At 55.2% G+C, this 115,343-nt stretch carries 105 protein-coding genes, 4 tRNA genes, 1 other RNA gene and 2 pseudogenes (2 of these 112 only partly in view); 37 read left to right on the top strand and 75 right to left on the bottom strand.

The window, feature by feature from the left end:
- The 3 genes from iolG to DWZ82_RS04270 all read left to right on the top strand — a co-directional run.
- On the top strand, positions 1-728 hold the 3' portion of the coding sequence (gene iolG / locus DWZ82_RS04280; protein ID WP_118479024.1) for an inositol 2-dehydrogenase. Its footprint begins 292 nt before the window's first position; the window shows 728 of its 1,020 coding nt (coding positions 293-1,020); its start codon lies off the left edge, out of view; it ends in the stop codon at positions 726-728.
- Between the two features lie 108 nt (positions 729-836).
- Positions 837-2,222 carry an MFS transporter gene (locus DWZ82_RS04275; protein ID WP_118479022.1) on the top strand — a complete coding sequence of 462 codons (1,386 nt, stop codon included), beginning with the start codon at positions 837-839 and terminating at the stop codon, positions 2,220-2,222.
- A gap of 13 nt (positions 2,223-2,235) precedes the next feature.
- A complete protein-coding gene (locus DWZ82_RS04270) occupies positions 2,236-3,069 on the top strand; it encodes a sugar phosphate isomerase/epimerase family protein (protein WP_243022881.1) in 834 nt (277 codons plus the stop codon).
- A 239-nt stretch (positions 3,070-3,308) separates the two neighbouring features.
- Here the strand turns inward: DWZ82_RS04270 and DWZ82_RS04265 are convergent, their stop codons facing one another.
- The 7 genes from DWZ82_RS04265 to DWZ82_RS04235 form a co-directional block, all read right to left on the bottom strand.
- Positions 3,309-3,716 (bottom strand): TRASH domain-containing protein, encoded by a 408-nt coding sequence (locus DWZ82_RS04265; protein WP_118479020.1) that lies wholly within the window; start codon positions 3,714-3,716, stop codon positions 3,309-3,311.
- 21 nt (positions 3,717-3,737) lie between these two features.
- Positions 3,738-4,382, bottom strand: coding sequence for an L-fuculose-phosphate aldolase (locus tag DWZ82_RS04260; RefSeq protein ID WP_118479018.1), 645 nt, complete (start codon positions 4,380-4,382; stop codon positions 3,738-3,740).
- A 12-nt stretch (positions 4,383-4,394) separates the two neighbouring features.
- A complete protein-coding gene (locus tag DWZ82_RS04255) occupies positions 4,395-5,480 on the bottom strand; it encodes a 2-hydroxyacid dehydrogenase (protein ID WP_118479264.1) in 1,086 nt (361 codons plus the stop codon).
- Positions 5,481-5,570: 90 nt separating this feature from the next.
- Complete coding sequence (locus DWZ82_RS04250) at positions 5,571-6,983, bottom strand: PTS galactitol transporter subunit IIC (protein WP_118479016.1); 1,413 nt, start codon at positions 6,981-6,983, stop codon at positions 5,571-5,573.
- A 79-nt stretch (positions 6,984-7,062) separates the two neighbouring features.
- Entirely contained in the window at positions 7,063-7,362 is a 300-nt protein-coding gene (locus DWZ82_RS04245; protein ID WP_199667385.1) for a PTS sugar transporter subunit IIB, read from the bottom strand.
- Positions 7,363-7,419: 57 nt separating this feature from the next.
- A complete protein-coding gene (locus DWZ82_RS04240; RefSeq protein WP_118479014.1) occupies positions 7,420-7,878 on the bottom strand; it encodes a PTS sugar transporter subunit IIA in 459 nt (152 codons plus the stop codon).
- A 31-nt stretch (positions 7,879-7,909) separates the two neighbouring features.
- Positions 7,910-8,170, bottom strand: a complete 261-nt coding sequence (locus tag DWZ82_RS04235) for an HPr family phosphocarrier protein (protein ID WP_118479012.1) — start codon at positions 8,168-8,170, stop codon at positions 7,910-7,912.
- Between the two features lie 179 nt (positions 8,171-8,349).
- Here DWZ82_RS04235 and DWZ82_RS04230 point away from each other — a divergent pair, with 179 nt between their 5' ends.
- Complete coding sequence (locus DWZ82_RS04230) at positions 8,350-9,315, top strand: sugar-binding transcriptional regulator (RefSeq protein WP_118479010.1); 966 nt, start codon at positions 8,350-8,352, stop codon at positions 9,313-9,315.
- 106 nt (positions 9,316-9,421) lie between these two features.
- Here DWZ82_RS04230 and DWZ82_RS04225 read toward each other — a convergent pair whose 3' ends face one another.
- Complete coding sequence (locus tag DWZ82_RS04225; RefSeq protein ID WP_118479008.1) at positions 9,422-10,468, bottom strand: zinc-binding dehydrogenase; 1,047 nt, start codon at positions 10,466-10,468, stop codon at positions 9,422-9,424.
- 308 nt (positions 10,469-10,776) lie between these two features.
- Between DWZ82_RS04225 and DWZ82_RS04220 the strand changes: the two genes are divergently transcribed.
- The 4 genes from DWZ82_RS04220 to DWZ82_RS04205 are packed head-to-tail and all read left to right on the top strand — an operon-like array spanning position 10,777 to position 14,049.
- Complete coding sequence (locus DWZ82_RS04220) at positions 10,777-11,679, top strand: 1-deoxy-D-xylulose-5-phosphate synthase N-terminal domain-containing protein (RefSeq protein WP_118479006.1); 903 nt, start codon at positions 10,777-10,779, stop codon at positions 11,677-11,679.
- Positions 11,680-11,696: 17 nt separating this feature from the next.
- A complete protein-coding gene (locus DWZ82_RS04215; protein WP_118479004.1) occupies positions 11,697-12,683 on the top strand; it encodes a transketolase family protein in 987 nt (328 codons plus the stop codon).
- Positions 12,684-13,415: an HAD family hydrolase gene (locus DWZ82_RS04210; RefSeq protein WP_118479002.1), complete on the top strand. Its 732-nt coding sequence runs from the start codon at positions 12,684-12,686 to the stop codon at positions 13,413-13,415.
- Positions 13,357-14,049, top strand: coding sequence for a class II aldolase/adducin family protein (locus DWZ82_RS04205; protein WP_110436230.1), 693 nt, complete (start codon positions 13,357-13,359; stop codon positions 14,047-14,049). Before DWZ82_RS04210 ends, DWZ82_RS04205 begins: the two co-directional genes overlap by 59 nt.
- A 136-nt stretch (positions 14,050-14,185) precedes the next feature.
- Here DWZ82_RS04205 and DWZ82_RS04200 read toward each other — a convergent pair whose 3' ends face one another.
- Genes DWZ82_RS04200 through DWZ82_RS04190 form a run of 3 tightly spaced genes read right to left on the bottom strand, consistent with a single transcriptional unit; the run spans position 14,186 to position 17,785 of the window.
- Positions 14,186-15,598 (bottom strand): YARHG domain-containing protein, encoded by a 1,413-nt coding sequence (locus tag DWZ82_RS04200; protein WP_118479000.1) that lies wholly within the window; start codon positions 15,596-15,598, stop codon positions 14,186-14,188.
- Between the two features lie 18 nt (positions 15,599-15,616).
- Positions 15,617-16,939: a hypothetical protein gene (locus DWZ82_RS04195; protein ID WP_118478998.1), complete on the bottom strand. Its 1,323-nt coding sequence runs from the start codon at positions 16,937-16,939 to the stop codon at positions 15,617-15,619.
- 21 nt (positions 16,940-16,960) lie between these two features.
- A complete protein-coding gene (locus tag DWZ82_RS04190; RefSeq protein ID WP_118753419.1) occupies positions 16,961-17,785 on the bottom strand; it encodes a hypothetical protein in 825 nt (274 codons plus the stop codon).
- Positions 17,786-17,930: 145 nt separating this feature from the next.
- On the opposite strand from DWZ82_RS04190, the gene DWZ82_RS04185 reads away from it, so the two are divergent.
- The gene (locus DWZ82_RS04185; RefSeq protein WP_118478994.1) at positions 17,931-18,272 is read left to right on the top strand and encodes a helix-turn-helix domain-containing protein; all 342 of its coding nucleotides are present in this window, start codon (positions 17,931-17,933) and stop codon (positions 18,270-18,272) included.
- Positions 18,273-18,415: 143 nt separating this feature from the next.
- On the opposite strand, the gene DWZ82_RS04180 is transcribed toward DWZ82_RS04185, so the two are convergent.
- From DWZ82_RS04180 to DWZ82_RS04160, 5 genes are all read right to left on the bottom strand, one after another.
- Positions 18,416-18,598, bottom strand: coding sequence for a helix-turn-helix domain-containing protein (locus DWZ82_RS04180; protein WP_119194729.1), 183 nt, complete (start codon positions 18,596-18,598; stop codon positions 18,416-18,418).
- A gap of 173 nt (positions 18,599-18,771) precedes the next feature.
- A complete protein-coding gene (locus DWZ82_RS04175; RefSeq protein WP_118478990.1) occupies positions 18,772-19,710 on the bottom strand; it encodes a class II glutamine amidotransferase in 939 nt (312 codons plus the stop codon).
- A gap of 1 nt (position 19,711) precedes the next feature.
- Positions 19,712-20,806 carry an amidoligase family protein gene (locus tag DWZ82_RS04170; protein ID WP_118478988.1) on the bottom strand — a complete coding sequence of 365 codons (1,095 nt, stop codon included), beginning with the start codon at positions 20,804-20,806 and terminating at the stop codon, positions 19,712-19,714.
- A 30-nt stretch (positions 20,807-20,836) separates the two neighbouring features.
- On the bottom strand, positions 20,837-21,124 hold the full coding sequence (locus tag DWZ82_RS04165; protein ID WP_158575078.1) for a DUF960 family protein: 288 nt from the start codon (positions 21,122-21,124) through the stop codon (positions 20,837-20,839).
- A 334-nt stretch (positions 21,125-21,458) separates the two neighbouring features.
- Positions 21,459-22,313, bottom strand: coding sequence for a helix-turn-helix domain-containing protein (locus tag DWZ82_RS04160; protein ID WP_158575077.1), 855 nt, complete (start codon positions 22,311-22,313; stop codon positions 21,459-21,461).
- A 224-nt stretch (positions 22,314-22,537) separates the two neighbouring features.
- Here DWZ82_RS04160 and DWZ82_RS04155 point away from each other — a divergent pair, with 224 nt between their 5' ends.
- The 4 genes from DWZ82_RS04155 (at position 22,538) to DWZ82_RS04140 (ending at position 27,617) form a co-directional block, all read left to right on the top strand.
- A complete protein-coding gene (locus tag DWZ82_RS04155) occupies positions 22,538-23,470 on the top strand; it encodes a sugar phosphate isomerase/epimerase family protein (protein ID WP_118478982.1) in 933 nt (310 codons plus the stop codon).
- 111 nt (positions 23,471-23,581) lie between these two features.
- Positions 23,582-24,760, top strand: coding sequence for a Gfo/Idh/MocA family protein (locus tag DWZ82_RS04150; RefSeq protein ID WP_118478980.1), 1,179 nt, complete (start codon positions 23,582-23,584; stop codon positions 24,758-24,760).
- A 96-nt stretch (positions 24,761-24,856) separates the two neighbouring features.
- Entirely contained in the window at positions 24,857-25,870 is a 1,014-nt protein-coding gene (locus DWZ82_RS04145) for a sugar ABC transporter substrate-binding protein (protein ID WP_118478978.1), read from the top strand.
- 115 nt (positions 25,871-25,985) lie between these two features.
- On the top strand, positions 25,986-27,617 hold the full coding sequence (locus tag DWZ82_RS04140; protein WP_118478976.1) for a solute:sodium symporter family transporter: 1,632 nt from the start codon (positions 25,986-25,988) through the stop codon (positions 27,615-27,617).
- A 106-nt stretch (positions 27,618-27,723) separates the two neighbouring features.
- Here DWZ82_RS04140 and DWZ82_RS04135 read toward each other — a convergent pair whose 3' ends face one another.
- The 3 genes from DWZ82_RS04135 to DWZ82_RS04125 form a co-directional block, all read right to left on the bottom strand.
- The gene (locus DWZ82_RS04135) at positions 27,724-31,341 is read right to left on the bottom strand and encodes an MBL fold metallo-hydrolase (RefSeq protein WP_270477074.1); all 3,618 of its coding nucleotides are present in this window, start codon (positions 31,339-31,341) and stop codon (positions 27,724-27,726) included.
- A gap of 27 nt (positions 31,342-31,368) precedes the next feature.
- Complete coding sequence (locus DWZ82_RS04130) at positions 31,369-31,602, bottom strand: S-layer homology domain-containing protein (RefSeq protein WP_158575076.1); 234 nt, start codon at positions 31,600-31,602, stop codon at positions 31,369-31,371.
- A gap of 194 nt (positions 31,603-31,796) precedes the next feature.
- Positions 31,797-32,849 carry a hypothetical protein gene (locus DWZ82_RS04125; RefSeq protein ID WP_118478970.1) on the bottom strand — a complete coding sequence of 351 codons (1,053 nt, stop codon included), beginning with the start codon at positions 32,847-32,849 and terminating at the stop codon, positions 31,797-31,799.
- Positions 32,850-33,099: 250 nt separating this feature from the next.
- Between DWZ82_RS04125 and DWZ82_RS04120 the strand changes: the two genes are divergently transcribed.
- The 6 genes from DWZ82_RS04120 to DWZ82_RS04100 all read left to right on the top strand — a co-directional run bounded on the left by DWZ82_RS04120 (position 33,100) and on the right by DWZ82_RS04100 (position 40,785).
- Positions 33,100-33,987 (top strand): hypothetical protein, encoded by an 888-nt coding sequence (locus tag DWZ82_RS04120; RefSeq protein ID WP_118478968.1) that lies wholly within the window; start codon positions 33,100-33,102, stop codon positions 33,985-33,987.
- Positions 33,956-35,716 (top strand): hypothetical protein, encoded by a 1,761-nt coding sequence (locus DWZ82_RS04115; protein WP_118478966.1) that lies wholly within the window; start codon positions 33,956-33,958, stop codon positions 35,714-35,716. The genes DWZ82_RS04120 and DWZ82_RS04115 overlap by 32 nt, the downstream gene beginning before the upstream one ends.
- A gap of 316 nt (positions 35,717-36,032) precedes the next feature.
- On the top strand, positions 36,033-37,637 hold the full coding sequence (locus DWZ82_RS04110; RefSeq protein ID WP_118478964.1) for a hypothetical protein: 1,605 nt from the start codon (positions 36,033-36,035) through the stop codon (positions 37,635-37,637).
- Positions 37,630-38,826 carry a RecQ family ATP-dependent DNA helicase gene (locus tag DWZ82_RS04105; RefSeq protein WP_118478962.1) on the top strand — a complete coding sequence of 399 codons (1,197 nt, stop codon included), beginning with the start codon at positions 37,630-37,632 and terminating at the stop codon, positions 38,824-38,826. The genes DWZ82_RS04110 and DWZ82_RS04105 overlap by 8 nt, the downstream gene beginning before the upstream one ends.
- A gap of 99 nt (positions 38,827-38,925) precedes the next feature.
- Positions 38,926-39,075 (top strand): hypothetical protein, encoded by a 150-nt coding sequence (locus DWZ82_RS15085; protein ID WP_158575075.1) that lies wholly within the window; start codon positions 38,926-38,928, stop codon positions 39,073-39,075.
- Between the two features lie 12 nt (positions 39,076-39,087).
- Positions 39,088-40,785, top strand: a complete 1,698-nt coding sequence (locus DWZ82_RS04100; protein ID WP_118478960.1) for a recombinase family protein — start codon at positions 39,088-39,090, stop codon at positions 40,783-40,785.
- A gap of 52 nt (positions 40,786-40,837) precedes the next feature.
- Here the strand turns inward: DWZ82_RS04100 and ptsP are convergent.
- The 17 genes and pseudogenes from ptsP to DWZ82_RS04015 form a co-directional block, all read right to left on the bottom strand.
- A pseudogene (gene ptsP / locus DWZ82_RS04095) lies at positions 40,838-42,487 on the bottom strand (phosphoenolpyruvate--protein phosphotransferase).
- 12 nt (positions 42,488-42,499) lie between these two features.
- Positions 42,500-42,757, bottom strand: coding sequence for an HPr family phosphocarrier protein (locus DWZ82_RS04090; RefSeq protein ID WP_117489539.1), 258 nt, complete (start codon positions 42,755-42,757; stop codon positions 42,500-42,502).
- Entirely contained in the window at positions 42,744-43,391 is a 648-nt protein-coding gene (locus DWZ82_RS04085) for a PHP domain-containing protein (protein WP_118478958.1), read from the bottom strand. The genes DWZ82_RS04090 and DWZ82_RS04085 overlap by 14 nt, the downstream gene beginning before the upstream one ends.
- A gap of 20 nt (positions 43,392-43,411) precedes the next feature.
- Complete coding sequence (locus DWZ82_RS04080) at positions 43,412-43,579, bottom strand: helix-turn-helix domain-containing protein (RefSeq protein WP_118478956.1); 168 nt, start codon at positions 43,577-43,579, stop codon at positions 43,412-43,414.
- Positions 43,580-43,598: 19 nt separating this feature from the next.
- Positions 43,599-45,218: a Cof-type HAD-IIB family hydrolase gene (locus tag DWZ82_RS04075; RefSeq protein WP_158575074.1), complete on the bottom strand. Its 1,620-nt coding sequence runs from the start codon at positions 45,216-45,218 to the stop codon at positions 43,599-43,601.
- A gap of 13 nt (positions 45,219-45,231) precedes the next feature.
- The gene (locus DWZ82_RS04070) at positions 45,232-45,504 is read right to left on the bottom strand and encodes a hypothetical protein (protein ID WP_118478952.1); all 273 of its coding nucleotides are present in this window, start codon (positions 45,502-45,504) and stop codon (positions 45,232-45,234) included.
- Between the two features lie 92 nt (positions 45,505-45,596).
- Positions 45,597-46,418 (bottom strand): PTS system mannose/fructose/sorbose family transporter subunit IID, encoded by an 822-nt coding sequence (locus tag DWZ82_RS04065; RefSeq protein WP_117489529.1) that lies wholly within the window; start codon positions 46,416-46,418, stop codon positions 45,597-45,599.
- 2 nt (positions 46,419-46,420) lie between these two features.
- Positions 46,421-47,278: a PTS mannose/fructose/sorbose/N-acetylgalactosamine transporter subunit IIC gene (locus tag DWZ82_RS04060; protein ID WP_118478950.1), complete on the bottom strand. Its 858-nt coding sequence runs from the start codon at positions 47,276-47,278 to the stop codon at positions 46,421-46,423.
- Positions 47,279-47,318: 40 nt separating this feature from the next.
- Positions 47,319-47,813 (bottom strand): PTS system mannose/fructose/N-acetylgalactosamine-transporter subunit IIB, encoded by a 495-nt coding sequence (locus tag DWZ82_RS04055; RefSeq protein ID WP_117489526.1) that lies wholly within the window; start codon positions 47,811-47,813, stop codon positions 47,319-47,321.
- A 32-nt stretch (positions 47,814-47,845) separates the two neighbouring features.
- Positions 47,846-48,271, bottom strand: coding sequence for a PTS sugar transporter subunit IIA (locus DWZ82_RS04050; protein WP_118478948.1), 426 nt, complete (start codon positions 48,269-48,271; stop codon positions 47,846-47,848).
- A gap of 201 nt (positions 48,272-48,472) precedes the next feature.
- The gene (locus DWZ82_RS04045) at positions 48,473-49,780 is read right to left on the bottom strand and encodes an extracellular solute-binding protein (RefSeq protein WP_118478946.1); all 1,308 of its coding nucleotides are present in this window, start codon (positions 49,778-49,780) and stop codon (positions 48,473-48,475) included.
- A complete protein-coding gene (locus tag DWZ82_RS04040) occupies positions 49,777-50,454 on the bottom strand; it encodes a response regulator transcription factor (protein WP_118478944.1) in 678 nt (225 codons plus the stop codon). The genes DWZ82_RS04045 and DWZ82_RS04040 overlap by 4 nt, the downstream gene beginning before the upstream one ends.
- The gene (locus DWZ82_RS15535) at positions 50,447-51,739 is read right to left on the bottom strand and encodes a sensor histidine kinase (protein ID WP_243022880.1); all 1,293 of its coding nucleotides are present in this window, start codon (positions 51,737-51,739) and stop codon (positions 50,447-50,449) included. The genes DWZ82_RS04040 and DWZ82_RS15535 overlap by 8 nt, the downstream gene beginning before the upstream one ends.
- A gap of 10 nt (positions 51,740-51,749) precedes the next feature.
- Positions 51,750-52,694, bottom strand: coding sequence for a sugar ABC transporter substrate-binding protein (locus DWZ82_RS04030; protein WP_243022879.1), 945 nt, complete (start codon positions 52,692-52,694; stop codon positions 51,750-51,752).
- 436 nt (positions 52,695-53,130) lie between these two features.
- Positions 53,131-53,808, bottom strand: a pseudogene (locus DWZ82_RS04025) (DNA/RNA non-specific endonuclease); the annotation flags it as partial.
- The gene (locus tag DWZ82_RS04020; protein WP_118478938.1) at positions 53,796-54,212 is read right to left on the bottom strand and encodes a hypothetical protein; all 417 of its coding nucleotides are present in this window, start codon (positions 54,210-54,212) and stop codon (positions 53,796-53,798) included. The pseudogene DWZ82_RS04025 and the gene DWZ82_RS04020, both read right to left, overlap by 13 nt.
- A gap of 12 nt (positions 54,213-54,224) precedes the next feature.
- Positions 54,225-55,421: a hypothetical protein gene (locus DWZ82_RS04015; RefSeq protein ID WP_118478936.1), complete on the bottom strand. Its 1,197-nt coding sequence runs from the start codon at positions 55,419-55,421 to the stop codon at positions 54,225-54,227.
- A gap of 146 nt (positions 55,422-55,567) precedes the next feature.
- Between DWZ82_RS04015 and DWZ82_RS04010 the strand changes: the two genes are divergently transcribed.
- Positions 55,568-56,635 carry a branched-chain amino acid aminotransferase gene (locus tag DWZ82_RS04010; RefSeq protein WP_118478934.1) on the top strand — a complete coding sequence of 356 codons (1,068 nt, stop codon included), beginning with the start codon at positions 55,568-55,570 and terminating at the stop codon, positions 56,633-56,635.
- Between the two features lie 99 nt (positions 56,636-56,734).
- On the opposite strand, the gene yfcE is transcribed toward DWZ82_RS04010, so the two are convergent.
- The 16 genes from yfcE to nifJ all read right to left on the bottom strand — a co-directional run bounded on the left by yfcE (position 56,735) and on the right by nifJ (position 74,328).
- A complete protein-coding gene (gene yfcE / locus DWZ82_RS04005) occupies positions 56,735-57,280 on the bottom strand; it encodes a phosphodiesterase (protein ID WP_118478932.1) in 546 nt (181 codons plus the stop codon).
- 8 nt (positions 57,281-57,288) lie between these two features.
- Positions 57,289-58,398, bottom strand: coding sequence for a tRNA 2-thiouridine(34) synthase MnmA (mnmA, locus tag DWZ82_RS04000; RefSeq protein ID WP_243022878.1), 1,110 nt, complete (start codon positions 58,396-58,398; stop codon positions 57,289-57,291).
- A gap of 95 nt (positions 58,399-58,493) precedes the next feature.
- Positions 58,494-58,570: transfer RNA gene (locus tag DWZ82_RS03995), tRNA-Pro, on the bottom strand.
- A gap of 27 nt (positions 58,571-58,597) precedes the next feature.
- Positions 58,598-58,674, bottom strand: a tRNA-Pro gene (locus DWZ82_RS03990).
- An 86-nt stretch (positions 58,675-58,760) separates the two neighbouring features.
- On the bottom strand, positions 58,761-59,579 hold the full coding sequence (locus DWZ82_RS03985) for a purine-nucleoside phosphorylase (protein WP_118478930.1): 819 nt from the start codon (positions 59,577-59,579) through the stop codon (positions 58,761-58,763).
- 13 nt (positions 59,580-59,592) lie between these two features.
- Positions 59,593-60,879 (bottom strand): amidohydrolase, encoded by a 1,287-nt coding sequence (locus DWZ82_RS03980; protein WP_118478928.1) that lies wholly within the window; start codon positions 60,877-60,879, stop codon positions 59,593-59,595.
- A gap of 18 nt (positions 60,880-60,897) precedes the next feature.
- Complete coding sequence (locus tag DWZ82_RS03975) at positions 60,898-61,389, bottom strand: GNAT family N-acetyltransferase (protein WP_118478926.1); 492 nt, start codon at positions 61,387-61,389, stop codon at positions 60,898-60,900.
- 552 nt (positions 61,390-61,941) lie between these two features.
- The gene (sigE, locus tag DWZ82_RS03970) at positions 61,942-62,646 is read right to left on the bottom strand and encodes an RNA polymerase sporulation sigma factor SigE (protein WP_118478924.1); all 705 of its coding nucleotides are present in this window, start codon (positions 62,644-62,646) and stop codon (positions 61,942-61,944) included.
- A gap of 14 nt (positions 62,647-62,660) precedes the next feature.
- Positions 62,661-63,485 (bottom strand): sigma-E processing peptidase SpoIIGA, encoded by an 825-nt coding sequence (locus DWZ82_RS03965; protein WP_118478922.1) that lies wholly within the window; start codon positions 63,483-63,485, stop codon positions 62,661-62,663.
- 282 nt (positions 63,486-63,767) lie between these two features.
- The gene (locus DWZ82_RS03960) at positions 63,768-64,772 is read right to left on the bottom strand and encodes a M42 family metallopeptidase (protein WP_118478920.1); all 1,005 of its coding nucleotides are present in this window, start codon (positions 64,770-64,772) and stop codon (positions 63,768-63,770) included.
- Positions 64,769-65,791: a M42 family metallopeptidase gene (locus DWZ82_RS03955; protein WP_118478918.1), complete on the bottom strand. Its 1,023-nt coding sequence runs from the start codon at positions 65,789-65,791 to the stop codon at positions 64,769-64,771. The genes DWZ82_RS03960 and DWZ82_RS03955 overlap by 4 nt, the downstream gene beginning before the upstream one ends.
- On the bottom strand, positions 65,788-66,825 hold the full coding sequence (locus tag DWZ82_RS03950; RefSeq protein WP_118478916.1) for a M42 family metallopeptidase: 1,038 nt from the start codon (positions 66,823-66,825) through the stop codon (positions 65,788-65,790). The genes DWZ82_RS03955 and DWZ82_RS03950 overlap by 4 nt, the downstream gene beginning before the upstream one ends.
- Before the next feature lie 116 nt (positions 66,826-66,941).
- Entirely contained in the window at positions 66,942-68,567 is a 1,626-nt protein-coding gene (locus DWZ82_RS03945) for an S-layer homology domain-containing protein (protein WP_118478914.1), read from the bottom strand.
- Between the two features lie 120 nt (positions 68,568-68,687).
- Entirely contained in the window at positions 68,688-69,524 is an 837-nt protein-coding gene (locus DWZ82_RS03940; protein WP_118478912.1) for a hypothetical protein, read from the bottom strand.
- A gap of 12 nt (positions 69,525-69,536) precedes the next feature.
- Positions 69,537-70,370 carry a hypothetical protein gene (locus DWZ82_RS03935; RefSeq protein ID WP_118478910.1) on the bottom strand — a complete coding sequence of 278 codons (834 nt, stop codon included), beginning with the start codon at positions 70,368-70,370 and terminating at the stop codon, positions 69,537-69,539.
- A 397-nt stretch (positions 70,371-70,767) separates the two neighbouring features.
- Positions 70,768-74,328: a pyruvate:ferredoxin (flavodoxin) oxidoreductase gene (gene nifJ, locus DWZ82_RS03930; protein ID WP_118360709.1), complete on the bottom strand. Its 3,561-nt coding sequence runs from the start codon at positions 74,326-74,328 to the stop codon at positions 70,768-70,770.
- A 318-nt stretch (positions 74,329-74,646) separates the two neighbouring features.
- On the opposite strand from nifJ, the gene DWZ82_RS03925 reads away from it, so the two are divergent.
- Together DWZ82_RS03925 and DWZ82_RS03920 are read left to right on the top strand one after the other, a co-directional pair.
- Positions 74,647-76,170, top strand: a complete 1,524-nt coding sequence (locus DWZ82_RS03925) for a YifB family Mg chelatase-like AAA ATPase (RefSeq protein ID WP_118478908.1) — start codon at positions 74,647-74,649, stop codon at positions 76,168-76,170.
- A gap of 304 nt (positions 76,171-76,474) precedes the next feature.
- Positions 76,475-77,707, top strand: coding sequence for an S-layer homology domain-containing protein (locus DWZ82_RS03920; protein ID WP_118478906.1), 1,233 nt, complete (start codon positions 76,475-76,477; stop codon positions 77,705-77,707).
- A 946-nt stretch (positions 77,708-78,653) separates the two neighbouring features.
- Here DWZ82_RS03920 and ssrS read toward each other — a convergent pair.
- A non-coding RNA gene (gene ssrS / locus DWZ82_RS03915) (6S RNA) lies at positions 78,654-78,848 on the bottom strand.
- Between the two features lie 74 nt (positions 78,849-78,922).
- Positions 78,923-79,195, bottom strand: coding sequence for a DUF1292 domain-containing protein (locus tag DWZ82_RS03910; RefSeq protein ID WP_117492244.1), 273 nt, complete (start codon positions 79,193-79,195; stop codon positions 78,923-78,925).
- Positions 79,196-79,590: 395 nt separating this feature from the next.
- On the opposite strand from DWZ82_RS03910, the gene infC reads away from it, so the two are divergent.
- The 4 genes from infC (at position 79,591) to DWZ82_RS03890 (ending at position 82,126) form a co-directional block, all read left to right on the top strand.
- Entirely contained in the window at positions 79,591-80,100 is a 510-nt protein-coding gene (gene infC / locus DWZ82_RS03905) for a translation initiation factor IF-3 (RefSeq protein ID WP_118360706.1), read from the top strand.
- Positions 80,101-80,146: 46 nt separating this feature from the next.
- Complete coding sequence (rpmI, locus tag DWZ82_RS03900; RefSeq protein ID WP_054327617.1) at positions 80,147-80,350, top strand: 50S ribosomal protein L35; 204 nt, start codon at positions 80,147-80,149, stop codon at positions 80,348-80,350.
- A 38-nt stretch (positions 80,351-80,388) separates the two neighbouring features.
- On the top strand, positions 80,389-80,742 hold the full coding sequence (gene rplT, locus DWZ82_RS03895; protein ID WP_110436155.1) for a 50S ribosomal protein L20: 354 nt from the start codon (positions 80,389-80,391) through the stop codon (positions 80,740-80,742).
- A gap of 124 nt (positions 80,743-80,866) precedes the next feature.
- Positions 80,867-82,126, top strand: a complete 1,260-nt coding sequence (locus tag DWZ82_RS03890; protein WP_118478904.1) for a hypothetical protein — start codon at positions 80,867-80,869, stop codon at positions 82,124-82,126.
- Positions 82,127-82,669: 543 nt separating this feature from the next.
- On the opposite strand, the gene DWZ82_RS03885 is transcribed toward DWZ82_RS03890, so the two are convergent.
- The 7 genes from DWZ82_RS03885 to DWZ82_RS03855 form a co-directional block, all read right to left on the bottom strand.
- Positions 82,670-82,745 (bottom strand) — tRNA-Gly (locus DWZ82_RS03885).
- A 24-nt stretch (positions 82,746-82,769) separates the two neighbouring features.
- Positions 82,770-82,845 (bottom strand) — tRNA-Gly (locus DWZ82_RS03880).
- A gap of 170 nt (positions 82,846-83,015) precedes the next feature.
- On the bottom strand, positions 83,016-84,029 hold the full coding sequence (locus tag DWZ82_RS03875) for an NAD(P)H-dependent glycerol-3-phosphate dehydrogenase (RefSeq protein ID WP_117489884.1): 1,014 nt from the start codon (positions 84,027-84,029) through the stop codon (positions 83,016-83,018).
- A gap of 1 nt (position 84,030) precedes the next feature.
- On the bottom strand, positions 84,031-84,666 hold the full coding sequence (gene plsY / locus DWZ82_RS03870; protein WP_118360704.1) for a glycerol-3-phosphate 1-O-acyltransferase PlsY: 636 nt from the start codon (positions 84,664-84,666) through the stop codon (positions 84,031-84,033).
- A gap of 12 nt (positions 84,667-84,678) precedes the next feature.
- Positions 84,679-86,007 carry a ribosome biogenesis GTPase Der gene (gene der / locus DWZ82_RS03865; RefSeq protein WP_118284961.1) on the bottom strand — a complete coding sequence of 443 codons (1,329 nt, stop codon included), beginning with the start codon at positions 86,005-86,007 and terminating at the stop codon, positions 84,679-84,681.
- Positions 86,008-86,325: 318 nt separating this feature from the next.
- Positions 86,326-86,511 (bottom strand): 50S ribosomal protein L32, encoded by a 186-nt coding sequence (gene rpmF, locus DWZ82_RS03860; RefSeq protein ID WP_110436149.1) that lies wholly within the window; start codon positions 86,509-86,511, stop codon positions 86,326-86,328.
- A gap of 45 nt (positions 86,512-86,556) precedes the next feature.
- On the bottom strand, positions 86,557-87,066 hold the full coding sequence (locus DWZ82_RS03855) for a YceD family protein (protein ID WP_118478902.1): 510 nt from the start codon (positions 87,064-87,066) through the stop codon (positions 86,557-86,559).
- Between the two features lie 175 nt (positions 87,067-87,241).
- Between DWZ82_RS03855 and DWZ82_RS03850 the strand changes: the two genes are divergently transcribed.
- On the top strand, positions 87,242-88,210 hold the full coding sequence (locus DWZ82_RS03850) for an RluA family pseudouridine synthase (RefSeq protein ID WP_118478900.1): 969 nt from the start codon (positions 87,242-87,244) through the stop codon (positions 88,208-88,210).
- A gap of 87 nt (positions 88,211-88,297) precedes the next feature.
- Here the strand turns inward: DWZ82_RS03850 and DWZ82_RS15840 are convergent, their stop codons facing one another.
- On the bottom strand, positions 88,298-90,025 hold the full coding sequence (locus DWZ82_RS15840) for an ammonium transporter (RefSeq protein WP_118479260.1): 1,728 nt from the start codon (positions 90,023-90,025) through the stop codon (positions 88,298-88,300).
- A 133-nt stretch (positions 90,026-90,158) separates the two neighbouring features.
- Positions 90,159-92,237 (bottom strand): glutamine synthetase III family protein, encoded by a 2,079-nt coding sequence (locus DWZ82_RS03840; RefSeq protein ID WP_118479258.1) that lies wholly within the window; start codon positions 92,235-92,237, stop codon positions 90,159-90,161.
- A gap of 475 nt (positions 92,238-92,712) precedes the next feature.
- Here DWZ82_RS03840 and DWZ82_RS03830 point away from each other — a divergent pair, with 475 nt between their 5' ends.
- From DWZ82_RS03830 to DWZ82_RS03790, 9 genes are all read left to right on the top strand, one after another.
- On the top strand, positions 92,713-93,810 hold the full coding sequence (locus DWZ82_RS03830; RefSeq protein ID WP_110436145.1) for a class II glutamine amidotransferase: 1,098 nt from the start codon (positions 92,713-92,715) through the stop codon (positions 93,808-93,810).
- Positions 93,810-95,315, top strand: coding sequence for a glutamate synthase-related protein (locus DWZ82_RS03825; protein WP_110436144.1), 1,506 nt, complete (start codon positions 93,810-93,812; stop codon positions 95,313-95,315). Before DWZ82_RS03830 ends, DWZ82_RS03825 begins: the two co-directional genes overlap by 1 nt.
- Before the next feature lie 19 nt (positions 95,316-95,334).
- A complete protein-coding gene (locus tag DWZ82_RS03820; protein WP_118478896.1) occupies positions 95,335-96,063 on the top strand; it encodes a glutamate synthase in 729 nt (242 codons plus the stop codon).
- Positions 96,064-96,496: 433 nt separating this feature from the next.
- Positions 96,497-97,816, top strand: a complete 1,320-nt coding sequence (locus tag DWZ82_RS03815; protein ID WP_118478894.1) for a glutamine synthetase family protein — start codon at positions 96,497-96,499, stop codon at positions 97,814-97,816.
- Between the two features lie 37 nt (positions 97,817-97,853).
- Positions 97,854-98,426, top strand: coding sequence for an ANTAR domain-containing response regulator (locus DWZ82_RS03810; protein WP_117489900.1), 573 nt, complete (start codon positions 97,854-97,856; stop codon positions 98,424-98,426).
- A gap of 175 nt (positions 98,427-98,601) precedes the next feature.
- On the top strand, positions 98,602-99,447 hold the full coding sequence (gene dapF, locus DWZ82_RS03805) for a diaminopimelate epimerase (protein ID WP_318261265.1): 846 nt from the start codon (positions 98,602-98,604) through the stop codon (positions 99,445-99,447).
- A complete protein-coding gene (locus DWZ82_RS03800) occupies positions 99,444-101,060 on the top strand; it encodes a CTP synthase (protein ID WP_117489902.1) in 1,617 nt (538 codons plus the stop codon). Before dapF ends, DWZ82_RS03800 begins: the two co-directional genes overlap by 4 nt.
- Positions 101,050-102,228 carry an LL-diaminopimelate aminotransferase gene (locus DWZ82_RS03795; protein ID WP_118478890.1) on the top strand — a complete coding sequence of 393 codons (1,179 nt, stop codon included), beginning with the start codon at positions 101,050-101,052 and terminating at the stop codon, positions 102,226-102,228. Before DWZ82_RS03800 ends, DWZ82_RS03795 begins: the two co-directional genes overlap by 11 nt.
- 72 nt (positions 102,229-102,300) lie before the next feature.
- Positions 102,301-102,951, top strand: a complete 651-nt coding sequence (locus tag DWZ82_RS03790) for a ComF family protein (protein ID WP_118478888.1) — start codon at positions 102,301-102,303, stop codon at positions 102,949-102,951.
- Positions 102,952-102,980: 29 nt separating this feature from the next.
- Here DWZ82_RS03790 and DWZ82_RS03785 read toward each other — a convergent pair whose 3' ends face one another.
- The 5 genes from DWZ82_RS03785 to DWZ82_RS03765 form a co-directional block, all read right to left on the bottom strand.
- The gene (locus tag DWZ82_RS03785) at positions 102,981-104,039 is read right to left on the bottom strand and encodes a helix-turn-helix domain-containing protein (protein WP_118478886.1); all 1,059 of its coding nucleotides are present in this window, start codon (positions 104,037-104,039) and stop codon (positions 102,981-102,983) included.
- 337 nt (positions 104,040-104,376) lie between these two features.
- The gene (locus DWZ82_RS03780) at positions 104,377-105,585 is read right to left on the bottom strand and encodes an aspartate kinase (protein ID WP_118478884.1); all 1,209 of its coding nucleotides are present in this window, start codon (positions 105,583-105,585) and stop codon (positions 104,377-104,379) included.
- Between the two features lie 54 nt (positions 105,586-105,639).
- Positions 105,640-106,530 (bottom strand): homoserine kinase, encoded by an 891-nt coding sequence (thrB, locus tag DWZ82_RS03775; protein ID WP_117751782.1) that lies wholly within the window; start codon positions 106,528-106,530, stop codon positions 105,640-105,642.
- Positions 106,531-106,545: 15 nt separating this feature from the next.
- A complete protein-coding gene (locus DWZ82_RS03770; RefSeq protein ID WP_118478882.1) occupies positions 106,546-107,757 on the bottom strand; it encodes a homoserine dehydrogenase in 1,212 nt (403 codons plus the stop codon).
- Between the two features lie 52 nt (positions 107,758-107,809).
- The gene (locus tag DWZ82_RS03765; protein ID WP_117489913.1) at positions 107,810-108,250 is read right to left on the bottom strand and encodes an ACT domain-containing protein; all 441 of its coding nucleotides are present in this window, start codon (positions 108,248-108,250) and stop codon (positions 107,810-107,812) included.
- Positions 108,251-108,479: 229 nt separating this feature from the next.
- On the opposite strand from DWZ82_RS03765, the gene DWZ82_RS03760 reads away from it, so the two are divergent.
- Positions 108,480-109,805 (top strand): sodium-dependent transporter, encoded by a 1,326-nt coding sequence (locus DWZ82_RS03760; RefSeq protein WP_118478880.1) that lies wholly within the window; start codon positions 108,480-108,482, stop codon positions 109,803-109,805.
- A gap of 359 nt (positions 109,806-110,164) precedes the next feature.
- Here DWZ82_RS03760 and DWZ82_RS03755 read toward each other — a convergent pair whose 3' ends face one another.
- The 7 genes from DWZ82_RS03755 to tilS form a co-directional block, all read right to left on the bottom strand.
- Positions 110,165-110,365 (bottom strand): helix-turn-helix transcriptional regulator, encoded by a 201-nt coding sequence (locus DWZ82_RS03755; RefSeq protein ID WP_118479256.1) that lies wholly within the window; start codon positions 110,363-110,365, stop codon positions 110,165-110,167.
- A 2-nt stretch (positions 110,366-110,367) separates the two neighbouring features.
- Complete coding sequence (locus DWZ82_RS03750) at positions 110,368-110,820, bottom strand: hypothetical protein (protein ID WP_118478878.1); 453 nt, start codon at positions 110,818-110,820, stop codon at positions 110,368-110,370.
- Positions 110,821-110,832: 12 nt separating this feature from the next.
- Complete coding sequence (locus DWZ82_RS03745; RefSeq protein WP_118478876.1) at positions 110,833-111,288, bottom strand: hypothetical protein; 456 nt, start codon at positions 111,286-111,288, stop codon at positions 110,833-110,835.
- Between the two features lie 11 nt (positions 111,289-111,299).
- Entirely contained in the window at positions 111,300-111,767 is a 468-nt protein-coding gene (locus tag DWZ82_RS03740; protein ID WP_118478874.1) for a hypothetical protein, read from the bottom strand.
- Positions 111,768-111,918: 151 nt separating this feature from the next.
- Entirely contained in the window at positions 111,919-113,877 is a 1,959-nt protein-coding gene (ftsH, locus tag DWZ82_RS03735; RefSeq protein ID WP_118479254.1) for an ATP-dependent zinc metalloprotease FtsH, read from the bottom strand.
- Positions 113,878-113,914: 37 nt separating this feature from the next.
- Positions 113,915-114,469 carry a hypoxanthine phosphoribosyltransferase gene (gene hpt / locus DWZ82_RS03730; RefSeq protein ID WP_243022094.1) on the bottom strand — a complete coding sequence of 185 codons (555 nt, stop codon included), beginning with the start codon at positions 114,467-114,469 and terminating at the stop codon, positions 113,915-113,917.
- Positions 114,459-115,343, bottom strand: partial view of a tRNA lysidine(34) synthetase TilS gene (gene tilS, locus DWZ82_RS03725; protein WP_118478872.1) — the 3' portion only. It continues 468 nt past the right edge of the window; only the last 885 of its 1,353 coding nucleotides appear in the window; its start codon lies off the right edge, out of view — the gene reads right to left on this strand; its stop codon occupies positions 114,459-114,461. The genes hpt and tilS overlap by 11 nt, the downstream gene beginning before the upstream one ends.

Genomic DNA, 115,343 nt, shown 5'->3' with positions numbered 1-115,343 from the left:
AGAAGCCGATCGACACCAAGCTGGCAAAGATCGAGGAAGCACTCGCTGCGGTGAAGAAGGCAGGCGTTAAGCTGCAGGTCGGCTTCGTGCGCCGCTTTGACCACAACCACAAGGCCGTCCGCGATACGGTCGCTTCCGGCAAGCTGGGCAAGCCCAATCTCATCAAGGTCACCTCCCGTGATCCCGATCACCAGCCGATGAGCTATATCAAGGTTTCCGGCGGTATCTTCATGGACATGACCATTCACGATTTCGACATGGTCCGCTATCTGGCAGGCAGCGAGGTTACCGAGGTTACCGCTTACGGTGCAGCGCTCTCCGGCGCCGGCTACGAGGAGTACGGCGACGTGGATACCGCAATCGTCATGCTGAAGTTTGAGAACGGCGCACTCGGCGTGATCGACAACTCCCGTGCCGCACACTACGGCTACGACCAGCGCACCGAGGTGCACTGCGACCAGGGCTGCGTGCAGGTTGCAAACGATCTGAACAACACCGCCATGATCTCCTCCGCCGCAGGCGTCGAGGTTGCAAAGCCGACCTGGTTCTTCCTCGAGCGCTACAACAACGCATTCATCGCAGAGGCAAAGGCGTTCACCGATGCCGTTCTGAACGACACCGACACGCTGGTTACCGGCTTTGACGGTCTGCAGCCGGTCAAGATCGCAATGGCAGCAAACCTGTCCATGAAGGAAGGCCGTCCGGTCAAGCTGAGCGAAATCGAGTAATTTATCCCCGCATATCACACGAAAAGAGAAGAAAAAGAGTTATTCGGCAAGCCGCCGCACTCGGCGGCGGCTTCCGTTTTTTGAGAAAAGAAAGAGGGGTTGCTCCTTATGAGTGAAAAGAACAACACTGCCTCCCTTGGCTGGGGAACCCGTATCTCCTATGGTTTAGGCGATACCGCCTGCAACATTGTGTTCGGTATGATCACCGCGCTGCTCACCCTGTTCTATACGGATTACTGCGGTATTCCGGTCGTTACCGTCGGTCTGGTCATGCTGATCTCGCGTATTTTTGATGGCTCGTCCGACGTTATCATGGGCATCATCGTAAGCAAGACCAAATCCAAATGGGGCAAGGCCCGTCCGTGGATCTTGTGGATGAGCGTACCGTATGTTCTGTGCGCGGTTGCGATGTTCTGTGTGCCGTACAGCAGCAGCACGACCGTTCAATTCTGGTACATTTTTGTTACTTATAACCTGTGCACCACCGTATGCTACACCGCAATCAACGTGCCCTACGGCACCCTGTCCACCATGATGACCCGCTCCTCGCACGAGCGCGACCTGCTGTCCGTTGTGCGTATGGCACTGTCTCCGATTGGCAAGATCATTGCCGTAACCTTCACCATGCCGGTCGTCAAGCTGTTCGGCAACGATCAGGCCGCCTGGATCAAGACCATGAGCATCTGGTGCGCCATCGCACTTGTTCTGCTTGTCATCTGCTTTGTCCGCTGCAAGGAAACCGTCAATTTCGAGGCCGCGCAGCAGGAGCAGCCCAAGGTTCCCGCTTCCCGTGCGCTGAAAGCCCTGCTGGGCAACCCGTATTTCTGGGCAACGCTCGTTCTGTGGACCGTCACCTGCGTACATACCACCATCATCGGCACCGATCTGCCGTATTACTGCAAATATGTTCTCGGCAACGATGAATGGTATTACAGCGTCATTTACACCTCCGAGATCGTCGCACTGATCGTTGGCGCGCTGCTGTGTCCAATACTGCTGCAGAAATTCAACAAGCGCAACCTGTCGCTCGCCGGCTGTATCGTAGTTGTTATCGCCCATGCACTCATTATGGTAAACCCGATGAGCTTCCGGTGGATTCTGGTAATGACCATCATCCGCTCGCTCGGTCAGGCTCCGCTGACCTCTCTGGTATTCGGCATGATGGGCGACGTTGTAGAGTACGGTCAGTGGAAGAGCCATCTGCGTCAGGAAAGCCTGATCTTCGGCGGCGGCTCGCTCGGCTTTAAGATCGGTACCGGCATCACCAGTGCGGTTATGACTGCCATGCTTGAAGGCGCAGGCTTCCTCAGCTCGGTTACCGGCGGTGCTATGCAGCCGACTTCCGCCCAGCAAATGATTTCCTCTATCTTTAAGTTCGGTCCGATTCTGGTCTGGATCGTTGCCATCATCGTCCTGCTGTTCTACAAGCTGGATAAGATTTACCCCACTATTATGAAGGAACTCACCGAGCGTGAAGCACGCGGTGAAATGTAAAGGAGACTGTCTTATGCTGAAACTCGGATATAACGAAGCAACCTGCAAGGAAAATTCCACGGTTGAAAACGACCTGCTGCTGTGTGAAAAGTACGGCTATGACTATATCGAGCTGCGTCTCGATATGCTGCAGGAGTATCTCAAGACCCACACCACAGACGATCTCAAGGCGTTTTTTGCAAAGAGCCATATCAAGCCGTTTGCATTCAACTCCATTGAAAACATCAACTTCTGCACGCCGGAGGAGTGGGAAAAGCTTGTAGAGCTGTTCACCTTCGGCTGCAAGGTGGCTCAGCAGATCGGCAATCCGTACATTATTGTTGTGCCGACTGTTACCAACGAGATCTGCACCAAGAACGAGAAGGAGATCTTCGACGACTCGGTGAAGGTGCTGAACGAACTCGCTGACATTGCTGAACCGTACGGCGTCAAGCTGTCCTTCGAGCCGATCGGTGACAAGAAATGGTGCGTCAACAGCGTTCGTCAGGCGCTTGAGATCGTAAACGCCGTCAACCGCGACAGTGTTGGTCTGACCGTGGACTGCATCAATGTTTACCTGCACGACAAGTGCGCGGATGTTGATTTCATCCGCAAAATTCCCAAGGAGAAGCTGTTCGTGTTCCACATCAACGACTGCGAGGACCTGCCGCTCGGCATCCTCGACCACTGCCACCGTCTGATGCCCGGTCTGGGTGCCATTCCGGTGCAGGAGGTTGCTGATGCGGTACAGGCAGTCGGCTACGACGGCCCTGCGTGCCTTGAGCTGTTCCGTCCGGAATACTGGAGAATGCCTGCTGAGGATGTGATCCGCATGGGCGCGGAAACCACCCGTCCGTTCCTCGGCTAATTTTCCCGAATCGCAGATCAAATTCCACATTCAATTTATTCTCTCTTATTTATATTCAAGTCTCCAAACAGAATACAAATATAATTTTCTCCACAAAAGGACGGAAGGTACTTGGACCCTTCCGTCCTTTTGCTTTCCATCACATCAGACAATCCTGCAAAACCCCAAAGGGCGCTCCTTTGAGCGCCCTTTGGGGTTTTGGAAAGACCTGACTTTCGCCAGACCGATCGCACTTGTCTTTACCGCAGCGTGAGCACCACCAGCACAACTGCCGACACGCTCAGCACAAGGCCGATAATGCGCGTCAGCCGCGTTACGCCGCGGATGCTCATCGCGTGAAAGCTCTCAAACGAGGTGACCGGATACGGAAACGCGATAAACGCCAGTCCCGCAACAAGCTGACCGGCATACGCACCGATCATGCGCAGCGGACTGTCACCGCCGAAAAATGCACTGATAACAAATCCGATGCCGCCCAGAAAGACCAGAAGATACAGCGCGGTCTTGAATCGCTTATCCAGCTTGATATACTGTTCGGTCTTTGCCGCACAATCCGCGCAGCACACCTCAAACGAGCGCGTGCGCACCTTTACCTTAGTCGGCTTTTCCGGCAGATCACCGCCGCAGTATACGCATTTTTCCTCCATAATGGTCCCCTCCTGCAAAATTTATTTCTGTCGGTAGGTCTGGAATGCCTCCAGCACCGAGCTGATCTGCTCGTCATTCAACAGCTTCGGCTCCTGACCGGCTGCCTTACAATTATAATAGAGCTGTGCGCAGAATTCGATCTGCTCGGACACATCCAGCGTGTAGCTGATATTGCCGCCGACGCACAGCAGACCGTGATTTCCGAGAATGCAGGCGTAATTATCGCCCATGCCGTCCAGCGCCGCCTGTGCCAGTTCATAAGTGCCGAACGGCACATACGGAATGCACGGCACCTCTCTGCCCGAATACGCCACCAGATAGTGCAGCGGCGGAATGCTCCAGCCGAGACACGCCAGTGTAGTAGCGTAGCGCGGATGCGTGTGCACGACCGACTTGATGCCCGGGCGCTTCTGGTAGAAAATACGGTGCATGTCCACCTCGGAAGATGGCTTGCGGTCGCCGTCCGCCTTTTCGCCGTCGAGCGTCATAACGACCACATCGCTTGCGTCGGTCTTAAAATAGTCCATGCCGCTCGGACTGATGGCAAACAGGTTCTCCTTTTCGTTGTAAATGCTCAGGTTGCCGAAGGTGCCTGCGGTCAGACCGCGCTTGAGCATTTCCTGTCCGTATACAACGATTTTCTCTCTTTCTTCCTGCAAAAGCATTGCGTTTCCTCCTTACTCCAGTGTGATGGACACATGATTTACCACTCGATCGGTCACTCCGTCAGCCAGGAACCGATCGACCTCACGCATAAGCAAAAACGGCGCCCGTGGGATCGCGTCTACCGTGGTGCCCGCAATGTGCGGTGTGAGCAGCACGTTGTCCATCTGCAGCAACGGATCGTCCACGGCGAGCGGCTCGCTGTCGTACACATCCAGCGCCGCGCCTGCCATGCAGCCCTGCTGCAGCGCCTCGACCAGTGCCGGCTGATCGACCAGACCGCCGCGCGCGGTGTTGATAAAGTACGCCGTTTTTTTCATGCGGGAAAAATACTGCATGCCGATCATATGCTCGGTATCCGGTGTCAGCCGCAGGTGCAGCGATACAATATCGCCCTGTTCAAACAGGGTTTCAAGTGAATCGACTAGCTTGATTGCACCGAGACCGGCCTTTTCCAGCTTTTCCGGACTGGTGTATGCGTCATACGCGATCACCGGCACGCCGAGTGCCAGCAGACGGCGCGCCAGCGCGCTGCCGACGTTGCCGATACCGGCCAGCGCCACTGTATGGCTGGAAAGCGTCATCAAATGGTCCGAGTTGTAAAAGCTCTTCATCCATACACCTTCGCGCATTTTGCGGTGCGATAGCGCGATATCGCGCGTCAGATCGAGCATCATGCCGAGGGCAAAGTCCGCGACCGGCTCTGCATTGCGGATAACGTTGAGCACCGGAATATTGCGCTCACTTGCAGCTGCAAGGTCAATGTGCTCCATGCCGCCGCGGCAGGTCAGGATGACCTTGAGGTTAGGCGCTTTCTCAATCAGCGCACGCGGCACCGGATTGAAATGCACGAGCAGAACCTCTGCCTCGCCGATCACCTCGTCCAGACCGTCCGCATACGGTACGGCTTCCGGACCGTTCCGCTCGAGTTTGAGCTGCCGCGAGGTGAATTCCTGCTTGTCGGAGCCGCCCCACATCAGCTTGGTGATCCTGCCGCAGCAGAGTGCGCTTTGCTGCACCGCCTGCTCCATCGTGTCCGGCGAAACAAAAGCATCACCGACCAGTACGATATTCTGCGGCTTTTGTATCAGTTCCTTCATCTTTTCCTCCTCTTCGGAATAAAACACCAGCCGGCTGCGCTGCATTTGTTTGCAGCAGCAGCCAGCTGTTTTCAGTTTAGAAGCAATCGCTTAGTATGCCGAGTAAGCAGCAGCAGCGTTCTCCAGATAGCCAACGAAACGCTCCTTGTTCTTCTTGAACAGGAAGTACAGCACGAAGTATGCAATGACAACCGCACCGATGATGATCGGATTCTGAGACCAGAATGCGTAGAACAGACCGGCGATCAGCGGATGGCACATAATACCGAAGCTGATGATGAATACGCCTTCCTGTGCCAGCTGGAAGCCTGCGTCAACAGCGACCTGCGTAAAGGTCGGCGCGAGAGCGGACGCAACAACCAGACCCAGAGAGAACCAGATCGCACCGGAAACAACGCTCTTTGCGATATTGCCGTTGGATACGCAAACAAATACCTCAACCATGTACGGCAGAGCGCACAGGTCAGCCATCTGCAGGATGGTGTTGCCCGGAAGAACAAATGCTACAACCAGCATGATCGGGATCAGCAGGATGCCGGTAACCAGTGTATTCGGCTCGCCGTAACCGCATGCATCGTTAACAGAAAGATACCACTCACGGCCTTCGCCGGACTTGGCAGCCTTGGACTTGTACGCATCAGTCAGAGTGGTAAATGCGCTTGCGAAGATACCGGCTACCTTCGGGAATACTGCCATGATCGCTGCGGTGGAAACGGCTGCAGAGGATACCGTACCCCAGGCCGTCAGCGCACCCTCGCCAACCAGAGCGTTGAAGTTGCCGATGATGCCGATCAGAGCGCCGACAACCAGACCGATGAACATAGGCTCGCCGAGGATGCCGAGCTTCTTCTGCAGGGTCTGTGCATTCAGCTTGATCTTGTCAAAGCCGATCTTGCCGAGGAACCAGTTCATGAATACCGCAAACGGCAGGCTCTCCAGATGATGAGGAGCGGTCATGCAGCAGTTATCGTAATCATAATAGGTAGACCAGCGCTTTGCGCAAGCCTCAGAGAACAGCAGGATGTAAAGCAGCTGAACGACCATCAGAGCCATGGAGAGCATCATGTTGTCGGTCAGAGCATACAGCATGGAACCCCAAACCATGAAGGAGTAGTTGTTCCACAGATCGGATGCCATAAATACGTTCGTCCACTTGGTGAAGAACAGCACAAGCTGCAGAATGATTGCAACGCCGATGAAGATCAGGCCGACCTTGGTCGAATATGCGATAACCGACGTGGACTGCCAGCCGGTATCGAGCGTCGGCAGATTTACGCCTGCGTTCGTAACCATCTGGTTAACAACCGGTGCGATAATCGCGGAATAGCTGTTGATAACGAGGTTGAAGCCCGTCAAGCCGACTGCACACAGCAGTGCCGTGTTAAATGCCTTCTTGCCGGTAACACCCATGCACTTTGCGATGATAAACAGAATAACCGGTACGAATACTGCAGCACCGAATGCACTGAACACATCACTTAATGTTTGAAAGAAACTTGCCATGCTTGGAACCACCTTTCTTTTTTACCCTTTTGCCTTTACTCTTTGCTATGGATGACTATGAGAAAATGCGCCTTACCCTTTACGCATTTGCCTCCAGGATCTTCAGGCAGTCATCGACTACCTTGTCCTCGGACAGACCGGTCAGCATGCCGACTGCCTTTACCTTCGGGATGCCGAAGTCCTCGTAAACCGGGCTTACACATGCAATCAGATCAAACTTCTTGCCGGTGATCTCGGTCGAAATGCTGTTCGGACTTGCTTCCACCATGGCAGCGTCCCAACCCTTTTCCTTCAGGCGCTCTTTGAGCTTGCCTGCTACCATTGCGGAACTTACGGTACCCGAACCGCATACACACAGAATGTTACAAGTTTTCATCATTTGACCCTCCAATAAATTAGATTTAACCGTGTTTTGAACAGAACCGCAGTCCTGTAATCAACCAATGTACTTCTGAGCCGCCTCGAACAGCTCGTCTTCATTTTTTGCTGCGCGGAATGCAGCAACGACCTCCGGCTGCTGGAATACGCCGAGCACCTTCTGCAGCAGCTCGACCTGCTCATCCGGATTCTTGATGGCCATCATGAACAGCATTTCCGCCTGCACCTTGGTATCCGGATCGCCCATATGTTCAAACTCGACCGGGTGCTTAAGCTGTGCGATGCACACGCCCGGGCGGTTAACATGCTGCGGATCGGTGTGCGGCATAGCTACCGCGATATCCGCCAGCTGCAGACCGGTCGCGTAATTCTTCTCACGCGCAACAACTGCATCAATATAGGTGTCCTTTACGAAGCCTTCATCGTAAAAACGCTGACCGACCTTGCGGATTGCCTCCTCGGCGTTTGCCGCTTCCACATCCCGCAGGATCAGATTGCGAAAGGTTGCCTGTTCCATCTTTGCTCTCCTTTTCTCTTAGCTGCTGTTCTTAGTCGGTCAAGCCTTCCAGAAACTCCATAATCTTTGCACCGGATTCCTGCTCGCTGGCACCTTCTACCTCGATCTTGATCGCTGAACCTTTTTTCAGACCTGCGGTCAAAATTCCAATTACATTTTTGGGGTTAATCGTGCCTTTTTCGCAGATCAGACGAATATCATCCGGAATATCCTTGCACAGCTTGGCCAGCTGGCTGGCCGGACGTGCGTGCAGACCGGTTGGATTTTTTACAACAAATTCACTGGTGAACATGGATGTTCCTCCTATTCCTACTATTCCTATGGAATATTATCGCAATTCCTATGGGCAATATCATATTGGATTTTTCGCTTTTTGTCAATACGTTTATTGACATTCTATACGAAAAACGCTATACTTTGTGTTGTGAACAAATGTTCATCTAACTTTTCAAATTTTTAAGGAGGCCTATTATGAGCAGCCGTACCGATTTGCTCGTACGAATCTCCGAGCTTTATTATCAGCAGAATCTCAGCCAGCAGGATATCAGCAAAATCACCGGCATTTCCCGTCCCACCATCTCCCGCCTTCTCGATGAAGCGAAGGAGACCGGTGTGGTTGAAATCATCGTTCATAGTCCGATCAACAAAAATCCGCAGCTTTCGCACCTTGTTCGTACGACCTTCGGTTTACGCGATGCGGTCATCGTTGCCGGAGATTATGAATTCGACCAGTCCCTGACACGCTGTGCACACTGTGCAGTAGATTTTCTTTCGACCGTACTGGAAAACAACATGTCTATCGGCATTTCGTGGGGACGTGCACTGGAAGCACTGTGCGATGTCCTCGAACCGACCGATTATTCCGACTACTATAATGTAACTGTTGTGCAGATGGTCGGCTGCCTCGGCACCGGCAATCCGCGTGTGGATGGCCTCGAGCTTGCGCTCCGGCTTTCCAAAAAGGTGCACGGCACCTATTCCAACATCTATGCACCGGTCTATGTGGACAGCGAGTTGGTTTACTCCTATCTCACCGCCGAGCCGCAGATTGAAGCAACACTCAAGAAGGCAGGTTCGGTAGATATCATCCTCACCGGCATCGGTTCGCTGAATGACGCCAACGGCTCACTTTATAAATCCGGCTGCTACAACGCTGAGGAACGCAAGGAGCTGATGCGCCGCGGTGCGGTTTCCAGTCTGCTCGGCCGCATGTTTGACATCAACGGCAACGAGGTTCAGCTGGACAGCCGCTACGTCATCTCCGCTCCGTTGGAGGCAATGCGCACTCCGGCGTGGTCGATCGGCATCAACGCCAGCGCCGAAAAGGCAGAGTGCACGCTTGCCGCCGTGCGCGGAAAGTACATCAACGTACTGGTCGCGGACGAGGCACTCGCCCGCCGCATGCTGGAAATGGAAGGCGTTGCCGTTCCCGAATAAGCACCCCTTTTTAGAATCAACCAATACCGCAACAGCGGTATTGGTTTTTTCTTTTCTCTCATTTCTTTATCATAATCAGTTCATTCTTTATCCGTCGTGGGATTGCTTATTGCAGACTGTCATCCAGCACGATAACACCCTTGGCGCCTTCGCCGCGAATCATCTTGTCAAAGCCGTCGCGCCATTTCTCCAGCGGATCGATCGAGGTGACGATCTTTTCCGGTACGACTGTGCCTGCCGCCAAAAGCTCCAGAGCCTTGACCCATGAGGACGGCTTCTGGCTGCGGGAGCCAACATAGTTGATCTCGTGATGCAGGATCAGGTCGGTCCAGATACTCTCATGCGATTGCGGGAACACGCCCATCTGTACAACTGTGCCCTTGCGGCGTACCAGCTCAAGCGCCTTGTTGGCTGCCGGAACCGCCCCCGAGCACTCAAAGCACTTGTCCGCGCCGACACCGTTCGTCATCTCCATCACGATATCCTTGATGTTCTCGGTCTGCTGATCAACACAGCGGTCCGCGCCTGCACTCTTTGCAATCTCAAAGCGTTCCGCATCGTGGCTCAGTCCGGCAACGATAACGGTCGCGCCCTGACTCTTTGCCACCTGCATAACCATCTGGCCGATTGCGCCAACACCGAATACCACGCAGATATCGCCAGGCTGTACATTGCCCTTCTCGATAGCAGCATGTACGCCGCACGCAAGCGGTTCAGTGAGCGCGGCACTCAGCAGCGATACGTTATCCGGCAGGACGTGAACGCTTTCCTCTCTGCTGACCAGATACTCAGCCATCGAGCCGTTAATCTGGGTGCCAATGCCCTGCCGGTTGCCGCACAGATTGTAATCCTTGGATTTGCACATCGGGCATACGCCGCAGGTCTTGAAGGTGGTCTCGCTGGTAACGCGATCTCCCACCTTAACATTCTTTACGTCCGGACCGATCTCGGTGACTACACCGGAGAACTCATGGCCGAGTACAACCGGCGGCTTAGTGCTCGCGTAGGTGCCCTTGAACGCATGAAGATCAGTGCCGCAGATACCGGAGTACGCGATCTTGATCTTTACCAGATCTCCGGTCGCTTGGGGTTCCGGAATATCTGTATACTGCATATGATCAAAACCGGTCTCCGTTTTCACAACAGCTTTCATAATTCATCTTCCTTTCATGGAACTCGCGGGAATGTTTGAAATTTTGTTCATTGTTGTGAACCGTTTTCTAAATTCCTTTTATCTCATTATAGGCAACATAAACAGTCTCGTCAAGCCATTTCCGCGCTTTAATCGTCATTTCTCACTATTTAACCAATTTCATCAACTCGTTTTTGGCACAAATGACAAGTTTTCTATCGTTGACATTTGTGCTTGTATATGAAATAATGTTTTTAAGAGATCGACACCACAACCCACAGCACCGACTGTTCGTATAGGTATTGGATTCAGAAAGGAGTCATGCTCTTATGAGTGAAAAAAATTATTCCACCGCCGATATTCAGGCGGTCGCTAACGGAATCCGCAAGCAGATTCTCGGCGTTGCACTGAAAACCGGCGGCTGCTATCTGGCACAGGCGTGCTCGTCGGCAGAAATCATTGCCTCCCTGTACACCCGTGTGATGAACCTCGGTCCGTCCGTCGGCAGCTGGGAGCCGATTCCGTTCCCCGGCGTTCCGGGGCCGGATAATATGGATTATCAGCGAGGCTCCTCTTACAACGGCGCTCCCGCACCGGATAAGGACCGTTTCTTCGTATCCTGCTGCCACTATGCTTCGGTTATCTACGCCGCACTGGCAGAGACCGGCCGCATCAGCCCGGACTGCATGGACAAATTCAATGTAGACGGCTGGAACATGGAAATGATCGGTGCGGAGCACTCTCCCGGATTTGAGAATACCGCAGGCTCGCTCGGCCAGACCATCTCGATCGCAGGCGGCACGGCTCATGCCCGCAAGCGCCGCGGCGACACCGGCAAGTGCTATGTTCTGCTCGGTGACGGTGAGCTGCAGGAAGGTCAGACCTGGGAGTGCATTCAGGCAGCCGGTTACTACAAGCTGGATAATTTCATCGTTGTAATCGATGCAAACGACCAGCAGGTTGAGGGCAAGATTGAGGATCAGATGACCGAGGAGCCGCTGATCGACCGCTTCACCTCGTTCGGCGCGGTCTGCGTTGAGGCAAACGGCCATGACATTGAGGACTTCTGCAAAGCATGTGAGACCCCGCATGAGGGCAAGCCGCTCGTTGTTATCGCACGCACGCACGGCTGGACCGGCGTTAAGCCGCTCGAAAAGCCGCGTTCGATGCATTTTATCCGCATCGGCGCTGACGAGCGTGATGAATTCCAGAAGATCTATGACGAGATGTGAGAAGGAAGGAGTTCAAAATGAAGATCGAAGTTAATACACATGAAAAAAATATGATTCGCTTCGCAGCCGAGCATCCGGAGGTTCTGGTTATGTCGGCCGACCTCGGCTCCTCCTGCGAAGTAAAAAAGTTCCGCCAGACCTACCCGGACCGCTATCTGACCATGGGTATCGCTGAGCAGAACATGTGCTCCTGGGCAGCCGGCATGTGCCGTGAAGGCTACCGTCCATTCCTGCACACCTTTGCGGTATTCCTGTATCGCCGCATCCTCGATCAGCTGGAAATGAGTGTTGCTTATCCGAATCTGCCGGTTGTATTCGTCGGCTTTGTGCCGGGCATTACCACGCCGGGCGGTGTTACCCACCAGTCCATCAACGACATCGGCGTACTGCGCACGGTGCCGAACATGGCCATCTTCGACATCGGTGATGCAACCGAAATCGAAGGCGTGCTCGATCTGGCATACAACTACAACGGTCCGGTTTACATCCGCATGCTTCGCAAGGAAGTTCCGCGCCTGTTCCCGGCAAACGAGCCGATGCAGTTCAACCGTGCCCGCGTGCTGAGTGAAGGCGATGACATCGTTCTGCTGTCCTCCTCCATCTGCACTGAGGAAGCAATGCGCGCTACCGCAGTTCTGAAGGAAAAGGGCGTTTCCGTACAGCATATGCACGTTTCCACCCTCAAGCCGTTCACCGACCCGACCATCGTTGAGGCCATCAATAAGAGCAAATACGGCGTTGTTACCATCGAAAACCATCTGGATATCGGCGGTCTCGGCTCCGCTGTTGCCGATGTTATCGCAGAGAACGGACTGGGCAAGCGTCTGGTCAAGATCGGTCTGCCGGGCTATCCGCACGGTGCGTCCAAGATGTATCTGATGAAGAAGTACGGCATTGATGCCATGCACCTCGTATCCGCTGTCGAGGACCTGACCGGCAAGAAGCTCGGCGTTGCAGAGTCCGATCTGGAAGCCGTTCGCTTTGTAGACTTCCTGGAGGTATAAATGGGCTTTCGCGCCTGCGTCTGGGATTTGGACGGCACGCTGCTCTATACCCTGCCGACAATTCACCATTACTGTAACCAGTCCCTTCGTCATTTCGGCTTTCACGGCATTACACTCGACGAGTGCCGTGACCTGTGCCGCCTTTCTATCGCGGAGTTTTACCATAAGCTGCTGAAGCTCGGCGGCTGCCCGCCTGATCGGGTTGCCGCACTTCAGCCCGCGATACGCGATTACGACTGCGCCGCATACCTCAGCGATTTCACCTATCTCACCCAGCCGTATGCAGGGGTGTGTGAAACGCTTGCAGAGCTGAACCGCCGCGGCATCAAGAACGCCGTTCTGACGAATAAACCCAACGCCGTTGCCTGTGCGCTCATCGACCGATTTTTCGGAGATGCGATGGAGCTGTGCGTCGGACAGACGCCGGAGACCATCTCTAAACCCGATCCGCACTCGATGGACCCTGTGCTCGAGCAGCTGGGCATACCGCGTGAGCAGATACTCTACATCGGTGACACCGATGTGGACATGCAGACCGCACGCAACACGCAAACGGCAGCCGCTGCTGCCGCATGGGGCTATCAGCCGCTCGAAATGCTGCTGCCCTACCATCCAGAATTCATCGTCCGCAGACCGGAACAGCTGCTCACGATTTTTTTAGGAGGAATTCACCATGTTTTCGGAAATGAAAAAAGAAATCATCGAAGCCGGTATCCTGCTCGACCGTTATGAGCTGGTATCGCTGACCTGCGGCAACCTGAGCGTGCGCATGCCGACCGGCGAGATTCTCGTTACGCCGTCCGGCATGATGTATGAGAAGATGGTCGAGGATGATATGATCGTCATGGATATCGACGGCAATGTCATCGAAGGCACCCGCAAGCCTTCGTCCGACACACCGGCTATCCTGCATATCTTCCGCGAGCGTCCGGACATCAACGCCGTTATCCACACCCACCAGCCGTACGCAACTGCGGTTTCGCTCATTCCGGGTCTGACCGAGTTCCGCGTATGCATTACCGCGCTGGCCAATGCCGCCGGCGGCAATGTGCCGATCACACCCTATTCGGCTGCCGGCTCGATTGATATGGGCATTGATACGGTTAAGTACGTCGGCAACGGTCATGCCGTTATCCTGTCTCAGCACGGCGTTATGACGGTCGGCAAGGATCTCAATCAGGCGCTTTACGCTGCGGTCTACCTCGAAGAAGCCGCAAAATGCTATCTGGCTGCCCGCGCGGCCTGCGTCAACGGCGAGATCAAGCAAATGAGTGACGCGCAGATTCAGCAGATGGTTGACGTATTCCAGTATTACGGTCAGGGCACTGCCAAGATTCCGGAGGATCTGGTAAAGCGCATCGACTGACCAATCTCACACAAACTACCAATTCACTTAGTTAAAAAATTTCCAAACCAAACCATATCACCAACACCCCTCTAATAAAATCAGGACAGAAGGTCTCTCGAGCCTTCCGTCCTGATTTTTTGATTTATTCTGTTAATTAATCGATCGGCGTAAATTCGCCTAACTGCTCGGTGCCGGTCACGATTGCCTTTCCGTTTTCGACCGTCACCACATAATTTTCCTCATAACTGTTATCCGAGTCGTCTATCTTCATCACATTGACATAATATCCGCCCGCCGGACGGCTTTCCACAAAATTGACGCGGCTGTTTGTCCAGCCGGTTGTCTGGCAGTAATTCAGCGCGGCCTGCGATGCCATATCCTCCGGCCGGATCTTCTCCTGCTGTCCGCCTGCACTCTTTTCGTAATTCAGAATGGTATCCACATTCGCTTTTTCCGTGGCATTCAGCATATTGTTGGAGTACGCACTGTCCGCATGATACCACTCCGCCGAGGCAAAGAAAATTTTCCATTCATCCGTGGTAAAAGTATAGCCGTGCCGCGCATAAATCTCGTTGCGCACAGCCGCAACCTCATTTTGCGTCAGCTTGGACAGATCATCCGTGGTAATGGTTTTCGTGTCCGTCGGCCACAGTTTATTGCTGCCAATTACGGTATCGGTCAGCGAAAGGTCGATAGACTTGGTCGCTGTGCCCTCGTACAGCATGTAGGTCGGCGCCGCCTGTTCCGCCGCTAGCTCCTGCTGAGTCTGCGCTGCCGCGTCACCGAACGTACAATGGAACGTAAACGGCGCAATGCTTTCGTCCCAATCATCCGACGAGCCAGTCAGCGTGATGTCAAAATCCGCCTTTTCCAGTGCCGGGAAGGTGATGATGCCGGTCGTGCTCGCGCCGACCATCAAATCCGACTGCAGCTCCGGATAATCAGCATAGGAGTTATACTCCCGCTCGAACTGCTTGCCGTTCTGCACGATTTTTGCGCTGGAATCGTAGATACTGAACGCCGCTGCACCGTTGTTCGTCACCGTAACCGCAACGCGTGTTTCCTTTTCCGCCAGCTCCACCGAGTCGACCGAAACCGTGTAGCCGCACTGTGTCTGCGCCGCTGTCTGCACCGTCGCGGTGTACAGCGTCGGCGCACAGGCCTCCTGATAAGTTACCACCTCTACCGAATCCGCAACGATCGCAGGCGCGGTGATTTTGCTGCCCAGTGCGTTTTCGCCCTCGTGTTTACCGGAAACACTGCCTAAAATATGCACATAATCATCATCCTGCAGCTTGAGCGAGGTGTCCTTGCAGGCTACGATCGTGTTGCGCTCTCCGTTCTCCGGGTCTCCCCACATCTGGAAATACACGCCGTCGTCATCGTACTCTGGCTCGTTGAACACACGGCCGTACAGCTCGAGCGTGCGGCCCTTGAACGAATCCGGATCGCTGTACATCTGCGTGATCTCGTCCTCGCTCATCGGCGAGGTGTCGGCCGGTGTGCTTGAGCCGCAGCCGGATAACAGCAGCAGCATGGCAAGCAAACCGCAAATTTTTTGTTTCATGATTCTCCCTGCTTTCTTTTACTTGTTTAATAATTCCTGCATGTGCTGGCTTGCCTCTGTGATCGACATGCCGGCCACCGAATACGTTTCGTAATCCCGTAGAATTTCATCCCGCACAGCACTGTCCATCACTCGGTAGCACTCGACCTCTTTCTCAAATCCGTCCGAAGTCGTCAGCGTGCGCGTTCCGCTCGGATACGCATACACCGTTGTTGCACCTGACTGGGAAAATGGTTTGGTGGTGATCAGAACATACTGTTCATCGCCCGGATAGGTGTTCATATCAATGTAGCCCTGTATCAACGATGAAATAAAGTCGTTCGTCACATTATTCGCCAGATACTCATATGTGCCCGTCATAGACTCCTGCGCCGCATCGATTGCCTCTCCCACAGCACTGATTACGCTATTTTTGCTGTTTGCGGCAGAACTTTTCAACTTGTACTGCAGATAAAACGCATGCTCTTCGGTTTTATCTGCGGCGCTCTTTGCACCGGACATACCGCCCGAATAGTCCGAACGGTATTTCTTGTCCAGTTCGTCCATCTTCTTCTGGTCGTCACAGATCTGATCCCACGCCGTGAGCACGTCCTTCATCTGCTCTGTCTCCGGAAACGTCTGCCTGTAGATTGTGAGATAACGGTCGAGCTGTGTGCGATCGTCCTGTTCGATCAAATCCGGTAGCATCTGCTGATAATAGGCGTACACCCAGTTCTCCTTCACGTGGGAGAGTTTTTTCGCTGCCTTCTCGATGTTATCCTTGCCCAGCGCTTTCTCTATTTTTTTGTTGGCGCGTTTCTGTTGGCGCGCCAGCTTCTTAGCAGCTTTCTCCTCCTGCCTTTGCTGCTTTTCTGCCTCCTTCTGCTGTTTCTCTGTCTCAGCCTTCGCCGCCTGAACTGCCTCTTCCTGCTTTTTCTGTTCGGAGGCCGCCTGCTGTTCCGCCTGAGAAGTTGTTTCTTGCTCTACGGTTTTGTTTTCTGTCGCTTCAGATGTTGTTTCGGTGGCCTGCGATTCACCCTGTTCTGTTGGTACTGCCTCTGCTGATGTGGTCGTGCTGCTCTCGGGCGCTGTGACAACAGCCCATATTACGAACGCAATGCAGAGTGCCGAAATAATAAGTTTTGTCCACAGCTTCAGCTTATATTTCGGATATTTGTGGTTAAAAATCAGCCGTGCAACTGCTAATCCAATGCCCACAGCCGTGCCGAATGGAGGCATGACGAACAAAAGTATGATACTGATTGGCCAGCGCAGAATCAGCGGCAGTTTTCGCTCAGCAGACGATTCTGCTGACACTACCGCTGGTTCTGCCGATTGTTCCTGTTTTTTCTTAAAAAACATACGGTTTCACCTGCTTTATATTCATTCTGCACTGGATACCGTTCCTCCGGACGAATCCGTCTCTCCGTAAACCGCAGAGAACAGACCTGCCGAAATCAGCGCCGGTGCCTCCTTGCCGTTGATCTGCACCGAATCTACCTGGAACGTATCCCCGTAGATGCCAAACACAATGCGAACCTGTACCTGCTCGCCGGAATACGTGCAGTTTCCCTGAAAATCGACTCGCTCCTGCGTACCTTCCTCGTACGCCTTCCATTTGGGCGAGCCAAAGAAATTATCGAACGCATCGCCTACCGTAACCGTTGTGCTATACTGCGACAGGTACGCATTACGCACCTTTGCCGTATCGTCCAGCGCCGGAGACAGCGCGGACAGCGTGCAGGCTGCCGCTGCAATGATCAGCACAGCGCTGATGATCAAGCCGTTGCGCCGTGCATGCCGCATGCGCTTGTACAGCTGATACGGATTGACCGGTGCCGCAGGCTCGAAAATCTTACGGACATACGCTGTCAGACACATCGCTTCCTCGGTCTGCCGCATGTTTCTGTTCAGTTTGCCGTTCGTTTCTGCCTGCACGGTCAGCAGTGTGTCCTCCATGTGAATAGTGTACGTGCCGTACCGACCCGCAATGGCAGGCTGTCCGTATTCGTCATAAAACAGATTGCGGTTATCCGGATACTGCAGTCCTTCCCGCAGTTTCTGGTAAATCGTTTCATAATCCATGAATTCCGGCAATATAAACTGACTTCCGCCTTTTCGATACTGTCCAATCACATGGAAAGCACGTCCCCAGAACATCCATACCAGATACACTACGACCGCAAGCACCATAATTGTTCCTATCATACTAATTTCCTCCGTCTCTTTTATTGTGCGCCTGTGAGTTACTTCCATTATACCCTATAAGTTTATATATTTCTACCCTAAAAGTTTATTCTTCATTGCAACTGTACGGGGTACACTAAATACAGAAACGAAACGGAGGGACAGCATGGACTGGGTAGCCATCGGCGGACGCATCCGCAAGCAACGCGAATATTTGGGACTGACACGCGAGCAGTTTGCCGAAAAACTGGATATTACGCCCAAGTTTTGTTCGGATATTGAGCTGGGGCTCAAGGGCATGTCCGTGCCGACGCTGTGCCGTATCGCGACCACGCTCAGCCTATCCACTGACTACATTCTGTTCGGAAAACAAGAAAAAAAGGATAAATCCTGGGTATTCAAGGCGCTTTCTCCGATGGTGGAGAGCGTAACGCCCAGTCAGCTCCCCTATCTGGAATCCGTGATGCAAACTGTCATCCGCGCGATGAATCATAAAGAAGAAAAATAGTTTTCACCCTCGTACTATGGACAAAAAAGAATTTCCCGTTTCAGCTGATTCAAATTCCGTAAAATTTCAAATCAGCCGAAACGAGAGCATTCTCAGCAGTTCCGTCCGTTTTACTCGGGCAGAACTGTTCATTTTCGCTACTTTCAGTATTCGTCACGCTCGATGAATTCGAGCATTGCCTTACGCTGAATACGCCAGCGATTCCCGACGCGGAACGCCGGGATTTCGTTTTCATGCAGAAGCCGCAGCATGGTGCCGCGGCTGACCTGCAAAATCTGCTGACACTCATACAGTGTCAAAACATCGGGATATTGGTCCAGATTCATGCTTATCAGCCTTTCTATGCAGTTTATTGTACTGTTTTGCACAGAAAAGGCTGATTTGTTATTTGGACACATCCTTGTCACGCAGCACATGGATTGCTGCCGCCACCGCCGCGACAATCTTAATGCCGAACAGCAATGTGTTTTTGATTACCTTCATTGGGTCACCACCTTTCTTAATATGCGTAAAGCAGCTCACCGGTCATTTCGTGGAGCAGGGTCGGATCGTAGAGCATTTCCTCAATCTCCTCCTCCGAGCAGCCGTAGTCGAGTAAAGCCTGTATCTCATCAGCCGAAACGCCAAATGCCTTGGCAACGCTGAACAGGTCATCGTAGTTTGCGGGCGTATCCTCGTAGTAGCTGCGATAGTACGGATACTTACGCCACCAACGCTCGAAAGTCGTGTGCGGTGTGAAACTTCCGGTCGTGAGTTGTCCCGCTCGGTCGATTTTCAAAATCTCGCCCTCCTTCGGTTCGAGAATATCGGTGGGCGCTTTTAATTTCAGCTTTTTGATTGCCTTGCACAGGATTTCCTGCGCGGAGGCATAGATAAGATAGCCATCGTAGAACATCACGCATAGCGGGTTATCACCGACAACAAACCAGATAGAGTTATCTTTGTCCAGAACGGTAAAGACGAAAGAACCCTCGACTTTTTCAGCCATATGCTGCAGGCAGTCAAAGTCGAGGGCCTTGTTTTTCTCTAAAAGCTGCACCGCAACGTAGCTGTCCGTTTCAACGCTCGTCAGCGGCAGGTTTTCCGCTATACGAAGTTCTTTGTCGTTCCAGAGTACACCGTTATGTGCAAGAGCAAATGAATTGCCGTCAACTTTACCGAGAAACGGATGATTGTTCTGGTTAAACTGCGCGTTGCCCTGTGTCGTCATACGGGTATGTCCCATCACGACATTTACACCGTGCGGAATATGAATCTTCATCTTCCGAGCGGGAATCGGACGCTTGTAAATCCGCAGACGGTCGTTGAAATTGTAGGCGATGCCCGTCGCGTCCGTGCCGCGCACTTGACACTCTCTGGCGAGCGTGTTCAAGATTTTGTTCTTCGTGTGGGTGCTCAGGCACTCCTTAAAGTCGATTAAACCGAATAAACTGCACATATTATTCCTCCTCTGCGCCAGCAGTAACGGGTTCATTGACATATAAACGGCGTTCCTTGAGATACTGGATAAGTTCCGGCTCGGTGATTTCGTCAAGAAAGTCAAACCAACTCATGTCCTGAACCTGACAGTCGGACATAGAAACAGCCACCTCGACGAGATGATTGACCATCTGCAGGGTGGATTTGAGAGTGTTCAGCTTGAGCGTACCGCGGAACATGCGAATTTCCACAGTATCCGAGTTGGTAAGGTTGACCGCTGTGTAACGTCCGGCACACGAATTCTTTGCGTGGCTCATTTGCTCGGATGGCGTAAGACGGATTCCATACCGTGCCGCCCAGCGATTCATCTGGGACTGGGTGCGGCGGCTGAAGCGAAGCAGTTCTGCCCAGAACTTTTCGACGAAGTAAAGCAGGCGTGCAATCGCAGCCTCTTGCTGTTCATAGGTGCAGCCGAACGCCAGACGGGAGATATGAACATGCAGGCCGCAGGTGCCGGCGGCATGGCTCAAATAGCCCATGCTCTGCGCTTGGCGAAGCACCTCTTCCCAAGGCATTTCGCTCAAATGGTATTCCAGCGTCATAGGGTGTGTGACAAGTTCCATACCATCATCAAGACTGCCGTCAGTCTTGATGTACAGGTTTTCGGCGCTAGCGTTAGCGATGTCGAGCAACTTTTGAGCGTTATTGTTTACCGTACCGCCGTTATCAATCTCCAGCTCAACGCCGAAGTGTCGCAGGCTCTTGCCGTGAAACACGAGATCGGGGGTGTAGTTGTATTCATGGATAATGTCGTTATGATCGTCCCAGCAGGAGGAGCAGTAGACGTTGTCATCGTTATCCCAATAGGCACGGTCGCGGTGAATAATGCGGTTGCAGTCTTCACAGCGGACGTAATACTCATCAAAGCAGTGGTCGCAGAATATGTGCGCATCGTCTTCGACGGCATTCTCCTCATAAACCCGCTCGGCACAGTGGTCGCAGATTACGGTCAAACGCTCCGCACAGTCCTCGCAGAGCCAATCTCCTTCCGCTTGATACATATCCTCAATCTGGTACTCTTCACCGCAGTTTGCACAAATCCTTGTTTCGTTCATTGTCTGTTCCTCCGTTTCATTTGGTGAATGTTAATACTCTTCAGCAAGCAGCATAGTGGAATGCGTTAAATCGTCGATGACGAACACCTTCGCGTTTACGGCATCGCCACACGGCACATCGAGTTCGTAATGGTACGGTGGCTGCTCCTGCTCGTGGACGATGTGCTGACCGGTCGGCGTTTTCATCAATGTAAACACTTGCAGATAATCTTTTTGTGCAGTCTGCATAGCAGCAATCATTTGCCACATGAGAACCATCAAAGCGTCTGGTATTTCGCTCTGCACGCCGCATGTGATATACTTTGGATTTTCAAACATAATTTCCTCCTCAAAACGTGAAAATCCCACTGAAAGCATTTGCTCTCAGTGAGATTTCTTCAGGATTTGTCCACAGCATTGTGGACAAATTGTGCGACTATTGACTTGTAGAGCATCTCTGCGGTACACCCGCTCACCGCAGCGGTCGCAGAGTGTGGTGTACTCCTCGACGCAGGCATAGCAAAGCGCATCCCCGCCGAGAAGGATACGCTGCATGCTCGGTTTGCTTTTTCCGCAGCAGGAGCAAATAAAGCACTTTCCCGCCACGATTCTCCCTCCTTTCCGTTATATATAGATAATATATCAACGAAAAGTCGGTTGTTGCGGTACTGCGCTACTGCAGTCTGCTGCCCTGCATATTCTCCAGATACTTCCTGCGATACCGAATCGGCGGCAGACCGACCAGCTTCGCAAAAATGGCGTTGAAGTGATTGACATTGGTATATCCGACAATAGCGGCAATCTGCGTTGCGCTGTAATCGGTCGAAATGAGCAGGTTCTGCGCCTCACCGACACGACAGCGTATCATATAATGGATGGGCGACATACCGGTGATCTCTTTAAATATATGCGCCAGATGATACGGCGACATGGACATCGCCTCTCCAATATCCTCGAGCGTCAGCTGCTCGGGAAAATGCGTGCCGATGTACTGCCGAATGCGGTTCGCCAGCACCAGATTATGCGGCTGATCGGCGGCGCGCGCATCCGGCGGCAGATTGGCCGACAGCAACACCAGCGCCGGCAGCAGCTGCGAGACGATTTCATCCGAGTAGGACGTTCTCCGTTCCGCATGCTCGTAAATCAATTCGCTGAGTGCTTGCATGTGGTCGATCTCGTCCATCGCCGGACGCACGAATCCGTTTTCTGCCCTGGTGAAATGCCCTTCCGGCAGTCCGCGCAGCTGCAGACCGGAAATGCCAAAGCAGAATGTGCCGATCTCGTGCTGTAGGGACGAGGTGACCTCATGCAGATCACCTTGATTATATAGTAAGATATCACCCGTGCGGATCGGATAGCTGTAGCCGCCTGCGATGTACTGACCCGCCCCCTGATAAACATACAGCATTTCCGTGAACCGCTCGTGCCGATGAATGGCGCGCGTGATAGCCGATGCCGCTACGATCTGCTTGGTGGCGTACAGCAGACTCGGCATCTGACCGGATACAAAACGTATTTCTTCCGCCATGCTCTTTCCCCCTGTGTAAATATGGGTATAGTATAGCGTATTTTTGCACAGACCGCAAGAATCCGTATAAACCAAATTGCTACCCCTGCTTTTTGTGCAATATTTCAATATTTTCCGCAAAACAAAACGCAAGAAGAAAGAAACACCATACCCGCCGGAATAGTATAATAAAATCATCAAAAAGAACAAAAACTTCACGGAAACAGCGAAAGGAGTTTTCAATTATGAGCATTCAAATCTGTGGCGCACCCTGTTGCTGGGGTGTGGACGACCCCAAGAATCCGTATTTACCGCCCTGGACGCGCGTACTGGAGGAAGCCGGTAAAGCCGGTTACAGCGCCATCGAGCTTGGCCCCTACGGCTACCTGCCCATCGATGCTGAGCTGGTCGCAAATGAGCTGAAAAAGAACGGTCTTGCCATCGTGGCAGGCACCATTTTCCACGATCTGCTCGATGCGGACAATCAGGAGAGCGTGCTGCACGCGGTTGACGACATCTGCCGCCTGATCACCGACCCCAAGCTGCCGGTACTCAAGACCCACGACGGCCAGAAGTTCCCCACGCCGTACATGACTGTTATGGACTGGGGACACGACGAGCGCGACTACGCCGCAGGCCATCCGGACACCGCACCGCGCCTGTCGGATGAGGAATGGGCGCAATTCATGGGCAACGTCCGCGCTGTATGTGAACGCGCAAACAAATGGGGCGTTCGTCCGGTTATCCATCCGCATGCAGGCGGCTACATCGAGTTTGCAGACGAGATTGCAAAGGTTGTCCGCGATATTCCGTACGAGGTTGCCGGTCTGTGTCTGGATACCGGTCACCTGTACTATTCGCACATGGACCCGGTGGAGTACCTCAAAAAGTACGCTGACAAGCTGGATTACGTCCACTTCAAGGACGTAAACGAAACCGTTTACCGTCAGGTGCTCGATGAGCGCATCCGCTTCTTCGACGGCTGCGGCAAGGGCGCGATGTGTCCCATCGGCACAGGTTCGCTCGACTATCCGGCCATCAAGCAGGCGCTTGCAGATATCGGTTATTCCGGTTACATCACCATTGAGCAGGAGCGCGATCCGCGCAACTCGGACACCAGCCTGCGCGATGTCAAGGCCAGTGTAGACTATCTGAAGTCGGTCGGCTACGAAATCTGATCACACCCGAGCGAGGAGCACGGCTCTTCTCTCCCGTGCTCCCGCTCCACTCTCTCAATAGTTCAAACACAATATTTTAATATTCATGTAGTTTTTAAGGAGGATTTCTTTATGTATTACGGTGAAAAACGAGTAGACAATCCCATTCGCTGGGGCATGGTAGGCGGCGGCCGCGGCAGCCAGATCGGCTACATCCATCGCTCGGCTGCACTGCGCGACTTCAACTTCGAACTGGTTGCCGGTGCGTTCGACATCGATCCCGAGCGCGGCAAGGACTTCGGCAAGCAGCTGCACGTTGACCCGGACCGCTGCTATCCGGACTACAAGACCATGTTCGCCAAGGAGGCCAAACGCCCGGACGGCGTGCAGGCCGTTTCCATCGCAACGCCGAACGGCATGCACTACGAGGTCTGCAAGGCTGCTCTCGAAGCCGGTCTGCACGTTGTCTGCGAGAAGCCGCTGTGCTTCACCTCTGAACAGGCAGACGAGCTGGTCAAGCTGGCAGAAGAAAAGCACCGCGTTGTCGGCGTGACCTACGGCTATTCCGGCCATCAGCTGATCCAGCAGGCGCGCCAGATGATCAAAAACGGCGATCTCGGTGAAATCCGCGTTATCAATATGAGTTTCGCGTTCGGCGGCTACAACTTCAAGATCGAGGACAAGGTGCCGTCCGCAAAGTGGCGCTTTGACCCGTCCAAGGCAGGTCCGTCGTTCGCACTCGGTGATGTCGGCACGCACCCGCTGTTCATCATCGAGGCGATGATCCCGGATATGAAAATCGACAACCTGATGTGCACCAAGCGTTCCTTCGTTGAGGGCCGCGAGCTGGAGGACAACGCCTTCGTTATCATGAACCTCAAGGGCAGCGAAAATGTGCAGGCTGGCGCGCAGGTATACTGCTGGGCAAGCTCGATCAACAGCGGCGCACGCCACTACCACAAGATCCGCGTGGTCGGCTCCAAGGCATCCCTCGAGTGGGATGACGAGCGCCCGAACCAGATGCTGTACGAGGTAGAAGGCGAGCCGTCCCGCGTGCTCGAGCGCGGCGCAGGCTACCTGACCGACGAGGCGCGTGTCGAGGATCGTATCGGCGGCGGCCATGCCGAGGGTCTGTTCGAGGCGTGGAGCAACCTGTATGCACGTTTCGCAGTCGCTATGGCTGACGCGGACAAGGGCGCTTACGGCGACTTCTGGTATCCGGATGTCAAGGCCGGCGCACAGGGTATCAAGTGGATTGAAAAGTGCGTAGAATCCGCAAATAACGGCTCTGCTTGGGTCGATTACGAATAAAACCAACGCTGTTTTCTCAGCACCTCTCTCTTCTCTCCGGCAACTCTCTCAAAAGTAAAGAAAAAAGATAAAGAACTGATTTTGGAGGAAAAGATTATGAAAAAGAGATTACTTGCTGTATTGATGTCCAGTGCAATGCTGATGAGCGCACTCGCAGGCTGCGGCGGCAGCACCGCAAAGACAAATAACGGCGGTGACACGGCCGACCAGACCACACAGCAGGATTACCATATCAAGGTCATTCTGAAAACGCTCGCATCCGAGTACTGGCAGTATGTCGGCAACGGCTGCAAGCAGGCCGGCAAGGATTTGGGCGTAACTGTTGATGTTCTGGGTGCAAGCTCGGAGACCGCATATGACGAGCAGCTTTCCATGATCGAAACCACGCTCAGCGCGAATGACTGTGATGCAATGGTGGTTGCGCCGCTTCAGGCGGAAACCGTTGTAACACAAATTGCAAATACCGACCTGCCAATCGTGGCGATTGATACCGCCATCGACTCGGACAAGGTGCTCAGCTTTGTCGGCTTCAACAATGAGGAGCTGGCCGCAATGGGCGGCAAGGCCGCTGTTGAGGCAGCAAAGGATAAGGGCTGGGATAAGATTACCGCCATCGGCATCATGGGTGTGCAGGGCGACTCCACCTCGGAGGCACGCATTGCAGGCTTTAAGCAGGGCATTACAGAAGCTGGCGGCGAGTATCTCTCTGCGGAAACGCAGTACGCAGACAGCGTAGCGGACAAGGCCGTTACCTGCATGGAGGCCATCATTCAGGCACATCCGGAGGGCGTATCCATCATCGTAGCGAACAACGATGATATGGCAGCCGGTGCCGCTCGTGCAGCAGCCGCATTTCCGGCGTACAAGAACACCATCTTTGTCGGCGTCGGCGGCAATCTGGCGGGCATTGATGCTATTCTTGCCGGTCAGGAGACCATGACCGTCGCCGTTGACGGCTACGATGTTGGTTATCTCGGCGTGCAGGCCGCAGTCGATGCGCTCAACGGCAAAAAGCTGGATGAGTTCATTGCAACTGATGCTACCGTTGTAACGGCTGACAACGCCGCAGAACGCCGCGCTGAGGTAGAAAAGCGCCTGGGAACCTCTTAATCAAACTCGCACCAACGAAATACCGCGGAAAACCGCCTCTTCAAAAGGGGGAGGCGGTTTTCCGCGCCCAAAAATCAGCCCACACAGTAAAAAAAACAAGGGGGAAAACAACAAAATGGCATTTACTGTCGCAACCTTTATCGCGTTCACCGTGCTTGTCGCGGTGCTCTCGTGGTGGAAAACACGCGATGACGACCTGTCCACCAAGGAAGGCTACTTCCTCGCAGGCCGCGGACTGCCCGGCATCGTTATCGCCGGTTCTCTGATGATGACCAACCTTTCCGCAGAACAGCTTGTCGGCACGAACGGACAGGCGTTTGCGGGCAACATGAGTACGATGGCTTGGGAGGCCACCTCGGCGTTCGCGCTGATCGTGCTGGCGTTCGTGTTCCTGCCCAAGCTGCTACGCGGCGGCATCGCCACCATCCCGGAGTTCTTCGAGATGCGCTACGATACCTTCACCATGCGCCTGTTCTCGCTGCTGTTTCTGATCGCGTATGTCGTTACTATGCTGCCGACCATCTTGTATTCGGGTGCGGTCGCACTGGTTAAGATTTTTGACCTCGAGAGTATGTTCGGCATCAGCTATTTCAGCGCCATCACCATTATCTGCATCGGCACCGGCATCATCGGTATGTGTTATGCGGTATTCGGCGGCCTGAAAGCCGTTGCCTACTCGGACACCATCAATGGCGTCGGTTTGATCATCGGCGGCTTCGCTATCCCGATCCTCGGCATTCTTGCCCTCGGTAAGCTGGACGGCGGCGGCTTCATGGCCGGTCTGGATCACCTCATCTCCGCAACGCCGGAAAAGATGAACGCATGGTCCGCGCCGAACGCACTTCCGCCGGAAGTACCGTGGCCGCTGCTGCTGACCGGTATGTTCGTCAACAACCTGTTCTACTGGGCGACCAACCAGTCCATCATCCAGCGTTCTCTGGGCGGCAAAAACCTCGCTGAGAGCCAGAAGGGCGCGATCTGGGCCGGCTTCTTCAAGTGCCTTGACGTATTTGTCATCGTTCTGCCGGGCATCATCGCGTTCCAGCTGCTGGCTGCAAACGGCCAGATGGACACCTCGGTCGGCATGGCGGCTGACCAGGCCTACCCGCTTCTCGTTATGGAAGTGCTGCCCAAGCCGCTGATGGGCTTCTTCGCAGCCGTTATGTTCGGCGCGATCCTGTCCTCGTTCAACTCGGTGCTGAATTCCGCATCCACTATCTTCACGCTGAACGTTTGGCAGCCCATCTGGGGCAAGCAGGCCTCCAACAACAAGGTTGTTAAGGTCGGCCAGATCTTCGGTACGATTGTCGGCGTGGTTTCCATCGCCATTGCACCGTTCGTTATGTTCTTCGGCACCGGCATTATGAACTTCATCAATGAGTGCTGGGGCTTCTTCTCCATGCCGCTGCTGACCGCGGTTCTGTTCGGTCTGCTGAGCAAAAAAGCGCCTGCTATCGCCCCGAAGATCGTTATTCCGGTCCACATCGTGCTGTACGGTCTGACCAAGGTCATCCCGTTCTTCAGCCAGTTCCACTATCTGTATGTTGTATTCGCACTGTTCGTTCTCGAGTGTATCATCTATGCAATCTGCATCAAGGTAAGTCCGCGTCAGCTGGCGTGGGAGATGCCGGATGCCAAGGTCATGGATATGACCCCGTGGAAGAACGGCAAGGTCTGGGCGATTGCCGGTGCGGCAGTCGTTGCGATCATGTATCTCATCTTTTCGCCTCTCGGCATCGGCGCATAACGTCCGACTCCCCGTGCGCTGCTGCCGTTAGACAGCGCCGCTGTGTCCCTCCACAGTGGTGCAAAAGGCTCCTGTGTCATAAGACACAGGAGCCTTTTGTTATTGCTCACACCAACTGTTCAAACCGATCAAAGAACCGAAACAGCGTATCGCCGCTCATGGCCAGCGCACGGACACATATGCCCTGCACCGCGCGGCTTGCACCGGACATGCCGCCCGAATAGTCCGAACGGTATTTCTTGTCCAGTTCGTCTACTGCGGTGTAATCCTCGCCTGCCAGAACGTTCGCCTTGCTGCCGTTCATGCAGATGAAGTGTCCGGTGCCGCCGTTTGCATAACGGTCGCCCGCGAAAGAAGCGCCGTCCGAGCCGCCGGTATTGCGTACCGAAACGCGCATCGCGGTTGCCGGACCGTAGTCCACGATGTTCTGTGCGGCGGTGATCAGCGTATCCAGATGACCGAGCAGATCGTGAATCTCGTAGTCATCATGGCCGCTCCAGACGACCAGTTTGTCGAGGTCGATCTCGCCCGCTTCCGCCAGTGCAGTTACCTTATCGCGGAAGATGCGCAGGCTGGAAAGCAGCACGCGAACGTCATTGTTGACCAGAGTCAGCGAATCTGCAACGCTGCGACGATTGCAGCCCAGCTGGTCAGACGAATAAAGAACGTTGTGTGCCTTGTCGAGCAGCATCATGCAGCCCGGCGTATGACCCGGAATGTCGTAGTTATCCAGCACAACGCCGCCGAGATCAAACTGATAGCCTTCGCTGATGCAGGTAAAGCCGCCTGCCGTTACGGTCTTGTCGTTCACATACTTCAGCGCCATCGGGATATCCTTTTCGTTGATGTAGACCTTGCGGCCTGCCTGAACGAAATCGCCCAGTTGTGTGGTATGATCCGGATGACCATGCGAAATGTAAACATCAATGTTATCCGTACCTGCCAGCTGCTTACAGTATTCATACAGGTTATTTGCACCTGCCGATGCCATGCCTGCGTCGATCAGCAGTGCGCCCTTGGAGCCCTTGATCAGATACATCTTATCGCTGTCGTAATCGATAACACTCCAGACCTTCATGCCGTCCATATCGTACATCAGACGGCTCTTGTGCTCCAGTTTGGACATACGATCGATCGTGTAGGTAAAGGTTACAACATCGCTATCCTCCATGCCTTCCTTAGAGGCATAGGCTTTCAGTTCTACCTTGGTCTGCTTTGCAGTACCGTCCCAGTTATCCGTATCTGCACCGATGGTGATCAGTTCTTTCACTTCTGCACCGCCGAAACCAGAATCAGCCTTGAACTTGGTCTGATCAAAAACCTTCGCCGTATCCGAAGTCTTGGGGTCAGAACCATCTACTGTGTACTTGATCTCAGCGCCATCGGTATCCGAAAACAAAGCCATATACTGCGTTACCGTAAAGTTGCCCGGCGTATCCGGATAGTACGGGTCGGTATAGCTGTCATAATCCGTGTAGGTGTACGGTGCTGCGACCTGATTGCTGTTCTTCTTGCTGACGTTCAGTGTATAGGTCTTGCTGTCCGAACCGTTCTTCGCCGTTACCTTGATAACGAAGCGCGTAGTACCGCCGGTGAGTGTGCCCTGATAAGCCTTGCCGGACTCTACTGCATTGCCGTTCACGGTAATCTTCGCACCGGAGGAAGCTGCGGTCGGAACGATCTCGATCGAGGTCGTATTCTCGTCCACCTCAGCGACAAAGCTGGTCGTGGTCTTGCAGGTCGGCTTGGTGCCGTCCGTCGGGTACTGCCAGTTTACATTGATGCCGAAATTCGGGTCGTTCCACAGCAGATTGCCCTTCTCGCCCTGCTTGTGTACGGACAGATTGGACAGGTCTGCAATCTTATCTTCGTTGCCGTTGCGATAGCCGTCGGACAGGTAATTCTGCAGGTTGACATTGATGCCGACCCAGTTGATGTCCTTCAGGCGGTCGCCGACGACCACGGTCTTGGTGTTCTCGAGGTAGCCGTTAATGCTGTCCAGCGTGCGCAGAGTAGGCGTCATAGCATCTGTGCCCTCATCAACAACCTTCTGTACAGCCGTCTGCAGGATATCCAGATAGCTTGCCGTACCGTCCAGTACAACATCGTTATGACCGGTGAGAATGCGCTTTACCGTGCCGAGGCTGTCAACGCGCTCCAGTGCGATCTGAAGCGAGGACAGGTAAACGTCCATCGAGTCTGCGAAGAACGTCGAAGACAGGTTTGCGAACTGCATCCAGAACGAATCCATGATGTGTGCACGGTTGTTGCCGATCTGGTCGGTCGTGAACAGGTTGCCGGTCGCGGTATCAAACAGCATGATGCCTGCTACCTGATGGCCCGGCAGCTCGATCACGTTAAACTTGGTGCCGCCCATGTCGTAAACGTCACCGTTTTTCAGGGTTTCCAGCTGTGCGTCGTAAGCTTCGCTTGCTGCAGCCTCATCCGCAAACATTTTCGACGATATGCCGAACCGCTTGACATAATCACGCAGAACCTCGATACCACGCTCATTGACATAAACCTTAGCGCCCAGCGCCTTGTTTTCTGCGCACAGGAACTGGTGCGTCATCTGCACGTGGTCGGGATGCGGGTGACCGATAATCAGGTCGATCGGCTTGCCTTCGCCGACGATCTTTCGTGCGGTCTCGTACAGGTTTGCCGCGTCATCTGCGTCAAAGTAGCCGGCATCCAGAACCATTGCGCGGTCGGTGCCCTGCACCAGATACATCTTATCGCTGTCGTAATCCTGAATGAGCGTTACGTCCGGAACCTCGTTGCCGTTCCAGTCCTTGGGTGCGCCTACCTTCAGCTCGTGGTGCGGAATGCTGGTAACATCATAATTCCAGTTTGCAACACTGCTGGTCCTGCCGTTCTGCACCGCGATCGCCTTGACGTTATAGGTCTTGGTGACCGGACCATCCGCACTTGCGGTCGGCTGGGTGATCTCGATCTGACGATACTGGTAGGTTTCAAACTTTTTGCTTGCCGTGGTCGGAACGGCTGCCTTGTCCGCGCCTTCCGCGATCTCGTAGTAAATGTCTGCACCGTCCTGTGCGGTCAGCGTGACAAAATAGGTCATGTCATAGTTGAATACGCCCAGACTCTTGGAGGTCTCCTGCCCCTTGGGGCGCGGGTACGCGCTCGGTGCTGCCGGTGCAGACGAGCCACCGCCCGAAGAACCGCCGGAGGAGCCGCCCGTGCTGCCGGTCGTCAGAGTAGAGTTATGGATCTTGACCACCTTGCCGGTGATTTCGCAGCCGGTCGCCTTGACTTCGCCGGCCTTGCCGCCGAGAATGACCGTGCCGCTCAGCTTCGCCTTGTTCATCGTCACGCCGGAGGCCTTGACGATGACAATGCCGGTGCCCTTTGGCGTTACCGTGCCGGACTCGGTGATATAATCCGAAATCATGTTGTCGAGCAACTTGACTACTTCTGCGCGGGTGATGTTCGCCTGCGGCTCAAAGCGGTTGCCGCTGCGGCCTGCGATGTAGCCGTTCTCCGCAAACGCTGCCACGTTTGCCATCGCCCACGAGGAAATGCGGCTGTTGTCCGCAAAATTCGTCGAGCTGCCGCCTGCTGTTACCGACAGCGCGCGTGCCAGCATGCTGACCGCCTCTTCGCGGGTGATCTTGTCCTTCGGGCGGACATTTTTGCCGTCGCCCTGCATCACGCCTGCCTGCGCCACACGCAGAATCGGGTCCGTGTAGTACGCCGTACCCAGATCAGCGAAAGTGTTCTCCGCCTTGGTCTAGTAGTCCATCACGCGGTCTATTATGACCGCCATATCCGCTCTTGTTATCGGGCTGTTCGGCTCAAAATCGCCGTCGTGGCTCTGCATGACACCGCGGTCGCTCCAGCGGTTGATCTCGTCTTCCGCCCAGTGTCCGCGGGTGTCCGCAAATGATACGGCAAAAGCTGACGGCAGCATCGTCAGCAGCATTGCCACAGTGATAAACCATGCACATATCCGTTTGCGTTTCATTTTCATTCTCCCTTCTTTACTCGTGTCGGCCGAATTTCATCGGTTTCCCTACTGGCATTATTGTACCGTGTTCGTACCAAAGCGAAAATGAAGAAAAGCCAGAATTGTTGCACGATACGCAGGAGTTTTGTGCGCTCGTGTTCGATGTTGTACGATTCCTATTTTGTTTATTGTACAATTGATAGAAACCTGCATTATTCGTCAAAACCGAACACACTCTGCAGACTCGGCAATGCCCGCTGTTTCCACTTGCGGCCGATTGTTACCGGATTGATCCCGCTTGCGCGCTGATATTTCATCAGCGCATCATACTGCGAGCCGGAAAGTTCCGCGCAAAGCGCACGGCGTGCCTTGCAGGCGCTGCCCATGCGTGAGGTCTGCGCAATCCATGTGCCCAGCCGCTTCCTCTGCACGGATTTTCCCGCTTGGGCAAGCTGCTCCTGCACCGCCGCAAGCGAGTAATATGTTCCCGCCGGAAAGCAGTCCTGCATAGCTTTGCACAGGATACACGATGATTCCTGCAGGAACCGGTACAGCAATTCCGGTGAATACGACAGATCGGTTATGCCGAAGTGCTTTTGCAGCATGGCGGCGCCGTATTTCGCCTCCAGCCGGAGTATACCCTGTGCCTGCTGATAGTCGGTCAGCTGTGCGCTGTAATCGTCCCGCATCTGATCCGCTTTGGAGTACAGCGAGATGGCATACTCCTCTATGCTGTACGTTAAATCGTAGGAATACGCGTATCGAATGGGTCTATTCCGCTTTTTGTTGTCAAACCGCGGATAGGTCTGTTTAAAGCCGTTCGGCACACCGCCTCTGTGCGCTAGCGCAATATATGCGAGCGGGTCCGACGTTTGGGCGTTCACACTGAAATCCACCCGCGCAAACATGAAGGTCTCCGGTGTGCCGAGCTGTGCATCCCGCAGTATATCGCGCAGATTGCAGTCCAGTGTTCTCATATAATCTCGGCACGGGCTGAATAATGCTACTCTCTGTATCTCCATATAGAGCAGCGAATTGAGATTGATTGTTAATTTGATAAAGCCGCAGTTTCGTGCGGCCCGCAGGCTGATCATCACGCCCTGCGGTGCGTACATGTAAAAATAGTATTCATTTTCTGATTTTCGATAGCTGCCTGTTCCATATCTGTCAGACAAGCCATACAGCAGACTGCGATAGCTGCTTACTTCCTCAAGCGGAATCTTCCGCTGTAACGTGATTGTATGTATAGAATGATAAATGTCCATCTCATATACCTTCTTCTTTTATAATTTTATCAGACTGTTGTGCACAGATAAAAAGTTATATCGTCCGAACAATACAGTAATAAACAGTAATCATTCAAGAACGATATTTGTTATACAAGATAGAAATATATAGCAATTACTATCCTGTCAGTTTATACTATAACTGAGAATTGAAAATATCCTATGGATAGATCATTTCTATCCTATAGGATTGGAATAAATATACTTTATATATAGAGGTGATACTCTTATGATTACATTTAAAGAAACTCCTCAATTTCTATCACCTTCCGAATCGTTTAAACTCCGAAAAAATATTCAAGAGGTCGAAGATGATCTGCGGTTTTTCTTTGCTTGGAAACCATCTAAATCTAACGCTAAGACTCTGCCAAATTGGCTTGATAAAAAACTAAAAAAATTTCCGTATCTGCAGAAACATACAAAAAATTTCCTATCTTTTCTGCACACACAAACCTCAACTTTTAACGGAACACAACAATCCTTATACGACATTTTGATCAGCTGTGTCATCACAGACTGGATCATGGCTGCGCTTCAAAAATATGAAAAGCAGTACCGTATAAAAGAATTTCGCACTGTCCTGCACCCACAAACTACTGAAAAGGATCCCCCGAATAACTATATTCTGGAATCCAAAGCCTATTTTGATTGGCTGTTCCCCAACCTATCCGACAGCATCAAAATGTCAAATCTCCGACGCAAACCGCTGCACAGCTATTATAACGACACAGACGACAATTCGTTCCTGCCGCGAACGCTGGACATGGAATTTCTCCAAGCAATAACCGTTCTGTATAACAACTATCTGCGTAAAGGCGATCTGCGCTATATGTTATCACCTGCCTGTTTCCTGCCTCTGATGAAACAGCACCCCTATTTCGTCTATTCACTTGAAAAATATTTTGGTTATTACCAGACACATTGCAAGCGAAATGATTTCTCTCTTTCTACATGTGACGAACTTATTCGTTCTCTATATGATGATTATGATTATTCTCCACATATTTACAATTACTTGCAAGCCTTCTATAGGTCTGTCTGCGTTTCATATACGGATCTTCTATCTTACTATGAGGATTTCTCCATTGTATGTAAAAAAAAATCAGCTACGCTATGATGACTTTGATTTATACGATAATCTTCAGACTGCTCATCAAGACTTCTCTACTTCTTATGAAAATCTTCTGGCCTATTATAACGATTTTCCGGTCGTATGCGAGGATTTGCCAACCTCTTATGACGATATCACAGATTTATATGAAGCCCTTCAAACAGAAACTTCATACGATCTCAAAGATGCAACCCGTGATTACTATTATTCGCTTTTCCAACTTGTTCAGCTGCTGCGAGAATGGCTCCGACTATTTTCCAATCGGTATTACAGTTTCGCATTTCAAGATGAAGGCAACAGCAATTCACTTCTCCGCTTTCAAAACGCCGATGATGCTGTCGCAATCGATCCATTGATATACAACTGCTTTACTACAAAAGAGCGACTTAAGCATTACCGCTTTGCCGTTAATCTTCTCAAAAAGCGTGGTCATTCACTCTCTCCCGACTTGGACAAGCAACTCTATTATTCTTTTTTCTGTACAAGCTATGATGAGGATCGATACAAGATTCTTTGCAGCTTAAAAAAGCAACTACATAAAAACGATATTCCTACCAATATCAGCAAACTATTTTACCTTTGCTTTTCCACTCTTGAATTCGTAGAAAATCCTCAATTCTCCGCATTACGCCAATTCCGTGAACTGGTTTGTTCCCCAGAGATCACGCGACGATTGGCCTATACTTTAAATGAAGCCAGCTTAAAAAAAGTATCCTCGGATTCCAATAAAGATACCGATACCAATCTGCATGTTTATTTGCAAAAACTGCAGACCGCATTGGAATCTGCAAAACGCAGCCATCAGTATGATGATATCTTCTGTACGCTAAGTGCATTGTTCTCGGATTCGAAATCATTTAAAATACCGCCAATTCCATCAAAACTGATGGATAACAAAACATTGAACAAAGAAATCAGCAAATACCGCAAACAGGCACAGGCAGCCAGAAAAGAGCTTCCCTCCTCTGTTGCCTCTTTTGTTGCAGCACTAAATGATTTTACCGCTGACGCACTCGAGCTGTCTCTGGAGCACAAGAAACAACGTCACTCGTATGGATATACCCACCCCTTCTGGTTTCAATGTGAGCCACATGCCCTCGATATGCTTGAAGGGGATCCTCCATCTGTTCCGATACTGTTTGAACCGAATGACTATGTGACCGGACCCTGTACCAAGATGTTTTTTACCCGTCTTCATCGTATCATTTGGCCAAAGGCATCTTCTGATCCAAACACATCTTACTCCACCGCGGACTATTTCATCGGTGCTTTTGTAACAGCGCATCTTCTGGAACAGCAGATGGTCTCTGCTCCATCACCTGCACTTGATGAAGTTTACTTTCCGGGGGATTCTTTTCTGGACGAAGATGAAGAATCTGAAGTTACAAATCTCTGGCTATGGGCACAGAACTTTTTGAAAACCGCGCAATCTTATCCCCAGTATGTGGATAACTATGAAGGACATGCAGCACAAGTACCTCACAAACTGCCGCTGAAGATGTCCGGTACCGATTTTCCATTACTGACCCATACAATCCAATGGTTCTATCCAGAAGATACTCTAACTAACCTGATGTACGATATATTGCTTTCCACAGAAGACAAACTGCTTGATTCATGTTGGTTCTTGTTGCCGTCTGATCAGCTTATCTCACGCGCTGAAGACTATCTTTCAAAAGGTGCTGATTACTGGAACTCCATTCGCCAGAATCAAGATCCTTTTGCGAATGATTAAACATTCCCATTTCCTATTTTTCACTGTGACCGTCTGCCTTGTGCAGACGGTCGTTTTTTTCATAACATAAATTTACCTGCTGTGAGCACACATCTTCTTTTCTCCCTGCTCATATCATTACACATTACATTTCCCGAACAATATTTCTATTTAAAATCGTATTATATCTATTTTTACTTTTTTTCAAAACTAGCTGTTATATTTCCCCTGCTGTGAGCACGTTAACTCGATTGGAGTTCTTTCATTATGTATAATAAAATCACAAACAGCGAAAAACGTTTTTCAAATCATCAACCCCACAAAAAGGAGCAAAATCATGAACAAAGAAGAGCTTATCCGTACCCTTGCCGCGCATGCGGCTGACGCTGTCGTCCTGCTTGAAAAAATCTGGCCCGACGACGCATTTCCCGCCAAGCTCTGCGATCGTGTCGATGCGAGCGATTACTTCATCACGAACCGCGGTGCGGTGATCGCCAGCGACATGCGCGTGCCCTTTCTCGCCGAGCAGGTCGGCGCGGTCGACATTTCGTCCGATGATGTGCACGTACGTTGGAAAATTATCACAGTATACTGGCCGTACCTCCGTCTATCGTACGCCGTCCGCACGACCGCATGGGACAAGAAACCGCGCTTTCCGGGTCTTGATCTCAGCGACCGAGAGGTTGACCTTGTATACGAGATGTGCGACACCTTATCCCGCAATCGTGCGTACATTGAGAAAGATTTTTCGACGGAAAAGACGCTTTTTGCCGACATTCTCAGCAACACGTACGCTGCCAAGTCGCTCGGTGCTTTCGACGAATCCCGATTCATCGAACTGCTGCAGAATGACCCGCTTGTCCTGCCGGTTCTCGAGGCCGTACTGCTCGCAAGCGTATGGAGCGAATCGACACTGGAAAGCGTCCCGAATTTCCTTATGGTTTTCGCACTGCCGAACGCGCAGGCCCTTTCGGTTCGCGAAAACCTCGAGGAACACTTCCATACGGTTGACCTGCTCCGCTCTCCATCTGCACCGTTCGAGCGCCCACTTACGCTGCGCCTCGAAAACAGCCAGCCGCCGGTGTACAGCCCCGCTGCAAGCGGGCGTCTTGTCCTGCTCGAGCCGATCGGAGACGCACCGCGCAAGCTGCTGATTGACACGATCGAACAGCATTCGCGCATTCGGCTGCTTACCAGCAACGCCGAGGCACGCCCGTTTGCCGCGTTCCCCATCGTCATCTCCACGCGTACCTTTCCGGCGGCGTATGCGTACACCGTCACTGTGCCCCAACAGGCACACTCTCTACGCGAGTCCGACGCAGACTGCCTTCGCCTGGCGGCTGCCAAGCTACTGTGCTGCATTTCTGGAGCAGCAGGCACGCTCAACGAGGCCATTGATGATCTTGCCGGCAATCCACACGCCTACCGGCTGAATCTTCCGGAGCGCTGGATTACCATTGCACGGCAGTTTATCCGCCACGCTCTGCTGACCAATGAAAACAGCCGTGCTGCATTCGACCGCATCTCCGGCGAGGCTGAGCGCGTCGCAAAAGAGGCACAGCTTTCCCGCGCAGAAACAATCGATAAGGGTGTTGCCTTCCTGCTCGAGCCGGAGCGTTACAAGGACGCGATCCATCCGCGGCCGCAGTCACTCGAGGAACTTGCTGAGACAACGGCGTTCGAATACACGTATCAGAACAAGCCGCTGCTAGTCTATCATCCCGACCGCTTCGCTGGTCTGCTGCAGCGTGCCGGAGTCGGTCCCGAGCTTGTCGAAGATGTTGTACAGGCATTGAAGGACCGTTCGCTCTGCACGTCTGAAAAGATAAAAATCAACACTGAGGGGGCTGGCAGGCGCTATCTTGCAATTCCAACGAAAAAGTTCATAAATTCCAGCATTCCATCCATTCCGGCGGGCAACGAGGAGGACAATAATGTATAATAAGGATATATATCCTGCACTGCAGACATTCAGTATCGAACATCTGCGCGATGAACAGGAACGTGCACTGACGCCGATTCTTGCCGGACGTGATGTCCTCGTTCGGCTGCGCACCGGCGGCGGAAAGTCGCTGCTGTATCATCTGCCCGCACTGCTCGATGAGCCGGGTTCGCTCACGCTTGTTTTCTCTCCGCTTCGCGCGCTGCAGCGCGATCAAGTACAGGCACTCGAGCGCAGAGGCGTGCACGCCGCCCTGCTGAACTCCGACCTCAGCACGTCCATGCACGCTGATATTCTGCGAGACTTTGCCGCAAACGGCGGCCTTCTCTACCTTGCGCCGGAGCAGCTCCGCCGTGAGGATGTGCGCACCGCACTTGTCGCCGCGCATGTGCGCCGCGTGGTCGTTGACGAGGCGCATATTTTGCCGCAGGTCGAGCACGCCTTTCGCAAGGATTACCGCCGTATCGGGCCGTTCATCGAGTCGCTGCCCAAGCACCCGCAGGTGCTGGCGTTCACCGCGACCGCCACGGTGTCTGACCTCAACTACATCGCCGAGCGGCTGTGTATGCGCGACCCTAAGCGTCTGCTGTTTCCGGTTCGTCGGAAGAATGTCAAAATTTATGTCAAGAAAATTACCATCCGCGATAAGACCGGAAAGACCCGCAAACTGCAGAACGCGCGGCTCATCATGCTGGACAATGTACTGCGTAAGTACCGCAAGCACGGTGCCACGATCATCTACTGCCCACGCGTCAAGGATGCCAAGCGCACCACCAAATGGCTGCGTTCTCGTGACTATCCAGTGAAGGCTTATTACGGCAAAATGAAACGCTGCAAACGCGCCCACGTGCAGGACTACTTTCTGACGAAAAAGCGCCCGATCATCGTAGCTACGAACGCCTTCGGTCTGGGCATTGACCGTCCTGACGTGCGTCTGGTCGTGCACGCCGGACTGCCCATCGGCATTGACGCGTACACGCAGGAAATCGGCCGCGCCGGACGCGACGGAAAGAAAGCTCGCGCCGTACTGCTCTACGCGCCGTCGGACGAGTATGTGGTGAAAAACCTTATCCACAGCAGCCGCGACCCCGAAACCGTTTCCCGCGGCAAAAAGCGTCTGAAGGCGCTAAAAAAGGTTCTGCGCGAGCCGAACAAGGTGTGGAAGGGTATCACGAAGTACTTTCGATAAGCGTATCAACCACGCCTGTCATTGATATAATATTTATATGTATGAATGATTAAACCGCCCGCATCACGGCAATCCTAACTACCAGAAGGAGGAATTTCCATGACCAACAATTTCCTGTGTGCGCAGATCTACCAGATTCTCGCACTCAACGACGAAATGCTGAGGAGCGGCTGCATCACCCGCGACGAGCACGATTTTGTCCGCCATGTGCAGACGGACAAGCTGACCCGGCTGCACAGCACGCCGTAAGGAGGCCGCCCAATGGACGTCCGCAGACTGGACGAAATGCAGGCACAGGGCCGCAGTATTTTCGATACCGAGCTTGCTGTGGCGTACTACGCCCGCGTTTCGACCGACAAAGACGAGCAGATCAACAGTCTCGGCAACCAGAAACGCTATTTTGAGGACTATATCGCCGCAAATCCGCACTGGACATTCGCCGGAGGCTATGTGGATGAGGGTATCAGCGGCACGTCTGTCGAGGGACGCGAGCAGTTCCTCAAAATGGTGGAGGATGCCAAGCGCGGCCGCTTTGACCTCATCGTCACCAAGGAAATCAGCCGTTTCGCCAGAAATACACTCGACAGTCTGCGCTACACGCGTGAGCTGCTGCGCTGCGGCGTGGGCGTGTACTTTCAGAACGACAACATCAACACCTTTGACAAGGATGCCGAACTGCGGCTCACCATCATGTCCTCCATCGCGCAGGACGAGGTGCGCAAGCTGTCCGAGCGCACGCGCTTCGGCTTTAAGCGTGCGCAGGAGAACAGCGTGCTGCTTGGACAGAACAATCTGTTCGGGTACAACAAGGTTGACGGGCGATTGGAGATTGTCGAGCCGGAAGCCGCCGTCGTCCGTGAGGTGTTCGAGCGCTATGCCGCCGGGGACCTCGGTCTTCGCGCCATTGCCAACAACCTGGACAGCCGCGGTATACGCGGACGGCAGGGCAAGCCGCTTACCTACTCCACGCTGTACGGCATGATCCGCAACCCGAAATACAAGGGCTGCTATGCCGGTCGGCGGTACGCCTCGCGCGACTACCGCGACAAACGCAGCTACCGCCTGAGTGCAGACAAATGGCTCGTGCATAAGGACGACCGTGTGCCTGCCATCGTGCCCGAAGCACTGTGGGAGCAGGCTAACCGTCTGCTTGCCTCACGCGGCAAGACCATGAAGGCGCACGCGCAGGCATCTCAGAATCGCTACGCCTACAGCGGCAAGCTGATCTGTGCCAGGCACGGCACAACTTTCCACAGGCATGTGTATAAAAGCAAAAGCCGCGGCGAAATGGAGTGCTGGAACTGCAGGCTGTACCGTGAAAAGGGCAAAACCGGCGGCTGCAATTCCCCGACGGTTTACAGCCACGAGCTGGACCGCATTTTGGAGCGCGTGTTCGAGCAGGTGACGGACGAGCGCTCAGCCGCCGTGCAGGAGTACATCGACAATCTCCGCGCCTTTGCCGCCCGGCAGGACAACGCACCTGCGCTTGCTCAAGTCGAGCGGGAAATCGAAACCGTCACCAAACGCAAGGACAAGCTGCTCGATCTGGTGCTTGCGGGTGCGCTCTCCAACGACGAATTCAAACAGCGCAACGAGGCCTGCAACGAGCAGCTTGCCGCCCTCGAGCAGCAGCGAACAGAACTACAGAACGCAGACAAGACACTGGAAGAACGTATCCGGCGGGTGGAAAACCTGCGCCGCACCATCGAGGAACGGTGGCAGATGAGCTGCGGGTTCTCGCGTGAGATGTCCAAGGCGCTCGTTGACCATATCGTCGTGGACTCGGACGAGAGCAAAACCCGTATCTCGCTCGATATTTTCCTCACCACCGGTGCAGAGCCGATCGTATCTGAGACGCAAACCTCTAACGCGCAGCTGCAAATGCGCTTTCAGCGGGCGCGATCCGGTTATCAGGGTGAGTACACGGTGACGTATCTCGTGCGCTGGCATTTGGAATAAAAAGCAGTGATACCTTTCCAATTTGGAAGCATATCACTGCTTTTATCCTTTTTTACAATTCCAGCGGAGCCAGTGTTGTCGTATCAATCGAGCGAATCGCCGACCGCAGCGGCAGCACCGCCGACGGCGAAACCGAAAGCTCGTCGATACCCATCGACAGGAAGGTTTCGGTCAACTCCGCGTCCGCGCCGAGTTCGCCGCAAATGCCGATCCAGATTCCGGCCTTGTGCGCGTTCTCGGCTGCCATGCGGAGCATACGCAGTACCGCCGGATGGTGCGCGTCAAAAAACCGGTCGAGACCCACACCCTGCCGGTCAACCGCCAGCGTGTACTGCGTCAGATCGTTCGTGCCGACCGAGAAAAAGTCCACCTCACGCGCCAGCTCTGCACTCATCATGACGGCGGCCGGTGTCTCGATCATAATGCCGAGCTCGACCTTGTCCGCCATCGGTACACCTTCTTCCGCGAGTTCCGCACGGATATTGCGGCAGATACGCTTGATCTCCTGCACCTCCCAGACCGAGGTAATCATCGGGAACATAATCGCGATTTTGCCGTAAGCCGATGCGCGGTACAGCGCCCGCAGCTGTGTGCGGAACACCTCGGGACGCGTCAGGCAGATGCGGATGGCACGCAGGCCCATTGCAGGGTTTTCTTCTTTATCGAGGTGGAAATAGTCCGCCTGCTTGTCCGCGCCGATGTCCAGCGTGCGGATGATAACACGTTTGCCGCCCATACGCTCCGCGACCGTCTTATAAGCCTTGAACTGCTCGTCCTCGGTCGGATAGTCGCTGCCCTGCAGGTACAGAAATTCCGAGCGGAACAGGCCGATGCCGCCGCCGTCATTCTGCAGAACCGCATCAATATCTGCCGGAGAGCCGATATTTCAGTAGACCATCACATTCCGGCCGTCCTTGGTCACATTCGGCTTGCCCTTGAGTTGATCGAGCAGTTCTTTCAGCACCTTCTCCTTGGCCTGCTTTTTGAGCAGACGCTCGCGCTCGGCATCATCCGGCTCGATAACCGCCTCACCGGTCTGGCCGTCAATGATGGCGTACTTGCCCTCCATTTCCGGCTGCAGCGCATCTCCTGCACTGATAATGGCCGGAATGCCCATCGTGCGGGCCAGAATCGCCGTGTGCGAGTTGGCCGAGCCCGCCGAGGTGATAAAGCCGAGGATGAGCGACTTGTCCAGCTGCACGGTCTCGCTCGGCGCAAGATCATCTGCCGCCACGATACACGGCACATCGGACACGATGCCGCTTTCGCCTTCGCCGGTCAGAATGCCGATCACCCGCGTGGAAATATCGCGGATATCCGCTGCACGCGCCTGCATGTAGCTGTCGTCCATCGCAGCAAACATTTCCGCGAACTGTGCACCGGTGTCGCTGACGGCGGCCTCGGCGTTTACACGGTCATTCTCAATCATACCCTCGATGCTCTCCACGAAATCCAGATCGTCCAGCATCATCTGGTGCGCCTCGAACAGCATTGCCGCGTCCTCACCGGCCTCAGCGAGCGCTTTGTCGTACAGCTTTGCGAGCTGCTCCTTCGCCGTCTCCCGCGCTGCGCGGAATCGCTCCAGCTCTGCCGCAGTATCGCTCACCTCATGGCGCGGAATGACGCCGCTTGCTCTGCGGTAAAAGCTGATCGGGCCTGCCGCTACGCCTTTGGATACGCCTTTGCCGAAAATCTGCTCCATCTCGCTCACTCCTTACAGGTTCGCCTTGAAAAATGCCTCGATCTGCGCTGCCGCTTCCGCTTCGTCCTCGCCTTCCACTTCCACGCGAACGGTGTTGCCGTGCTTGATGCCCATGCCCATGATGGCGATCAGGCGGCGTGCATCCGCTTTTTTATCGCCGAAATGCAGGAAAACCTTGCTCTTGAACTTCGCGGCCTCCTTCGCCAGCATGCCTGCCGGACGTGCATGAATGCCAATGGAATCCGTAATGGTGTACTCAAATGCTGTCATGATGAAAACTCCTTTTTTCTTCATTCAAATGGTGGATTGCGGCGAGAAATGCCGCTGCAACCTGCGGTTCGTGTCCATAAAAGTCCACTGCACCCGGTCGATACGGCGGCTTGTCCTCGCTGAGAAATCCGCTGCCGCCGGTGACGATCAAACCGTGTCTGCGTGTCAGTGTGTGATACCGCGCGGTATCTGCTCGGCTGTGACTGCCGTATGCTGCAATGCCGTCGAATGCCGCCACCGGAAAGGTGTCGTCCATCTCATTCGGCGGCACGAGCACGGCCAGTCCGCCTGCTTCGTGAATCGTGTGAATCGCCTGCTCGGCTGCAAACGACTGCACCGAATCGTTCCGCGTCCGCTCAATCTCGAGCAGCGCCGGACAGGTGATGTCAATGCCGATGCCGAGCGTGAGAAAATCCTGTTCCCGCCAACGGCAGTCGAGTTCAATGCCGGGCACAATGCGCACACCGAGCTGTGCGCCACGCCAGATGCATTCCGGCACACCGCTGACCGCCCGCCGGTCGGTCAAAGCCGCCAGCGTCAGCCGTTCCTCACAGCAGCGTTCGGCCAGTGCACGCGGCGAAAGCTCACCACCTGCAGTCAGGCTGCTGTGGATTTGCAGATCGGTTTGTGCCATGAAAAGACCTCCGACAAGGTTCAGGATACGGGAAGGATTTCGGAAGGACAGGCCGCGCCCTCCGGGATAAACCAGCGCTGATGCACGCGTACCGCGCCGAGAATCTCACGGTTTTCGCAAAGCTGCCGCAGCTCGGCGGCGGAAATGTGCCATAAAACCGCAGCTTCCGGAATGGTCATAAACGGCATGTCTCTTCCTCCTCTTGTGTTATTTGAATAGGTGATAGACCGCCTGTGCCACGCCATCGTGGTCGCAGTCTGCAGTGATGTATTTTGCCAGATCCTTGAGCGCTGCATCCGCGTTGCCCATCGCCACCGGCATCCCGACTGCGCGGAGCATTTCCGCGTCATTGTCGCTGTCACCGATGGCGACCATTTCAGCGGGCGTCACGCCGAACATCTCGCCTAAGCGAGTGAGTGCGCGTCCCTTATCCGCACCGGCCGGCAGAATCTCAAAGTTGTCCGAGCCTGAGCTTGTAATCGTTAGACCCGGCAGCGGCCGAATCTCCGCAAGCGCCTGCTCGAGCACCTCGCGTTCGCCGAGTGCGTACACCTTGGTGACGTTCAGATGGTTTTTCCGAATCTCACCGGCGATGTCCTCCACGACAATTTTATTCGCATGAAAGCCCTCTACGCGGTAATTTGCGACAAAATCGCGGTTAGAATATTCATTGATATAGATTTTGCTGCCAACATAGATCATCACGCGCACCGGCCGGCTCTGCACCGCCTCGACCACCTTTGCGCCGATTTCGCACGGCATGTCCCAGCTTTGCAGAATGCGCTCATCCGATGCAGTGGCAATCGCCGTGCCGCCCGCCGTGACCATCAAATCCTCGCAGGGCAGCTCACGGGCGAACTCCGCCGCTTCGCCGACAATGCGTCCGGTCGAGAGCACAACGTGTACGCCGCGTTCCTTGACCCACCGGAGCGCCTGTTTGACCTCGGGCGTTACCTCCTTGCGGGAGTTCAGCAGTGTGCCGTCCAGATCGAGCGCGAGCAAACGGTATTTCATGCCTGTACCTCCCCCGATATGGCGATAAATGGCGCACGCCACGCCGTCCTCGTCGCACGAAGCGGTCACTTCGTCGGCGGCTGCCCGTGCAATCGGAGAAGCGTTGCCCACTGCAATGCCCAGTCCGGCGGCGCGGAGCAGCGGCGCGTCAATGTCGTGATCACCGAGCGCCATCACCTCATTGGGCGAGATGTGCAGCGAATCGCACAGCACATGCATGGCCGTGTCCTTGCCCGCGCCTGCCGGTATGACCTCCAGATATTCGTCCTTGGAGCGCACAAGCGTCATCGGCAGGTGCTTTGCCTCCAGTACCGGAAGCATTTCGTCAATCTGCGATTTCTCGCCCATGCAGAGCAGTTTGTGCGCGCCTGCGTCGCCCCAGTCTGCAAACAGCGTCTCCAGCGGCGCGACGGTCGGCTGTACGCCGGTTATCTGCGCCTCGGCGCGGCTCCACTCGTCCTTGGCGGAAATGAGCCAGTCGAGATCGCGGTAAACGCTCAAGTGGATACCTCTCGCCTGTGTTTCCTGCAGGACAGCCTGCGCACATGCGCGGGTCAGGCGGCTGTCCGCCAGCCGGTTTTCGCCCGAGAGAATAAGTCCTCCGCCGCAGCACACCAGCGGTCCATCCACGCCGAGCGCATCCCGAATCGGGAACACCGCCCGCGGCGGTCGTGCGCTCATCAGGCAGATGGTCACGCCGTTCTTCGCCGCAAACTGCACAGCCTCGCGGTTGGCGAGCGGCAGCTTGTGCGCCGAATTCAGAAGCGTGCCGTCAATATCCATGCACAGCAACCGATATTGTTGTTGATTCATTGCATTTCTTCCTTTATGCCTGCTCTGCCGCCGACAAAATGTTGGCGACATTGCGGTTTCCGTTGCGGATGCCCAGTCCGATCACAGCCGCGCAGACCGCGCACACCAGCGCGATAATTACGCCGCATACGCCGCCCGCAAAGCGCAATCCGCTGCCCGCGATGCCCCACCATGCCAGCACCGCCGCGCAGGAGGAGAGCAGTATAGCGATTCGCTTCCAGAGGGAAAGCTGCCGAAGGGCCTGCTGCTGCTGTTTGGCCTCGTGCAGTAATGCGGTCTTGTTCATTGAGAAAACTCCTTTCCTGTACGGCGGCCGCTGAACGATTTCGTTCAGCGGCCAGAGGGGTGAAAGTGTGATATAGTCTGAGTGAAACGATTTTAGTATGCAAGCTGCGGATCAAAGAATCCAACCAGCACGCCGACCAGCGCAATGCCGACCAGCACGAGCATAACGGTCGTCGGTGCCATTTTCTTCTTACTCATCAGCCAATAACAGAGCATAACGGTAGCCAGCGGCAGCATCTTGGGGAATATGGTATCCAGCACATCCTTCTGGAGCGATATATCACCGGGCAGGACGAGCGGCGTCGTGATCGAGATCCAGCTTGCAGCAACCGCGCCGATAACGACCGTGCCGAGCATGATGATGCTCTCGCGGATGGCGTTCGCCTTTTCACCGACGATCATCTCAACGGCCTTGCCGCCGAGCTCATAGCCCTTGAAATACAGCAGGCGCATGCCGAGCGTCAGAATGACATTGTACGCGATGATGTAGAAGATCGCGCCGAGCGGCGAGCCGCCAGAGGATAAGCCGAGCGCAACGCCCAGCAGAATCGGAATCAGCGTGCCGACCAGCAGGCTGTCACCGATACCGGCCACCGGTCCCATCAGACCGGCGCGAATGCCGTTGATCATCTCGCCGTCGATGTCCTCGCCGTTGGCCTTGGCTTCTTCCAGACCGGCGGTCATGCCGACGATGACGGTGCCCAGCTGCGGCTCGGTGTTGAAGAATGCGGAATAAGTCTTGAGGGCTTCGGTCTGCTCCTCCTTGGTGTCGTACAGCTCCTCTACCAGCGGCAGCATGGCGCACAGGTAGCCGAACGTCTGCATATGCTCCTGCGAAAAGCAGGTCAGATGGCCGTAAAACCAGTTGCGGAACGATTTGTTCAGCGCTTTCTTGGAAAGTTTCTTTTCTGCCATGATCAAATCTCCTCCTCATCGTCGTCAAATTCCGCTGCGGCAGCAGATGCAGCTGCGGGAGCGGCTTTCTGCAAAGCAAGGATCTTAATGCGGTAGTTGATGACCGCAAAGAAACCGCCGACGATAGATGCCGCGATCAGGTTAAGGCCCATGCACGCGGCCAGCGTGAAGCCGAATACGAATACCAGAATATCAACCGGCTTGGTCGCAACCTGCTTGAGCAGGATGGCGATACCGACTGCCGGAAGCAGCGAGCCGACGGTGAACAGTGTTTTCATTGCAACGCCGTCCATTGGCAGGTAGGCCTTCATCAGATCTACCATACTGGTGCCGACCTTGGTGATGATAAACGTCGGAATAAACGAGCACAGGATGTGGGAAATCCACGGGAGACCCATATCGACCACATACAGCTTGCGCAGATCGCCCTTTTCCAGAGCGCGCCAGCCCATATGCTGCCAAACGAGGTTTACGGTAGCTGTTCCGTAGAACAGCACGGTGCCGATGGTGCCGACAGCCGAACCGAGCGTTACCGCCATTGCCTGTCCCTCAGCGGATGCGGGATTGAGACCCATGGAATGCACGGCAACCATGGAAAGCGGAATGCCGATGTAAGAGATCGCGCGAACGTCAGCGGAAACCGTGCCGCCCGGCGTTACCAGTGCGATGTATACGACCTGAATGGCCGCGCCGAGATAAATGCCCGTCTGTACATTGCCCATGATGAGGCCGACGATCAGACCCGCTACCAACGGACGGCCCAGTGTGTAGTTACCGAACACCGTACCGCCCAGACCGGGCATGGATGCCAGACATGCGAGCAATCCGAACAATGCAGCCTGCCAAACTTGAACTTGCATAAGTTCTCCCTCTTTTCTTTTTTATTTTGTGAAATAGAATTTAGTAGCCGAACTGACCGCGGAACTTCTTCCAGTTGCCGATGGCGGCCTCCTTGATGAGCGCGAACTCTACTTCGTAGCCCTTCTGCATAATGGCCTCGAGTGCGTCCGCCTCCGGCTGGGTGATCGCCTGATTGTTGCCCAGCTTAGTCGCGCCCGGGCGGTCGTTGCACGGTCCGATGATAACCGTCTTTACCTCACCGGGATCAAAGCCGTCGTCCACGAGGATGCTCTTCATCGTGATCGGGTCCTTGGTGATGAGGAAGTAGCGATCCTTGCTGGCGAGCACCTTGCCGCACTTGGCGCGCCACTCGTCGAGCGTCCACACGAAAGTTTTCTTGTCGCTTGCGTTCTTGTACGCCGCCTTGAGCACCGGCGTGGTAGCCGCCTTGTCGTTTACGGCAATGAGGCCGTCGCAGGGATACTCGAGCGCCCAGCGCGTGCAGGTCTGGCCGTGGATCATACGGTCGTCAACACGAATAAAAGAGATTGACATAACTTTTTCCTCCTTATACTACTCTATTGTGGTTAAATATCGTCGTCTTCATCGCCGCCGAGATCAAACCGCTTGATCTGGTCCTTGGCCTCGCCGGTCAGTTCCTGTTCCAGCTCATCGAGCGGTGTCTCCGCATCCGCGAAGGCGGCCGTCAGCACGAGCGGCAGGTTCATGCCGCCGATGGCAAGCGTTTTGCCCAGCAGACCCTTTTCGGTGAGCACATCGAGTGCAGTTGTCAGCTGCGAACCGCCGATGATGTCCGCCGTGAGGATGATCTCGTCCTCTGTGGTAATGTCCTTAACCAGCTCTGCGAAGTTGACACGGAAGGTGTCCACATCCATGCCGTCGAGCAGGCTGGTCGAGCGGATGTCCTCGCGGTCGCTGCCTGCCATCATGCCGAGCGCGTTGTGCAGACCCGGTGCAAAGGTGCCGTGACTGACCAAAATCAGATATCTCATTTTCCGTTCCCTCTTTCCTGTTTGTTGAGCATAGTATACCGGATTTGAGGAAGCGTGAAATCTGTATTTTGTCATGACCCTCGTGTGATAATCGTCCTGTTTTTCTATGACAAATGTCATGCTGATTATCAAAATATGCAAATAAAATGCGCTCTGTCTGTGCGTGTTGCACAAACAGAGCGCGTATCGCGTTCGATATCGTCAGTTTTTCTGTAAATATTCCTGCACTTCGTGCTGTACTCTTTGCAGCTGGAGTGACAAATTATGCTCATCCTCCATCGCGGTCTGTACCAGTCCTTCGGTCAACAGCAGCGCCTGATCGTAATTGCGGAACCGCGGCGCCGCCACCGCCTGCTCCATGACATCCGACAGCATTTCCACGCCGGACCGGCTTTCGCCTGGTGTGTCCTGCCGGAGAATTTGGCGGGTTTTTTCCGAGTCAGTCACGCTCCGCAACGCGGACACACTGTGCGAATCCGTAAACAGCATGGACTGATTGTCCGCATTAGCGGTCAGCTCGCGCAGAAACTGCCACGCGAGCGTCGTATGTGCCGAGCGGCTGCTGATACCGGCCAGCACGGTGCTCAGCTCCGAGCTGTTGCCGCCTGCCGGACCGTGCGGCATGGGAATGCAGTCCCACAAGAAATCCGAGTACCGCTTGATGCGCCACGGATACGGCTGATACGTCCGGTAATCCGAGAACAGGAACGGCCGGAACGCCACCCTGCCCTCGTCAAAGTCCCGCGCAGAAGGCGCGGTCTCTGCGGTGAGCTTGTCCAGCCGCTGTGCAAACGCCACCGCCTGCACGGCTCTTGGCAGAGAGATCAGACAGCTGCTGCCGCCCTCAGTGAACAGCGATGTGCCGTTCGCGATCAGCGCATCCTGCCAGGTATATCCATAGCAGCCAAACTGATCGATTTCGCCGTCACTATCCGTGTCGTGCGTGACCTTGGCGCAGATGTTGTAAAAATCCTCCCACGTCCAGTCACCGGACGGCACAGCAATGCCTTCGCTTTCGAGCAGCGTCTTGTTGACACACATCAGCGTCGGTACGCACTCATACGGCAGCGCGTACTGCACGCCATTCTCCGCGCCGCTCTGCAGCGCCGCCGGATAGAAATCCGTGTCGGACACCGCCTCGTCCTGCGCAAGATAGCCGTCCAGCGGCGCGAGTGCACCGAGTTCGCACAGCTCACCGAAATCCTCCGGCAGCACGAGGAACACATCCGGCTCACTGCCGAGCAGGTACTGGTCGATAAGCCACTCCGAGTAATCCCGTTTGAGGATGCCGCTTGTGTAGGTGACGTGCACATTCGGGTGCTCCCGCTCGAACCGCTCGATCGCCGCGTCGATGACGGCGTAGCAGTTGCCGTTTGGCGCATCCCAGTAGCTGCCCGCCATAAAGCCGAGTCGCAGTTCGACTGGACGTGTGCGGCTGTAAACGACCATCGTCAGGCACACCGCTGTCAGCACGATGATCGCTGTCAGACGCTTCGCCAGCCCCTTCATTGCGGACCTCCAAACGGACGGCCTGCTACGCCGGTCTGCACCGCCCAGATGGCAAGCTGCGTGCGGTCGCGCAGATCCAGCTTGCTGAGAATGCTGCTCAGATAGTTGCGCACCGTGCCTTCGGACAGGCAGAGCGCGGCCGCGATTTCCTTGTTAGACAGTCCGGCACCGACCTCACGGATGATGCGCCATTCGTTATCCTGCAAATCCTCGGTCTGCTTTTCGTCCACACCGATGGTGAGGTTGCCCTTGGCCATCCGCGCGAACATCTGCAAGGCTTTGCTTGCCACATCCGGCGCGATAATGGAGCCGCCGCGCACGACCTCGCGCACCGCATTGGTCAAATCCGCAACAGACACACCCTTGAGCAGATATCCGGACGCGCCGAACCGCAGAGCGTTGAACACATACTCGTCATCGTCGAACGTCGTCAGCACGATGACCTTGATATTCGGGTATGCCGACTTGATAAGGCGCGTGCACTCCACGCCGTCCACCTCGGGCATGCGGATGTCCATCAGCACAACATCCGGCCTTTCGCTGCGCACCAGTTCGATGGCCTCGCGGCCGTTCTTCGCCATGCCGACAATGGTAATATCGCTCTGTGCGTTCAAAACAAAGCCTAAACTCTCCCGAATCAGCTCCTGATCGTCTGCCAGCAGCACTTTAATCATATACATCACCCCATCTTAACGGAATTTCCGCGTGCAGCTCAAATCCGTTTTCACTCTTCACCTTTAACGTGCCATTTAACAGCTTAAGCCGCTCGCGCATGTGCCGCAGACCAAATCCTGGCTCAATTTTCGTGCAGCCGCAGCCGTTGTCCGTTACCGTTATGCCAAGCCGACGCTCCTCCGCTGCAATGCGCACACGCACCGCGGTTGCGTGTCCGTGCCGGATAGCATTCGTGATGCTCTCCTGCACGATGCGGTACACCGCGTCCTCCTCGTCCGGCGACAGCCGCAGATCCTCAGCCTGCAGATCGAGCATAATCTCCGCCTGCGAAGTCGCCTGCATTTCGGTGCACAGCTTCGCTATCGCATCTGTTAATTGCATGCGTTCAAGTGCATCCGGCCGCAGTGCCCGCACCGAACGGCGCACCTCATTCATGCCCTCACGAGCGGTAGCCGCAATGCGTTCCATCTGCTTTTTCGCCATCTCGGGCGAGATTTCCAGCATTTGCAGACATGCGTCTGCACCGGCGGTAATGCCAGTCAGTGCGTGGCCGAGCGTGTCGTGAATCTCGCGGGCAAGGCGGTTGCGCTCGCGCGTTTCGGCCATGCGTTCACTCTCGGCGGCGTAAGCCTTGAGCTGCTCGTTCATAACCGAAAGCCGATCGTTCGCCTGTTCCAGTTCGCCGTTCAGGCGGCGTATCGCCGAGTTTTCCTCGGTCCGCTGCCCAATGAGCACCACCATGTACACCACGAACAGGATAAGGTGCAGTGCACCCAGCAAATCCACCGTGCTCTGCAAAAGCTGCCGCGTGTGCATGTCAAAATACAGCAGATATCCCGAAAACGGAACCGTGTGCAGCGCTCCCTGCAAGGCACCCAAACCGGTCAGCAGGAACAGCGCCGTCATGACGCCGAGAAACCGGCGACGCGTTCTGCCGTGCAGGCCGTCGATCAAATCCACAACCACATACAGCAGCAGGCCGTTGTAGTCCAGATGCAGCGCAAAAATCACGCACAGCGCGAATAACGGCTCGGTCCAGCCGACGAAATGATAGCTGCGTCTGCGCAGTACACCAACCACAATGAGCGCCGCCATGCTGAGAATCGCTACGGTCAGCGTCCACGGCTTGGCCGGCAGCGCGCTTAAATTCTGCGTGAACGCCACACCGTCCGACTGCCGCGCCGCCAGCACCGGCGTCATGCCGAACACCCATGCGAGGAATACGCACACGGTGATATTCAGCAGCAGCATAATCCGGCGGAAAAACTGCAAACTCTGTGCCATACCGTCCCCCCTACTGCCAGCCGTCCATGTCGTAGCTGTTTACGTTGTCCCTGGTCACCAGTGCTACCGGAACCGTAATTTCCTTTTCGTAGTCCTCGCCGTTTAAGATGGCGTAGACCGTCTGCGCGGTAATCTGCCCCAGCCGAATGGGGGACTGGGCCGCTGTCGCCGTCATAGCGCCCTCGCTGATCATGCTTTTCGCTTCGGGAGCACCATCCACGCCGTAAACCGCCGTATCCTGCAGCATGCCATGCTCCTGCAGAGCCGCCATCGCGCCAAGTGCGCTCGGGTCGTTAAGTGACATCACGGCGTCCGGCACAATGCCCTGTTCAAGCAGCTTGTCCATCTCCGGCATGGCGACTTCAAGCTGACCGGCGCTGTCCGCGCGACCGATGATTTGATAGTTGACGTCGGATGCCAGCGTATCGCAAAAGCCCTGGATACGGTCTCGGCCGGACTTGGTAGATGCGTGCTCAAGCAGCACGACCTTCGCGGAATCGCGCGTGTTCATCAGGTGCTCCGCGCAGAGCACACCCGCACCGTAGTTGTCGGACGCGATCGTGCACGCTACCAAATCCGGGTTGCCGACCTGCGAGTCGATAACTACGACCGGTACGCCCGCCTTCTGTGCCTCCCGCAGTGCCGGCTCGATCTCACGATAGTCCACTGGATTGAGCACCAGCAGGTCGATATTTTCGTGCAGCAGATCGCGTATCTCCTCGTTCTGCCGCTCCTGATCGAGCGCCGGATCACGCGTCAGCAGAATATCGCCGCGGCTTTCGATCACCAACCGCAGTTCCTCGTCAATGACGCTGTAAAACGGGTTGTTCATCGTCATGTACGTCGTGCCAATGCGGAGCGGCTCGTCCGCCTGCGATAGGGCCTGATGCGTCACGGCGGCAAGTCCGGCCGCCAGCAGCAGCGCCGCTGCCGCAAGGATTGGTCTTGTGCGCAACGGTATCCCGCCTTTCCCCTTAGTAGTTGATACCATTATAGCATAAATTTTTCCGGTGAAAAAGACGGATGTGATGGGTTTCTTGCGGCTTTGCTTCTCTATTGGTCAATCACTTGATTTTCCCTGTCCATCTTGACAAATCCGCACTTTTACCGTACGATAAGCGCAGAAATCATCCTGCAGATCACATCCTTTCGTTTGATAAGATACACATCTCACAGGCGCAGGTATCCCGATTGGAGAAGGGCGCACTGGAGCATATCCGCAAGCAAATTTAACAAATTGAGGATAGAGAATGAAAGAAACTGCCCGAAGGGCGGTTATTGAATAAACGCCCTTTCGCGTTACCGAAATTCTCAATTTTCAATTCTCCATTCTCAATGAAAGAAAAAACAGCAAGTCCGACTGAACTTGCTGTTTTTCTTTACGCTGCCTGACTTTCGCCGGAGGCATAATCAATTTCCACGCCTGGCTGGACGTTATAGCAGTACACGTTAAAGCAAATGCCTTCGCCGTCGTCCTCGACTGACCACGCCTCCATCTGCACGCCCGAGGCAACAAGATTGCTGCCCTCAAACACCGGCGTGACCCGATAGAGCACATGGTTGCCGGTTTCCTTCACATAGTCAGCGACCATATTCTCAAACGGCAGCATACCCTCGATATTGAGGTATCGCGTGCCGGTGATCAGATTCTGCTTGTTGGCATTCTCGGCGGTAAGCTGCCAGCCGATCAGGTGACAGCGGTTATACAGGTATTTGCCGTCCACACAGTCATACTTGACGGTATGCCATCCGGTTGGCTTGACCTGACCGATCGAACCGCGTTTTTCTCCATCTGCGGGCATCAGATCCTGTCCGACATTGGCGTATGCCGTGCCGCACCGTCCGAGATAATCCAAATCCGAATATTCCTCAAACGATCCGGTCTCCTGTTTGTCTGCGTCGGTGAAGAATGGCTGATTGCCATCGATCTCGACATAAGCAGAATCCGAGTAGGCGGGCAGATCGTCCATCGAAACCATACTGCTCGACGGCATGGGCAGTGCACAGCCGGAAAGCAGCAGGCTGAGCACGAATACAATCGGCGCAAACGCGCGGGTCAATTTTCGCATTTAACAAATACTTCCTCTGTTATTTTCTCATGCGAGGAACCGGCAAATTCGGTCTCGCTTTGCTTCGTCCATCCGGTTTCCGGCAAGGTGAAATACCGGTCGGCGGGATAGACACGATTCCAGTGATATACTATCACCTGCTGCACCCTGTTTAAGTATGGTGCAGGATCGTGCACCTCAGCGAAGCAGTAATCGTCCTCTGCCGCCCGCTCGAGGCAATCCTCAGCGATGCAAAGCCGTACTGCCGTATCCGCTCCGAACAGCTTTGCGGTGTACGGACTTATCCACAGCCTGTGCATACCGCAGTGCCTAAGAATGTGCTCATTCAGCACACGGTCGCGGCTCTGGCGGCGATGGTTAAAGGCCAGGCCGCCTTTATCATCCACACATAAGATCAGCTTCATAGAGTCCTCCCTTCATCGGGTATCGGATGCACTGTTGACCGGCGTAACGCTGTATGTGATGTGTCCTGCCAAAATACCCTGCCGTCCGATATACGAGCACAGTGCTTCGGTCAGTCTCGGGGTTGCCTTGCTGTGATGCAGCCGCACAACTACCACGCCGGACGTGGAGGCGAAATACTGTACGGTCTGCGTATACGCTTCCGCCGCATTTTTCTCGGCATCGCCGCTGTCCAGACCGGCATCCCACAGGCGGTAGCCTGCACCGATGAGCACGCTGCGCTGTGCTTCGGTGAGCGCGTCGCTGCCGCTCTGGTTGGCGGCTATGCGGGCTGCCACACCGGTCAGCAGTGTCAGGCGCTCGTTCGCAGCGGCAAGGTCGGCCAGCATGTCTGCTCCTGTGGTTTTGCTGTCCGCCTGTAGCAGAAAGGCTGCCGTATGTCCTTCCGCTGCGATTCGGCGAACCAGATCATCGTCCCATTCGGAGGTATCCGTCGGCAGGAAAAACGCCGCCTGCCTGCCTGCGTCATGCAGATTGTCCAGAACAGCCGCCGTGTTTTCGTTCGGCGCGCCGTAATAGGCAAGATACACGCGGACCGGCTTCTTCGCCGGCTTTTCCTCTACCTTCGGTATTTCGATGGTATCGTTGTCCACCGGCTTTGCCGGTGCGGGATTGGTATTCGTGTTATTGCTGCGGTCCGACCCGGAAGTGCTGCCCTTGTAGTTGTCGATCGTGTTCTCAATCACCTTGGTATGCGCCGCAATAAACGCCGAATCGCTCTGTGCCGAGCCGTCCGCGACACGCAGCACATTTTCCCCCTGCAGGGTCAGTGAAGAATAGGTAAAGCCAAACTTCGCACAACACAGCTTGACCGGCACATAAACCGTTCCGTTCATCTCATACGCGGGTGTGGAATAGCTGTTCAGATTCTGATCGTACACATAGCCTTCCGCAGTCGAAAAGCTGAGCGTTTCGTCGTTTGCGGAAAGATCGAGCACGCCGTCATTCTCCGAGGCAGACACACCGAGCGTGGTAAACACACTGTACGGCACATAGGTTTCGCCGCCGAGACGTGCAGGCATGGTGCTCTCGTCGAGCGGCAGGATGGAGTCGTTTACCGCTGTCAGCGTCACCGCATGCGCCGGTGCAGGCAGAAACGTCAGCAGCAGCGCGGCACACAGCACACAGCTGATGATTTTTTTGATACGCACTCACTCCTTTCAGCAATTCGTACGAACATATTATACCAAAGCACAGCGGGTTTGTCACCCTTTCTGCCGAAAAACACCTTGCGTTGTGAGAATCGAGTGCTATAATAAAAGAGTACAAATTCTTATAAAGAAAGAGTGAATCAACCATGCTGCAGATCACAACACAGCGCACCACTACTCCTAAGGCAAAGCCGGACGAAAGCAGCCTCGGCTTTGGTGTTCATTATACCGATCACATGCTGATCATTGATCACGATGAGGAACAGGGCTGGCACGATGCCCGCATCGTACCGTATCAGCCGCTTGAGCTTGATCCGGCAGCGATGGTTTTCCATTACGCAATGGAGTCCTTTGAGGGTCTGAAGGCTTACCGCACCCCGGACGGCTCCATTCAGCTGTTCCGCCCGGACAAGAATGCACAGCGTATGATCAACACCAACCATCGTATGTGCCTGCCGAGCCTGCCGGTAGAGGATTTCGTTCAGGCTGTCAAGGCCATTGTTTCCTTCGATCAGGACTGGGTTCCGCACGCTGAGGGCACCAGCCTGTACATCCGTCCGTTTGTCATCGCTACCGAGCCGCATCTGGGCGTTCGCACCTCCCGCACCCACAAGTTCATCATCGTATGCTCTCCGGTCGGCGCTTACTACTCCACCGGCATCAATCCGGTTAAGATCTTCGTCGAGGATGAGTACACTCGTGCCTGCCCGGGCGGCACCGGCTTCACCAAGTGCGGCGGCAACTACGCTGCATCCCTGATCTCTCAGGTAAAGGCACACGAGCTGGGCTACGAGCAGACCCTGTGGCTGGACGGCGTTGAGCACAAGTACGTTGAGGAAGTCGGCTCCATGAACTGCTTCTTCAAGATCGACGGCACCGTTTACACCGCTCCGACCGTCGGCACCGTTCTGCCGGGCGTTACCCGTATGAGCTGCATCGAGCTGCTCAAGCACTGGGGCATTCCGGTATCCGAGGAGCGCCTGCCGATCGCTGACGTTATGAAGGCTTCCCACGATGGCAAGCTGGAAGAGGTATTCGGCACCGGTACCGCTGCAGTTATCTCTCCGGTTGGCGAGCTGCGCTACGAGGGCGATGTTGCTCACATCAACAACGGTGAGATCGGCGAAGTTACCCATAAGCTGTACAACACCCTGACCGGCATCCAGTGGGGCAAGCTGCCGGATGAGCTGGGCTGGACTGTAAAAATCGACTGATTCCGATAAAAAGGCAAAGCCTTTTAGCGGACGCGGTTTGCAAGCAAACCGACATTCAATAAAAAAGAGGCTGACAGCTGTGAACTGTCAGCCTCTTTTTTACAATGCAAGCGTGTGATATGGTTCGCCGCTCAGCGTTTTCCATGTAAAAACACCGTTTTCGAGTGTCATATAGCCATGTGCGGTATCATTTTTCGGGATGGACACTGAACCCGGGTTCAGATACAGGTTTTCCCTGCCAAACGGCTCCCATGCCGGAATATGCGTATGCCCGTGCAGCAGCACATCGCCCTTACGCAGCGGCGGCGGTGTTTTCGTGTTGAATTGATGTCCGTGCGTGACATACACCAGCCGCTCCCCTGTCGGCAGGACGGCATAGTCCGCGAGGATTGGAAACTCGAGCACCATCTGATCCACCTCGGTGTCGCAGTTGCCGCGCACACATAGGATTGTATCCGCCATGCCGTTCAGCATGGCAATCACCTTCTTTGGCGCGTAATCGCGCGGCAGATCGTTTCTCGGACCGTGGTAAAGAATATCGCCGAGCAGCAGCAGACGCGCAGCCTGCTCGCGCTCGAACGCCTGCAGCAGCTGTTCGCAGTAGTATGCCGAGCCGTGAATATCGGATGCAATGAGAAATTTCATGCCGCGCCTCACCTGCCTGCCTGCTTTGGCACATCCACGATGGTGCCGCCGCCTACAACTACATCGCCGTCATACAGCACCGCCGCCTGACCGATCGCTGCGGCTCGCTGCGGCTCATCAAACACCAGCTTGACACGGCCGTCCTCCATCGGAGAAACCGTCACCGGCTGCTCCGCATGGCGGTAGCGAATCTTCGCCTTGATGTGGATTGGCTCGGTCAGCTCCGGAATCGAAATCCAGTTCATGTCATCTACGATCACAGTGTTCGAGAACAACGCCGCCTCCGGTCCGACCGAAACCGTGTTCTTCTCCATATCCTTGCCGCAGACGTACACCGGCTCACCCATCGCAAGACCGAGGCCGCGTCTCTGACCGACGGTATAGCGGACAGCACCCTTGTGCTTTCCCACCGGCTTGCCGTCTAAATCGAGGAAATCGCCTGCCGGATAGTGCTTGCCCGTGTACTGCTCCATGAACTTGACGTAATCGCCGTCCGGCACAAAGCAAATATCCTGGCTGTCGTGCTTGCGTGCGTTGCAGAAGCTGAGCTGCTCCGCCAGCTCGCGGATCTCCGGCTTGTTGCGGTCGCCCAGAGGAAATTTGGTGTGCGCAAGCTGCCGCTGCGTCATCGTGTACAGCACATAGCTCTGGTCCTTGCCCGCGTCCACGCCCTTTTTGAGCAGCCAGCGACCGGTCTGTTCATCCTGCTCAATGCGGGCATAGTGACCCGTGACAACGTAATACAGGCCGTGCTGCTCGGCAAAATCCAGCAGCTTGTCGAACTTCATAAAGCGGTTGCAGTCAATACAGGGATTGGGCGTGCCGCCTGCCTCATAGGTGCGGACAAACTTGCCGATGATCTTCTCCTGAAAATCCAGTGTAAAATCCAGCACCTCATACGGAATATCCAGCTGAAACGCAACCTCACTTGCGTCCTCGATATCCTTTTCCGAACAGCAGGTGCGGAAATTACATGCGCCGAGATCCTCGTTGCGGTACAGCCGCATGGTCGTGCCCATGCAGCGGAAGTCCGCCTGCCGCATCAGGTAAGCCGCGATCGAGCTGTCTACGCCGCCGCTCATCGCAATGAGTGCGGTCTTCTGTTCTGCGTTCTGCATCAATGCCGTCCTCTCTTTCGATATATTAAGTGGTAAGTAAAATTTTCATCAGATAGCAAAAAACTCCGAAAACCATGTGGTTTTCAGAGTTTCTGTGGTCGAGGTGACAGGATTTGAACCTGCGGCCTCTTCGTCCCGAACGAAGCGCTCTACCAAGCTGAGCCACACCTCGAAATATTGTTATTTGATTTGAAAAAAGTGGTCGAGGTGACAGGATTTGAACCTGCGGCCTCTTCGTCCCGAACGAAGCGCTCTACCAAGCTGAGCCACACCTCGAAATCAAGCTGCCAACGCTTTTCCGTGACAGCTTTATTAGTATATCGCAGAAATCGCTTTCTGTCAACACTTTTTTGAAATTTTCCTTAAATTTTCTCGAGCAGCTTTGCCACCAGACGGCGCAGCTCTGCGCCGCGGCGCTCGGCAGTCTCGTTGACCTCAGCGCCCGAGAGCGGCTGCATAAGCACGCCCGCCGCCATATTGGTGATCATGGCAATACCGACGAGCGGCAGACCGCAATGCGCGGCCGCAATGACCTCGAACACGGTGGACATGCCGACCGCATCCGCGCCGAGCGTGCGGAACATGCGGATCTCCGCCGGTGTCTCAAACTGCGGGCCGTTTACGCCGCAGTATACACCCTGATGCAGCTTAAGACCGCAGTCCGCAGCGGCCTGCAGGGCTTTTTCACCGAGCTCATGGCTGTAGGCGAACGTCATATCCGGAAAACGAGTACCGAGTTCAGGATCGTTTTTGCCGGTCAGCGGACTTTTACCGGTCATGTTGATGTGGTCGGTGATCAGCATAAAATCACCCGCATGATAGCCGGTGTTGATGCCGCCGGAGGCATTCGTCACGACAAGCGCCTTCACACCCAACTCTTTCAGCACATAAACAGGATATGCCACCTCGTCCGGCGCGTAGCCCTCGTAGCCGTGCAGACGGCCCTGCATGCAGATAACGCGGCGTCCGGCCAGTGTGCCGCACACCATGCGTCCTGCGTGGTCGGGCGCGGTGGATACCTTGAAGTGCGGAATCTCGCCGTAAGGTACATACGTCGGGTTCTCCACCTCATCTGCCAGCGGGCCGATGCCCGAGCCGAGCACAAGTGCGATTTCGGGCACAAACGGCAGCTTTTCTTTAAGATATGCTGCAGATTCCACTACATTTGCTTTTGTCAGCATAGGTTGTCCCTCCTTACAGCCGACGCAGGATAGCGTCCGTGCGCTTCTGCGTTTCCGCCTTTACCTTTTCAATGTCAATGGTCTTGAATTCACCATCGCGGTACAGCACCTCGCCGTCTACCATGGTCAGGCGAACGTCTGCGCCCTGAGCCGCATAGACCACGTTGCAGGCGGCATCGGTCATCGGCGTAAACTGCGGCGTATCGGTATCGATGACGCACAAGTCAGCCTTATATCCAACCGCCAGCTTGCCGCAGTCAGTGCGTCCCTGCGAGAGCGCACCGGCGCGCGTTGCGGTGTGCAGCACCTGTGCAGGCGTCAGCAGTGTGGAATCGTGATAGAAACCCTTGTATACCACGCCGAACAGGTAAATATCCTGCAGAATATTCAGGTTGTTGTTGGAGGCTGCGCCGTCCGTGCCGAGCGCGATATTGATGCCCTTCTCCAGCATTTTCGGGATGTTCGCGTAGCCGGATGCCAGCTTGAGGTTGCTCGCCGGACAGCAGGCGACCGAAACATTGTGCTTCTTGAGGATATCGAAATCCTCGTCCTCCAGCCAGACGCAGTGCGCCGCCGTGGTCGGAGAATCGAAAATGCCGTGTGCCTCCATGTACGCCGCCGGCGTCAGGCCATGACGCTGCTTGCACTCCTCGTGCTCGGTCTGCGTCTCGGACAGGTGGATGTGGATACGCGCACCCGCGTCCTTCGCGTGAGCGGCTACCGCCTCGACCACCTTGGGTGTCGAGGTATACTCGCCGTGGATACACAGATCACCGATCAGACGGCCGCCCAGCTCGCCGTTCCACCCGTTCAGCAGGCGCAGATTGTCCTTGTAGGCGGCAAGGCTCTCGTAGTCGCTGTCGTCAAATACGGTCAGGCCGCGGCTGAGGTTGCACTTGATGCCGCTCTCGCGGATCGCGGGCATCATGCCGTCGAAGAAGAAATACATATCCGAGAACGAAACCGTACCGCTCGCCAGCATTTCCGCAATGGAAAGCTGCGTGCCGTAGTACGCCGCTTCGTCATCGATCTTGTCCTCAAACGGAAATACCTTCTCACCCAGCCAGCGCTGCAGCGGCAGATTCTCCGCGTAGCCGCGCAGCAGCGTCATCGGCGCGTGGCTGTGGACGTTGTAGAAGCCGCTCATCAGCAGACGGTGTCTGCCGTCGTAACGCTCACCGTAGTCCTCCTGCGGCTCGGTGTCACCGATATAGGCGATCTTGCCGTCCTTCACACCGACGTACTGCCCGCGTTTGAGCGCAAAATTCTCATCCAACAGATCAATGTTGCAAAAAAGCATTGTTTTCTCCTTTTCTCTTTACAGAACATGGTAATGCGGGATAATATCCTCGTATTCGCCGTCCTTGTTCAAAAATCCGCCCGGAATCACACCAAGCTGTGTGAATCCCAGCTTTTTGTACAGCGCAAGTGCGCCCTTGTTGCTCTTGACGACTGCGTTGAACTGCAGCACGCGGAATCCGCACGTTTTTCCCTGTGCAATGCAGTGCTTTACCAGTTTTTCACCGATATGCTGTCCGCGCACAGACTTTTTAACTGCATAGCTTGCGTTGCAGATATGACCGCAGCGGCCCACATTGTTCGGGTGCAGAATATACAGACCGACCAACTCACCGGTTTCCGTATTGTACGCCACGCCGGTATAGGTCTGCTCAGTGAAAAAGGCATGACCGGTCACCTCGTCCAGCTTTTCCATCTGCGGAAAGGCTTTGCCGTCCTCAACGACCTCGTTCCAAATTTCTGCTGCCTGTGCAGCGTCACGCTGCTCGTACTGCCGAATTTCGATCTGCATGGTATCTCATCCCTTGGGTTTTCTCTTATTATAGCATAGTGCAGGAGAAAAGAAAACTGTCGCATCGGCTGCAAACCGCGGAAACGCGCTGACGCCGCGCGGGCGCACAGTGTGCGCCCATTTCTCTGCCTCTACGCAACGTCAGATACCTTACTGCTACACATGCAGGTTACTCTCCGCAAGCGCGGCATGCATGACAGTGTCGCGCAACTCGTTGGTCTGGAGAATATTCTGCACAGCATTTGTGAATTATCTGCGACTTGCCGAACGATAACCCATTGCGTTCTCTCCCCTCTCAACTTTTCACTCCTCGCTCTTTCTTAAGGCAACACCGCACAATTAAAGCGGCGGCTCCTTGCGCAGGCTCCGGTCGCGCTGCCGCGGTGCTTTGCGGAAATTTTGTGTCCTGACTTTGGCTTCGGTTCCTTGCGCGAGTTCCGTCCGCGCTGCCGAAGTTTCACGGTAATACATCAAGTATTACCGCAAAACTGTGCCTCGTCAGTACGCAAAATTTACTCGCAAATCACTCTTGTTCAATTATGCGGTATTGCCTTAAAACGCCGAATACTTCAAAATGTCTTTTCGCATTCGCGCGATAATCCGCTTTTCCAGCCTTGAAATATAGCTTTGCGAGATACCCAGCAAATCTGCGACCTCCTTCTGCGTCAGCGCCTTCGGCGTGCCGATGCCGAACCGCAGCGAGATGATCTGCCGCTCTCTCGGCGGCAGATGACCCAGTGCACGATGCAGCAGCATTTTGTCCACATCATCCTCGAGCGGCCGCATGACGCTGTCCGGCTCGGTGCCGAGAATATCACTCAGCAGCAGCTCGTTGCCATCCCAGTCCGAGGACAGCGGCTCGTCGATGGAAACCTCGCTCCGCCGTCCGGCGATCTTGCGCAGGTGCATGAGGATCTCGTTCTCGATACACCGCGACGCATACGTCGCCAGCTTGACGTTTTTGTCGCTCCGGTAGGTGCTCACCGCCTTGATGAGTCCGATCGTTCCAATAGAAATTAAATCTTCCGTTCCCACACCGCTCGACTCAAACTTGCGCGCCAGGAACACCACCAGCCGCAGATTGTGCTCGATAAGACGGTTGCGCGCCGCAACATCGCCCCCGCTGTTCGCCTCCACGGCGGCGGCCTCCTCCTCCGGAGACAACGGCGGCGGCAGAACATCGCTGCCGCCGATATAATGTACGCCTTGCGCTCGAAACCGCCGCAAAACCATCTTTAACCACTGCAGAATTTTCATTTTTGCTCTCCCTTTCACACCCCGATAAGTCCCTCGTACGCGCCCTGTCCGATGGAGACCGCACCGACTGCACACACACAGTCGAGTGCCGTGCCGTCCGCTCTCAGCACGCTGTCCGGCCGGAAATACAGCAGCAGACCGCCATCCGTGCCGACCGCGTGAAACGGCAGCAGACCGCAGCGTGCAGCCAGATTTTCCGACAGAGCCGCCAACTGCGCGGACGCACTGCCAAACGGCAGTTTCGTGCCCAGCAGGCACTCGGCGGCCTTGCGCTCGAGCACCACGACCGGCTTTCCGGATACCGGTTCGATCAGGTCGTTGCCCGTGTCGTGCAGCACACGCACGGCGGTCTGCCGATTGCCGAACCGGATGGTCAGCGTTTCCGTTTCGCGGTGCAGCGCGCCGTGCTTCGCGTCTCCGCACAGGAGTATCCCGCTTGCCGCGTAGCCGACAGCTGCCGCCAGCACGAGCACCTGTATCGGCACCGCAAAGTAGTACCCACACGAGAGCAGCAGCCTCCTGCCGCTTGCGGCACTCAGCGCCGCCGCCAGTCCGGCGAACGAGGCCGCGACCACGCCGTACAGTGCACACAGCCGCGCAAGGTGCCGCTCTCTGCCGAAAGCGACCATGCACAGGCCCAGTCCTGCAAGCAGGCGCAGCGGCGCGAGTGTCAGCACCGGCCAGACCGCACCCAGCACGGCATAACCGCCGCCGAGTGCTGCTGAGAAAATCAGCCGCATTTTCCGCACCTGCACGCCGCCTAAGCGAGCCGCCGCAAGCAGCGTTGCGCCATCCATCAGCGCGTTGACGGCAAACAGCACATCCAGATAGACGACCATACCGCACCTCCCGAACAAGATTCAGTATAGCACGGACAACGTGCACGTTTTGCCGAATAAAGAGCGTAAAATGCCCGAAGCCGCTCTACCATAAGGTAGAACAGCTTCAGGCAAAGAGTAGTATGTAAGTAAGATGTGGTCGAAATGAGAAAAGGTATAAAAAAACAGCAAGAGTCCTGCACCTTTTATCGGTATCAGCCCCCTTGCTGTGTCTTTATCATACTGCAAAATCGGCAGCTTGTCACCTGTCGTTTTTTACAAAATTCCCAGTAACTCTATCGGTTATTTTTGGAGTGCGTACTGTGCCAGCAGCTTTGCCGCGTCCTCGACATCGGAAACCGCACACAGCTCGCTCGGAGAATGGATATAGCGAGTCGGGATGGAGACCGCGCCTGCCTGCACGCCTGCGCGCGCCTTCTGCAGCGCCGACGTATCCGTGCCGCCGCACAGCAGGATTTCGCGCTGCGCGGATACACCGCAGTCCTTCGCCGCCTGCTCGAGCGCATCTACAACCGCCGGTGTGCAGATAACCGAGCGGTCCATCACCTTGACTGCCGGTCCCTTGCCCAGCTCGACCGCCATCGCGGACTTCATCTCCGGCAGGTCGCCGGTATCGGTCACGTCCACTGCGATAGCCGCATCCGGCTCAACTGCGAACGCTGCCGCGCCTGCGCCGCGCAGGCCAACCTCCTCCTGTGCCGTAAACACGAAGTACAGGTCGTTCTCGATTTCCTTGTCCGCCAACTGCTCCATCATCAGCAGGAGTGTCACACAGCCGATGCGGTTGTCCAGATACGGGCCGCACAGCACGCCGTTCTGCTCGAACCGCGGTGCTTCGTACACGGCAAAATCGCCGATCTGCACCAGTTTGCGCGCTTCATCGGCATTCTTTGCACCGATGTCGATGAACAGATTATCCAGTGTCAAATCCTGGAGCGGCGTCTTTTCCTCGTACGAGATCACGCCGCGCGTGCCGTTGGCAAACTTCACCTGAATATTCAGCAGGTCGCCGACATACAGGCCGCCGATCTGCGAAAAACGGATAAAGCCCTTGTCCTCAATATAGGTGGCAACCACACCGATAGAGTCCATATGCGCGGCAAACAACAGCTTTTTGCCATTCTTTGCGCCTTTTTTGCGGCAGATGAGGTTGCCGAGTGCATCCGTCGTCACATCGTCGATATACGCGCCTGCAATCTCCGCGATGGTCTCGCGGACCGCATCCTCACGGCCGGAAGGGCCGAATGCCCCCGCGACCGTGTTCCATAAATCAAAAATCTTGCTCATTCGTCGTTCCCTCCGAGTTCTTCCAGAAATGCGCGTGCGGCAGCGAGCACCGCTTCGCAGTCGGCTACTGCCGCCACCGAGGACGGCGAGTGAATATAGCGTACCGGAGCCGCAGCCGCGCACACGCGCACGCCCGCACGGCTCTTGTGGATGCGGCCTGCGTCCGTGCCGCCAGCTACGCGCGTTTTCGTCTGCCAGCAGATGCCGCGCTTGTCGCAGGCATTGCGCAGAAGTTCAAACAGCTCCGCATCGTAGATAGTCGCGCCATCCATGAACGGCAGAACCACACCGCCGCGTACACGGCAAACAGCTTTGCCGCCTTCCACCTCTGCGAGATCAGCAGCTGTCGTACCCTCGAGCACCATTGCAAATCCTGGGTCGAGCGCATACGCCATGCTTGCCGCACCGCGCAGACCAACTTCCTCCTGCACAGTAAAGCAGAACCAGGTGTCGATCGGCGGCTCGTCCTCGATGAGCTTGAGGAGCGCAGCACAGCCGACGCGGTCATCAATCGCCTTGGCCTTGATAAGACCGTCGCCGAACTCGACAACCGCCGAGTCGAACACGCCGTAATCGCCAAGCGAAACCTTGTCCTCGGCGGCAGCTTTGCTCGCTGCACCGATGTCGATATACAAATCCTTGGTCTTGGGCATGGTGCGGCGCTCTGCTGCGGTCGTCAAATGAACTGCCTTGATGCCGATCACGCCCTGCACATCACCGAAGCGAACCGGTCGGCCGATGACAACACGCGGGTCCACGCCGCCGACAAAGCCGAACTTCAGCATGCCGTCGTCCGTAATCTGCTTGATGATAACGCCGACCTCGTCCATGTGTGCGCACACAACGACCGGACGCTCGAGCGCCTTTTTGCCCTTTCGGAACACCATAATGTTGCCGATGGCATCGGTCTTTATCTCGTCCGCGAACGGCTTTACCTTCTCGAGCACAAACTCGCGCACCGCATCCTCACAGCCGGACGGCCCCGGCAGCGCGCACAGCTGCTTCATCAGTTCGATCATGCGCCCACCTCCCCGTCAAATTCGCGCAGGAATTCTGCCATCAGGTCAGCGACTGCCTGCACATCAGACAGCTCCACAACCTCGACCGGCGTATGCATGTATTTTTCCGGAATGGACAGCAGACCCATTGCGATACCGCGGCCGACGATCTGCATCGTCCACGCATTCGTGCCGGTGTTGCCCTCCATGATTTCAAGCGTATAGTCGATGTCGTTCGCCTTGGCGGTCTTGATGAGCGCCTTGGTAAAGCCGCGATGCAGGTTCGGTCCCATGCCGACTGCCACGCCGCTGCCGAGGTCGAACACACCGTCCGACGGACCGTCCGGCGTTCTGCCGTGGGTCACGTCCACCGCGATGGCGTACTCCGGCTGAACCGTAAACGCGCCGGTCTGTGCACCCAGCTCGGTGACCTCCTCCTGCGTGCTGATGAGCACTGCGACATTGCACTTCAGCTTGTCCTTTGCCGCGTGCAGCTTCTCCATCGCCAGCAGGATGGCGGCAACGCCTGCGCGGTCGTCAAGGCACTTGCTGCAAAGCTGACCGCCCGCCAGCTTGATCGGCTGCTGCGCGAACACGATCGGCGTGCCGACACGAATGCGGCTTTTGGCATCGAGCAGACCGGTGTCGATCGCCATCTGGTCGATGGGGACGGACTTGTTCTGCTCACCTGCCTTGAGCAGATGCGGCGGCATGCAGGATACCACGCCGTATAGCGGCTCGTCTGCGAGAATGGTCACCTCACCGCCGAGCAGCATGCGCGGGTCCACACCGCCGACCGGCGCGAACCGCAGAAAGCCGCCGTCCAGTACCTCGGTGACAAGAAAGCCGATCTGGTCGAGATGCGCGTCCAGAAGGACGGTTTTCGCGCCCTCTTTACCGCAGGACAAGCTGCCGATCACATTGCCGTTCTTGTCCGCGTCCACGGTGTCGCAGTACGGCCGGAACAGCTCCGCGACGGCCTTTGCCGCCTGCATTTCAAAGCCGCTGACCGCCGGCAGCGCGCACAGCGTCCGCAGCGTTTGTTCTAACTGCAAGGAAATTCCTCCTTTTTCGTCTTTTGTCGTACAGGTTCTATTATAACCGTTTCATTGCTCGGTTACAAGGCACAGCAAATGAAAAAGGCACCGAATCGGTGCCTTTTTCATGTTTATCAGATTTCCTCGCCGGTCGGGAGGTACAGCTTATCCATCACGCGGACACAGCCGTTTTCAAAGGTGGGTTCCAGCGTGATTTCACCATCCTGCTTGATGGTGCCGAGCGTCGTGCCGAAGCGGTCAAAGCAGGTAACGGTATGCTCATCCGTGCGGAGCGCATACACGCCTGCGCCGTCGGTCGGCAGTGCGCCCGGACGGCCGTTCGGGCACTTCACGCGGAACAGAACCTTGTTCGTGCCGTCCGCGTCACAGCGGATGTACTCGTATTCCTTGTCGTTAATCCAGTGGCTGTAAATGTTCTGACCGACCTCATCGAACGCATTCTGATAGGTCTTTGTCAGCTTTCTGCCGTTAAAGTTGTACAGCGCATAGTAGCCTGTATTCTCGGAGTAGATGTAGGTATCACTGTACTGATTGAGATACAGACCGCCCGAGCTGGATGCAATGCGCTTGCCGCCTGCGATAATGGCAGCCGAATTATTGCCCCACACAGTAAAGCGGTCTCCCGCACCATCACGAATCTCCATCTTGCTGCGGTCAAACGCAAAATTCATGCTCCACAGGGTCTTGCCGGTGGTGTCGATGGCACGAATAGTCTTGCCGTCCACGTTGACAACCGCCTTGCCGTCCTTGAAGTTGGTCATGCGATCATAAGTCGCCGTGCTCTTAGTGCCGTCAGCCAGCGCAATGTAGTCCTTACCGTAAGTCACCTTGGTGATGTCCATCGGACACAGCCAGCCTGCCTGCTCGCCGTCTGCGACAAGAATGCGGTAATCCTCCAGTTTTTCGCCGGTTTTGAGGTTCACCACGTCATATTTCGTGCCGTTTTCCATCGTCACACCGGCCCATACACCGAGCATAGTAATATTCTCGAAGGTGCCCTTGGTATCCTTATAATCGGTCAGCAGCTTTTTGCCCTTTGCGTTCTCGATGTGCATCTGCGACCGTGCACCGGCACCGCCCTCATCGTCCATGACAACGGCGTACTCTGCCGCAGTCTCGCCGCTCGGCACCTCGGCATACTTGGTATCATACAGGCGCAGCATGGTCGCGATGGACTGCTCGCGTGTATAGCTGTTATTCGGTGCAAAACGATTGCCGCTGACGCCGTTCATTACGCCCTGATTGTAGACCCAGTACACATCATTCCGTGCCCACGCCTGAATATCCGCGCCGTCCGCGAAAACGTGCGGCATACGGTCCTTTACGTTGTCCTTGGCATTCTTGCGCAGATTGCCCAGACGGTGCAGCATGCTTGCCGCCTGCTGACGGGTCAGCTGCTGCTGCGGTGCAAACTTTCCGCCGCCGACACCGTTTACCACGCCCAGAGCCGCGCAGAGCAGCACATCCTCATCCTTGGTATCCGAGAAGGAGACCACAGCCTTATCAACGGATTTTACGTTGCCGCTCTTTTCCCAAGTGTGGTAAACCGCTGCCGCCAGCGCGCAGAAATCCGCACGGGTGATGCTCTGCGTGTACGCCTGATCGACCTGCTCCGGCACAATGCCCGCGTTCCGCGCGGTATCCACCGCCGACTTGGCCCAACTGCTCGGCGCTTCCGCTGCCGCAGCCGCCGTCACCAGCATAGCCGCAGATAAAATCGCTGCAATCGTTCGTTTCATAGAAAATCCTCCTTTTAATTCAGCGGTCAGTGATTTTTTCTTTGTTTTGGATATTGCGCGCGCTGTTTTCTGATCGCTGCATTGTATTTGACGTTGGGTATCTACAAAAGGTTCCCAGATTTATCGGGTAATGTCAAAAAAATCATTGACGGTGCAGGTCTGCAGAATACCGTCCGGCGTGTAGTATTCATCCCGCAGGACGCGCTGCTGCTCGTCATACCATATTTTCTCGGTTACGCCATCCTCGCTGACGCAGACTGCGGTGCGCTCGGCGTCGTCGTATGTCCACTCGTTGTCCTGCATCATTTCGTAATTCGGATTATGCACATCATTTTCCATGTGCAGCGTGGAGCCGCGTGCATCCTTCACCGTGATCCATGTGCCGGTCAGCACGCCCGCGAAAACCGTACTGGTTCTGGTCGTTTCTCCGGTTTTGGGATTGTATTCCGACACTGTCTGTGACTGCATGTTGCCTGCCGTGTCGCAGCTCTGCTCCAGATACGGTTCTTCCTCGTCTCCGCGATAGGTGTAAGTCTCTATTCCGTCCGCATTCGCTGCGCGAATGATACGCCCCTGCTCATCATACTCTGTGTAAGAAACCGTCTTTACACCGCAGGTTGTGGAATACCATGTCATTTTGCTGCCGCTGTAAACCTTGCGTTCGCTGGAACTCACACCGAACGGACGCTTGCAATTCAGTGACCAGATCTCGCGGTTCTGTGCATCGTATCCGGTGATTCTGAGATAGGACCATTCCTTCTCATCCGGTATCACGCGCGTTGTCTTTTGCTGTTCAATCCGAGCAGCAGGCTGCATATACGCCAGAAGTGTCCAGTTTTCTGCTGTCGGACGGACATACCGCAGCCCGTTCATCGATAAGCCGCCGAAAACAACGCCGCAGCAGACCGCAGTGCTTGCCGCCAGCATTCCGGCTCGTTTGAGAATGTTCAGCTTCACCCAAACACCTCCTCAGCGGGTTACATCGGTGTATGTTGTTGTAATCTCACGCGACAAACCATCCTCCGAAAAGCTATATGCATTTTTTATCCAGCGTCCCTGCTCGTCATACCAGTATTTCTCGGTCGTGCCCTCCGCCTCGTCCACACAGGTGGCCGTGCGCGCGGCATCGTCATACGTCCACTGATAGTCACAGGTTCTCATCTGTCCGCCCGCGCTGACATGCACTTGCTTTACGATGTTGCCATGCGAATCCAGTATGCAGTACTGCGAGGCAAGATAGGTACCATCGTCTTCGTATATGTCCATATTGGTGACGGTACTGCCTGTTTGCGGGTCGGTTTCGGTGATCTTGCGGCCGGTCAACGCGCCCTGCGCGTTGTGCGTTTCCTCCAGATACGTTTCAGTCGCATCGCCGCGGTAGTAATACGTCGATATGCCGCCATAGTCGGTTTCCATACGGATAAGCCGTCCCTGTTCATCATACTGGCAAACCGAGTCCGCTTTTCCGCCCTGACCGAAGAAATACCGCGCCGATGTATTGCCGATGTACACATCACGGCTGCTGCCGACCGATGCCAGCTTGCCGAATGTCGTGCGCGACCAAATCTCGCGGTTCTGTGCATCGTATCCGGTGACAGTGTAGGTCGGGTCGCCCTCACCGAAGTCCATAACGCACTGCTCGATGCGTTCCGCCGGTTCGACCCACGGCAGCAGCCACCAGTTATCTGTCGTTGGCCTCATGTAGCGTAAGCCATTCACCGCCAGCGCCCCGAAAACACCGGCTGTACAGGCGGCAGTTGCCGCCGTCAACATTCCCACACGTTTGAGCAGATCTCTGTTCATAAACATCCGCCTTTCTCTATCCAATTGTCCTGCCTGTCTTATTGATTTCAGTATAGCATAAATTTTTCCGGAAGGATATATCTCTTTGCATTTTGAAACAGAAATGTATCATGCAGCGGCAAAATCGTTTGTCTGCGCCCGGTTGGCGACGGTGCGGGAGCACACTGTGCTCCCCTGCGGTTGCGCGTGTGCAGCTGAATTTACAGGCGGTGAGCCGAAAGGTCGCACCCCAGGGCACCTTCTCTTGCCCTGACGGGCAATTCACCTTGCCGCACCCTATGGTAAAGTCTAACATCGGATATAATTCGTGTATGTTACGAAATAAACGCAAAAAAATCCCGCAGAGAAAACCTCTGCGGGATTTATTATGCTATTTCAGCAAGCGCTTTGCGCGATCTTACGCCTCGGGAGCGTACAGATCCTGCAGGCGCTTCAGGTGAGCGTAACGCTTGGTAGACTCTACCTCGGAACGCTCGAACAGGCCCTCTGCACGATCCGGGAATGCACGGGTCAGTGCGGAGTAACGAGCCTCGTTCATCATGAACTTGCGGTAATCCTCGGTCTTGGGCTCCTTGGACTCCAGAATGAACGGGTTCTTGCCCTCGTCAGCCAGCTGCGGGTTGAAGCGGAACAGGTTCCAGTAACCGCAGTCAACAGCCTTCTTCATCTCAGCCTGGCAGTTGGTCATGCCGCCCTTGATGGAGTGCATCTCACACGGAGCATAGCCGATTACCAGCGACGGGCCCGGATAAGCCTCAGCCTCAGCGATGGCCTTCAGGGTCTGAGCCGGATTAGCGCCCATAGCTACCTGTGCAACGTAAACGTAGCCGTAGCTCATAGCGATCTCAGCAAGGCTCTTCTTCTTGGTGGTCTTACCGGAAGCTGCGAACTGTGCAACAGCGCCGATGTTGGTAGCCTTGGAAGCCTGTCCGCCGGTGTTGGAGTAAACCTCGGTATCGAATACCATAACGTTTACGTCCTTGCCGGAAGCCAGAACGTGATCCAGACCGCCAAAGCCGATATCGTATGCCCAACCGTCGCCGCCGAAGATCCAAACGGACTTCTTAGCGAGGTATTCCTTGTGAGCCAGAACATCCTTGCAGTCCGGGCAGCCTGCTGCTGCGCCCTTTTCGAGCTCTGCAACCAGTGCCTTTGCCGGCTCAGCGTTAGCAGCGCCGTTGTCCTTGGTATCCATGAAGGTGTTGACAGCATTCTTGAAGTCGTCGGTAGCGTTCTCAGAGCCAGCCATAACCTCGAGCTTGGAGATCAGGCGCTCACGGAGAGCTTCCTGACCATAGTACATGCCAAGGCCGTGCTCTGCGTTATCCTCGAACAGGGAGTTAGCCCATGCCGGACCGTGGCCGTTTGCATCAACGGTGTACGGGGAGGTAGCAGCCGGGCCGCCCCAGATAGAAGAACAGCCGGTAGCGTTGGAGATGTACATGCGGTCGCCGCAAACCTGAGTGATCAGGCGGGCGTAAGAGGTCTCTGCACAGCCTGCGCAGGAACCGGAGAACTCAAGCAGCGGCTTCTTGAACTGCGAATCCTTTACGGAGTTCGTGGAGATCATGTCAGCCTTCTCGGAAACCTTTGCTACGCAGTAATCAAATGCATCCTGCTGAGCAGCCTCGTCAGCCTGCGGAACCATAGTCAGGGACTTGGTCGGGCAAACGCCGATACATACGCCGCAGCCCATGCAGTCCAGCGGAGATACAGCCATGGTGTACTTGTAAACGCCCTTGCCCTTGCCGGCCTTGATGTCAACCAGCTTGGTGGAAGCCGGTGCTGCAGCAGCCTCTTCCTCAGTCAGAGCGAACGGACGGATGGTAGCGTGCGGGCAGACGTAAGCACACTGGTTACACTGAACACAGGTAGCCTCGTTCCACTGCGGAACGGTAACTGCTACGCCGCGCTTCTCGTAAGCAGCTGCGCCGTGCTCGAAGGAGCCGTCAACATGCTCGCCTGCGAATGCGGATACCGGCAGGGAGTCGCCGTCCATGCGGCCGATCGGCTCCATAACGTCCTTGACCATCTTAACGACTTCCGGACGGCCCTGCAGATCGCGGGTATCAGCCTCGTCCTGTGCGTCAGCCCAGTCAGCCGGTACGTCGATCTTCTTGAATGCGGTAGCGCCGATGTCGATAGCCTTGTGGTTCATATCAACGATGTCCTGGCCCTTCTTCAGGTAGGACTTGGTAGCAGCATCCTTCATGAACTGGATAGCCTGCTCGCTCGGCATTACCTTAGCCAGTGCGAAGAATGCAGACTGCAGAATGGTGTTGGTGCGCTTGCCCATGCCGATCTCGATAGCGAGGTCGATAGCGTTGATGGTGTAAAGCTGAACGTCGTTCTTAGCAATGTAGCGCTTCTCGGAAGCTGCCAGATGCTTGCTCAGCTCTTCCGGAGTCCACTGGCAGTTGATGAGGAATACGCCGCCCGGCTTAACGTCACGCACGATCGGGAAGTGCTTGGTGATGTAGGACGGGTTGTGGCATGCTACGAAGTCAGCCTTGTTGATGTAGTAAGGAGAACGGATCGGCTTGTCGCCAAAACGCAGATGCGAAACGGTTACGCCGCCGGTCTTCTTGGAGTCGTACTGGAAGTAAGCCTGTACGAACTTGTCGGTGTGGTCACCGATGATCTTGATGGAGTTCTTGTTCGCACCAACGGTACCGTCGCCGCCGAGACCCCAGAACTTGCACTCGGTCGTGCCTTCTGCTGCGGTGTTCGGTGCCGGCTTCTCCTCGAGGGACAGGTAGGTAACGTCGTCGTTGATGCCCAGGGTGAACATCTTCTTCGGCTCTGCCTTAGCCAGCTCCTCGTATACAGCGAATACGGAGGACGGGGGCGTATCCTTGGAACCCAGACCGTAACGGCCGCCGGTTACTACCTTATCGGTGATGCCTGCATCAGCCAGAGCGGTAACAACGTCCATGTAAAGCGGCTCGCCCTGGGAGCCCGGCTCCTTGGTGCGGTCGAGGACTGCGATCTTCTTAGCGGTCTCCGGGATAGCTGCGATCAGCTTGTCAGCACGGAACGGACGGTACAGGCGAACCTTAACCAGGCCGACCTTCTCGCCGTGTGCGTTCAGGTAATCGATAACTTCCTCTGCAACGTCGCAGATGGAGCCCATAGCGATGATAACGCGGTCAGCGTCAGCAGCGCCGTAGTAGTTGAACAGCTGGTAGTTGGTGCCGAGCTTGGCATTTACCTTGCCCATGTACTCCTCAACGATGCCCGGAACAGCTTCATAGAACTTGTTGGAAGCCTCACGGTGCTGGAAGAATACGTCGCCGTTCTCGTGAGAGCCGCGCATCATAGCGTGCTCCGGGTTCAGTGCGCGCTTGCGGAATGCTTCAACAGCATCCATGTCGCACATTTCCTTCAGATCCTCGTAATCCCAAACCTGGATCTTCTGGATCTCGTGGGAGGTACGGAAGCCGTCGAAGAAGTTGATGAACGGAACGCGGGACTTGATGGTAGCCAGATGTGCTACTGCAGACAGGTCCATGACCTCCTGCGGGTTGGTCTCAGCCAGCATAGCGAAACCGGTCTGGCGGCAAGCCATAACGTCGGAATGATCACCGAAGATGTTCAGTGCATGAGATGCAACGGTACGAGCGGAAACGTGGAATACACACGGAAGCAGCTCGCCTGCGATCTTGTACATATTCGGGATCATCAGCAGAAGACCCTGAGAAGCGGTGTAGGTGGTGGTCAGCGCACCTGCTGCCAGAGAACCGTGTACGGTACCCGCCGCACCTGCCTCGGACTGCATTTCGATTACCTTAACGGTAGTACCGAAAATGTTCTTCTGACCTGCGGCAGCCCACTGGTCAACGCTGTCTGCCATGGGGCTGGACGGGGTGATCGGATAGATACCCGCAACTTCGGTAAACGCGTACGATACGTGCGCGGCCGCAGTGTTGCCGTCCATGGACTTCATCTTTCTTGCCATGTTGATGTCCTCCTATAAAAAATTATAATTCTCAATCGGAATTAAAAGCCCTCGTTTTGGTGTATTTTAACCTAAACTAAGCCTTACCTGCCCCTTCATTGTAGCACTCACGCACAAAGTTGTAAACAGTAAATATACTATTTTCCGCACTATTTTTCAAATTTTGATAAGCCGTTTCGTATTGTGAAACGTATGCAAACTTTTTATCATGGAATTTCTGTGTTTTTTCCGTGTTTTTTATTGCGTAATCTGATGACACATAGTATAGTATTAGATGTATAGTTATCTGGTTATGTCATACGTATCGGAGGGATCGGCATGGTATCTCGCGTATTCTCCGCAGGACTGAGCGGCATTGACGGCTACATTGTCACCGTCGAGTGCTTCCTCTCCGGCGGACTTCCCCGGCTGGATGTCGTCGGTCTGCCGACCGGCGCGGTATCCGAAGCCGGAGAGCGCGTCCGTGCCGCCGCAAAGGCCTGTGCCTTTGACTGGCCCGTATCCCGACTGACCGTCAACCTCGCACCTGCCGACACCAAAAAGGCAGGAACAGCATACGATCTGCCCCTTCTGCTTTCCATTCTGGCGGCAGCGGGCGAGATCGACGCACCGCCCGACAACGCTCTCTTCTTCGGAGAGCTTTCCCTCACCGGAGAGCTGCGGCCTGTCTGCGGTGCGCTTTCCATGGCACTTGCTGCGCGTGATGCCGGTTTCAAAACCGTATTCGTTCCCGCGATGAACGCCGCCGAAGCATCCTATGCTTCCGGTGTGACAGTGTTTCCGATCCGTACATTAAATGAGCTTCTCGGACATTTGAACGGCAGAAAGCCGCTCACGCCGTGTGCTCCTCCGCCCAGGCCCGAACCGCAGGACGATGCGCTGGATTTTGCGCATGTGCTCGGTCAGCACGCGGTCAAACGCGCGCTCGAGATCGCGGCTGCAGGCGGACACAACGTGCTTCTTTCCGGACCGCCCGGTTCGGGCAAGAGCATGGCTGCAAAACGCTTTTCCACCATCCTGCCGCCGCTGTCCGACAGCGAACGGCTGGAGGTTATCCGTGTCTGGTCCGCCATTGGCAGAGGGCAGGAGGCGGTCGAGCGTGCCGAACGGCCGTTCCGTGCACCGCACCATAATTCCTCGGCCAACGCGATGGCAGGCGGTTCGGGTGCCGCAGGCCGGCTGCCCGTCCCCGGCGAGATCACGCTCGCGCACCGCGGTGTACTGTTTCTGGATGAATTTCCGGAATTCCGCCGCGATGTGCTCGAAACCCTGCGCCAGCCGCTTGAGAACGGCAGAGTTACCATCTCGCGTGTCGCCGGCCAAGTGACGTATCCGGCACGGTTTCAGCTCATTGCCGCGATGAATCCCTGCAAATGCGGCTGGTACGGCACGGAACGCTGCACCTGCACCAAGTCCGCCGTTCAGCAGTATCTGCACCGTCTGTCCGGTCCGCTGCTCGACCGAATCGACCTGCAGGTTGCTGTGCAGCCGGTTGAATACGCCGCGCTTGCTGCACGAGGTCAGGTCAGTGAGGAGCACTCCGCCGACATTCGTACCCGCGTGCTCGCCGCGCGCGAGCGGCAGTATGCCCGGCAGGGCGCCGACGTGTGCAACGCCGCCATTCCGCCGCCGCAGCTTGCCGAGCACTGCCCGCTGAGCGCGGATGCGTCTCGTATGTTTGCGGCCGCATTTCAGCGACTGGGGTTGACCGCTCGTGCGCATGACCGCGTACTGCGTGTTGCCCGCACGATCGCCGATCTGGCCGACAGCAATGTCATCGAGGCAGAACATCTCGCCGAGGCTCTGCAGTACCGTTCACTCGACAGGGCCGCAGGTTCTTGACAGCTTGTGGAAAAGTCTGTGGATGATGTGTATAAATTTACAATTACTGTAACTTCGTCTAAATTCGACCATTTCGTTTTATTTAAGGCAATACCGCATAATTGAACAAGAGTGATTTGCGAGTAAATTTTGCGTACTGACGAGGCGCAGTTTTGTGGTAATACTTGATGTATTACCGTGAAACTGCAACAAAATCAGGGCACAAAATTTCCGCAAAGCACCGCCGCTTTAATTGTGCGGTGTTGCCTTAACATACTGGTTTGTTTTATCCGCAAACCAACAACCAGTCAGGAGGAAAAATTCAATGTCTCATCCTATCGCTCGCCGTGCCGGTATGCTTGCGCTGACTGCCGCAATGCTCATGCCAAGCGCGGGAGCATTATCCGATGTGTCCAGCTGGGCGCAGGAAGGCGTTGCCGCTGCGCAGAATGCCGGTCTGGCACCTTCGTCCCTGGCCAACAGTGCCGCTTCCGGCTCTATCACCCGCGCAGAGTTCTGTGCCGTTGCGCTGAACGCCTACAAGGCTGTCAGCGGCAAGGCTGTCTATGTTTCGGGCAAAAAGCCGTTCGAGGACTGCTCGGATCCCAATGTCACCGCAGCTTACCTGCTCGGCATTGTAAACGGCCGCACCAACGGCAACTTTGATCCAGATGCCAAGATCAGCCGTGAGGAAATGTGCACCATACTCGACAACATCCTCGCCGCTGCCGATATCGAAGCAACCGAGATCGCAGGTGATGCCTGCATCGAGGATTACCCCGATGTAAGCATGATCAGCGATTACGCAATGCAGCCGGTCGTTACCATGGTCGATCATTCGGTCATCAACGGCATCACCGATACCAGCACGGACACCACCATTCTGGCTCCGTCCGGCACCACCACCCGTGAGCAGGCGCTGATCATGGCAAACCGTTTCTGCACCGCCTTCAAGCCGGATAAGACGCCGATCGCAGCGGTTGACGGCTCCGCTAACCTGCCGACCACCGCCGGTTCTTCCACCTCTGCCGCAACCACCATCACCGGTCTGCCGAAGACCGAGGCTGAGAAGATGACCTACGTTTACGGCGCAGGCAACGGCAAGTACCAGTCCGCAGCTGAGGCTGAGGCTCACATGGTAGAGATCGTGGTTCCGGTATGGCATCTGCAGTCCGACGGCACCAAGGTGGCCTCCAAGGCTTATCTGCAGGTAAACGCTTCGCTGGCTTCCATCTATCAGGCAATCTTTGAGGAGATCTTCAACGGCTCCGAGAAGTTCCCGATCTATGATGTAGGCTGCTACTCGTGGCGCACCGGCGAGCACTCGCAGGGCACCGCAGTTGATATCAACCCGGACGAGAACATGGAAGCTACCATCAACTCGGACGGTTCCCTGTCTCCGACCTGCGGCACCCACTGGACGCCGTATATTGATCCGTACTCCATCCCCGAGGGCGGCGATGTTTACAATGCCTTCACCAAGTACGGCTTTACCTGGGGCGGCAACGGCTGGCGCACCAAGCGCGACTACATGCACTTCAGCTACTTCGGCCGCTAAGCACTACATACGAAATGGCAAAAGAAGGGACGGCTTATCGTTAGCCGCCCCTTATCTTTTGTGAAATTTGTGTAACTTTACAGGAATTTAATTTGCAATTTTAGAATAACATGCTATAATGATATATAGAGTAAATTAGCAAGGAGGCATGACATCATGAGAAGACTTTCTATTCCGCAGAAGCCCGACCGTCCGGACATCGACGATCTGATCTTTGGTGATGACCATAAGACGCAGAGCGAAAAGTAACCGCACTTTTTGATCGGTTCCACGCAGGGCTTGCAGAGAAACAGCAGCCGCGTGGTTTTTTTATACCTGTTTTTGAAAGGAAACATATAAAAATGGAATCATCCAGTCCCGCGTTACGGACAAAAACGTAACACCCGAAGCATTTTTAATGCCTCGGGTGTTTTCTTTTCTGTTAGTCTAGAGATTACGAACAGCGCCTGCGAATGACATATACAGTTAAATGTTATCGTAGGGCGGGGTGCTCTACGGATATGATATAATATAAATTTCAAAGATTAAATCCGCAGGTGCTGTCTGTAATAACACGCTAACGAATTGTGCGGCACTGCTATCCCCCAGGGGACCCTCTCTTGCCCTTCGGGCAATTCACCTTGTGCCGCACCCAGCGCAGAGTTGCCCTTATGTGTAGCAGCAAAGTATCTGACACTGCGTATAGGTAAAGAAATGGGAGCACACTGTGCTCCCCTACGGTAATAAAAATCCTCTGCCGTTCCCCTATTTCGGAGCGGTCGCCGCTCTCCGATTTTCGCCAGGCTATCCCAAAGGAAAGGGGTGATTCACAAGAGGGTGGAAACCTTGGTGTCTACCCTCTTGTGCCCCTGCCGGGCAGGCAAGATTCGTTCGCTTCGCAAGCGACAAACCTTCGTATATAACGATTTAACAAACTCGAAGTTCGATTTCCGTACTCATGCAAAAATAAAACCCCACCCTGCCGATGCAGTCCAATTAGTAACCTGCACGACTCATGCAGGTGGGTCCTCTGTTTGATACCTCTGCGCTTCCAACTTCCGTGTATACCCGGGAGGCCTGCTGCTCAGTATCAAAACTTTCCGAAGTCCCGTACTAAAAATGTGGGTTAAAAAAGGACTGCTGTCGAACAGGGCAGGATCTTACCGAAATAAAATGCTTTGCTTCCGATAACGAAGCTGCGCTGTTTACTCTTATTTTATGCCATCGGTCGGAGAATTACTCCTCCTCTGCCTCGGCGCGTTCCATAACGATGTTGAACACTGCATCTGCGATCTCGTCATCCTCGACCGCCTCGAGCAGCTCTTCGCCGTTCTCCTCAACGATCTGCATGATAACGACCTCTGCATCCTCCTCGATGGAGATCTCTGCAGGGATAAACGCCAGATAGGTCACGCCATTATATTCCACGGTGTCGATATGCTCAAACTCGACCTCGTTGCCGTCCTCGTCGATCAGGGTTACAAAATCATTGCCGTATTCCTCGCTCATGGGTCCGGCACCTCCTTAAATTCATAGTAAAGGGGAGCAATCAGGTGTTTCCTGTCCCTTGTATTAAGCATAACAAATTATGACGTATTTGTAAAGCCTTATGTTGTGCATTCAGCACTACACTTTACACGATCATAGTATGTCTGTTGCTGTAATAATCATACCAGTTAAAAAACATGAAATAAAGCCTTGACTTTGCAAATTAATTCTGGTATAGTAGTTGAGGTAACAAGGAAGAAGGCATGTCCTCACCCGCAGCGAAGCAAACGGGTCAATAAAGCACAGAAGCCGCTTTGCGCGCTCTGCGATTTTATTTGGAGGACGGTCTGAATGATCAGTCCTTTTTCTTTTTGTCTTAAACCGATTTCGTTTGGAGGTGCTTACCAATCAGCAGCATGGAACATCAAATCAATGAAGAGATCCGCGACAAGGAAGTTCGTCTGATCGGTGACGACGGCGAACAGCTCGGCATTCTGCCTATTCAGCAGGCACAGGATATCGCCGTAGAAAAGGGCATGGATCTGGTCAAAATCGCGCCGCAGGCTAAGCCGCCTGTCTGCAAGATCATGGATTACGGTAAATTCCGCTTCGAGCAGGCAAAGCGCGAGAAGGAAGCGCGAAAGAATCAGCGTGTCGTGGAGATCAAAGAGATTCGCCTGACGCCTAATATCGACATCGGCGACCTGAACACCAAGGTAAAGAACGCTTGCCGCTTCCTGCAGGACGGCAACAAGGTCAAGGTTTCGGTTCGCTTCCGTGGCCGTGAGGTCACGCACGCGTCGCTTGGTCAGGATCTGCTCCATCGCTTCGCGGAGCTGTGCTCGGAGTGCAGCACGGTAGAAAAGCAGCCCAAGCTCGAAGGCCGCCAGATGCTGATGTTTCTGGCACCCGCAAAGGACAAGTAAAACCAACGCGCATATATAGCGCAAATTCAGAGAGGAGCAAAACCTTATGCCTAAGATCAAAACGCACAGCGGTGCAAAAAAGAGATTTTCCGTTACCAAGAACGGTAAGTTCAAGCGCGGTCACGTTGGCAAGCGCCACCTGCTCAACGGCCATGGCAAGACCACTAAGCTGAAGCGCCACCTCCGCAAGGAAGGCTTCGCAGATTCTACCAACGTAGCACAGCTGAAGCGTCTGCTGCCGTACAAGTAAGTTAGAAAACAACATCTTTCATATAGGAGGCAAACACAATGGCAAGAGTTAAGGGCGCAATGATGACCCGTAAAAGAAGAAAGAAGATCCTGAAGCGTGCTAAGGGTTACTGGGGTTCCAAGTCTACCCACTACCGTGTAGCCAACCAGGCTGTAATGAAGAGCCTGAAGTACGCTTACATCGGCCGTAAGCACAAGAAGCGTGACTTCCGTCGTCTGTGGATCACCCGCATCTCTGCAGCTTGCAAGACCTGCGATATCAACTACAGCCGTTTCATGAACGGTCTGAAGAAGGCTGGTATCGACCTGAACCGCAAGATGCTGGCTGACCTGGCTGTAAACGACCAGGCTGCATTCGCTGCACTGGCTGAGAAGGCTAAGGCTGCACTTTAATTGCATAACAAAAACGAGTCTGTGAAAGCAGGCTCGTTTTTTGCATTCAGCGTTCCGCTCGGGACGCTGTTTTCATATTCCGCGTTCCTCTGCCCTATACTGTGATGGTAAGGAGTGTGATGAAATGGGTCTGTCCATTTACTTAGGGGTACAAGGCTACGGCTGCGCCCGTGCCGAGGATAAAGATCGGTTTGCGCATCGGTTTCGGCAGGACGACAGCGTATGCTGCTATGCCGTGTGCGATAAAGGCCGATACGCCATCCAGAACCGCCTGCAGGAAGGTCAGGCGTATTATTTGACCATCCGGCAGGGAACGGTAATACAGGCCATTCTCAGCCGTCCAGACGCACAAGGCGTAATCCATGCCGTTAGCGGCAATTCCATCACAGTAGACGGCATGCACCTTCCCTGCCGCGCTGTGTTTGAAATCCGCACACGAGCCGGCGGCGCTGTCGTTCTGCCGTGCTTTCTCACCGGCCGGATTGTCGGCAGTTATGCACAGGTATTCGGCGATGCTGCGTATATCCGGCCTGCTCCGCAGATGTATCATCCGCCGGTTCACGGTGTTCCCGGTCAGCGCACCCTGCAAAACCTGCTCAGAACCGCCTTGATGCCTGTCGGCATCGCCCTGTACGTCTACGGCGGCGGCTGGAACCGTCAGGATACCGGCTCCGGCAACACCGCTATGCACATTGGTCTGCCGCAAAGCTGGATTGACTTTTTCGACCGTCAGAACGCCTGCTATGCCTACCGCAACGACAGCAATCCCGCGCACAGCTACTACCCGACCGGCGGCTGGAACCAGTACGGCTATGCCGGTCTGGATTGCTCGGGCTACCTCGGCTGGACGCTGTACAATACCCTGCATACCGAGAGTGCGTCTGTCTCCGACTGCGACGGCTATGTCGCGCCCGCCGCCGAGTTTGCCCATACGCTTGCCCAAAGAGCCTGGGGTACCCTTTCCCGTCAGGACTGCGGCAACGGCCTGCAGGAGCCGTCCTCGTTCCGTCCCGGCGATATCTTCAGCATGGACGGTCATGTGTGGCTGTGCATCGGTCCCTGTCGAGACGGCAGCATCGTCATCGCGCACTCTACGCCCTCGCCCAGCAAAACCGATTGCAGAGGCGGCGGCGTACAGCTCAGCGCGCTCAATCCCGCGTGTGATGCGGATAAGAATTGTCAGGCTTATCGGCTTGCAGAACGCTTTATGCAGCGGTATTCGAGATGGAGTGCAAGATATCAGGCGCAGCTGCTGCCCTATTCGGTTTATGGAAGGTTGTCTGAGAATCCGCATGCAGGATTGTTTCGGTGGAATGATTTTCTTTCAGATAAAGAAGGTGTTCAGGAACAGTTTGCGGAGGAGATTCTGCAAATTGAGAATTGAAAATGGAGAATGGAGAATTACGCGACGGTATCATTTTTCATTTGTTCATTATCAATGGTACAAACAGATAAACGGCGGGGTGAGGGCACCCCCGCCCTACGGCAACATTTACCTTCACGTATTACCCGCAGGAACTATCCGTAACAACGCATAAACGAGTTGCGCGACACTGTTATCCCCCAGGGGACCCTCTCTTGCCCTTCGGGCAATTCACCTTGTGTCGCGCCTGCGTAGAGCAGCCGATATGTGTAGCAGTACGGAATCCGGCACTGCGCAGAGGTAAAGAAATGGGAGCACACTGTGCTCCCCTGCGGTAATAAAAATCCTCTGCTGTTCCCCTTTTTCGAAGCGGTCGCCGGTCTCTGATCTGCGCCAGACTAACAAACAAAAGGAAGTGGGAGTTAAGAGGGTAGAAACCTTGGTGTCTACCCTCTTGCCCCGCCGCAGGGTGCGGCGACTTCCCGCCAAAGATTGGCGCCCATTCCTCAATCTTCAGCGAACAGAAAAAGCAAAAAATCCACTTGCTTTCGCAAGTGGACTAACTGGAGCGGCTGACGAGGCTCGAACTCGCTACCTCCACCTTGGCAAGGTGGCGCTCTACCAGATGAGCTACAGCCGCATATGTGATTTTGAGAAGAAAAGGTGGAGCGGCTGACGAGGCTCGAACTCGCTACCTCCACCTTGGCAAGGTGGCGCTCTACCAGATGAGCTACAGCCGCATATTCCTTTCATCTTGCTTTTGGCTTACCGCCTCAAAGCAAGATTTATTATATCAGGTAATGTGCCCTCTGTCAACACTTTTCTTTCTTTTTTCGCAAATTTTTCCGAAATACAGAAAACCGACGGCACACACCGTCGGTTTTCTCTTTCTCTTTTCCTTTTCAGCTTCTCAGTGCACCCAGACCTCTTCGTGCTCGCCGCGGCGCGGACGATTGAGCAGATGCTTGATCGCCTCCTGTGCAGGCATGCCGCCGTACAGCACGGCATACATCGCTTCGGTGATCGGCATGGACACGCCCTGCTGCTGTGCAAGGTGATAGCCCGCCTCGGTCGCGTAATAGCCCTCGACCGTTGCGCCAACCTCCTTCATCGCCTCCTGCGCGGTCGCGCCCTTGCCGATCAGGATACCGGCACGGCGGTTGCGCGAGTGCATAGAGCAGCAGGTTACGATCAGATCGCCCACACCGGACAGACCTGCAAATGTCTCCTGCTTGGCGCCCAGCTTGACGCCCAGACGCGCGATCTCGGTCAGACCGCGGGTCATAAATGCCGCCTTGGAGTTGTCGCCCAGACCCAGACCATCCGAAATACCGGCGCCGAGCGCAATAATGTTCTTGAACGCACCGCCCAGCTCACAGCCAATGATATCAGACGAGGTGTACACGCGGAAATTGGTATCGTTCATGAACGCCGCCTGCGTCAGCTCAGCCGCCGCACGACTCTCTGAAGCGGCTACGATAGCCGTCGGAATGCCGCGTGCAACCTCCTCGGCGTGCGTCGGACCGGTCAGTGCAACGACCGGATTGCTGCCGTTCATCGCGTTCGAGATGGTCTCGGAGAACCGACAGTAGCCGTGCTTGGAGTCCAGACCCTTGCCGACATTGACGATAACCGTATGCGGCGGCACGATCTTCGCCAGCTGCTCCGCCGTGCTCGCTACCGCGAAGGACGGCACCGCCAGCACGACCAGATCCGCTTTGGCAGCGCCGGACATGTCAGTCGTAATCTCAATGCCCTCCGGAATGACAACACCCGGCAGCAGCTTCTCGTTGCAGCGCTCGCGGTGCAGCAGGTCACACTCCTCCTGCAGATAGGTCCACGAGGTTACTTCATGTCCGTTCTGGTGCAGCAGCATCGCCAGTGCGATGCCCCAGCCACCGGTACCCAGTACAAAAACCTTCATGTTACTTCTCCTCTCCGTCAGGCGATGCTTCGATCGTCTTTTTGCTCTTAAAAGAGAATTTATTTTCCGTGCCGTGCAGGATGCGTCCGATATTCGAGCGATGCATGAAAACGACTGCCGCCGCCATGCCGAACGCCATCGCCGTCAGCACCGGATCGCGATAGAACAGCCATGTCGTGATCGGAAAGCTGACCGCGCCGAGGATCGAACCGAGCGAGATCCACTTTGTCAGCACGACCGACAGAATGAACAGCGCGAATGCAATGGCGAACACGCGCCAGTCAAAAAACGCGAGCATAACCGCGCCGACCAGCACACCCTTACCGCCCTTAAAGCCGAAATACAGCGGAAACATGTGGCCGAGGATAACGAAAATACCCGCTGTCAGCTTGCCGACCGGACCGCCGAGCGCCCAGCCGACCGAAACCGCTGCGGCACCCTTGGCAATGTCGCCGAGCAGAACGAACAGTGTCTTTTTCGCACCCATCGTGCGGTACGCGTTCGTCAGACCGGCGTTGCCGCTGCCGTAGTTGCGGATATCCTTGCCAAGCGTCACCTTGCTGACAATGATCGCAAAGCTGAGCGAGCCGAACAGATACGCGCACACGGCAATGATCGCAAAATGCGTAAGTGTCATGTTGCCCTCTCCTTACTGCGACTTGTCGCTGCGCTCGCGGATGACCATGCGTACCGGCGTACCGGTCAGACCGAACACCTCACGGATCTGGTTTTCCAGATAGCGCTGATAGGAGAAATGGAACAGACGCGCGTCATTGCAGAAGCAGACGAATGTCGGCGGGCAGGTGGAGGCCTGCGTCATGTAGAAAATACGCAGACGCCGGCCCTTGTCCGTAGGCGGCTGCACGCGTGCGGTTGCCTCTGCGAGAATGGCGTTGAGTCGGCCGGTCGGAATGCGCATATGGTTCTGCTCATATACCTCATGGATGAGCGAGAACAGCTTGTCCACGCGCTGACCGGTCTGCGCGGAAATGAACAGCACCGGTGCATACGGCATGTATGCCAGGCCCTCACGGACACGCAGCGTGTACTCCTTCATGGTGGAGCCGTCCTTCTCGACCAGATCCCACTTGTTTACCACGATGATGCACGCCTTACCGGCGTTGTGCGCCTCTCCGGCCACCTTGGTGTCCTGCTCGGTAACGCCTTCGGTCGCGTCAATCATGATAACGCATACATCGGCGCGCTCTACCGCCAGCAACGAACGCATAACCGAGAATTTCTCGATCTTCTCGTCCACCTTGCTCTTCTTACGGATACCGGCGGTGTCGATGAATGTAAACTTGCCGTGGGCGTTGTCCACATCGGCGTCTACGCTGTCGCGGGTCGTACCGGCGATATTGGAAACGATAACACGTTCCTCGCCGAGCACGCGGTTGAGCAGACTGGACTTGCCGACGTTCGGCTTGCCGATGAGAGCCACGCGAATGCGGTCCGCGTCCTCCTCTTCCTCGTCTGCCGGCGGGAAGTATTCGTAAGCCGCATCCAGCAGCTCACCGACACCATAGCCATGCAGCGCAGAAATACCGTACGGCTCGCCCAAACCGAGGTTGTAGAACTCATAAAACTCCGCCGGAGGATCACCCGGCTTGTCGCACTTGTTGACAGCCAGCACGAGCGGCTTGCCCGAGCGCAGCAGCATGGACGCAACGTCCTGATCGGCGGCAGTAATGCCGGTGCGCAGATCGGTGATCAGGATAATGACATCCGCATGCGAGATCGCGGTCTCTGCCTGAAAGCGCATGAACTGCAGAATCTCGTTATCGTTCGACGGCTCAATGCCGCCGGTGTCGATGACAGTGAAATCACGACCGCGCCAGTCGCTGTCAGCGTACAGACGGTCGCGGGTAACGCCCGGCGTATCCTCAACGATGGAAAGCCGCTTGCCTGCCAAGCGGTTGAACAGCTGCGACTTGCCGACATTCGGACGACCGACGATCGCAACAATAGGCTTTGCCATAAATTCCCCTCCTTTAAGGTCAGTTTAAGACATTTGCAAACAAATTACAAGCAAGAAATTCGTTAAAAGTCGCGCGTCAGCGCGCATTCAATCGAATTTGCTCCGCAAATCCATAAAAAGCCGCAGCATGTATGTGACTTTTTATGCAAGAAAGCAAATCAGTGTGCCGCAAGGACGCGCCGATTTGCGCCCGGGACATATCCGAGCCGTGCTCGGTACGTCCCTTCTCGATGCACAGGCAAGCCTTTTCATCGAAACCTGAAAAAAAATGGAGAAAGCTATCCGGCCTTCTCCATTTTTCCTGTTCTGTTTTAAGGCTTACGCTTCCTTAACGGACTTAACCTCACGACCGTTGTAATAGCCGCAGGCCTTGCACATTCTGTGCGCCAGCTTCATCTCGCCGCACTTCGGGCACTTAGCCATGCCGGGCAGAGAGAGCTTCCAGTGGGAGTTACGACGCTTGTCGCGGCGTGCCTTAGAAATTTTACCCTTAGGTACTGCCATGTTGGATACACCTCCTACTCTATCGTCTTATTTTTCAATACGAACTCATTCGCCCTTGTCGGAATCGAGCAGGGCGCGCAGCGCGGCAAATCGCGGATCGATCTGCTTTTTATCGCAATCGCAGTCGGTCACATTGCGGTCGGCGCCGCAGTGCGGACAGAGGCCTTTGCAGTCCTCTTTGCACAGATAGGTCATCTGTACCTGCAGGATCAATGCCGGCACCAATACGTCCGCAGGATCCACGCTGTCGCTGGTCAGCACAAAAAGATCGTCCTCTTCCTCCGCCTCGGGGTCATCCGAGAGCATCATGTCAGCCTCGGCTGAAAGCGGAATCTCGAGCGGTTTCAGGCAGCGTGCGCATTCGGTGGAGTAGATCGTTTCGATCGAACCCGCCAGTCTCACAACACCGCTTTCATTAGAAACCACGCCTTTGATGTGGACAGGGCTTTGAAACGGCTTCGCGCCATAGAGCTTTTCGTCCGTCAGGTCGATCGTTTCTTCGAACGGAATCGACGCATGTGCAGACGCGTTCAGCTTTTTTAAGTCAATCTTCATGTCAACCTCACATGGTACTAAGATAGTATACTACAAACAATCGGTCTTTGTCAACCAAAAAATCTACAAAACACGGTATTTTTCCGAACTGTCCGCCCGCACTTTTCTTTTTTCGGAAAATGCGGTATACTGGTTTCACCCAAATGGGCAAATCAACGGAAAAGGATACCCTGCCTTGAGAGAATATTATATCACAAAAAACGACAGCGGACAACGTCTGAATAAATTTTTAGAGAAAGCTGTGCCGCTTTTATCCGGCGGCATGATGCACAAATACCTGCGATTAAAGCGCATCAAGGTCAATAACAAGCGCACTGAAGCTGCCTACAAACTCGCCGAGGGCGATTCCGTGCAGCTTTACCTCAATGACGAATATTTTGACGCGCCCAAGGAGGAAGAAGCCTTCCGCCGTATTGCCAAGCCGCGCGTGCGCGTTGTGTATGAGGACGAGCACATCCTGCTGGCGGATAAGGCGCCGGGCATGGTCGTTCACGCAGACGAGCACGGCGACACAGATACGCTCATCGCGCACATTCAGGCGTACCTGTTTCAGTCCGGCGCGTGGAATCCGGATGATGCCGCGTCATTTGCACCAGCCCTCTGCAACCGCATCGACCGCAACACCGGCGGCATTGTCATCGCGGCAAAGACCGCTGAAGCGCTGCGCATATTAAATGATAAGATCAAGGACCGCGAGATGGAAAAGCGGTATCTGTGCATCGTGCACGGCAGACCCAAGCCGCCCGAGGGGCTGATCGAGAACTATCTCCGTCGTGATGAAAAGCGCAAGCAGGTCACACTGCACAGGACCCGCGTGCCGGGTGCCAAAACCGCACGCACGCGCTACCGCACGCTCACGTCGCACGGCAGACTGTCGCTCGTGGAGTGTGAACTGCTGACCGGCCGTACGCACCAGATCCGTGCACATATGGCGTCCATCGGCTGCCCGCTGCTCGGTGACGGCAAATACGGCACGAACGAACTCAACCGTCCCTACGGCGAGACCGGTCAGGCGCTCTATGCCTATTCCCTCACCTTCCGATTCGCGCAGGACGCGGGAGCCTTGCAGTACCTCGACGGGAAAACCTTTAAGATTAAAGATATTCCGTTTGTGAAGAAGTATTTTCCGAATTTCAAGCCGTGAGTAATGGAAAACGGAGAATGAACACAACGGTCTCATTCCGCAAAAAGAAAACGCTGAGCCACCGCTCAGCGTTTCCCTTTATGCGATTTAGTTATCGTCCTGCAGGGCATCAAAGCCTTCTGCGCCGGTACGAACCTTTACGACGTTCTCCACATCGTAAACGAAGATCTTGCCATCACCGATATGACCGGTATACAGAACCTTCTTGACCGTTTCAACAACGGTTTCAACCGGAACCTTGGATACAACAACCTCCATCTTCATCTTGGGCAGCAGGGTTACGTCAACCTCAGCGCCGCGGTAATACTCGGGAGCGCCCTTCTGTACGCCGCAGCCAACTACGTTGGTCACGGTCATGCCGGATACGCCGATGGATGCCAGCGCTTCCTTCAGAACCTCAAACTTGGACTGCTTTGCAATGATAACGATCTTGCTCAGCTTGTGGCCGCCGGCAGCAGCCGTGCCCTCTGTGGTAACCTTGGTCACCGGAACAGCCTTCTCGACTGCAACCGGAATGGTGTCCTTGATCTTTGCAGCGGTTTCGCCAGCCTTGGTGCCCAAAACAGCAGGAACGACCGGCATAAAGTCTGCGTATGCGGAGGACAAGCCGTGCTCCGGCTTATCCAGACCCATGATCTCCTCAGCCTCGCTTACGCGCAGGCCGATGGTGTGCTTGATAACATTGAATACGATGGTCATGGTGATCGCAACCCATGCAATGACTGCAACGACACCGAGAACCTGAATGCCGAAGAAGTGGAAGCCGCCGCCGTAGAATACGCCGAGGGGCTCAACCTCAGTGCCATTATAGTAAGCGAACAGGCCGGTAAGGATGGTGCCCAGTGCGCCGTTGATGCAGTGCACGCCGACAGCGCCGACCGGATCATCTACCTTGAGCTTCTGATCGACAAATTCGATGCCGAATACAACGGAAAAGCCTGCGCAGATACCGATGATAACCGAACCGAACGGAGTAACCACATCGCAGCCTGCGGTAATAGCTACCAGACCTGCCAGAGAGCCGTTCAGCGTCATGGAAACATCAGGCTTCTTGTAGCGGATCCAGGTGATGCACATAACGGTAACGGTTGCAACAGCAGCTGCCATGTTGGTGGTTACAAATACACGGGATGCAACCTCAGCACCGCCGCCCGACAGCGCAACGGTAGAGCCGCCGTTAAAACCAAACCAGCAGAACCACAGGATGAAGCAGCCGAGTGCGCCGAGCGTCAGGGAGTGACCCGGAATTGCACGAGCCTTGCCATCCTTGGTGTACTTGCCGATACGGGGACCGAGGATTGCAGCGCCGACCAGAGCTGCAACGCCGCCGACCATGTGTACCGCCGTGGAGCCTGCGAAGTCGTGGAAGCCAAGCTCTGCGAGCCAGCCGCCGCCCCAGATCCAGTGACCGGAAACCGGATAGATAACCGCAGAAATAATCATCGAGTAAATGCAGTATGCAGAGAATTTGGTGCGCTCTGCCATCGAACCGGAAACAATGGTCGCAGCAGTTGCACAGAATACGGTCTGGAAGATCAGGGTCGTCCAGTCGTAGCCCTCACCGACAACGCCGTCCGCGAAGAAATCAAAGCCGCCGAAGAACGGGCTTGCCGCGCCGAACATGATGCCGAAGCCGAGGATCCAGAAGATCGGCGTGCCGAGCGAGAAGTCCATCAGGTTCTTCATAATGATGTTGCCGGCATTCTTTGCTCTGGTGAAGCCGGTCTCAACCATTGCGAAGCCCGCCTGCATGAAGAATACCAGCGCCGCCGCAACAAGCGTCCAGCCTACGTCCATCGACGCAGCAAGTTCCATGATATCCATTTTTAATGACCCCCTTGGAAATAGAAATGGCGTATATCTCCACCATCCCCGAAGGAACAGCGGAAATACACGCCATTGTGTATAGAAATATATTTTCTAACGAATGTAATTGATGTCTGCTCTATTAAACGTAGAACAGAATGTCGGAGTAGGTCGGGAACGGCCAGAACTTCTTGCCTACCAGACCCTCCAGCTTATCAGCCGGTACGCGAACCGCATCCATTGCGGAGATGACAACATCGTGGTAGTAATGTGCTGCCTTCTGGCTATCATCGGTTGGAACGGCTGCAACAGCCTCGTCGAGTGCTGCGCTCTTGGTGTACAGCTCCTCGGTCAGCTCGGAAACCTTGCCCAGCAGACCGGCCTCCATGCCGCCGGTAACGCCTGCTGCCTTCTTGGCATTGATGGTGCCTGCCAGCTCGTTCTCAAATGCGATGCACGCCGGAGTGATCTCCTCGCGTACCATATCACTCATGGTCATAGCCTCGATGTGCAGGATCTTGTTGTACTCCTCAAGCTGGGTCTCCATACGGGAATGGATCTCCTCGGCGGTGTAAACGTTGTGCTTTGCGAACAGGTCGAGGTTCTTCTGGTCAACGTAATGCGGGAATGCGTCCGCTGCGCTCTTGAAGTTGAGCAGACCGCGCTTCTCCGCCTCTGCTACCCAGGAATCATCGTAGCCGTTGCCGTTGAAGATGATGCGCTTGTGCGCCTTGATTTCGCGCTTTACGAGTGCCATCAGCGCCTTCTCGAAGTCCTCGGCGCCCTCCAGCTCGTCAGCGAACTGGCGGAGCTCCTCAGCGACTGCGGTGTTCAGCATAACGTTTGCGCACGCGATGTTGACCGCAGAGCCCAGCGAACGGAACTCGAACTTGTTGCCGGTGAAGGCGAACGGAGAGGTACGGTTGCGGTCGGTGGTGTCCTTCGGGATAGCCGGCAGAACTGCAGCGCCCAGATCCATCTTGGTCTTGTAAACGTCGGTGTAGTCCTCGCCGGACTCGATGGAATCCAGAATAGCCTGCAGCTCATCGCCGATGAACATGGAGATGATCGCCGGAGGCGCCTCGTTCGCGCCCAGGCGGTGATCGTTGCCGGCAGAAGCGACGGAAATGCGGAGCAGATCCTGATATTCGTCAACCGCCTTGATAACGGCGGTCAGAAACAGGATGAACTGGCTGTTTTCGCTCGGGTTCTTGCCCGGCTCGAGCAGGTTCTCGCCTGCATCGGTGGAAATCGACCAGTTGTTGTGCTTGCCGGAGCCGTTTACGCCTTCAAACGGCTTCTCATGCAGCAGGCAGGTGAAGCCATGCTTCTGCGCGACGGTACGCATGACCTCCATGGTCAGCTGGTTGTGGTCGGTCGCGATGTTGGTGGTGGAGAACACCGGCGCCATCTCGTGCTGGCACGGTGCAACCTCGTTGTGCTTGGTCTTGGAGAGAATGCCCAGCTTCCACAGCTCCTCGTCGAGCTCCTGCATGAAAGCAGCAACGCGCGGACGGAGTGCGCCGAAGTAGTGATCATCCATTTCCTGACCCTTCGGCGGCATTGCACCGAACAGGGTGCGGCCGGTAAAGATCAGGTCCTTGCGCTTTGCGTAGTCCTCGCGGTCGATCAGGAAATATTCCTGCTCCGGGCCTACAGTGGTGGTTACACGCTTAACATCCTTGCCGAACAGCTTGAGGATGCGGCACGCCTGTGTGCTGATGGCGTCCATCGAGCGCAGCAGCGGCGTTTTCTTATCGAGGATCTGACCGGTGTAGGAGCAGAATGCGGTCGGAATGTAAAGGGAACCATCCTTTACAAATGCGTAGCTGGTCGGGTCCCATGCGGTGTAGCCGCGTGCCTCGAAGGTTGCGCGCAGACCGCCGGACGGGAAGGACGATGCGTCCGGTTCGCCCTTGATCAGCTCCTTGCCGGAGAACTCCATCATCACATGACCGTCGTCGGTCGGCGTGATGAACGAGTCGTGCTTCTCGGCGGTGATGCCGGTCATCGGCTGGAACCAGTGCGTGTAATGGGTTGCACCCTTGCTGATCGCCCAGTCCTTCATTGCCGTTGCAACAACAGCAGCAACATCGGCGTCGATCGCGGTGCCCTCGCGCATGGTCTTCTTCAGCTTCTTGTAAACGTCCTTGGGAAGACGTTCTTTCATCACAGTGTCGTTAAACACCATGCTGCCGAACAGCTCGGGAACATTCGTAATGCTCATGAATGGTTCGCTCCTTACATATGTTAATTTTAATAGCAAACAAACTGAATAAAACAAATCAGGCGCTGCGGGTCGTGTGCCCACAGCGCCTTTGCTGTTTACACTTTGCATTATAGCCGTCCTGCCTTGCTTTGTCAAGGGAGATTATGGTGTTTTTTTCATTTTCGGAAGATTTGCTACAACATACTTAATTTTCGCTTGTCCGCACCGTCACTTCCTGTGCAAAATGCGAAAATTCACTTTTTTATGTTCTTTGCGCTTGACGATTCCCGGTTTTCTGCTATAGAATATTAAGCGAACAAAGGTGTTCGCCATAGCTGAGGATTTAAGGCTTTTGATCCTCTGCTGCGGCGAGCACCTTTTTATTTTGTTAAGCAGCCGGTACATATCGCCTTCCATCGGAAAGCACCCGCCGAAGCCTGCTTCTCTGAATCCGTAATTTCAGCGCAATATATAAGGAGGAAGCACCATGTTACAAAAAGAAGGGCAAGTCCGCATCCCCGCAGGCTGCGCGATCTCCGGTATCTTCCACAAGGACGGCACCCGTGAGAACGGCACCCGCATTATCGACTCCATCCGCACCATGCACGATCGTTCCAACGGCCTGGGCGGCGGCTTCGCCGGCTACGGCATCTACCCTGAATACGCCGATTACTATGCGTTCCATGTATTCTATGATACGCAGGCGGCTAAGGAAGAGTGCGAGCGCGAGATCGAGCGTCACTTTGACATTGTAAACCTGTCCAAGATCCCGACCCGACGTCATCCGCGCATCACGGATGCCCCGATGATCTGGCGCTACTTCGTTACGCCCCTGCCGACCAAGCTGGCAGCCAGCCAGCTCGAGGAGCGTGAGTTCACCTCCCGCTTTGTCATCCGCATCAATCACACGCTGAACGGCGCTTACATCTTCTCCTCCGGCAAGAACATGGGCGTTTTCAAGGCAAACGGCTTCCCCGAAGACGTTGGCGAGTACTACATGCTGGAAAACTACGAGGCCTACTCCTGGACCTGCCATGGCCGTTATCCGACCAACACACCGGGCTGGTGGGGCGGCGCGCACCCGTTTGCACTGCTCGACACCACGGTCGTTCACAACGGCGAGATTTCCTCTTATGATGCAAACCGCCGCTTCATTGAGATGTTCGGCTACTCCTGCGACCTGCTGACCGACACCGAGGTCATCACCTACATTATTGATTACCTCGGCCGCAAGCTGGGCCTGACGTACAGCGAGATTGCAAATGTCATTGCGGCTCCGTTCTGGTCCACCATTGAAAAGCAGGAGCCGAAGGAGCGCGAGCGTCTCACCTATCTGCGCAATGCCTTCGCTTCCCTGATGGTTACCGGTCCGTTCTCCATTCTGGTCGGCTACACCGGCGGCCTGATGGCGCTCAACGACCGACTCAAGCTGCGCAGCATGGTTGTCGGCGAAAAGGACGACACCGTATACATCGCCTCCGAGGAATGCGCGATCCGCGTCATCCAGCCTGAGCTGGATAAGCTGTGGGCGCCCAAGGGCGGCGAGCCGGTCATCGTTAATCTGAAGAACGGAGGGAACCAGTAATGGCTATCGATTTCTTATATCCGCAGTATGAGGTCGTCCGCAACAACGACCGCTGCATCAACTGCCGCGCCTGCGAGCGTCAGTGCGCGAACGAAGTACACTTTTGGGACGCTGACAACAACCGCATGCAGGCGGACGAGTCCAAGTGCGTAGCCTGCCACCGCTGCGTGGCGCTGTGCCCGACCCGTGCCCTCAAAATCGTAAAGACCGACCACACGTTCCGTGAGAACGCCAACTGGACCGGCAAGGCGATCTCCGAGGTTTACCGTCAGGCAGGCTCGGGCGGCGTGCTGCTGTCCTCGATGGGCAACCCGGACCCGCACCCCATCTACTGGGATAAAATTCTCATCAACGCTTCGCAGGTTACCAATCCGTCCATCGACCCGCTGCGCGAGCCGATGGAGACCAAGACCTTCCTCGGCAAAAAGCCGGGCAAGATTGAGCGTGACGAGAACGGCAATCTGGTTCCCAATCTGGCGCCGCAGCTGGAGCTCAACCTGCCGATCATGTTCTCCGCAATGAGCTACGGCTCGATCTCCTACAACGCACATGCCGCACTCGCACGCGCTGCAAGCGCGCTCGGCACCTATTATAATACCGGTGAGGGTGGTCTGCATCAGGACTTCTACCAGTACGGCCCGCACACCATCGTGCAGGTTGCATCCGGCCGTTTCGGCGTACATAAGGATTACCTCGAAGCCGGTGCTGCCATCGAGATCAAGATGGGTCAGGGCGCAAAGCCGGGTATCGGCGGCCATCTGCCCGGACTCAAGGTCGGCCCGGATATCTCCAAGACCCGTATGATCCCGGAGGGCACGGACGCGATCTCTCCGGCGCCGCATCATGATATCTACTCCATCGAAGACCTGCGTCAGCTGGTTTACTCGCTGAAGGAGGCTACCGAATATAAGAAGCCGGTTATGGTCAAGATTGCAGCCGTAAATAATGTAGCAGCAGTCGCTTCCGGCGTGGCCCGCTCGGGTGCAGACATCATCTGCATCGACGGCTACCGCGGCGGCACCGGCGCGGCTCCGACCCGCATCCGCGACAACGTCGGCATCCCGATCGAGCTGGCGCTCGCCGCTGTCGATCAGCGTCTGCGCGATGAGGGCATCCGTGATGAGGTTTCGGTCGTTGTCGGCGGCTCCATCCGCAACTCCGCCGATCTGCTCAAGGCCATCGCGCTCGGCGCGGACGCATGCTACATCGGCACCGCGGCTCTGCTGGCAATGGGCTGCCACCTGTGCCGCACCTGCCAGACCGGCAAGTGCAACTGGGGCATTGCAACCCAGCGTCCGGAGCTGGTCAAGCGCCTGAATCCGGATATCGGCTCCCAGCGTCTCATCAACCTGCTCACTGCATGGGATCACGAGCTCAAGGAAATGATGGGCGGCATGGGCATCAACTCCATCGAGGCACTGCGCGGCAACCGTCTTATGCTGCGCGGCATCGGCCTGACCGACCGTGAGCTGAACATCCTCGGCATCAAGCACGCAGGCGAATAAGCACAGGAGGTGCGCGAAAATGACAACTGTACAGGCAGGACTTACCTATTATAAACAACTAAACGAGCAGATCCGCGCAGCGCAGGACAGCGAGATCACGGTTGAGAACGTGATCGGCCAGCGCTACATCGGCTGCGGCTCCACCGACCGCAAGATCACCGTGCACGGCACGGCAGGCAACGGTCTCGGCCAGTATCTGAACGGCTCCACCATTGAGGTCTTCGGCAACGCGCAGGAGGCCGTCGGCGACACCATGAACGCCGGTGAGATCGTTGTGCACGGCAACGTCGGCGACGCCTGCGGCTACGCGATGCGCGGCGGCAAGATCTATATCAAGGGGGACTGCGGCTACCGCGCCGGCATCCACATGAAGGCCTACCAGCAGCACTTCCCTGTTATGGTAGTCGGCGGCAAGGCAGGTTCATTCCTCGGCGAGTATCTCGCCGGCGGTCTCATTCTTGTGCTTGGCATCGGTCAGAACGGCGCGTATCCGGTCAACAATTTCTGCGGAACCGGTATGCACGGCGGCAAAATTGTGTTAAGATGTGATAAAGCACCGACCGATCTGCCGCGTCAGGTCCTCGTGAACGAGGTCTCCGCGGACGATATGACCGAATTTGCACCGTATATCAAGGAATACGCGCAGCTGTTCGGTGCAGACGCAGAAAATCTGCTTTCGCAGAAGTATTTCGTCCTCACGCCGAACCCGGAGGCTGGGTATAAGCAGCTTTATACCTTCGAGGCTTGATTTTGCTCTCAGAGTGAAAAACTCCTGCAAGGCAGGAGTTGGAAATGAGAAGATGGGAGTTACCTGATAGGTGTAACTCGCAGGTGCCGTCCGTAACAACACGCAAACGAATTGTGCGACACTGTTCTGTCGCACCTGCGTTGATTTAACCGTATGTGTAGCAGAACGGTATCTGACACTGTGTATGGGTTTCGACAGGGGAGTACACTGTGCTCCCCTGCGGTAGAAAAAATCCTCTGCCGTTCCCCTTTTCGGAGCGGTCGCCGCTCTCTGATTTTCGCCAGACTATGAAATAAAGGAAACTGGAGTCCCAAGAGGATAGAAACCTTGGTGTCTATCCTTTTGGTGCCCCAGCCAAGGTTTGGCACCCATTCCGCATTCTTTAGCAAAAAATTTATTCCTCAAGATACATTATGAAAAGGAGGCTTGCCCTATGGACACCACCATGAGCGAAGTCGTACAATTTATTCAGGAGAACGACGTAAAGTTCATTCGTCTTGCGTTTTGCGATATTTTCGGCAACCAGAAGAACATCGCCATCATGCCGACCGAGCTAGAACGCGCTTTCGAGCAGGGCATCCACTTCAACGCGGCGGCGCTGCGTGGCTTTCTCAATGTAGAAGCGTCTGATCTGCTGCTGTTCCCCGATCCGGCAACGCTTTCCGTTCTGCCGTGGCGGCCGGCTCAGGGCCGTGTAGTGCGCTTTTACTGCGACATTCGCTATCCGGACGGCACGCCGTTTGAGGGCGACGGCCGTCATTTGCTGCGTGAGGCCAACCGCCGTGCGCGCCGCGCAGGCTACTCGCTGACCATGGGCACGGCAAGCGAGTTTTACCTGTTCGAGCTGGATGAAAACGGCCATCCAACCACCATTCCGCACGATCACGGCGAGTATTTCGATGTAGCGCCGCTCGACAAGGCGGAAAACGTGCGTCGTCAGATCTGCCTGACGCTTGAGGAAATGAACATCCAGCCGGAGTCCTCGCACCACGAGCAGGGTCCCGGCCAGAACGAGGTTGACTTCCGCTACGCCGAAGCTCTTGAAGCGGCCGACAATTTCGTCACCTTCAAGTGGGTCGTCAAATCCATGGCGTCCTCAAGCGGCCTGTTTGCGTCCTTCCTGCCCAAGCCGCTCCCGCATGCGCCGGGCAGCGGACTGCATCTGTCTGTTTCGATAAACAAAAACGGCAAGAATCTGTTTCAGCCCTCGTTTGAAGAATCTGCCGAGGGCCAGAGCTTTGTGGCGGGCATTCTGCAGCGTGCTGCCGAGATGACCATCTTCTGCAATCCGCTCACCAACTCGTTCCAGCGTCTGGGCGAGTTTGAAGCGCCCAAGTACATCACCTGGTCGCATCAGAACAGCCGTCCGCTCATCACCGTGCCGCTCTCCGAGGACAGCACGGCGCACCGCTTCAAGTTGCGTGCGTTCGACGGCTGCATCAACCCGTACATCGTATTTGCGCTGCTCATCCACGCCGGTCTGGACGGCATCGAGCAGGGACTGCCCCTGCCGCCCGCCTGCGACGAAAACCTGTTCACCGCCTCCGACGAGGTACGCGCCCGTTACGAGACTCTGCCCGGCGCTCTGTGCGACGCGATCCGCATCGCCAAGGACAGCGACTTTATCACCAAGTACCTGCCCGAAAAGGCACGCACGGCCTTTTTCGCGGCCAAGCAGGCCGAACACGACCGCATCGTGCTTGCCGACGACCGCACGGCTGCCGAACGCTCCCTCTATTTTGAACGCTACTAATCCCACATAATACCGTTTGAAAGGAGGAGCACACCGCATGGAACGCATTCTTCTCGTTTCTGCAACCGAAAAATCCCGCACCATGCTTTCCCAGTTTTTAACGTCCTGCGGCGTACAGGCTCAGCTTGCACCTGCTTCCTCCGGTGCGGAGGCCCGGCGCATGCTGGTGGACGGACTGTTCGACCTCGTACTCATCAACACGCCGCTGCCCGATGAATTCGGGCATGATATGGCACAGCAGGCTGCAAATGATACGCTTTCCGGCGTGATCCTGCTCGCTAAGGCCGAGATTGCGGACAGTGTTGCCGAAAAGGTCGAGGACGACGGCGTGTTCGTCGTACCCAAGCCGCTCTCGCGCGTGCTGTTCATGCAGGCGCTCCGCATGACGCGCGCCGCGCGCAGCCGTCTGACCGGCCTGCAGAGCGAAAACCGCCGTCTGCAAAAGCGCATTGAGGATATCCGTCAGGTGGACCGCGCCAAGTGTCTGCTCATCGAGTGCTGCGGCATGACCGAGCCGGAGGCGCATTCCTACATCGAGCAGCAGGCTATGAACCAGCGCCGCTCCAAGCGAGATATCGCCGAGGACATCATCGGCGGAAAAACGCCGTGATTTGTGCGATACCGCTTAAAAACATCTCATATCTCACGCGAAAATTTTTTCGGTTTTTTCGATTTTATAGAGAAATTCCCGACAGATTATGATATACTAAATGGTGTATGAGCAGAGAAGCTCTGTCTTTCCCTGCCTATATGCCATTTTGTTATTTTCTAAGGAGGGAATCCGTGTGAAGCTGGCTTTCACCAAGATGCACGGCTGCGGCAACAATTATATCTATTTTAATTGCTTCGACCAGACTGTGCCCGATCCCGAGTCGCTTTCGATCAAGCTCAGTGAACCGCACTTCGGTATCGGCGGCGACGGCATTATCCTTATTTCTCCTTCCGACAAGGCGGATGCGCAGATGCGCATCTTCAACGCCGATGGCTCGGAGGGAAAAATGTGCGGAAACGGCATCCGCTGCGTGGGCAAGTACCTGTACGACAACGGCATGACCGATGGCCGCACCACCATCACCATTGACACGCTTTCCGGCGTAAAAACGCTTGAGCTTACCGTCAAGGACGGCAAAATGCAGTCCGCCCGCGTGGACATGGGTGCAGCCATTCTTGCTCCGCGGGAGATTCCCGTTGATATGGACGGCGAGAATGTCATCAGCGCACCCATCGTTGTGGACGAAAAGGTCTACCACATGACCTGCGTTTCCATGGGCAACCCGCACTGCGTTATCTTCCAGAAGGAGGATGTGGACGACCTCGACCTTACGCGCATCGGACCCAAGTTTGAGCATCATCCGCTGTTTCCGGAGCGTGTCAACACCGAGTTTGTCAACGTCCTGCCGGACGGCAGCCTGAAAATGCGCGTCTGGGAGCGCGGCTCCGGTGAGACATGGGCGTGCGGCACCGGCTCCTGTGCAACCGGCGTGGCAGCATGTCTGAACGGCTTTGCAAACAAAAACGAGGATATCGTCGTGCACCTGCGCGGCGGCGACCTCACCATTCGCTATACAGATGAAACCGTGTTCATGACGGGCGCGGCAACGACCGTATTCAAGGGGGAAATTGAGATATGACAAAGTACATCTTCGTGACCGGCGGCGTAGTTTCCGGTCTGGGCAAGGGCATTACTGCCGCATCTCTCGGCCGTCTGCTGAAAAGCCGCGGCCTGAAAATTGCAGCGCAGAAGCTCGATCCCTACATCAACGTAGACCCGGGCACGATGAGCCCGTTCCAGCACGGCGAGGTTTACGTTACCGACGACGGCGCAGAGACCGACCTCGACCTCGGCCACTACGAGCGCTTCATCGACGAGGACCTGAACAAGTTCTCCAACCTGACCACCGGCAAGGTATACTGGAATGTTCTGAACAAGGAGCGCGCCGGCGAGTACCTCGGTGAGACCGTGCAGGTTATCCCGCACATCACCAACGAGATCAAGTCCTTCATCTACTCGGTAGGCAAAAAGACCTCGGCTGACGTTGTTATCACCGAGATTGGCGGCACCACCGGCGATATTGAGTCCCAGCCGTTCCTCGAGGCGATCCGTCAGGTTGCTGCTGAGGTTGGCCGCCGCAACTGCCTGTTTATCCATGTAACACTGGTTCCGTTCATCTCCGGCTCCAATGAGCCGAAGTCCAAGCCGACCCAGCACTCGGTTAAGGAGCTGCGCGGTCTGGGCATCTCTCCGGACATCATCGTAGCCCGCGTTGACCAGCCGATGGATGACGATATCAAGCGCAAGATTTCCATGTTCTGCACCGTACCGGAGGACTGCGTAATCGAAAACCGCACCCTGCCGGTTCTGTATCAGGCACCGATGATGCTCGAGGAGAGCCATCTGTCCGACATCGTCTGCCGTGAGCTGTCCATCGGCGCAGGCAAGGGCGATATGACCGAGTGGCAGGAAATGCTCGAACGCATCGCAGCCCGCAAGGACCATGTGAAGATCGCGCTGGTCGGCAAGTACGTCAAGCTGCATGACGCATACCTTTCGGTTGCAGAGGCGCTGCAGCACGGCGGCTACGAGACCGGCTGCTTCGTCGATATCGACTGGGTAGACTCCGAGGAGATCAACGACTCCACCGTGGACAAGCTGCTCGGTGAGGTTGACGGCATCATCCTGCCGGGCGGCTTCGGCGCACGCGGCGTGGAAGGCATGATTTGTGCGGCAAACTATGCGCGTACGCAGGGTATCCCCTACTTCGGCATCTGCCTCGGCATGCAGATCGCGGTTATGAGCTACGCACGCAACGTGCTCGGCTACGCGGATGCAAACTCCAGCGAGTTTGACCCGGATTCCACCCATCCGGTCATCGACCTGATGGAGAGCCAGCAGGGCATCTCCAAGAAGGGCGGCACGATGCGTCTGGGTGCTTATCCGTGCAAGATTCGTCCGAATACTATCATGGCATCGGCGTACGGCGAGGAAATGATTTCCGAGCGTCACCGCCACCGTTACGAGTTCAACAACAATTTCCGCGAGGAGATTGAAAATAAGGGCATGCAGATCACGGGCACCTCGCCGACCGGCGAGCTTGTGGAGACCGTTGAGATCCCGAACCATCCGTTCTATATCGGCGTACAGTTCCACCCCGAGTTCAAGTCCCGTCCCAACCGCGCTCATCCCCTGTTCAAGGCGTTCGTCGCGGCATCTCTGAAAAGGAGCCAGAACAACAATGCAGACTAACAAGAACTACGACAATCTCGAGCAGAGCTATCTGTTCTCCACCATCGCACGCAAGGTGCGTGAGTACTCCGAAGCACATCCGGAGGCTGATATCATCCGTCTGGGCATCGGCGACGTAACCCGTCCGCTGGTACCGGCTGTTATCGACGCACTGCACGCAGCCGTTGAGGATCAGGCCAAGCAGGAGACCTTCCACGGCTACGGCGATGAGCAGGGCTACGGCTTCCTGCACGAGGCACTGGTCGGCTACTACAAGACCCACGGCGTAGAGCTCGCCACCAATGAGATCTTCATCTCGGACGGTGCAAAGAGCGACCTCGGCAACATCCTCGACATTTTCGGTACCGACAACACTGTTCTGGTTCCGGATCCGGTTTACCCGGTTTACGTTGATACCAACGTTATGGCGGGCCGCAAGATCGTATTCGCTGACGCAAATGAGGCAAACGGCTTCCTGCCGCTGCCGGACGAGTCCGTTCAGTGCGACATCATCTATATCTGCTCTCCGAACAACCCGACCGGCGCTGCTTACGACCGTGCAGGTCTGAAGGCTTGGGTAGATTACGCCAACAAGCAGAACGCCGTTATCCTGTATGACGCAGCTTACGAGTGCTTCATCGACGATGAGACTCTGCCGCGCTCCATTTACGAGATCGAAGGCGCTAAGTCCTGTGCAATCGAGTTCTGCTCCTTCTCCAAGATGGCCGGCTTCACCGGCACCCGCTGCGGCTGGACCGTTGTTCCGACCGCTCTGCTGGACGGCAAGCTGAACAAGATGTGGCTGCGCCGTCAGACCACCAAGTTCAACGGCGTTCCGTATATCGTACAGAAGGGCGCTGCTGCCTGCTTCACCGAGGAAGGCATGAAGCAGATCAAGGAGACCCTCGGCTACTACAAGCAGAACGCTAAGGTTCTGGCTGAGACCCTCGATGAACTGGGTATCTGGTACACCGGCGGCAAGAGCAGCCCGTACCTGTGGCTCAAGTGCCCGAACGGCATGGATTCCTGGACCTTCTTCGACTACCTGCTTGAGAATGCCAACGTCGTTGGTACGCCGGGTGCAGGCTTCGGCAAGAACGGCGACAGCTTCTTCCGTCTGACCGCATTCGGCGATCAGGCACGCACCAAGGAAGCTGCTGAGAGACTCAAGAAACTCCTCAAGAAGTGAGTTTCCGCAATATCGCATAATCAAAGAGCTGTCCCGCGCGGACAGCTCTTTTTGCATAGTTGAGGTGATTGCATGGGCATTCTTTATGGTCACCGGTGTGTTTTATGCGGCGCAGATTTTCCGGTGACGGCCAGCCGCACGCTGCAGCTTTGTCCGGACTGTGCCGCTGCAGTCCGGCGGGAATACCGCTGCAATGAGGTCATCTCCATTGCTGGAGCCGACGGCACGATCGCTCCTCTGTATTACCGCGGCACCGTCCAAAATGCCATGAAGCGGTTCAAGTTCAGCAGCGCCGCCTACTGCGCGGATTGGTTCGCGGCGCAAATGTCCGTGGCTCTCACGTCGCAGCTGGAGGACTGGCAGCCTGATTTGATTACCTACATGCCGATTGGATTCCTGCACTACCGCAAGCGCGGGTACAATCAGGCGGAGCTGCTTGCAAAGCTGACGGCAAAGCCGCTTTCTCTTCCATGCGAAGCCACCTTGCGCAAGCGATGGTTTGTCGGCAAGCAGTCCGCGCAGAAGGATTACGCCGCGCGGCAGAGCAACGCGAAAGACGCCGTTCTGCCGAAGGGCGGCGTGGACTTGACCGGAAAATCCGTCGTGCTGGTCGATGATATTATCACCACCGGCGCAACGGCGGCTGCCGCCGTCAAGGCTCTGCGGGAGATGGGCGCAAGCCGTGTTTACGTCCTCGCCGCGACATTTACACCGAGGAAATAACAAAAAGACCGCTTTCGCGGTCTTTTTTGTTATTGGAAAAACTCACTGCTGTACACTCTGCCGTAATTGTCGGTAATCTCGGCTTTCAGCTGGTACTGATCCAATCCACCTTCCAGATCACGCCAGTCAACCTGTGTATAATAATAAACGTCTCCACCGACTCCTGTTTCTATATTCTCGATCTTCTTCTCTTTGATTTGTTTTCCGTTCTGATACAGCAATATACGACCACTGACCGGTGTCACACTGTCATCGCCGCAGTAAATATACGTTGCCACATTGCCGCTGGCTGATGTGGTTTTACCATTAAAGCTAAAGCTACCGTTCTCCCACCACGCACGCACTTCGAGAGAAAAACGCTGCTTCAGGTCATACTCAGAGGCAACCATAATATTACGGATTTCTCCGTCCGTACTTGTCAGCGTCAAATAAACAGAAAACGTATCCACCAGCGGCACGCTGATTTCGCCGCTGTAACCGTTCTTGTTTTCTGCGTCGCACTCCCACGACTGATCGCCGCTGCGGACAACAAACTTTGCGGTTTCGCCGTCCCGCATTTCTTTCGGCACGGCGCTCACTGTGACAAGAAGATTTTCGTTGTGATCCGGGTCTACCTCGATATTCTCCGACCAGTCGGCAAGATCGCTGTTCTCATTGTCTGTCTGCGGATAGTAAATCGTGCTCGGCCCGCTCTGCAGCCGCAGCTGGTCAATCTGGTTCTGCATGACGATCACGCGCCACAGGCTGACCGCGCTGCATACCACGCTGACGCACAGCAGTCCCGCCGCTGCAATCGCTGCGATTTTCCATTTGCGGTTTACGTTCTTCACCGACTGGCTGCCGTTCTCCGTCGGTATCTCCGCCGTGTCCTCCGTCTTGGGAACAAGTTCCGCATCCGGACGCAGCAGCGTATCCACCGGCACGCCGAACAGCTTGCTCAGTTCCATTAAATTATCCATCGTGGGCACCGCCTGATCGGCCTCCCACTTGCTGACCGCCTGACGGCTGAGACCCAGCTTTTCGCCGAGCGCCTCCTGACTCATGCCCTGCTCTTTTCGCAGTACCGCGATTTTCTCACCTGTTGTCATCTCTGCCACCTGCCTTTCTTTTCTGTCTCCAGTGTGCCTGAAATGCCGCAAAAGCGCCACCAACCCATCGTTTCTTTTTGTCAACCGACGGTTGCGGACGCCTTTCCGGTTGCAAAAAAGTCCCGAAATGTGTATTTCGGGACTTTGAGGCTGTCTGGGAAAACACTTATGGGCATTACCACACAATTCAGCGGTGAGCGGTTGGCGAGTAAATTTTGCGTGCTGATGCGGCGCGGTTCCGCAGCAATACTTTGTGTATTGCAAGGGAACGCAACAAAATCAGCGCACAAAATTTCCGCCAAACGCCGCCGATGCAATCGTGTGGTATTGCCCCCAATTAGGCGTTGAAGAACTCCTCGTGGATAGCCTTAACAGCCTTCTCGCTGTCCTCCTCGTTGATGAGGACAGAGATCTTGATCTCAGAGGTGGAGATCATGCGGATGTTGATGCCGGCGCTTGCCAGAGCCTCGAACATCTTGGAAGCAACGCCGGTAGCGGAAGCCATACCTGCACCAACAATGGAAACCTTTGCGACCTTGGTGTTGATGGAAATATCCTCGTAGCCGAGCATCTCCTTCGCGTCGCGCAGGATCTTCTCGACGCGCTCTGCATCGTCCTGACGGATGGTGAACGAGATGGACTTCTTGTTATCACGGCCGACGGACTGGAGGATGATGTCGATGTTGACATTGTGCTTCGCCATCAGCGAGAATACCTTGAATGCAGTGCCCGGCGTATCGTCCAGATTGATGATTGCTACACGCGCGCAGTTATTATCACGGGCAACACCCGAAACCAGCAGTTTTTCCATATTAGAACCCTCCTTGACTTTGGTACCCGGATTGCGGGTAAAGCTCGAAACGACCTCAAGATCGACATTATACTTCTTTGCCATCTCAACCGAACGGTTGTGCAGCACCTGTGCACCCAGAGATGCCAGCTCCAGCATCTCATCATAGGTGATGGCGTCCAGCTTCTTGGCATCCTTTACGATGCGCGGATCGGCAGTGTAAACGCCGTCTACGTCGGTGTAAATCTGGCAGAGATCCGCGCCGAGCGTTGCTGCAATGGCAACTGCGGTGGTGTCCGAGCCGCCGCGGCCGAGCGTGGTCACGTCGCCCATCTTGTTAATGCCCTGGAAACCTGCAACAATAACGATGCGGCCGTTATCCAGCTCTGCCTTGAGGCGCTCACCTGCGATACGCTTGATGCGGGCATCCGAGTAGTTGCTGTTGGTCTCCAGACCGATCTGCCAGCCGGTCAGGGAAACGACCGGAAAGCCCAGCTTCTGGATGGCCATCGCCAGCAGAGACATGGAGATCATCTCGCCGGTGTTGAGCAGAACGTCCATCTCGCGCTTGGAAGGACGGTCGTTCAGCTCGGCAGCCTTTACAATCAGATCATCCGTGGTATCGCCCTGCGCGGATACAACTACAACAACCTGATTGCCTGCCTGTGCGGTCTTGGTAACAATGTCCGCAACATTCTTCAGTCGCTCGGTGTTGGCAACCGAAGTGCCGCCGAACTTTTGCACAATAAGACTCATACTAACTATGTTTCCTCCTTATATACACGGACGAGAGCACTCATCCGTCCCCTATTACAGTCGTTTTACGGTCGCACCGACCTCATCACAGCGCAGCTGCACGGCCTTCCAGTGCGGATACAGCTTCTCGCACAGCTCCTGTGCACGGGTGATGTAGTCGCGGTCGCCCTTGTACACGATCGCCACGATGGACGGGCCTGCGCCGGAAATGAACGCGCCGAGCGCGCCCAGCTTCTTGGCCTCACGCACGATGTCCTCACCGTTTTCGATCAGACCGAAACGGTACGGCTGGTGCAGACAGTCACCGGTTGCCGCGTCAAGGTTTTCCAGCTTGCCGGTGGTCAGGCTGCCCGCAAGCAGCGCTGCGCGCGCCAGATTGTAAACCGCATCGTGATGGTCGATGGTCTTTGGCAGCGCCGCACGCGCCTTTTCGGTGGACAGCTGGAAATCCGGGATGAATACCACGAAGTCGATCGCACCGTGAACCGGCACACGAACGTGATGCACATGGCCGTTTTCGAGCAGCGCCACGCAGAAGCCGCCGAGGATCGCCGGTGTGGAGTTATCCGGGTGACCCTCGATGGTAGCCGCCAGATCAATGACCGCGTTGCGGTCGAGCGGCTCACCGAGCAGCATGTTTGCACCCATGATACCCGCAACCGTGCACGCCGAGGACGAACCCAGACCGCGAGTCTGCGGGATAGCGCAGTCCTCAACGATGGTCAAACCGGAAAGCGGCTTGCCGCACTCGTCGTAGACGCGCTTCGCACACTGATAGATCAGGTTGCTCTCGTCCTGCGGAACATACTGACCGTTTTTATCCGAAATATCAATATGATCGTTCTCTGCGAGGTCGATCACGTTGTACAGCTCGAGCGCAATGCCGATGCTGTCATAGCCCGAGCCCATATTGGCGCTCGTAGCAGGAACGGTTACACGAACCATTGTATTTTCTCTCCTTTACAGAATACGCATTGCCGCGCGGACTTCGCCGCGTGCGTTCAGCTTCTCTGCTGCGGTGTCCATCTCTGCGGTGGACAGCTTGCGGGTCTGAACCACGAATACGCCCTCAGCAGGCTCAGTCAGACTCTCAACCGGCAGCAGCTCCTCAACATCCTTCTGTGCGCCCTTGAAGCGAACGTACCATGCACTCTGCAGGGTATCCAGCGGACGGAGCAGGTGCTTGGAGCCATCGCCCCAGAAGATACGGCGGCGTTTGTCCTTGTGCTCGATGCTGTCCAGCATATCGGCAACAACAGCGGAAGCGGTAGCCAGCTTGCCGGCGCCCTTGCCGTAGAACATAACCTCACCGGTCGCATTGCCGTCGATCATGATGGCGTTGAATACATCCTCAACAGCGGCCAGCGGGCTTTCCTTGTGGATGAGATGCGGTGCAACATAAGCGTAAGCGGTGCCGTCCTCGCAGCGGACCGAGCGACCCAGCAGCTTGATAACGCAGCCCAGCTTGTCGGCGTTTGCTACGTCCTCGAGGGTGATCTTAGTGATGCCCTCGCAGGAAACCTGATCCGGATCGAACTTATCGCCGTAAGCAAGGTCGGACAGAATGCAGATCTTGCGGCAGGCGTCGTGACCCTCGATATCAGCGGTCGGGTCCTTCTCGGCATAGCCGTTGAGCTGTGCCTGCTTGAGCGCATCCGCAAAGGTAACGCCGTTGTGGATCATCTGGGTGAGAATGTAGTTGGTCGTGCCGTTCAGAATGCCGCAGATTTCGTTAAACTCGTTGGCAGCCAGGCACTGCAGCATCGGACGGATGACCGGAATGCCGCCGCCGACGGATGCCTCGAACATGTAGTTTACACCGTGCTCCTCGGCAATCCCCAGCAGCTCCTCACCCTTGGTAGCAACCAGCTCCTTGTTGGAGGTGCATACGCTCTTGCCGGCCTCGAGGCAGCGCTTGGTGAACTGGTAAGCAGCGCCCACGCCGCCCATTACCTCGGCAACGACTGTTACCTCGGGGTCGTTCTCGATGATAGAAAAATCGGTTACAAATTTATTGCCATACGGCAGAGAGGAGAAGTCGCGCAGGTCGAGGACATACTTTACCTCAACCGGCTCGCCAACGGTCTTGGCGATCTTTTCGGCATTCATGTCGAAAACCTCGTATACGCCCGAACCGACAGTGCCGTGTCCCATGATTGCTACTTTAATCATATGCTGATTTCCTTTCATCAGTTAAATTAGCGTTCTGTATACCGCCGGACGGTCATTCAGATGCCAGAATTTCCACTTTGCTGACGCCTTCCATTGCTTCTGCGCGATGCACAAGCTCTTCGGATGAGTATTTCATCTCACCGGTGCGGGCCGAAATCGTGACGGATGCCATCCCGCGCATCGGAATGGACTGGTTCACCGTCAGCAGGTTTGCACCCGAGCGTGCCATCAGTCCGAGAATGCTCGACAGAACACCCGGTTGATCGTGCAGCATGAAATGGTAGGTGACGATACGGTCGGTGGTCGCCTCAAAGAAAGGACGAACGCCGTCCTTATATTTATAATACGCACTGCGCGACAGACCGGCGATCTTTGCCGCTTCGCTTGCCGTAGCCGCCTTGCCCGAAGCGATGGCTTCATTCGCTTCGATCACGCGCTGAAATACCTCCGGCAGCAGGGTGCGCTCCACGAGATAATACTTTGGTTTTATCATGCGATGTCTGTCCTCCCTAAAAAGACACTTGTCTTTTTCACGCTCATTTATCATACCATATCAAACCATTGAACGCAAGAGAATAACTGATAAATTTCCCTAAATTCCGACGAGTGTTTTGTTACTTCTGTCAAAAGCTCCCGCTTTTCCTGTGAAAAGTGTAAGTGGCTTTTTGCTTTATTTTGTGTTATACTATGTTTACATCTGTAAACAATCGGAGAGTTTTATTATGCATCAGAAAAACGAAAACGGAACCTTTACCTCAAAAATCGGCTTTGTGCTGGCGGCGGTCGGCTCTGCGGTCGGCATGGGCAACATCTGGATGTTCCCTTACCGCACCGGTCAATACGGCGGCGCGGCTTTTTTAATCCCCTACCTGCTGTTTATCGCACTGTTCGGCTATGTCGGCCTGTCCGGCGAGTTCGCCTTTGGCCGTATGACCGGCACAGGTCCGATCGGCTCGTATGAATTTGCGATGAAGTCCCGCGGCAAAAAGGGCGGCGCCATTCTCGGTACGATTCCGCTGCTCGGCTCGCTCGGTATTGCCATCGGCTACGCCATCATCGTCGGCTGGGTGCTGCGGAGCGCGTTCGGTGCACTGACCGGCTCGCTGATGAGCACCGAACCGGAGCAGTTCTTCACGGAAATGAGCAGCACGAATTTTTCCAGTGTGCCGTGGCACACCCTGGTTATCCTGCTGACGGCGGCTGTGCTGATCTTCGGCGTGTCCGGCGGCATTGAAAAGATCAACAAGGTGATGATGCCCGCATTCTTCATCCTGTTCATCATTATTGCTATCCGCGTAGCCTTCCTGCCGAATGCGATCGAAGGCTACAAATACCTGCTCGTACCGCAGTGGGAGTATCTGCTGAACCCGCGCACATGGATCATGGCGATGGGTCAGGCGTTCTTCTCGCTGTCGATCACCGGCTCGGGCATGATCATTTACGGCTCTTACCTGCCGAGAAATGAGGATGTTGTACATTCGTCCTGCATGACGGCCGTGCTCGACACCTGCGCGGCTATGCTGGCGGGCTTCGCCATCCTGCCGAGCGTGTTCGCGTTCGGTCTGGACCCGGCCTCCGGCCCCAAGCTGCTGTTCATCACCCTGCCGCGTGTATTCCAGCAGATGCCGTTCGGCCGTCTGTTCGCGTTCTTCTTCTTTATTTCCGTGCTGTTCGCGGGCATTACCTCACTGGCGAACATGCTGGAAGCAGTCTCTGAAGCCGCGCAGACGCGCCTCAAGCTGAGCCGAAAAGCCGCTGTCCTGCTGTCGTGCGGCGCCGCATTGGCGGTTGGCCTGTTTATCGAGCGCGATACGCTCATGGGTACGCTGATGGACGTTATCACCATTTACGTCGTGCCGATCGGCGCTATCCTCGGTGCGGTTATGGCGTACTGGGTGCTCGGCATCGACAAGATGGAGCAGGAGCTGATGAACGGCCGCAGCAAGCCGCTCAGCCGCGCGTTTGCGCCGCTTGCAAAATATGTGTATATCTTCCTTGCCGCACTCGTCGTATTCTTCAGCTTTATTATCCCGGGCGGTATTGGATAAATCCGTGCTATAAAAAAGGACTTCCTGCGGGAGGTCCTTTCAGTCTGTCAAAAAATATTATTTTAATTTTTACGCTTCGTGCGGCAGCACGCATAAAATAGAATTTGCGGAGCAAATTCATAAATTCCGGGAGCATGTATCTCGGAATTTATACAAGGGAAGAAAAAATGTGCCCGTAGGGCGCGGTTTTTCTTCAGTATTCGCTCGAAAGCGTGGTTTCGAGCGAGAGGCTGCTCGGAAAACGTTAGTTTTTCGACAGCCTCAAAGGACTTCCTGCGGGAAGTCCTTTTTTCATGCAGGAATGGAGAATGGGAAATGCCCCATCTATACGTTCATTCTCCATTTTCAATTCTCAATTTTCACGGTTCTTCATCGAGGAAGAATATACTCTCCACCGGCTGTTCCAGCAGCCGCGCGGTTTTAATCGCCAGCTCGAGGGTCGGGTCATACTTATCGTTCTCCATCGCCACGATGGTCTGCCGCGATACCCCGAGCAGCTTTGCCATGTCCTCCTGCCGCAGGCCGCGCGCCTTGCGGAGTTCTTTAATGTTGTTCTTCATCTTCAGCGCCAGAACTTCCATATCAAATCTGCGAATATCACGACCGGAATGCAAATATGCTTTACAATATCCCCGGCAAGCGCACTTTTAGACAACGGATTTTCCTCGTCGTCTTTTGCGGCACGGTAGGTCGCGATTGTTCTGTAAACACCCTCGAACACCATGCACACGAACCACAGAATCGCAAACTCGCTCACATTTTTGCCGAATGCAATGATATCCACCAACATCACCACGAACAGTCCGACCGTCATCAGGCGATAGGCGATAATCGCACCATTGCGTGTGATCGTGTTCTGCATTTCGTCCTGCTCCCAGCCGTTAGCTTTCGCGGAAGCGCGTGCACGAGCAGTCTTTCCTGCCTGTCCCCAGTCCTCCCAGAGCATAAAAGCCAGCCAGATTGCCGCAAAAACGACCATTACGACCACGCCTATACCGGTTTCGGTTGTAAACATAGGTGCACCTCCCTACATCCAGAAAACCTTCACCACAATCCACAGATACATCAGATTATTGAACACACTGTGTCCCATCTGTTTCCACATTTGCGTTTTATCCTCATCGCCCGCCATATTGCGAATGGTTTTGATGATAATAAACAGCACCTCAGCAACAATGGACACGATTGCCAGGACACTGAGTTCAATCGAGCGATAATCACAGAAAAAGCGGCTGTAACCAAGATAAATGATAACACCGGCCTGCAGCACACGGTAGCCAATCAAGCGACCCTTCACATTGACGGCGTGCGCCATCTCATCGATATTCCATTCCCAGTCTTTCATGATTTTTCTCGCTCGCGGCGATTGTCCTTCTTCTACCCAGTCGTGCCACAGGCTCGCTGCAAGAATGACCAGCGGCAGCACAATCGCAACCACAACAACCTGCACCTTCTGTGTCATATCGTACATATCCCAGCTCATAAGCGCACCTCCTACCAGTTTTGCGTTAGAACCGTCATTCCGATGGCCAATCCGATCAGCACCGCACAGAACATCAGCTTTGCGATAAGGAAAGTCAGTCTCGGCGGATGCTCCTCGTCGTCCTTTGCTTTGCGGAACGTCTGCACAAGCATAATAGCCGCCTCCACCATGCCGGACACGACCAGCAGCGCACACAACTCCATTGCCGCCTGCCCTTTTACCAGCAGCCGATAATACAGGCACGCCAGGATTCCCGCCTGCGTCACCCGGTATGCGACCGCCTGTGCCTGTGTGATGATAGCGTGCTCCATCTCATCGGTCTTGCTGCCGAGTGCTTTGGCGATCCTGCGGGCCTTTTTCGATCTTCCGGCATCCATCCAGTCTTTTACCAGCCATGCCGCCAGCAGAAGCACCGGCAAGCCGATGCAGACCCACAATACCTGCATTTTCTCGGCTGATGTGTACAAATTCCACCGCATAAAAGCACCTCCTACCCTTGATGCTGTTCGCTAAAATGTAAAGTTCTCTTTACATCTTAAAGATAACAGGCGGACAGCAAAATGTCAAGAGTATTTGACATTTCAGGCAAGGAAAAACCCCACAGAATTTTCTGTGGGGTTTTGTGAATGTTTACTGATCCTGCTTATCCGGGTCGAGATCCTTTTCGGCTTCTTCAACCTTGGCAAGCTCCTCTGCGGATTCCGCAGGCTTGCTTACCTTGGCGTGCAGCTCCTGCTGCAGCTCGGTCATCAGATCCTCACCGACGATCTTATCCGGAACGATTTCGCCGTTATAGACCTTAACAAAGGTCTCGCCGTCCATCGTTTCGTTGCGGATGAGATACTCGGCAACGCGCTTCATCTCGTCCATGTGCTCGCTCAGCAGCTTTTCACAGGCGTGATATGCGTGCTCGATAATGCGGTGAATCTCGTCGTCGATCTCCGCCGCCTTAACCTCGGAATAGCCCTTGCCGGCTGCCAGATCACGGCCGAGGAATACCTCGCCATTATCCGAGCCGTAGTCGATCGGGCCGATACGCTCGCTCATGCCGTAGCTGGTGACCATGGCGCGGGCCATCTGGGTTGCCTGCTTGATGTCGCCATAAGCACCGGTGGAGATATCCTCCATCGTCAGCTGCTCGGCCACGCGGCCGCCCAGACAAACGATGATGTACTCCTCCATATACTTCTTGGTGCGGTAGGCCTGATCCTCCTCGGGCAGCGGCATGGTAAAGCCGCCTGCGCCGGACGAACGCGGGATAATGGTAACGTGGTGTACCGGATCCTGCGTCGGCAGAACGTGGAAGCAGATCGCATGACCGGCCTCATGGTACGCGGTCAGGCGCTTGTCGTGCTCGTTGATGATGTGGCTCTTCTTCTCCACACCCATAACGACCTTGAGCAGCGATTCCTCGATCTCCTCCTGCGAGATCAGCTTCTTGTTGCGGCGTGCCGCAAGCAGTGCTGCCTCATTGAGCAGGTTTTCGAGGTCTGCACCGGTGAAGCCGGCGGTCGTCTTGGCAATTTCAGAGAACTTGACATCCGGGTCGAACTGCTTGTTGCGGGCATGTACCTTGAGGACAGCCTCACGACCCTTGACATCCGGTGCGCCGACATAGACCTGACGGTCAAAACGGCCCGGACGCAGCAGTGCGTTATCCAGAATATCCTTGCGGTTGGTGGCTGCGATGACGATAACGCCCTCGTTTGCACCAAAGCCGTCCATCTCAACGAGCAGCTGGTTGAGCGTCTGCTCGCGCTCGTCATGGCCGCCGCCGAGACCTGCGCCGCGCTGACGGCCTACTGCGTCGATCTCGTCGATGAACACGATAGCCGGCGCGTTCTTCTTGGCCTGCTCGAACAGGTCGCGCACACGCGATGCGCCGACACCGACGTACAGCTCAACGAAGTCCGAACCCGAAATAGACAGGAACGGTACGCCCGCCTCGCCTGCAACCGCACGCGCGATCAGAGTCTTACCGGTGCCCGGAGGGCCGACCAACAGCACGCCCTTCGGAATACGCGCGCCGATCTGCACGAATTTCTGCGGATTCTTGAGGAACTCGACAATTTCCTGCAGCTCGGCCTTTTCCTCGTCCGCGCCTGCCACATCATTGAAGGTGACCTTGCGCTTATCGTCCTGCGCCAGCTTTGCACGGGCCTTGCCAAACTGCATCGGACCTGCTCCGCCGCCGGACTGCTTGTTCATCATAAAGTACCAGAACGCGATCAGCAGCACGATCAGGATCACATACGGCAGGAACTGTGCCCACCACGGAATGGTCGCCGTGCGGTAATCGACCTTGGTCAGCGTGCCATCCCGCATCTGCTGCTGAATGGTCTCGCCCAGATCATTATAGAACACGCTTCTGTAGTCGCCCAAATCGTAAGTGTACGTCTGGTTTTCCTTTTTCAGATGCATGGTCAGCGTGGTGTCGTCCACATCGTACTGGTCAACATCGCCATCCATAAAGTAGTTGTAGATCTGATTATAGGACAGCGTTTCTGTCTGCTGTGTCTGGCTGACCACATAGCTGACGCCCGCCAGCAGGCACACCAGTATGATCAGGTAAAGGCCGAAGCCTTTCATTTTGCCTTTCAAATCGGTTTAACACCTCTTCCCTAAATTACTCGCCGCCGTAAACATACGGCTTAAGTACACCGATATACGGCAGATTGCGATACTTTTCCGCGTAGTCGAGACCGTAGCCGACTACGAACTCGTCCGGAATCTCAAAGCCGAGGTAATCCACATCGACGTTGATCTTGCGGCGCTCCGGCTTGGAGAGCAGCGTGCACAGGCGGATGGAGTTCGCGCCGCGTGCTGCCAGAATCTGCATGAGATAGTGCAGCGTTACGCCGGAATCCAGAATATCCTCCACGATCAGCAGGTCGCGGCCGTCGATCGGCTGTGCGATATCCTTGATGATCTGCACCTCGCCGGAGGTCTTGGTGCCCTTGCCGTAGCTGGATACGACCATGAAATCCACGTTGCACGGCGTATCAATGGCACGGGTCAGGTCTGCCATGAATACATAGGAGCCCTTGAGCACACTGACGATCAGCGGGTTCTTATCGCGGTAATCCTCCGTGATACGCGCACCCAGCTCTGCTACCTTTTCGTGAAGCTGCTCCTCGGTAAAGTAAACTTCCTTGATGTCATCTCGCATATTATAAGCCATTTTTTGATAACCCCTTTACTGTAATCTGCAGTGTATTTGCGTTATTTTTGGCTGTTCTGCTGCAGTCCGCACCGATATCCTGCACCGCGATCACGCCGTTTTTATCCGCGATAACGGCCATCGCATTCCGCATATAGCGCGGAATCTTTCGGTCGATCATCAGCTTTTTGAGCGATCTGCTGCCTCCGTTTTCGGTCAGCCGCAGAGTGTCTCCGGTGCGTCGTGTGCGAACACACAGCGATTCAAAATCTATTGTACCACAATCCAGACAAAAAGTATTGAATGTTTTGTAAAAAACTTCGGATTTTTCTAATTTCTTTGCAGTCAGCCTTACCGTGTCCTTCCAGATCATCCCTGCGAATGGTACGGTAAACGGGATTTCCGGCCGCTCGACCGCGGTTTCCGCCTTGGGAATGATGCGCAGAACGTCATATTCACGTCTTGCGAAACAGCCGTTCGGTAAATCGGTTTCCGCAGACGGAGACGCGGTTTCCAACAGATGCTCGAGCGCTGAAATGTGCTTTGCGGTTACGTCTTTGAGCGGCATATCCGCGTTTTCGAGCAGCAGACGCAATGCTCGGCTGCGAACCGCCGATGCGGCCTCCCGCAGAGGCTGAATCTTCCATGCGCCGTTCCCGACTGCGCAAAGTTGTACACAGGTCTGTGCATAACTCTGCAGGCAAGTCTCGTCCTGCCGAAGCTGACGCGAAAGCCGTGCTGCCGCCTGCACCGCCTGCGGATTCAATTCCCGCAGAATGGGAACGACCTCTTGACGGAGGCGGTTGCGCGTATAAGCCGTGTCCGCATTGGTGCTGTCCGTCACGAAATCCTGTCCGCGCTCGCGCAGAAAGGCTTCGATTTCCCGCCGTTCGAT

Origin of the sequence: Butyricicoccus sp. AF35-5AC, assembly GCF_003477715.1 — a bacterium.
Classification (GTDB): domain Bacteria; phylum Bacillota; class Clostridia; order Oscillospirales; family Butyricicoccaceae; genus Agathobaculum; species Agathobaculum butyriciproducens.
The sequence above is the reverse complement of the archived record's forward strand: the minus strand, read 5'-3'. Positions and strand labels throughout refer to the sequence as shown.

Coding starts and splice junctions, on each gene's coding strand:
- DWZ82_RS04275 (WP_118479022.1), top strand. CDS start 837: ATGAGTGAAAAGAACAACACTGCCTCCCTTGGCTGGGGAACCCGTATC.
- DWZ82_RS04270 (WP_243022881.1), top strand. CDS start 2,236: ATGCTGAAACTCGGATATAACGAAGCAACCTGCAAGGAAAATTCCACG.
- DWZ82_RS04265 (WP_118479020.1), bottom strand. CDS start 3,716: ATGGAGGAAAAATGCGTATACTGCGGCGGTGATCTGCCGGAAAAGCCG.
- DWZ82_RS04260 (WP_118479018.1), bottom strand. CDS start 4,382: ATGCTTTTGCAGGAAGAAAGAGAGAAAATCGTTGTATACGGACAGGAA.
- DWZ82_RS04255 (WP_118479264.1), bottom strand. CDS start 5,480: ATGAAGGAACTGATACAAAAGCCGCAGAATATCGTACTGGTCGGTGAT.
- DWZ82_RS04250 (WP_118479016.1), bottom strand. CDS start 6,983: ATGGCAAGTTTCTTTCAAACATTAAGTGATGTGTTCAGTGCATTCGGT.
- DWZ82_RS04245 (WP_199667385.1), bottom strand. CDS start 7,362: ATGATGAAAACTTGTAACATTCTGTGTGTATGCGGTTCGGGTACCGTA.
- DWZ82_RS04240 (WP_118479014.1), bottom strand. CDS start 7,878: ATGGAACAGGCAACCTTTCGCAATCTGATCCTGCGGGATGTGGAAGCG.
- DWZ82_RS04235 (WP_118479012.1), bottom strand. CDS start 8,170: ATGTTCACCAGTGAATTTGTTGTAAAAAATCCAACCGGTCTGCACGCA.
- DWZ82_RS04230 (WP_118479010.1), top strand. CDS start 8,350: ATGAGCAGCCGTACCGATTTGCTCGTACGAATCTCCGAGCTTTATTAT.
- DWZ82_RS04225 (WP_118479008.1), bottom strand. CDS start 10,468: ATGAAAGCTGTTGTGAAAACGGAGACCGGTTTTGATCATATGCAGTAT.
- DWZ82_RS04220 (WP_118479006.1), top strand. CDS start 10,777: ATGAGTGAAAAAAATTATTCCACCGCCGATATTCAGGCGGTCGCTAAC.
- DWZ82_RS04215 (WP_118479004.1), top strand. CDS start 11,697: ATGAAGATCGAAGTTAATACACATGAAAAAAATATGATTCGCTTCGCA.
- DWZ82_RS04210 (WP_118479002.1), top strand. CDS start 12,684: ATGGGCTTTCGCGCCTGCGTCTGGGATTTGGACGGCACGCTGCTCTAT.
- DWZ82_RS04205 (WP_110436230.1), top strand. CDS start 13,357: ATGTTTTCGGAAATGAAAAAAGAAATCATCGAAGCCGGTATCCTGCTC.
- DWZ82_RS04200 (WP_118479000.1), bottom strand. CDS start 15,598: ATGAAACAAAAAATTTGCGGTTTGCTTGCCATGCTGCTGCTGTTATCC.
- DWZ82_RS04195 (WP_118478998.1), bottom strand. CDS start 16,939: ATGTTTTTTAAGAAAAAACAGGAACAATCGGCAGAACCAGCGGTAGTG.
- DWZ82_RS04190 (WP_118753419.1), bottom strand. CDS start 17,785: ATGATAGGAACAATTATGGTGCTTGCGGTCGTAGTGTATCTGGTATGG.
- DWZ82_RS04185 (WP_118478994.1), top strand. CDS start 17,931: ATGGACTGGGTAGCCATCGGCGGACGCATCCGCAAGCAACGCGAATAT.
- DWZ82_RS04180 (WP_119194729.1), bottom strand. CDS start 18,598: ATGAATCTGGACCAATATCCCGATGTTTTGACACTGTATGAGTGTCAG.
- DWZ82_RS04175 (WP_118478990.1), bottom strand. CDS start 19,710: ATGTGCAGTTTATTCGGTTTAATCGACTTTAAGGAGTGCCTGAGCACC.
- DWZ82_RS04170 (WP_118478988.1), bottom strand. CDS start 20,806: ATGAACGAAACAAGGATTTGTGCAAACTGCGGTGAAGAGTACCAGATT.
- DWZ82_RS04165 (WP_158575078.1), bottom strand. CDS start 21,124: ATGTTTGAAAATCCAAAGTATATCACATGCGGCGTGCAGAGCGAAATA.
- DWZ82_RS04160 (WP_158575077.1), bottom strand. CDS start 22,313: ATGGCGGAAGAAATACGTTTTGTATCCGGTCAGATGCCGAGTCTGCTG.
- DWZ82_RS04155 (WP_118478982.1), top strand. CDS start 22,538: ATGAGCATTCAAATCTGTGGCGCACCCTGTTGCTGGGGTGTGGACGAC.
- DWZ82_RS04150 (WP_118478980.1), top strand. CDS start 23,582: ATGTATTACGGTGAAAAACGAGTAGACAATCCCATTCGCTGGGGCATG.
- DWZ82_RS04145 (WP_118478978.1), top strand. CDS start 24,857: ATGAAAAAGAGATTACTTGCTGTATTGATGTCCAGTGCAATGCTGATG.
- DWZ82_RS04140 (WP_118478976.1), top strand. CDS start 25,986: ATGGCATTTACTGTCGCAACCTTTATCGCGTTCACCGTGCTTGTCGCG.
- DWZ82_RS04130 (WP_158575076.1), bottom strand. CDS start 31,602: ATGAAACGCAAACGGATATGTGCATGGTTTATCACTGTGGCAATGCTG.
- DWZ82_RS04125 (WP_118478970.1), bottom strand. CDS start 32,849: ATGGACATTTATCATTCTATACATACAATCACGTTACAGCGGAAGATT.
- DWZ82_RS04120 (WP_118478968.1), top strand. CDS start 33,100: ATGATTACATTTAAAGAAACTCCTCAATTTCTATCACCTTCCGAATCG.
- DWZ82_RS04110 (WP_118478964.1), top strand. CDS start 36,033: ATGAACAAAGAAGAGCTTATCCGTACCCTTGCCGCGCATGCGGCTGAC.
- DWZ82_RS04105 (WP_118478962.1), top strand. CDS start 37,630: ATGTATAATAAGGATATATATCCTGCACTGCAGACATTCAGTATCGAA.
- DWZ82_RS15085 (WP_158575075.1), top strand. CDS start 38,926: ATGACCAACAATTTCCTGTGTGCGCAGATCTACCAGATTCTCGCACTC.
- DWZ82_RS04100 (WP_118478960.1), top strand. CDS start 39,088: ATGGACGTCCGCAGACTGGACGAAATGCAGGCACAGGGCCGCAGTATT.
- DWZ82_RS04090 (WP_117489539.1), bottom strand. CDS start 42,757: ATGACAGCATTTGAGTACACCATTACGGATTCCATTGGCATTCATGCA.
- DWZ82_RS04085 (WP_118478958.1), bottom strand. CDS start 43,391: ATGGCACAAACCGATCTGCAAATCCACAGCAGCCTGACTGCAGGTGGT.
- DWZ82_RS04080 (WP_118478956.1), bottom strand. CDS start 43,579: ATGCCGTTTATGACCATTCCGGAAGCTGCGGTTTTATGGCACATTTCC.
- DWZ82_RS04075 (WP_158575074.1), bottom strand. CDS start 45,218: ATGAATCAACAACAATATCGGTTGCTGTGCATGGATATTGACGGCACG.
- DWZ82_RS04070 (WP_118478952.1), bottom strand. CDS start 45,504: ATGAACAAGACCGCATTACTGCACGAGGCCAAACAGCAGCAGCAGGCC.
- DWZ82_RS04065 (WP_117489529.1), bottom strand. CDS start 46,418: ATGGCAGAAAAGAAACTTTCCAAGAAAGCGCTGAACAAATCGTTCCGC.
- DWZ82_RS04060 (WP_118478950.1), bottom strand. CDS start 47,278: ATGCAAGTTCAAGTTTGGCAGGCTGCATTGTTCGGATTGCTCGCATGT.
- DWZ82_RS04055 (WP_117489526.1), bottom strand. CDS start 47,813: ATGTCAATCTCTTTTATTCGTGTTGACGACCGTATGATCCACGGCCAG.
- DWZ82_RS04050 (WP_118478948.1), bottom strand. CDS start 48,271: ATGAGATATCTGATTTTGGTCAGTCACGGCACCTTTGCACCGGGTCTG.
- DWZ82_RS04045 (WP_118478946.1), bottom strand. CDS start 49,780: ATGAAGGGGCTGGCGAAGCGTCTGACAGCGATCATCGTGCTGACAGCG.
- DWZ82_RS04040 (WP_118478944.1), bottom strand. CDS start 50,454: ATGATTAAAGTGCTGCTGGCAGACGATCAGGAGCTGATTCGGGAGAGT.
- DWZ82_RS15535 (WP_243022880.1), bottom strand. CDS start 51,739: ATGGCACAGAGTTTGCAGTTTTTCCGCCGGATTATGCTGCTGCTGAAT.
- DWZ82_RS04020 (WP_118478938.1), bottom strand. CDS start 54,212: ATGAAGCTGATCTTATGTGTGGATGATAAAGGCGGCCTGGCCTTTAAC.
- DWZ82_RS04010 (WP_118478934.1), top strand. CDS start 55,568: ATGCTGCAGATCACAACACAGCGCACCACTACTCCTAAGGCAAAGCCG.
- yfcE (WP_118478932.1), bottom strand. CDS start 57,280: ATGAAATTTCTCATTGCATCCGATATTCACGGCTCGGCATACTACTGC.
- mnmA (WP_243022878.1), bottom strand. CDS start 58,398: ATGCAGAACGCAGAACAGAAGACCGCACTCATTGCGATGAGCGGCGGC.
- DWZ82_RS03985 (WP_118478930.1), bottom strand. CDS start 59,579: ATGCTGACAAAAGCAAATGTAGTGGAATCTGCAGCATATCTTAAAGAA.
- DWZ82_RS03980 (WP_118478928.1), bottom strand. CDS start 60,879: ATGCTTTTTTGCAACATTGATCTGTTGGATGAGAATTTTGCGCTCAAA.
- DWZ82_RS03975 (WP_118478926.1), bottom strand. CDS start 61,389: ATGCAGATCGAAATTCGGCAGTACGAGCAGCGTGACGCTGCACAGGCA.
- sigE (WP_118478924.1), bottom strand. CDS start 62,646: ATGAAAATTCTGCAGTGGTTAAAGATGGTTTTGCGGCGGTTTCGAGCG.
- DWZ82_RS03965 (WP_118478922.1), bottom strand. CDS start 63,485: ATGGTCGTCTATCTGGATGTGCTGTTTGCCGTCAACGCGCTGATGGAT.
- DWZ82_RS03960 (WP_118478920.1), bottom strand. CDS start 64,772: ATGAGCAAGATTTTTGATTTATGGAACACGGTCGCGGGGGCATTCGGC.
- DWZ82_RS03955 (WP_118478918.1), bottom strand. CDS start 65,791: ATGATCGAACTGATGAAGCAGCTGTGCGCGCTGCCGGGGCCGTCCGGC.
- DWZ82_RS03945 (WP_118478914.1), bottom strand. CDS start 68,567: ATGAAACGAACGATTGCAGCGATTTTATCTGCGGCTATGCTGGTGACG.
- DWZ82_RS03935 (WP_118478910.1), bottom strand. CDS start 70,370: ATGAACAGAGATCTGCTCAAACGTGTGGGAATGTTGACGGCGGCAACT.
- nifJ (WP_118360709.1), bottom strand. CDS start 74,328: ATGGCAAGAAAGATGAAGTCCATGGACGGCAACACTGCGGCCGCGCAC.
- DWZ82_RS03925 (WP_118478908.1), top strand. CDS start 74,647: ATGGTATCTCGCGTATTCTCCGCAGGACTGAGCGGCATTGACGGCTAC.
- DWZ82_RS03920 (WP_118478906.1), top strand. CDS start 76,475: ATGTCTCATCCTATCGCTCGCCGTGCCGGTATGCTTGCGCTGACTGCC.
- DWZ82_RS03910 (WP_117492244.1), bottom strand. CDS start 79,195: ATGAGCGAGGAATACGGCAATGATTTTGTAACCCTGATCGACGAGGAC.
- infC (WP_118360706.1), top strand. CDS start 79,591: ATGGAACATCAAATCAATGAAGAGATCCGCGACAAGGAAGTTCGTCTG.
- rpmI (WP_054327617.1), top strand. CDS start 80,147: ATGCCTAAGATCAAAACGCACAGCGGTGCAAAAAAGAGATTTTCCGTT.
- rplT (WP_110436155.1), top strand. CDS start 80,389: ATGGCAAGAGTTAAGGGCGCAATGATGACCCGTAAAAGAAGAAAGAAG.
- DWZ82_RS03890 (WP_118478904.1), top strand. CDS start 80,867: ATGGGTCTGTCCATTTACTTAGGGGTACAAGGCTACGGCTGCGCCCGT.
- DWZ82_RS03875 (WP_117489884.1), bottom strand. CDS start 84,029: ATGAAGGTTTTTGTACTGGGTACCGGTGGCTGGGGCATCGCACTGGCG.
- plsY (WP_118360704.1), bottom strand. CDS start 84,666: ATGACACTTACGCATTTTGCGATCATTGCCGTGTGCGCGTATCTGTTC.
- der (WP_118284961.1), bottom strand. CDS start 86,007: ATGGCAAAGCCTATTGTTGCGATCGTCGGTCGTCCGAATGTCGGCAAG.
- rpmF (WP_110436149.1), bottom strand. CDS start 86,511: ATGGCAGTACCTAAGGGTAAAATTTCTAAGGCACGCCGCGACAAGCGT.
- DWZ82_RS03855 (WP_118478902.1), bottom strand. CDS start 87,066: ATGAAGATTGACTTAAAAAAGCTGAACGCGTCTGCACATGCGTCGATT.
- DWZ82_RS15840 (WP_118479260.1), bottom strand. CDS start 90,025: ATGGAACTTGCTGCGTCGATGGACGTAGGCTGGACGCTTGTTGCGGCG.
- DWZ82_RS03830 (WP_110436145.1), top strand. CDS start 92,713: ATGTTACAAAAAGAAGGGCAAGTCCGCATCCCCGCAGGCTGCGCGATC.
- DWZ82_RS03825 (WP_110436144.1), top strand. CDS start 93,810: ATGGCTATCGATTTCTTATATCCGCAGTATGAGGTCGTCCGCAACAAC.
- DWZ82_RS03820 (WP_118478896.1), top strand. CDS start 95,335: ATGACAACTGTACAGGCAGGACTTACCTATTATAAACAACTAAACGAG.
- DWZ82_RS03815 (WP_118478894.1), top strand. CDS start 96,497: ATGGACACCACCATGAGCGAAGTCGTACAATTTATTCAGGAGAACGAC.
- DWZ82_RS03810 (WP_117489900.1), top strand. CDS start 97,854: ATGGAACGCATTCTTCTCGTTTCTGCAACCGAAAAATCCCGCACCATG.
- DWZ82_RS03800 (WP_117489902.1), top strand. CDS start 99,444: ATGACAAAGTACATCTTCGTGACCGGCGGCGTAGTTTCCGGTCTGGGC.
- DWZ82_RS03795 (WP_118478890.1), top strand. CDS start 101,050: ATGCAGACTAACAAGAACTACGACAATCTCGAGCAGAGCTATCTGTTC.
- DWZ82_RS03790 (WP_118478888.1), top strand. CDS start 102,301: ATGGGCATTCTTTATGGTCACCGGTGTGTTTTATGCGGCGCAGATTTT.
- DWZ82_RS03785 (WP_118478886.1), bottom strand. CDS start 104,039: ATGACAACAGGTGAGAAAATCGCGGTACTGCGAAAAGAGCAGGGCATG.
- DWZ82_RS03780 (WP_118478884.1), bottom strand. CDS start 105,585: ATGAGTCTTATTGTGCAAAAGTTCGGCGGCACTTCGGTTGCCAACACC.
- thrB (WP_117751782.1), bottom strand. CDS start 106,530: ATGGTTCGTGTAACCGTTCCTGCTACGAGCGCCAATATGGGCTCGGGC.
- DWZ82_RS03770 (WP_118478882.1), bottom strand. CDS start 107,757: ATGATTAAAGTAGCAATCATGGGACACGGCACTGTCGGTTCGGGCGTA.
- DWZ82_RS03765 (WP_117489913.1), bottom strand. CDS start 108,250: ATGATAAAACCAAAGTATTATCTCGTGGAGCGCACCCTGCTGCCGGAG.
- DWZ82_RS03760 (WP_118478880.1), top strand. CDS start 108,480: ATGCATCAGAAAAACGAAAACGGAACCTTTACCTCAAAAATCGGCTTT.
- DWZ82_RS03755 (WP_118479256.1), bottom strand. CDS start 110,365: ATGAAGAACAACATTAAAGAACTCCGCAAGGCGCGCGGCCTGCGGCAG.
- DWZ82_RS03750 (WP_118478878.1), bottom strand. CDS start 110,820: ATGTTTACAACCGAAACCGGTATAGGCGTGGTCGTAATGGTCGTTTTT.
- DWZ82_RS03745 (WP_118478876.1), bottom strand. CDS start 111,288: ATGAGCTGGGATATGTACGATATGACACAGAAGGTGCAGGTTGTTGTG.
- DWZ82_RS03740 (WP_118478874.1), bottom strand. CDS start 111,767: ATGCGGTGGAATTTGTACACATCAGCCGAGAAAATGCAGGTATTGTGG.
- ftsH (WP_118479254.1), bottom strand. CDS start 113,877: ATGAAAGGCTTCGGCCTTTACCTGATCATACTGGTGTGCCTGCTGGCG.
- hpt (WP_243022094.1), bottom strand. CDS start 114,469: ATGGCTTATAATATGCGAGATGACATCAAGGAAGTTTACTTTACCGAG.